This window comes from Dyella sp. 05T440, assembly GCF_056395965.1.
The window spans coordinates 57672-144963 of record NZ_JBFTKN010000012.1; the positions used below are offsets into that span (position 1 = coordinate 57672).

The 87292-nt window shown below is 63.9% G+C and carries 83 protein-coding genes and 1 tRNA gene; 54 read left to right on the top strand and 30 right to left on the bottom strand.

Features of this window, described 5'->3' with window-relative positions:
* Window positions 1–117 precede the first annotated feature (117 nt).
* The 3 genes from AC1DE1_RS15825 to AC1DE1_RS15835 all read left to right on the top strand — a co-directional run bounded on the left by AC1DE1_RS15825 (window position 118) and on the right by AC1DE1_RS15835 (window position 2874).
* A complete protein-coding gene (locus AC1DE1_RS15825) occupies window positions 118–1695 on the top strand; it encodes a sensor histidine kinase (protein ID WP_477177498.1) in 1578 nt (525 codons plus the stop codon).
* A complete protein-coding gene (locus AC1DE1_RS15830) occupies window positions 1692–2306 on the top strand; it encodes a response regulator (RefSeq protein WP_441602424.1) in 615 nt (204 codons plus the stop codon). The genes AC1DE1_RS15825 and AC1DE1_RS15830 overlap by 4 nt, the downstream gene beginning before the upstream one ends.
* 82 nt (window positions 2307–2388) lie before the next feature.
* Window positions 2389–2874 carry a response regulator gene (locus AC1DE1_RS15835; RefSeq protein WP_441602423.1) on the top strand — a complete coding sequence of 162 codons (486 nt, stop codon included), beginning with the start codon at window positions 2389–2391 and terminating at the stop codon, window positions 2872–2874.
* On the opposite strand, the gene ligD is transcribed toward AC1DE1_RS15835, so the two are convergent.
* Both ligD and AC1DE1_RS15845 read right to left on the bottom strand, forming a co-directional pair.
* Window positions 2871–3773: a non-homologous end-joining DNA ligase gene (gene ligD / locus AC1DE1_RS15840; protein ID WP_477177497.1), complete on the bottom strand. Its 903-nt coding sequence runs from the start codon at window positions 3771–3773 to the stop codon at window positions 2871–2873. The two genes, AC1DE1_RS15835 and ligD, sit on opposite strands and share 4 nt — an antisense overlap.
* Before the next feature lie 23 nt (window positions 3774–3796).
* On the bottom strand, window positions 3797–4015 hold the full coding sequence (locus tag AC1DE1_RS15845; RefSeq protein WP_441602421.1) for a hypothetical protein: 219 nt from the start codon (window positions 4013–4015) through the stop codon (window positions 3797–3799).
* A gap of 350 nt (window positions 4016–4365) precedes the next feature.
* Here AC1DE1_RS15845 and AC1DE1_RS15850 point away from each other — a divergent pair, with 350 nt between their 5' ends.
* Together AC1DE1_RS15850 and AC1DE1_RS15855 are read left to right on the top strand one after the other, a co-directional pair.
* Window positions 4366–4602 (top strand): hypothetical protein, encoded by a 237-nt coding sequence (locus tag AC1DE1_RS15850; protein ID WP_441602420.1) that lies wholly within the window; start codon window positions 4366–4368, stop codon window positions 4600–4602.
* 115 nt (window positions 4603–4717) lie between these two features.
* A complete protein-coding gene (locus tag AC1DE1_RS15855) occupies window positions 4718–6394 on the top strand; it encodes an amidohydrolase (protein ID WP_477179131.1) in 1677 nt (558 codons plus the stop codon).
* A 40-nt stretch (window positions 6395–6434) separates the two neighbouring features.
* Here the strand turns inward: AC1DE1_RS15855 and AC1DE1_RS15860 are convergent, their stop codons facing one another.
* Window positions 6435–7019, bottom strand: coding sequence for an FMN-dependent NADH-azoreductase (locus AC1DE1_RS15860; RefSeq protein ID WP_441602418.1), 585 nt, complete (start codon window positions 7017–7019; stop codon window positions 6435–6437).
* Window positions 7020–7134: 115 nt separating this feature from the next.
* Here AC1DE1_RS15860 and AC1DE1_RS15865 point away from each other — a divergent pair, with 115 nt between their 5' ends.
* The 3 genes from AC1DE1_RS15865 to AC1DE1_RS15875 are packed head-to-tail and all read left to right on the top strand — an operon-like array spanning window position 7135 to window position 10085.
* The gene (locus tag AC1DE1_RS15865) at window positions 7135–8088 is read left to right on the top strand and encodes a LysR substrate-binding domain-containing protein (RefSeq protein ID WP_477177495.1); all 954 of its coding nucleotides are present in this window, start codon (window positions 7135–7137) and stop codon (window positions 8086–8088) included.
* Window positions 8089–8148: 60 nt separating this feature from the next.
* A complete protein-coding gene (locus AC1DE1_RS15870) occupies window positions 8149–9294 on the top strand; it encodes a pyridoxal phosphate-dependent aminotransferase (RefSeq protein WP_477177494.1) in 1146 nt (381 codons plus the stop codon).
* Window positions 9282–10085, top strand: coding sequence for an amidohydrolase (locus AC1DE1_RS15875; protein WP_477177493.1), 804 nt, complete (start codon window positions 9282–9284; stop codon window positions 10083–10085). The genes AC1DE1_RS15870 and AC1DE1_RS15875 overlap by 13 nt, the downstream gene beginning before the upstream one ends.
* A gap of 15 nt (window positions 10086–10100) precedes the next feature.
* Here the strand turns inward: AC1DE1_RS15875 and AC1DE1_RS15880 are convergent, their stop codons facing one another.
* Window positions 10101–11438: a retropepsin-like aspartic protease family protein gene (locus AC1DE1_RS15880; protein ID WP_477177492.1), complete on the bottom strand. Its 1338-nt coding sequence runs from the start codon at window positions 11436–11438 to the stop codon at window positions 10101–10103.
* 74 nt (window positions 11439–11512) lie between these two features.
* Here AC1DE1_RS15880 and AC1DE1_RS15885 point away from each other — a divergent pair, with 74 nt between their 5' ends.
* The gene (locus AC1DE1_RS15885; RefSeq protein WP_477179132.1) at window positions 11513–12004 is read left to right on the top strand and encodes a hypothetical protein; all 492 of its coding nucleotides are present in this window, start codon (window positions 11513–11515) and stop codon (window positions 12002–12004) included.
* 7 nt (window positions 12005–12011) lie between these two features.
* The gene (locus AC1DE1_RS15890; RefSeq protein ID WP_121880725.1) at window positions 12012–12227 is read left to right on the top strand and encodes a helix-turn-helix domain-containing protein; all 216 of its coding nucleotides are present in this window, start codon (window positions 12012–12014) and stop codon (window positions 12225–12227) included.
* A 36-nt stretch (window positions 12228–12263) separates the two neighbouring features.
* Here the strand turns inward: AC1DE1_RS15890 and arsC are convergent, their stop codons facing one another.
* The 4 genes from arsC to AC1DE1_RS15910 are packed head-to-tail and all read right to left on the bottom strand — an operon-like array spanning window position 12264 to window position 16010.
* Entirely contained in the window at window positions 12264–12611 is a 348-nt protein-coding gene (gene arsC, locus AC1DE1_RS15895) for an arsenate reductase (glutaredoxin) (protein WP_477164517.1), read from the bottom strand.
* 14 nt (window positions 12612–12625) lie between these two features.
* Window positions 12626–14167 carry a pseudouridine synthase gene (locus tag AC1DE1_RS15900; RefSeq protein ID WP_477177490.1) on the bottom strand — a complete coding sequence of 514 codons (1542 nt, stop codon included), beginning with the start codon at window positions 14165–14167 and terminating at the stop codon, window positions 12626–12628.
* Entirely contained in the window at window positions 14164–15048 is an 885-nt protein-coding gene (gene scpB, locus AC1DE1_RS15905) for an SMC-Scp complex subunit ScpB (RefSeq protein WP_477177489.1), read from the bottom strand. Before scpB ends, AC1DE1_RS15900 begins: the two co-directional genes overlap by 4 nt.
* 50 nt (window positions 15049–15098) lie before the next feature.
* Window positions 15099–16010 (bottom strand): segregation and condensation protein A, encoded by a 912-nt coding sequence (locus tag AC1DE1_RS15910; RefSeq protein ID WP_441602409.1) that lies wholly within the window; start codon window positions 16008–16010, stop codon window positions 15099–15101.
* 465 nt (window positions 16011–16475) lie between these two features.
* On the opposite strand from AC1DE1_RS15910, the gene AC1DE1_RS15915 reads away from it, so the two are divergent.
* Together AC1DE1_RS15915 and AC1DE1_RS15920 are read left to right on the top strand one after the other, a co-directional pair.
* Entirely contained in the window at window positions 16476–17651 is a 1176-nt protein-coding gene (locus AC1DE1_RS15915) for a DNA polymerase IV (protein WP_477177488.1), read from the top strand.
* Window positions 17652–17748: 97 nt separating this feature from the next.
* Window positions 17749–18117 (top strand): PilZ domain-containing protein, encoded by a 369-nt coding sequence (locus tag AC1DE1_RS15920; RefSeq protein WP_441602407.1) that lies wholly within the window; start codon window positions 17749–17751, stop codon window positions 18115–18117.
* A gap of 120 nt (window positions 18118–18237) precedes the next feature.
* Here AC1DE1_RS15920 and AC1DE1_RS15925 read toward each other — a convergent pair whose 3' ends face one another.
* The gene (locus AC1DE1_RS15925) at window positions 18238–19914 is read right to left on the bottom strand and encodes a long-chain-fatty-acid--CoA ligase (RefSeq protein WP_441602406.1); all 1677 of its coding nucleotides are present in this window, start codon (window positions 19912–19914) and stop codon (window positions 18238–18240) included.
* Window positions 19915–20074: 160 nt separating this feature from the next.
* Here AC1DE1_RS15925 and AC1DE1_RS15930 point away from each other — a divergent pair, with 160 nt between their 5' ends.
* Window positions 20075–20479 (top strand): nuclear transport factor 2 family protein, encoded by a 405-nt coding sequence (locus tag AC1DE1_RS15930; protein ID WP_477177487.1) that lies wholly within the window; start codon window positions 20075–20077, stop codon window positions 20477–20479.
* A 171-nt stretch (window positions 20480–20650) separates the two neighbouring features.
* Here AC1DE1_RS15930 and acnA read toward each other — a convergent pair whose 3' ends face one another.
* The gene (acnA, locus tag AC1DE1_RS15935; protein ID WP_477177486.1) at window positions 20651–23401 is read right to left on the bottom strand and encodes an aconitate hydratase AcnA; all 2751 of its coding nucleotides are present in this window, start codon (window positions 23399–23401) and stop codon (window positions 20651–20653) included.
* A 547-nt stretch (window positions 23402–23948) separates the two neighbouring features.
* Here acnA and acnB point away from each other — a divergent pair.
* Both acnB and AC1DE1_RS15945 read left to right on the top strand, forming a co-directional pair.
* The gene (acnB, locus tag AC1DE1_RS15940) at window positions 23949–26540 is read left to right on the top strand and encodes a bifunctional aconitate hydratase 2/2-methylisocitrate dehydratase (protein ID WP_477177485.1); all 2592 of its coding nucleotides are present in this window, start codon (window positions 23949–23951) and stop codon (window positions 26538–26540) included.
* A gap of 694 nt (window positions 26541–27234) precedes the next feature.
* Complete coding sequence (locus AC1DE1_RS15945) at window positions 27235–28146, top strand: LysR family transcriptional regulator (protein WP_477177484.1); 912 nt, start codon at window positions 27235–27237, stop codon at window positions 28144–28146.
* 177 nt (window positions 28147–28323) lie between these two features.
* On the opposite strand, the gene AC1DE1_RS15950 is transcribed toward AC1DE1_RS15945, so the two are convergent.
* Complete coding sequence (locus AC1DE1_RS15950) at window positions 28324–29010, bottom strand: DUF2461 domain-containing protein (RefSeq protein ID WP_477177483.1); 687 nt, start codon at window positions 29008–29010, stop codon at window positions 28324–28326.
* A gap of 11 nt (window positions 29011–29021) precedes the next feature.
* Window positions 29022–30470 (bottom strand): exodeoxyribonuclease I, encoded by a 1449-nt coding sequence (gene sbcB / locus AC1DE1_RS15955; RefSeq protein WP_477177482.1) that lies wholly within the window; start codon window positions 30468–30470, stop codon window positions 29022–29024.
* A gap of 128 nt (window positions 30471–30598) precedes the next feature.
* Between sbcB and orn the strand changes: the two genes are divergently transcribed.
* The 4 genes from orn to AC1DE1_RS15975 all read left to right on the top strand — a co-directional run bounded on the left by orn (window position 30599) and on the right by AC1DE1_RS15975 (window position 34537).
* Window positions 30599–31159, top strand: a complete 561-nt coding sequence (gene orn / locus AC1DE1_RS15960; RefSeq protein WP_441602399.1) for an oligoribonuclease — start codon at window positions 30599–30601, stop codon at window positions 31157–31159.
* A gap of 20 nt (window positions 31160–31179) precedes the next feature.
* Window positions 31180–32088, top strand: coding sequence for a dihydropteroate synthase (gene folP, locus AC1DE1_RS15965; protein ID WP_477179133.1), 909 nt, complete (start codon window positions 31180–31182; stop codon window positions 32086–32088).
* 57 nt (window positions 32089–32145) lie between these two features.
* Entirely contained in the window at window positions 32146–33492 is a 1347-nt protein-coding gene (gene glmM / locus AC1DE1_RS15970) for a phosphoglucosamine mutase (protein ID WP_477177480.1), read from the top strand.
* A 109-nt stretch (window positions 33493–33601) separates the two neighbouring features.
* Window positions 33602–34537 carry an isopenicillin N synthase family dioxygenase gene (locus tag AC1DE1_RS15975; protein ID WP_477177479.1) on the top strand — a complete coding sequence of 312 codons (936 nt, stop codon included), beginning with the start codon at window positions 33602–33604 and terminating at the stop codon, window positions 34535–34537.
* An 81-nt stretch (window positions 34538–34618) separates the two neighbouring features.
* Here the strand turns inward: AC1DE1_RS15975 and AC1DE1_RS15980 are convergent, their stop codons facing one another.
* Together AC1DE1_RS15980 and AC1DE1_RS15985 are read right to left on the bottom strand one after the other, a co-directional pair.
* Entirely contained in the window at window positions 34619–35356 is a 738-nt protein-coding gene (locus AC1DE1_RS15980) for a class I SAM-dependent methyltransferase (RefSeq protein ID WP_477177478.1), read from the bottom strand.
* A 356-nt stretch (window positions 35357–35712) separates the two neighbouring features.
* Window positions 35713–36528, bottom strand: a complete 816-nt coding sequence (locus tag AC1DE1_RS15985; RefSeq protein WP_477179134.1) for an SDR family NAD(P)-dependent oxidoreductase — start codon at window positions 36526–36528, stop codon at window positions 35713–35715.
* Between the two features lie 122 nt (window positions 36529–36650).
* Between AC1DE1_RS15985 and tpiA the strand changes: the two genes are divergently transcribed.
* The 3 genes from tpiA (at window position 36651) to AC1DE1_RS16000 (ending at window position 37968) form a co-directional block, all read left to right on the top strand.
* The gene (tpiA, locus tag AC1DE1_RS15990; RefSeq protein WP_204636373.1) at window positions 36651–37400 is read left to right on the top strand and encodes a triose-phosphate isomerase; all 750 of its coding nucleotides are present in this window, start codon (window positions 36651–36653) and stop codon (window positions 37398–37400) included.
* 25 nt (window positions 37401–37425) lie between these two features.
* On the top strand, window positions 37426–37872 hold the full coding sequence (gene secG, locus AC1DE1_RS15995; protein WP_477177476.1) for a preprotein translocase subunit SecG: 447 nt from the start codon (window positions 37426–37428) through the stop codon (window positions 37870–37872).
* A gap of 11 nt (window positions 37873–37883) precedes the next feature.
* Window positions 37884–37968, top strand: a tRNA-Leu gene (locus AC1DE1_RS16000).
* 220 nt (window positions 37969–38188) lie between these two features.
* Here the strand turns inward: AC1DE1_RS16000 and AC1DE1_RS16005 are convergent.
* The 3 genes from AC1DE1_RS16005 to AC1DE1_RS16015 all read right to left on the bottom strand — a co-directional run bounded on the left by AC1DE1_RS16005 (window position 38189) and on the right by AC1DE1_RS16015 (window position 39555).
* Window positions 38189–38503 (bottom strand): HigA family addiction module antitoxin, encoded by a 315-nt coding sequence (locus tag AC1DE1_RS16005; RefSeq protein WP_477177475.1) that lies wholly within the window; start codon window positions 38501–38503, stop codon window positions 38189–38191.
* Between the two features lie 253 nt (window positions 38504–38756).
* Window positions 38757–39071 carry a HigA family addiction module antitoxin gene (locus AC1DE1_RS16010; RefSeq protein WP_477179135.1) on the bottom strand — a complete coding sequence of 105 codons (315 nt, stop codon included), beginning with the start codon at window positions 39069–39071 and terminating at the stop codon, window positions 38757–38759.
* A gap of 139 nt (window positions 39072–39210) precedes the next feature.
* Complete coding sequence (locus AC1DE1_RS16015) at window positions 39211–39555, bottom strand: hypothetical protein (protein WP_477177551.1); 345 nt, start codon at window positions 39553–39555, stop codon at window positions 39211–39213.
* A 362-nt stretch (window positions 39556–39917) separates the two neighbouring features.
* Here AC1DE1_RS16015 and AC1DE1_RS16020 point away from each other — a divergent pair, with 362 nt between their 5' ends.
* The 3 genes from AC1DE1_RS16020 to AC1DE1_RS16030 all read left to right on the top strand — a co-directional run bounded on the left by AC1DE1_RS16020 (window position 39918) and on the right by AC1DE1_RS16030 (window position 41430).
* The gene (locus tag AC1DE1_RS16020; protein ID WP_477177552.1) at window positions 39918–40304 is read left to right on the top strand and encodes an addiction module antidote protein; all 387 of its coding nucleotides are present in this window, start codon (window positions 39918–39920) and stop codon (window positions 40302–40304) included.
* A 397-nt stretch (window positions 40305–40701) separates the two neighbouring features.
* On the top strand, window positions 40702–40932 hold the full coding sequence (locus AC1DE1_RS16025; RefSeq protein WP_441602388.1) for a hypothetical protein: 231 nt from the start codon (window positions 40702–40704) through the stop codon (window positions 40930–40932).
* Between the two features lie 81 nt (window positions 40933–41013).
* Window positions 41014–41430, top strand: a complete 417-nt coding sequence (locus AC1DE1_RS16030) for a GFA family protein (protein WP_477177553.1) — start codon at window positions 41014–41016, stop codon at window positions 41428–41430.
* Between the two features lie 30 nt (window positions 41431–41460).
* Here the strand turns inward: AC1DE1_RS16030 and AC1DE1_RS16035 are convergent, their stop codons facing one another.
* Window positions 41461–41631, bottom strand: a complete 171-nt coding sequence (locus AC1DE1_RS16035; protein WP_477177554.1) for a hypothetical protein — start codon at window positions 41629–41631, stop codon at window positions 41461–41463.
* Between the two features lie 256 nt (window positions 41632–41887).
* Between AC1DE1_RS16035 and AC1DE1_RS16040 the strand changes: the two genes are divergently transcribed.
* From AC1DE1_RS16040 to AC1DE1_RS16120, 17 genes are all read left to right on the top strand, one after another.
* The gene (locus AC1DE1_RS16040) at window positions 41888–42166 is read left to right on the top strand and encodes a 2-hydroxyacyl-CoA dehydratase (RefSeq protein WP_441602385.1); all 279 of its coding nucleotides are present in this window, start codon (window positions 41888–41890) and stop codon (window positions 42164–42166) included.
* Window positions 42167–42228: 62 nt separating this feature from the next.
* Window positions 42229–43170, top strand: a complete 942-nt coding sequence (locus AC1DE1_RS16045) for a hypothetical protein (protein WP_477177555.1) — start codon at window positions 42229–42231, stop codon at window positions 43168–43170.
* A gap of 85 nt (window positions 43171–43255) precedes the next feature.
* Complete coding sequence (locus tag AC1DE1_RS16050; protein ID WP_441602383.1) at window positions 43256–43648, top strand: SpoIIAA family protein; 393 nt, start codon at window positions 43256–43258, stop codon at window positions 43646–43648.
* Between the two features lie 49 nt (window positions 43649–43697).
* Window positions 43698–43826, top strand: coding sequence for a hypothetical protein (locus AC1DE1_RS16055; RefSeq protein WP_477177556.1), 129 nt, complete (start codon window positions 43698–43700; stop codon window positions 43824–43826).
* A 93-nt stretch (window positions 43827–43919) separates the two neighbouring features.
* Window positions 43920–45593, top strand: a complete 1674-nt coding sequence (gene asnB, locus AC1DE1_RS16060; RefSeq protein ID WP_477177557.1) for an asparagine synthase B — start codon at window positions 43920–43922, stop codon at window positions 45591–45593.
* A gap of 217 nt (window positions 45594–45810) precedes the next feature.
* A protein-coding gene (prfB, locus tag AC1DE1_RS16065; protein ID WP_477177558.1) for a peptide chain release factor 2 occupies window positions 45811–46936 on the top strand; the annotation gives its coding sequence in 2 pieces (ribosomal slippage) (window positions 45811–45885 and window positions 45887–46936; 1125 coding nt in all).
* 42 nt (window positions 46937–46978) lie between these two features.
* Window positions 46979–47305, top strand: coding sequence for a hypothetical protein (locus AC1DE1_RS16070; RefSeq protein ID WP_477177559.1), 327 nt, complete (start codon window positions 46979–46981; stop codon window positions 47303–47305).
* Window positions 47306–47403: 98 nt separating this feature from the next.
* Window positions 47404–48924, top strand: coding sequence for a lysine--tRNA ligase (gene lysS, locus AC1DE1_RS16075; RefSeq protein ID WP_441602378.1), 1521 nt, complete (start codon window positions 47404–47406; stop codon window positions 48922–48924).
* A gap of 3 nt (window positions 48925–48927) precedes the next feature.
* Complete coding sequence (locus AC1DE1_RS16080; RefSeq protein ID WP_477177560.1) at window positions 48928–49233, top strand: YciI family protein; 306 nt, start codon at window positions 48928–48930, stop codon at window positions 49231–49233.
* A gap of 8 nt (window positions 49234–49241) precedes the next feature.
* A complete protein-coding gene (locus tag AC1DE1_RS16085) occupies window positions 49242–49493 on the top strand; it encodes a BolA family protein (RefSeq protein ID WP_441602376.1) in 252 nt (83 codons plus the stop codon).
* 268 nt (window positions 49494–49761) lie between these two features.
* Complete coding sequence (gene smc / locus AC1DE1_RS16090) at window positions 49762–53271, top strand: chromosome segregation protein SMC (RefSeq protein ID WP_477177561.1); 3510 nt, start codon at window positions 49762–49764, stop codon at window positions 53269–53271.
* A 63-nt stretch (window positions 53272–53334) separates the two neighbouring features.
* Window positions 53335–54306 (top strand): cell division protein ZipA, encoded by a 972-nt coding sequence (zipA, locus tag AC1DE1_RS16095; RefSeq protein ID WP_477177582.1) that lies wholly within the window; start codon window positions 53335–53337, stop codon window positions 54304–54306.
* 201 nt (window positions 54307–54507) lie between these two features.
* A complete protein-coding gene (locus AC1DE1_RS16100; RefSeq protein WP_477177562.1) occupies window positions 54508–56079 on the top strand; it encodes a phospholipase D family protein in 1572 nt (523 codons plus the stop codon).
* A 64-nt stretch (window positions 56080–56143) separates the two neighbouring features.
* Window positions 56144–56716: a TetR/AcrR family transcriptional regulator gene (locus tag AC1DE1_RS16105; RefSeq protein WP_477177563.1), complete on the top strand. Its 573-nt coding sequence runs from the start codon at window positions 56144–56146 to the stop codon at window positions 56714–56716.
* 50 nt (window positions 56717–56766) lie between these two features.
* Entirely contained in the window at window positions 56767–57627 is an 861-nt protein-coding gene (locus AC1DE1_RS16110) for an SDR family NAD(P)-dependent oxidoreductase (RefSeq protein WP_477177564.1), read from the top strand.
* Window positions 57628–57653: 26 nt separating this feature from the next.
* Window positions 57654–58325: a Rossmann-fold NAD(P)-binding domain-containing protein gene (locus AC1DE1_RS16115; RefSeq protein ID WP_477177565.1), complete on the top strand. Its 672-nt coding sequence runs from the start codon at window positions 57654–57656 to the stop codon at window positions 58323–58325.
* Window positions 58326–58456: 131 nt separating this feature from the next.
* The gene (locus AC1DE1_RS16120) at window positions 58457–60115 is read left to right on the top strand and encodes an esterase/lipase family protein (RefSeq protein ID WP_477177566.1); all 1659 of its coding nucleotides are present in this window, start codon (window positions 58457–58459) and stop codon (window positions 60113–60115) included.
* Here the strand turns inward: AC1DE1_RS16120 and AC1DE1_RS16125 are convergent, their stop codons facing one another.
* Together AC1DE1_RS16125 and AC1DE1_RS16130 are read right to left on the bottom strand one after the other, a co-directional pair.
* Window positions 60116–60568: a cupin domain-containing protein gene (locus AC1DE1_RS16125; RefSeq protein WP_477177567.1), complete on the bottom strand. Its 453-nt coding sequence runs from the start codon at window positions 60566–60568 to the stop codon at window positions 60116–60118.
* Between the two features lie 13 nt (window positions 60569–60581).
* Window positions 60582–61019, bottom strand: a complete 438-nt coding sequence (locus tag AC1DE1_RS16130) for a carboxymuconolactone decarboxylase family protein (RefSeq protein WP_441602367.1) — start codon at window positions 61017–61019, stop codon at window positions 60582–60584.
* Window positions 61020–61121: 102 nt separating this feature from the next.
* Here AC1DE1_RS16130 and pdxR point away from each other — a divergent pair, with 102 nt between their 5' ends.
* Window positions 61122–62549: a MocR-like pyridoxine biosynthesis transcription factor PdxR gene (pdxR, locus tag AC1DE1_RS16135; RefSeq protein ID WP_477179136.1), complete on the top strand. Its 1428-nt coding sequence runs from the start codon at window positions 61122–61124 to the stop codon at window positions 62547–62549.
* A 238-nt stretch (window positions 62550–62787) separates the two neighbouring features.
* Window positions 62788–63111: a DUF2384 domain-containing protein gene (locus AC1DE1_RS16140; protein ID WP_441602365.1), complete on the top strand. Its 324-nt coding sequence runs from the start codon at window positions 62788–62790 to the stop codon at window positions 63109–63111.
* Here AC1DE1_RS16140 and AC1DE1_RS16145 read toward each other — a convergent pair.
* The 4 genes from AC1DE1_RS16145 to AC1DE1_RS16160 all read right to left on the bottom strand — a co-directional run bounded on the left by AC1DE1_RS16145 (window position 63105) and on the right by AC1DE1_RS16160 (window position 66682).
* Window positions 63105–64694 (bottom strand): PepSY-associated TM helix domain-containing protein, encoded by a 1590-nt coding sequence (locus AC1DE1_RS16145; RefSeq protein ID WP_477177569.1) that lies wholly within the window; start codon window positions 64692–64694, stop codon window positions 63105–63107. The genes AC1DE1_RS16140 and AC1DE1_RS16145 overlap by 7 nt on opposite strands.
* Before the next feature lie 15 nt (window positions 64695–64709).
* Window positions 64710–64964 carry a hypothetical protein gene (locus tag AC1DE1_RS16150; protein WP_477177570.1) on the bottom strand — a complete coding sequence of 85 codons (255 nt, stop codon included), beginning with the start codon at window positions 64962–64964 and terminating at the stop codon, window positions 64710–64712.
* Window positions 64961–65233 (bottom strand): hypothetical protein, encoded by a 273-nt coding sequence (locus tag AC1DE1_RS16155; RefSeq protein ID WP_477177571.1) that lies wholly within the window; start codon window positions 65231–65233, stop codon window positions 64961–64963. The genes AC1DE1_RS16150 and AC1DE1_RS16155 overlap by 4 nt, the downstream gene beginning before the upstream one ends.
* A 129-nt stretch (window positions 65234–65362) precedes the next feature.
* On the bottom strand, window positions 65363–66682 hold the full coding sequence (locus AC1DE1_RS16160; protein WP_477177572.1) for an OprO/OprP family phosphate-selective porin: 1320 nt from the start codon (window positions 66680–66682) through the stop codon (window positions 65363–65365).
* A 226-nt stretch (window positions 66683–66908) separates the two neighbouring features.
* On the opposite strand from AC1DE1_RS16160, the gene fabV reads away from it, so the two are divergent.
* Complete coding sequence (gene fabV, locus AC1DE1_RS16165; RefSeq protein ID WP_441602360.1) at window positions 66909–68114, top strand: enoyl-ACP reductase FabV; 1206 nt, start codon at window positions 66909–66911, stop codon at window positions 68112–68114.
* A gap of 90 nt (window positions 68115–68204) precedes the next feature.
* Window positions 68205–69623, top strand: coding sequence for a cryptochrome/photolyase family protein (locus tag AC1DE1_RS16170; protein WP_477177573.1), 1419 nt, complete (start codon window positions 68205–68207; stop codon window positions 69621–69623).
* A 57-nt stretch (window positions 69624–69680) separates the two neighbouring features.
* Here the strand turns inward: AC1DE1_RS16170 and AC1DE1_RS16175 are convergent, their stop codons facing one another.
* Both AC1DE1_RS16175 and AC1DE1_RS16180 read right to left on the bottom strand, forming a co-directional pair.
* On the bottom strand, window positions 69681–70916 hold the full coding sequence (locus AC1DE1_RS16175) for a cation:proton antiporter (RefSeq protein WP_477177574.1): 1236 nt from the start codon (window positions 70914–70916) through the stop codon (window positions 69681–69683).
* A gap of 62 nt (window positions 70917–70978) precedes the next feature.
* Window positions 70979–72454: an MFS transporter gene (locus tag AC1DE1_RS16180; RefSeq protein WP_477177575.1), complete on the bottom strand. Its 1476-nt coding sequence runs from the start codon at window positions 72452–72454 to the stop codon at window positions 70979–70981.
* 247 nt (window positions 72455–72701) lie between these two features.
* Between AC1DE1_RS16180 and rnk the strand changes: the two genes are divergently transcribed.
* From rnk to gloA2, 4 genes are all read left to right on the top strand, one after another.
* Window positions 72702–73112 carry a nucleoside diphosphate kinase regulator gene (rnk, locus tag AC1DE1_RS16185; RefSeq protein WP_441602356.1) on the top strand — a complete coding sequence of 137 codons (411 nt, stop codon included), beginning with the start codon at window positions 72702–72704 and terminating at the stop codon, window positions 73110–73112.
* 101 nt (window positions 73113–73213) lie between these two features.
* Entirely contained in the window at window positions 73214–75604 is a 2391-nt protein-coding gene (ligA, locus tag AC1DE1_RS16190; RefSeq protein ID WP_477177576.1) for an NAD-dependent DNA ligase LigA, read from the top strand.
* Window positions 75601–76557, top strand: coding sequence for an EF-P lysine aminoacylase EpmA (gene epmA, locus AC1DE1_RS16195; RefSeq protein WP_441602354.1), 957 nt, complete (start codon window positions 75601–75603; stop codon window positions 76555–76557). The genes ligA and epmA overlap by 4 nt, the downstream gene beginning before the upstream one ends.
* A gap of 4 nt (window positions 76558–76561) precedes the next feature.
* Window positions 76562–76957, top strand: a complete 396-nt coding sequence (gene gloA2, locus AC1DE1_RS16200) for an SMU1112c/YaeR family gloxylase I-like metalloprotein (protein WP_477177577.1) — start codon at window positions 76562–76564, stop codon at window positions 76955–76957.
* A 77-nt stretch (window positions 76958–77034) separates the two neighbouring features.
* Here gloA2 and aqpZ read toward each other — a convergent pair whose 3' ends face one another.
* On the bottom strand, window positions 77035–77736 hold the full coding sequence (gene aqpZ / locus AC1DE1_RS16205; RefSeq protein ID WP_441602352.1) for an aquaporin Z: 702 nt from the start codon (window positions 77734–77736) through the stop codon (window positions 77035–77037).
* A 239-nt stretch (window positions 77737–77975) separates the two neighbouring features.
* Here aqpZ and AC1DE1_RS16210 point away from each other — a divergent pair, with 239 nt between their 5' ends.
* The gene (locus tag AC1DE1_RS16210; protein ID WP_477177578.1) at window positions 77976–79301 is read left to right on the top strand and encodes an MFS transporter; all 1326 of its coding nucleotides are present in this window, start codon (window positions 77976–77978) and stop codon (window positions 79299–79301) included.
* A 10-nt stretch (window positions 79302–79311) separates the two neighbouring features.
* On the opposite strand, the gene hflD is transcribed toward AC1DE1_RS16210, so the two are convergent.
* The 3 genes from hflD to AC1DE1_RS16225 are packed head-to-tail and all read right to left on the bottom strand — an operon-like array spanning window position 79312 to window position 81573.
* Window positions 79312–79935 carry a high frequency lysogenization protein HflD gene (gene hflD, locus AC1DE1_RS16215; protein ID WP_441602450.1) on the bottom strand — a complete coding sequence of 208 codons (624 nt, stop codon included), beginning with the start codon at window positions 79933–79935 and terminating at the stop codon, window positions 79312–79314.
* Between the two features lie 10 nt (window positions 79936–79945).
* Window positions 79946–81085: a tRNA 2-thiouridine(34) synthase MnmA gene (mnmA, locus tag AC1DE1_RS16220; RefSeq protein ID WP_477177579.1), complete on the bottom strand. Its 1140-nt coding sequence runs from the start codon at window positions 81083–81085 to the stop codon at window positions 79946–79948.
* Entirely contained in the window at window positions 81082–81573 is a 492-nt protein-coding gene (locus AC1DE1_RS16225) for an NUDIX hydrolase (protein ID WP_477177580.1), read from the bottom strand. Before AC1DE1_RS16225 ends, mnmA begins: the two co-directional genes overlap by 4 nt.
* Window positions 81574–81716: 143 nt before the next feature.
* On the opposite strand from AC1DE1_RS16225, the gene clpS reads away from it, so the two are divergent.
* The 3 genes from clpS to AC1DE1_RS16240 form a co-directional block, all read left to right on the top strand.
* On the top strand, window positions 81717–82043 hold the full coding sequence (gene clpS / locus AC1DE1_RS16230) for an ATP-dependent Clp protease adapter ClpS (protein WP_074546739.1): 327 nt from the start codon (window positions 81717–81719) through the stop codon (window positions 82041–82043).
* A gap of 169 nt (window positions 82044–82212) precedes the next feature.
* Window positions 82213–84480, top strand: coding sequence for an ATP-dependent Clp protease ATP-binding subunit ClpA (clpA, locus tag AC1DE1_RS16235; protein WP_441602348.1), 2268 nt, complete (start codon window positions 82213–82215; stop codon window positions 84478–84480).
* A 253-nt stretch (window positions 84481–84733) separates the two neighbouring features.
* Window positions 84734–87292: ESPR-type extended signal peptide-containing protein (locus AC1DE1_RS16240; protein WP_477179137.1), on the top strand; the 2559-nt coding region annotated here is incomplete at its 3' end.

Sequence of the window (87292 nt, forward strand, 5' to 3'; positions counted from 1 at the left end):
ACGACGGGCGTCGTGGGGAAATGCGGGAGGGATTTCGGTGGACCGGCGCTCAATACTCGCAGGGGCGAAAGCTGCCGCTGGCAGCAGGACGAAGGGATGCACGGGGCAGAGGGGATCATGACCGGGAAAGCACCGATCGGTGCATTGTCCCAGCAACTGCTACGTGGTCTGGGCGCAGGCCTGGCCGCGGTGCTGGCGCAATGGATGTCGCTGGTGCTGTGGGATCACGCGCGCGATTTCCAGATTATCTGGCTGCCAGGGCCGTTGTTGCTTGCGCTGTTGCTGTGCGCGCCCTATCGCTACTGGCTCGCCAACAACGCAGGCTGGTTCGTCGGCATGACCTTGATGTCGTTGACGGCGAACCTGCCGCTGCAGGGCCTCGCGGTCGCCAACACGGGCGTGATCTTGCTGGTCACCATCGCCGCCTGGGGGCTTGGGCAACTGCGTGAAGAGCAACCCATCGGCAATTTCCAGCAGCTGCTGGTGTTTGTTCTGGTGGCCGTCATGGTGCTGCCCGCTGCCACCGGTGCGGCAGTGTCGTGGTTATCCACGCAGGTGGACTTGCCGTTCTGGCTGTCTAGGCAGTGGTGGCATGTGGCGCTGGCCAATGCGCTGGGCTATGTGTTGCTGACGCCGGCCATCCTCAGCCTGGTCAACCCGGGCTCGTCGTTGCGACGCGACAGGCTGCCGGGATGGAATATGCCGCTGATCACCGCCGCAGCGCTGGTCGTGCTCTGGCTGGCCTGGCGCGAACTTGGCGATTACCCCACAACGAGACCGCTGCTGCTGCTCGCGCCCGTGCCGTTGGCCATTTTCGTGGCCTTGCGGGCGCAGGTGGTGGGCACCTGCGTGGTCAATCTCCTGGTGGGACTGCTCGCCATCCAGTTGAGTCTGGAACATGAAGGGCCGTTCGTGCAGCCGCAAGCGGAGCTCACCACCATCAGCGTGCAGTTGTGGATGCTTGGCGTATCGGTGGCATCGCTCTATCTCGCGGCCCTGGTCGAGCAGCGACGGGCGACCCAGCGCGACCTGAGCGTCACCAACACCGAAGTGCGCGAGCTGGCAGGTCGCTTGATCGTTGCGCAGGAGCAGGAACGCGCGCGTATTGCGCGCGATCTGCATGACGACATCAACCAGCGTCTGGCGGTGGCATCGATCCGGCTGAGCGCGCTGCGCCGCAAGGTGGACGAGAGCAACAAGCAGGACGTGAGCCGACTGCAGAGCGACCTGATTGCACTATCCGAGGACGTGCGCCATCTGTCCCACGACCTGCACCCAAGCATGCTCTCGCAGACCGGGCTCACTGCCGCGCTGGCGGGCTTATGCCAGAACGTGCGTCACCGCAACGGGCCCGCGATCGAGTTGCGGGTATCGCCGTATGCAAAAGATCTTCCTGAAGATGTCGCGCTCTGTCTTTATCGCGTCACCCAGGAAGGTCTCGGCAACGCATTGCGATACGCAGACGCGCAGCGAGTTGAAGTGGCGCTGCAGATCGAGCATGACCAGGTAGATCTCACCATCATCGACAACGGCAAGGGATTTGTCACCGAAGGGGAGGGGCGTCGAGGGCTTGGACTGCTGAGCATCGACGAACGCACGAAGCTGCTGGGCGGCAGCTGCCGACTGCAATCAACTCTGGGCAAAGGGACTGAGTTATGCATACGAATTCCGCTAGGAACCCAAGGGCCGGCGTGAGGCCAACCCTGATCATTGCCGACGACCACCGCATGGTGGCCGAGGGCGTGCAGCACATCCTCGACGAGGATTTCGATCTGCAGGACATCGTGGCTGATGGCGAGGCACTGATCGACGCCGTGCAGCGCATAAAGCCGGATCTGGTGGTGGCCGATATCAACATGCCTCGCTGCAACGGCATGGACGCGCTGAAGCGTCTCCGGCAGGCCGGCTTCGACACGCGCTTCGTCTTCCTCACCATGCACATGGAGCCGGCGCTGGCGGTCGCCGCGTTGCGCGCAGGTGCGCGGGGCTACATCCTGAAGAACTCGGCGGGCGAAGATCTGCGCAATGCGGCCCAGCAGGTGATGGCCGGAGGCACCTATGTGACCCCGGCGTTGGGCGCGCGCTACATCAGCGGCCAGATGACCGATATGCGCAATCTCACCTCCAAGCAATTGCAGGTGCTTCGACTGGTTGGCGAAGGCTTGCGTTCCAAGCAGATCGCGCTGCAGCTGGGACTGTCGGTGCGCACCGTGGAAGCGCATAAATACACCATGATGCAGGTGCTCGGCGTGCACTCCACGCTGGAGCTGGTACGTCGCGCACAGGATCTGGGGCTGTTGTTCTGAGCGGCCCGTACGTTACGGCGTTTGCTTCGGTAGATTTACTTAGCATTGCTTCGGTTCGATTTCGGTGGCGCAGGGTGGTGCATTGGAAGATGCTCACGACGAGATGCGCGCCTCGACTGAAAGCAGCGACAAAAGGCGATCCAGCCTGGTGCTGGCCGAGGACCACTTGCCCATCGCCGAGCAGCTGCGCGAACTGTTGAGCGAGGAGTTCGATGTGCTTGCCGTGGTTGCGCATGGCGAGGCGCTGGTGAAAGCCGTGAGGCGCCTTCAGCCCGACGTCGTGGTGACCGACATCAGCATGCCTGGCATGGACGGTATGCAGGCGGCCCGCCAATTGCTCGTCGATCGCCCCGACCTGCCGATCATTTTCATCACCGTGCACGACGACGCCACGCTGGCGCGCGCCGCGTTGTCACTGGGCAAGGGCTATGTGCTGAAGGCTTCGGCGGGAGAGGAGTTGATCGAGGCGCTCAATCAAGTGCTCAAGGGTGGCCATTTCCTATCACCGGCATTGGGTCGCTTTGAGGCGTTGATGGAGCTGCCCGCGACGTTTGGAAAAAACCACTAGCTTTCCGCGCCGGCGTAGACGCGCATCGCCTCGCCCAGATCCTGCCGCAGCGTGGAGAAACCCTCCCAGGGATCGCCGCGCAAGCGCCCCAGTCGCTGCCTGGCGGAGCGGATGTCGAACGCGCTGCCGCTGCTGCAGCGACCAAGGTCTTGCCAGCGTAACGGCATGGCAACCGGCGCACCGGGGCGCGCACGCAACGACAGCGATGCCACGCTGGTGGCGCCGCGCGTATTGCGCAGATAGTCGATGAAGATGCGCCCCTTGCGTTCGCTCTTGGCGGATGTCGCCGTGAACGCGTCAGGGCGCTCGTCGGCAAGTTGATGGGCAAAGGCACGGCTGAACCGGCTGGAGTCTTCCCAGCGACACGATGCGTGCAATGGCACGAGCACGTGCAAGCCTTTGCCTCCGGTGGTTCGTACGAAGCTCTTCAGCGACACTTTGGCCAGTCGATCCCTGAGCCATCGCGCGGCTTCGATCACATCGCGCCAGCTCACGCCGCTCCCGGGATCGAGGTCAAACACAAGATAATCGGGTTCTTCCAGCGCATCGGCCCGTGCCGCCCAAGGATGGAATTCGATGGCGCCGTATTGCACCAATTCGATTACCGAGCTGGCGTCGCTGGGGCAGAGATAGTCATCAAGCGCGCCGCTTTCCTCACGCAGCCGCACGCTTTCGACCCGACGAAGTCCCCGCATCGGGTGTTTCTGGAAAAAGCCCGGCTCGGCAAGGCCTTCGGGAAAGCGGAACACCGAAGTCGGTCGACCGGTCACGCCCGGTAGAAACCAGGGCATGATCGCGTCGTAATAATCGGCGATGTCTTGCTTGGTGATGCCGTCGTCGGGAAACACCACGCGCTTGGGATGGGTGACTACCACACCATTCAATTCGTTCGTCGTCATGGGCGACCTTCGCGCGCCGCGCTTCATTCCGGCCGAACGGCCATCATGGCCGTCAGCTGGTCGGGAGTGACAGGCGGCACACCGCCGCGCAATTCCATCATCTTGCGTTCGGTCTCGCGGATCTGCAGCTCGCCCACCGGATGCCTGCGCAGTTGCCCGCGCAAAAGTTCGTTTTCCAGTTCGAGCATGCGGTAGAGCTGCAGCAGTTCGTTAAAAGCCTGATGCAGGGGCAGTTGGATCATGGGTGTGCCATCCGTCATCAGCAAGACTCCGTGATCGGGGCTTTAGAAACTGACGATCAGGCAGTTAACGATGGGTGATAGATCGATGTGATTTCCGCCATCGGCAGCGTTGTGCAGGGCGTGGCGTTCACGGATGGCAAGCGCATGTGTATCCGCGGTGAAACAGTCCATGCCTGTGTCCCTATCCCAATCGTCGTAGTCGCATTCCTACGAAACATCAGGTGTCGTGCTGATAGGACGACCGGTGTAACAAAGGCATGCTCTTTTAGTCCGGAACGGACAAATCGTCGCGCCTAATGCGTACACGATTAGTTGTGGCAGGCATCTCCTTTCCCCCACAGGGTTGCATCATGGTCACCTATTCGCTCAAGCAGTCCCCGGACGGTATGTGGTGTGTGTGCCGTCTTGGTTTTTCGCTGTTCAGTGATCTGCGGCTTGGCAGTGCCATCAAACTCGCCCGGGAAGTCGCCCGCGATGAACATCTGCGTTCGGGTCGTTCGGTCTGCGTGGAAATGCCAGGCACCGAAGCCTCGATCCGCCTGGCGCAGTACGCCAGCGTGGCGGCGGTGCTGGAACAGGCCGCGTAAGTCCTTCGTATCCGGGGCGTAGGGGGCGCCCTGGGTGCACACATGTTGCATGGCCGCTTGTGTGTCGGGGCCGGGCTGGGCAAAGTCTCGGCATTCTTCCACCCGGGACGACTCCATGCGCTTGTCGCTTCGTTATGGCTCGATCGCTGTACTGGCGCTCGCCGCGCTGCCGCTGCAGGCGACCACCTTGCTGGTCAATGCCCACATCCATACGATGGATCCCTCACGTCCGGAGGCTGCGGCGCTGGCCTGGGGCGACGATGGACGCCTACTTGCGGTGGGTGATACAGCTGACCTCAAGAAGCAGTACCCCGACGGCAAGATCGAGGACGCCAAAGGCGCCACCGTCATTCCCGGTTTGATCGACGCTCATGGCCACATGCTGGGCCTGGGCATGACCCATATCGAAGTGGACCTTGTCGGCAGCACCTCGCGCGCGGAGGTGGTGTCGCGGCTCAAGGCGGCCGCCGCCAAATTGCCGCCGGGCACATGGCTGATCGGCCGCGGCTGGGACCAGAACCGCTGGGCCGACAAACATTTCCCCAACGCCGCTGATCTCGATGCAGCGTTTCCCGATCGCCCCGTGTACCTCGAGCGCGTGGATGGTCATGCGTCGTGGGCAAACACGGCGGCGATGAAGCACGCGACCAAGTCGCTGGATGGCGACTGGCAACCCGACGGCGGACGCATCGAACGCGTCGGCAAGAAGGCGACTGGCGTGCTGGTGGACGGCGCCCAGGCTTTGGTGGGTCAGGCCGTTCCTCCGCTGACGCACGAGCAGACGCGCGATGCCTATAAGGCCGCTTTCGCCGATGCAGTCGCGGCCGGCTTGACCGGCGTACACGATCCGGGCGTGAGCCTGGAGGATTTCAAAGTCCTGCAGGAAATGGCGGCAGCCGGTGAGATACCGTTGCGTCTCTATGAGATGGCCGACGGCAACCACCAGGCGCTCGACTGGCTGTGCAGTCAGGGCGGGCGCTGGGCAGATGCGAATGGCCGTCTGCAGATGCGCACCGTCAAACTTTATATGGATGGCGCGCTGGGCAGTCGCGGCGCGGCATTGCTGGCCGACTACAGCGACGACCATGGCAACAAGGGCATCTTCGTCACCTCGCCCGAGGCCTATCGCACTGCGGTGGAAAAGGCGTATCGCTGCCATGTACAGGTCGCAACGCATGCCATCGGCGATCGCGGCAACCGCAACGTGCTCGATACCTATCAGGCCGTGCTGGGCGAGCACGCCGACAGCGATCATCGCTGGCGCGTGGAGCATGCGCAGATCGTCGCGCTCGACGACATTCCGCGCTTCGCCACCTTGCATCTGATCGCCTCGATGCAGCCCACCCACGCCACCTCCGACATGCCATGGGCCGAACAGCGTCTCGGTGCGGAGCGACTGAAGGGCGCGTATGCCTGGCAGCGATTCATCCAGGAAAAAGTGCCGCTGGCGTTCGGTTCGGATTTCCCGGTGGAGCAGGTCAATCCGATGCTTGGCCTGTATGCCGCCGTGACGCGGCAGGATCTCAATGGACAGCCGCCGGGTGGCTGGTTGCCGGATCAGCGGGTGAGCCGCATCCAGGCGCTGGCGGGTTTCACGCGCGGCGCGGCGTATGCGTCCTTCATGGAGGATCAGGTCGGCGCCTTGAAGCCCGGCATGCGTGCGGACTTCGTGGTGCTCAGCGGCGACCTGCTTACCGTATCGCCGCGTCAGATCGCCGACCTGAAACCGCTCAGCACGTGGGTCGACGGCAAGGCGGTCTATCGCGCTGAAAAGACAAACGCCGCGCCCTGAGGGCGCGGCGTCTGCTGGGGACGGTGGTGCCGGTGAAGCTTTAAGCGGCCTTGCGGGTCGCCACGCTGATCGAAGCGTGCGCGGTCTTCAGGGCCTCGACCTTGTGGTCTTCGCTGAAGTTGACGCCTTCAGCGCGGACAAACTCAAGATCAGTGACGCCGAGGAAGCCGAACAGGGCGCGCAGGTAGGTTTCCTGGAAGTCCATCGGCTGGGCGGCGCTGCCTTCGCTGTAGATGCCGCCACGCGAGGAGGCGATGATCACGCGCTTGCCGCCAGCCAGGCCTTCCGGACCATTGGCGGTGTAGCGGAACGACTTGCCGGCCACCGCGATGCGGTCAATCCAGGCCTTGAGCTGGCTGGGGATCGAGAAGTTGTACATCGGGGCACCGATGACCACCACGTCGGCCGCCAGAAACTCTTCGATCATCTGGCTGCCCTGGACCGCCACCGGATCGCTGGCGTCGGCCACGGCAGTCCAGTGGGCGAGCGGGTTGGCAACCAGATCGTGGTAGATAACTTCGGTTTGGGGGTTGTTAGCGGTCAGTTCGGCCACGATGGCGGCGGTCAGACCGCGCGAAACGGAGTGGCTACCCAGGGCACTTGCGTCGAGATGCAGCAGTTTCATGGTATTTCCTCAGTTGACGGGCCGGGTCCGCCGGCGACAGAACTAAGGTAGTCTTCGGACAATCAAGTGATAAGCCGGCTAAACTCGAACGTATTGTTCTAATAAGGAAACAGCGATGACGGTCCTGGATGGCGCCCTTCAAGATCTCAACGATCTGTATTTCTTCGCTGCCGTGGTTGAACACGGCGGCTTTTCCTCGGCCGGACGCGCCCTTGGCATCCCCAAGTCCCGCCTGAGCAAGCGCATCGCGCAACTGGAAGAGCGCCTTGGCGTCCGCCTGCTGCAGCGAACCACCCGTCGCTTCGTGGTGACGGAAGTCGGCGAGCGCTTCTATGGCCACTGTCGTGCCGTCCTGGAAGAGGCAAGGGCGGCGCAGGAGGCCGTGGAAGAAGTACGCTCCGAGCCGCGTGGCGTGGTGCGCGTCAGTTGCCCGGTCTCGCTGGTGCAGACCGTGGTGGGCCATATGCTGCCGGAGTTCCTCGCCCAGCACCCCAAGATGCAGGTGCGCCTGCACGCCACCGACCGGCGCGTCGACGTGATCGGCGAGGGCTTTGATATCGCCATCCGTGTGCGCAGCAAGCTCGATACCGACGCGACCCTGGTGGTGCGCACGTTTGGCCAGTCCAAGGTCTTGCTGGTAGCCAGTCCGGACCTGCTCAACCGTTACGGCCGTCCCAAGGAACCCACCGATATTTCGCAGCTGCCGGCGCTCAGCAACCAGGAGCACGAGGGAGCGCAGGGCTGGGAGCTGCTCGATGCACAAGGCGAGAAGATCGTGGTCGACATCCAGCCCCGCCTGATCTGCGGTGACTTCAACGCCCTGCTGCAAAGCTGCAAGAGCGGCGTCGGCGTGACGCTGTTGCCCGAGTTCGTGTGCGGTCCGGCCATCGAGCGCGGCGAGCTGGAAGTGGTGCTGCCCGAATGGAGCGTGCCACAAGGCACCATGCACTTCGTCTACCCGAGCCGGCGCGGCCTGTTGCCCGGTGTACGCGCGTTCGTGGATTTTCTTGCGGAACGGCTGCCCGATTCGGTGCGCGAAAATCACGCGAAGTGCCACAAATACCTGTGACGCAGGTGCGCAACGACACCCGTGTTACGATCATCATTTAGCCTTCCAGACATCCAGGTCATGCAGATCGAAACCAAGCTTCCCAAAGTTGGAACCACCATCTTCACCGTCATGAGCCAGCTGGCTGTCGAACACAAGGCGGTCAACCTGGGGCAGGGCTTTCCGGACTTCGAACCACCGCAGCCGTTGCGCGACGCCATCACGCGCGCCATGGCCGAAGGCCGCAACCAATATGCGCCGGGCATCGGCCTGCAGCCGCTCCGCGAGCAGATCGCGCTGAAGACCGAGCGCCTGTACGGTCACAAGCTCGATCCCAATACCGAGATCACGGTGACCTCGGGTGCGACCGAAGCGCTGTTTGCTGCCATCGCCGCCGTGGTGCGTGCGGGCGATGAAGTGATCGTGTTCGATCCGGCCTACGACAGTTACGAACCGGCCATCGAGCTGCAGGGCGCCCGCGCCGTGCACATCCCGTTGCAGGCACCCAGCTTCAGCATCGACTGGCAGCGCGTGCGCGACGCGATCACGCCCAAGACGCGCATGATCCTGATCAACAGCCCGCACAACCCGACCGGTGCGGTGTTGTCCTCGGCCGATCTGGACGAGCTGGCCGCCATCGTGCGCGACACCGAGATCGTGGTGTTGTCCGATGAGGTGTACGAGCACATCGTGTATGACGGCTCCCAGCACGAGAGCGTGCTGCGCCATCCCGAGCTGGCCGCGCGCAGCTTCGTGGTGTCCTCGTTTGGCAAGACCTATCACTGCACCGGCTGGAAGCTCGGTTACGCGGTGGCGCCCAAGGCGCTCTCCGCGGAATTTCGCAAGGTGCACCAGTACCTCACGTTCTGCACGTTTCATCCGGCGCAGGTCGCGTTTGCCGAGTTCATGGCGAGCACGCCCGAGCACTATCTGGAGCTGCCCGCCTTCTATCAGGTCAAGCGCGATCGCTTCCGCGAACTGATCAAGCCCTCGCGCTTCAAGTTGCTCGACGTGCCGGGCGGCTATTTCCAGCTGGTCGACTATTCCGCCATCAGCAACAAGGACGATGTGTCGTTCTGCGAGTGGATGGTGAAGGAAGGCGGCGTCGCCGCGATTCCGCTCACGCCGTTCTATGACAAGGCGCCGGGCACGCATTACCTGCGCCTGTGCTTTGCCAAGAGCGATGCCACCATGGAAGCCGCCGCGGAGCGTCTATGCAAACTCTGAAGGTCAGCCTGATCCAGGGCGCCACGCGCTGGCATGACGCGCCGGCCAATCGCGAGTACTACGGCGAGCTGGTGCGCCGCGTCGCCGGGCAGACCGATCTGGTGGTGTTGCCGGAGACGTTTCTTTCCGGCTTCAGCAACGACACGCGCGCCAGTGCCGACACCATGGAAGGCGAAGGCGTCGCGTGGATGCGCGCGCTCGCCCAGGAAGTGGGTGCGGTGTTGTGCGGCAGCCTGGCTATTCGCGAAAACGACACCGTTTACAACCGGCTGATCTGGGCACGCCCGGACGGCAGCTTCGAGCAATACGACAAGCGCCATCTGTTCCGCATGGCGGGTGAACACACGCGCTATGGCGGCGGCAACGAGCGCTTGATCGTCGAGCTGAAGGGCTGGCGGATTCTTCCGCAGGTCTGCTACGACTTGCGCTTTCCGGTGTGGCTGCGCAACGGCCGCCGCGAGGAAGCCACCGGCGGCATGGATTACGACCTGGCGATCTTCGTGGCCAACTGGCCGGCGCCGCGCCGCCAGCCCTGGCGCACGCTGCTGCGTGCGCGCGCCATCGAAAACCTGAGTTATGTCATTGGCCTCAATCGCGTTGGCGTCGACGGCAACGATCTGCCGTATGCGGGCGACAGCGCCGTGCTCGATCCCATCGGCGAGCCGCTGGTCGAGCTGGGTCCGCAGGAGCAGGTGGTGACGGTGACCATCGATCCCGCGCCGCTGCTCGCGCATCGCGAGCGTTTTCCGGCGTGGATGGATGCGGACAGCTTTACGCTCAATCCGGGTTGATCGGACTGCGCGCGATTATTTCGCGCGCAGCTTGGCGGAGGCCTGAGGCAACGGCTTGCCGACCTCGAACTGCATGCGTGGAAAGTCGATCGTCCAGTGATCGAACGACTGCAGGATGTCGCCGCCCAATACGTTGGGCTCCTTGACGTTGCCGGCATCACTGAGCGAGATCGTCATCGCCGCAAGTACGCTTTGCTGATCGCCGATGTGCACTCGCACGTTCGGCCACGTCGCCGACTGGCGCACGCGCGCGCCGCCTGCACCGGCGACGTGTTCCTGTTTCGACTTCAATCCCTTGACGACGCCGGGGTGCTCCACCGCAAAGCGCGACGAGAGCGAAGAAAACGCGCCGCCGCTATCCAGATGCATCGCCACGGGCAGATCATTGAGCATCACCTCGACATAAAGATCGCTGCCGGCCATGCGCAAGTTGCCTTCGCCAGGTTTGGCCGCGTCGCTGCGCGAGGGCAGCAGCTTGCCATCAGCGGTGAACTCCAGCCGCTGCAGCTGGCGCAGCACCGGGAAGCCGAGGATCGCGTCGATCTGATAACCGCCGGGCACCGGCATCTTCAGCTGATCGTCGTCGAGCACCAGGAACGCCACATGGCTCAACGAGAGCCCAGCGAATTGCAGATGATCGGCAATGCCAATGCGCGTAGCCACCGCCTGTCGACTGGCGCTGCCTACGCTCGCTGCGCCATCGAGCAGGCGCAGGCCCAGCTTGTGTGCAGTGGATAGCGATACGACGGAGAGATTGGCGCCCGTATCAAGCACAACTTCCTGAGGCTTGCCGTTGATGGAAGCCTGCGAGCGGGGCAGGCCGACTTTATCGCGCTTCACCGTTTCGGGTTTGGGCGCATAAACGTCTACTTGTTGCGCGGGAGCCTGGGCAAGCTGATCGGCGAGCACGGCCATCTGCAGTGCCGCCGCACGGTCCTCGGTCGTGGCGCCTTGTGCGGCAAGCGCCTGCTCCCATGCGTGCGCCGCCTCGGCGGCCTTGCCGTATTTGCCGTCGGCAAAGCTGGCATCGGCGGCGATGGGCCAGGCCAGCGCCCGTTGCGCGGGCGTGCGATGGCCGCCGGTGAGATAGCGCTGGACCAACTGGTCCGCCTCGGCGGCATCCAGCCGTGCTGCGGCCAGCCGCGCCCTGGCGAGGGTGGCCAGTCCGGGATCCTCGATGCGGGGAAGCACGCTGGCCAGATGAAAGACCTCGCCATCGGCCGCATCCACCAGCGCGCTTTCGGCCTGCGGGTTCGACATCGGCGCCGACGCCACGCCTCCGGCCAGCGCCGGCAACGCGATCGCGGCCAACAGCACATAGGGATGGAGCCAGACCAGCGGCGCAGCTTTCATGATATGGTGCCCGTATGACGAAGAAAAATTATCGTAATACAGAAAGAAATGATTATCCAACAGTACATCGCATCGTGCGCGTCGCCCGTGCGCTGGCGATCGCCGCCTGGCTGAGCGCGCTGGCCTGTCTGGTGGTCACGGGGCTGGGTATTTGGGCCGACGGCAGCGCCCAGGGTGCGACCGTGGTCGCCACTCTGTCGACCGATGAACTTCCGCACGCATGGGCGGCTTGCATCGCTGCCGTGCTGGCGCTGGTCAGTTGCGGGGCGCTGGTGGAGCTGGCCTTGATGCTCGGTCGCGTGGCGCCGGATGCACTGTTTTCCGGCGCCGCCACGAAACACTTCCGCCGCTTCGCCTGCCTGCTGATGGTCGCTGCAGCACTACGCGTGATGTTGCCGGCGGCAGCCTCGCTCTGGCTGGCGTGGCACTCAGGCGCAGGGTCGGCCCGCTTGACCTTCAGCGGCGACGATCTGCTGTCGTTGTTGCCGGTGGCCGTGTTCTTCTTCGTGGCCCGCCTGTTCGACGAGGCGGCGCGACTCGAAGACGACCAGCGCTCGATCGTGTGAGGTCCTGATGGCGATCGTAGTCCGACTCGATGTCATGCTGGCGATGCGCAAAGTGCGCTCGCGCGAACTCGCCGAGTTCGTCGGTATTACCGAATCCAATCTGTCCTTGCTCAAGTCCGGCCATGTGCGCGGCGTGCGTTTCGAAACGCTGAGCAAAATCTGCGAATTCCTCGAATGTCAGCCGGGCGATCTGCTGGCCTACGTGCCTGACGAGGAAGAGTAGGGCGACGCATCCCGCGCAAGGCGAGGATGCGTGCACTCAAAGAATGGACAGCACCGCTTCGGGCGGACGTCCCAGCGCGGCCTTGCCGTTGGACACCACGATGGGGCGTTCGATCAGCCGCGGATGACTCACCATCGCCGCGATCAGCGCGGTGTCGTCGAGTGACGGATCGTCGAGGCCGAGTTCGCTGTACTCGGCCTCGTTGGTGCGCATCAGTTCGCGCGGCGTCATGCCGAGCATGTCGAGCAATTGCATCAGCTCGGTGCTGCTCGGCGGCGTGTCGAGGTAGTTCACGACATCGCACACCACGCCGCGCTGCTCAAGCAAGGCCAGTGTGGCGCGCGACTTGGAGCAGCGGTTGTTGTGATAGATGCGGGCGTGCATGGCGGAAGCCGTGCTCAGCGATTGCCGTGACGGTTGCCGCCGCGACCACCGCCGCCACCGCCACCGCCACCGCCACCGCCGCCGTGCGGACGATTACCACCGCCCTGGGGACGACCGCCGCCTTGCGGACGACCGGCGCCGCCTTGCGGACGGTTGCCGCCACGGCCCTGCGGACGACCGCCCTGGCCACCCTGGCCAGCCGCGCCGCCCTGACCACCCTGGCCACCATGACCGCCGGGACGACCGCCCGGACGACCACTCGGCTTGCCACCGCGGTTGCCACCGGCCGCACCACCGCCGAAGCCGCTGTACGGGCTGCCGCTACGGCCTTCCGCGCCACCGGCGCGATTGCCGAACGACGGCTTGCCGCCGCCCGGACGACGATTGCCTGCGGCACCGCCGCGAGCGCCGCCAGCAGCACCGCCTTCACGCGATTCGCCGGCAAACCAGGTGCGCACCGACGGCAGCTCCTGGCCCGGGGCGACGCCGCGCTTGCCCTTGCGCATGCCACCGCCACCACCGCCCGAGCGTTCCGGACGGGCGACATTGCCGTTCACTTCCCGGCCCGGACGGCCGCGCGGCTTGCCGCGGGTGGGTTCTTCGCGGATGCGGTCATAGGCGCGCAGCTCGCGCGCTTCGTCCTGGTAGCCCGCGCTGTACGAGCCGCTGGCGCCCTTGGGAACGTACTCGGTGACGTTGCGGGGCGCGCGGCGCTGATGCAGCACCGGGCTCAGCGTGAGCACCGGCTGCGGCGAACCGAGACCGGTGGTCTTGCGCAGATCCTTGACGGCTTCTTCGCCCAGCGATTCGCAGTCACCGCGGCGCAGGGTGCGCGGCAGTTCCACGCTGCCGTAGCGGATGCGCTTGAGTCGGCTCACCAGGAAACCCTGGGAATCCCACAGGCGGCGCACTTCGCGATTGCGGCCCTCGCGGATCACTACGCGGAACCAGCTGTGGCTGCCGCCCTGGCTGATCACGGCGATTTCGTCGAAGCGGGCCGGGCCGTCTTCCAGCTCCACGCCGGCCTTGAGCTTTTCGATCATCTCGTCGGGCACTTCACCGTGCACGCGGCACAGGTATTCGCGCTCGAGACCGCTCTTGGGATGCATCAGCGCGTTGGCGAGTTCGCCATCGGTGGTGAGCAGCAGCAGGCCGGTGGTGTTGATGTCCAGGCGACCCACGGCGACCCAGCGCGCACCCTTCAGGCGCGGCAGCTGTTCGAACACGGTGGGACGGCCTTCGGGATCTTCGCGGGTGGTCACCACGCCTTCGGGCTTGTGATAGACCAGCACTTCGGTTTCGTCGCGGTTGTCGGTGGCGACGACGAACTGCTTGCCGTCGAGCACGACGCGGTCGCCGGCGTGGACGCTGGCGCCGATGGTGGCGGGGGTGCCGTTGAGTTCAACCTCACCGGCCTGGATACGCTGCTCAAGCATACGGCGCGAGCCGAGGCCGGCGTTGGCGAGCACCTTGTGCAGGCGCTCTTCGATGGCAGGCGCGGTTTCGTCGCGCGGCGTGCGCTTAAGGGTCAAAACGGATTTCTGTGGCGCAGTCATGCGCGGTACTCCTCGGTATCTTGCGTGGCGTCGCCTTGATCGGCGTCCGCGTGGGTCGCTGCCTCGTCGGCAGTGTCAACATGAGTCTCGGCGTGCGGTGCAGCGCCGGGTTCGGAGGAGGCGACATGCATCGCCTCGGGCGTTTCGTGGCCGGGTTCGTCGACGGCGTCGGCGGCCTGGCTTTCTTCGTGTTCGGTGGCCGGTACATCGTGCCCGGCAGGTTCGGTGATGGAAACGTCGAGATCTTCTTCGCCGGCCACCACCAGGGTTTCGTTTTCTTCGTCCGGATCGATCGGCAGGTCGCGCATCACACGCACCGGCAGCGGCTCCGGCGCGATGCTCATCTGCGGGTCTTCCATGTCGCGGATTTCCGACAGCGGCGGCAGCTCATCCAGCGACTTCAAGTTGAAGTAGTCGAGGAAGGCGCGCGTGGTGCCGAACAGTGCGGGCTTGCCGGGCACGTCGCGGTAACCCACCACGCGGATCCATTCGCGTTCTTCCATCGTCTTGATGATGTTGGACGACACCACCACGCCGCGGATCTGTTCGATCTCCGGGCGCGTGATCGGCTGGCGGTAGGCGATCAGCGCCAGGGTTTCCAGCAGGGCGCGGGAGTAGCGGCTGGGGCGCTCGGTCCACAGGCGCGAGATCCACGGATGCACCGACTGCTTCACCTGGTAGCGGAAGCCCGAGGCGACCTCTTGCAGCTCCACGCCGCGGTTGGCGCAATCGTCCGCCAGCGCCTCAAGGGTCTTGGCGACCTCTTCGCGGCCGACTTCGTCCTCTTCGCCGAACAGTTCCAGCAGTTGAGGCACGGTCATCGGCTGGGTGGATGCCAGCAGGGCCGCCTCGATGATGGGTTTGAGTTGCTCGATCTGCATGGCCTCGGATCGGATGCGGATGCTGCGGTGAATGGGGCGGGCTGCGCGGCTTATTCGGCCGCGGTGGCCGGCTCGTCATCGGCATAGCGTTCGGCGGCGGTTTCTTCCGCGCTTCCTGCCCTTGCCCTTACGTAAATCGGTGCCAGCGGTTCTTCCTGCACGATCTCCACCAGCATCTCCTTGGCCAGTTCAAGCATGGCCAGGAAAGTGACCACCACGCCCAGGCGGCCCTCGGTGACATCGAACAGCGTTTCGAAGCGCTGGAAGGTCTGGTCGGTCAAGCGGCCGAGCAGTTCACCCATGCGCTGTCGCACGCTGAGTGCTTCGCGCCGGATGGCGTGGTGACCGAACAATTCGGCACGACGCATCACGTCCTTCAGCGCCAGCAGCATCTCCTTGAGGTCGAGCGGCGGCGGCAGCTTGACCACATTGCGTTCGCCCACGTCCGCGTGGGCCGGCGCCATGTCTCGCTCCATGCGGGGCAGGGCGTCGATATCCGCCGCGGCCCTTTTAAAGCGTTCGTACTCCTGCAGGCGACGGATCAGCTCGGCGCGGGGATCTTCTTCCACGCCTTCCTCGGCAGGCGGCCGGGGCAACAGCAGGCGCGATTTGATCTCGCCCAGGATGGCTGCCATCAGCAGGTATTCGGCAGCCAGCTCCAGGCGCATCACGTCGCGCATCATCTCGATGTAATCCATGTACTGCCGGGTGATCTCGGCGACCGGGATGTCGAGAATGTCCAGATTCTGGCGACGAATCAGGTACAGCAAAAGGTCGAGCGGCCCTTCGAACGATTCGAGGATCACCTCGAGCGCATCCGGCGGGATGTACAGGTCCTGCGGCATCTGCAACAGCGGTTCGCCGCGCACGATGGCCAGCGGCATTTCCTGCTGTTGAGGTACCGACGCAAACGCGTCCTGCGGTGCGGCGACCGCCTGAGGCTCGACTGGCTCAGTGCTCATCAATGCATGTCGTTGGGCCGTTCAAGACGGCTTGCTCTGCGTTCAATACGTGAGGAAACGTTGATCCCACCGGCATTCGCCTGACGAATGTCCCGCCCGGACGTTGGCCCGCAGGCGCGATCCGTTGAAGCTAACTTGCGCGATGCCTAGCCGGTGCGCATGGCGTCACCGTCGCGGTCATGCATGACGAAAGCGCGCGTCTGGCGTTTCGATCAGGCTGGCCGTGAGCGACCCTTGAGCGTTTTTAGCGTGTTTGGGTCACGACAAAAAACGCGAGCCACAACGTGACGAAACCTGCGTCACTGGCTTCTCAATCGGTCGGCTGAGTGCATCGGGACGGGTGCCGTAGCGGTCGATCTCACCGATCGTGCGCGCACCCACTGACCCAAGCGAGACCAAGATTAGCCGCTGGCGACGGGCAAGTCCAGTACACGCGATGCTGCCGTATCGGCAGAATACAGGGACATGCTGCCCGATGAACGCTCCATCATCCACGTCGACATGGACGCCTTCTATGCGTCCGTGGAGCAGCGCGACCGCCCGCAGCTGCGTGGGCACCCGGTGATCGTCGGTGGCCTGGGGCCTCGCGGGGTGGTCTCCACTTGCAGTTATGAAGCGCGCCCGTTCGGCGTGCGTTCGGCCATGCCGATGGCGCAGGCGCGGCGGCTTTGCCCCGATGGCGTCTACCTGCCGCCTGATTTCGCTCGCTATGAAGAAGCCTCGGAGCAGGTTTTCAAGGTTTTCCACGAAGCCACGCCGCTGGTGGAGGGTCTGTCGCTGGATGAGGCGTTCCTGGACGTCACCGCCAGCCTGCGCCTGCTCGGCTCGGTCGAGACCATCGCTGGTCGCATCAAGCTCGCCATCCGCGAGCGCACCCAGCTCAATGCCTCGGTGGGCATGGGGCCCAACAAGCTGCTGGCCAAGTTGGCCAGCGAAATGTCCAAGCCCGATGGTTTGCGTCGCATCACCGCTGAGCACGCCGCCCGGGATCTGGCGCCGCTGCCGGTGGGCCGCTTGTGGACCGTGGGCAAGGTGACCGAGCAGGCGTTGCACCGCCTGGGTATCCGGACCATAGGCGAATTGGCAGCAAGTGACACGGCGCGTCTGGCGAGTGCGCTAGGGCGTCAGGTGGACGCGCTGCAGGCGCTGGCCCGCGGCGAAGACGACCGCGAGGTGGAACCGGCGCAGGCCGAACAGTCGATCGGCTCGGAACACACCTTTGATGTCGATCTGGCCGAGCTGGCGATGGCCGAGGCCTGGCTGCTGCGCCATTGCGAGCGCATCGCGGCCCGAGCGCGCCAGCGTGGGCTGGAAGGGCGTACGGTCACGGTGAAATTGCGCGAGCCGCCCTTTGTCACCCACAGCCGCCAGGGCCAACTGCGCGTGCCCAGCGCCTCCGCCAGCGAGCTCTATGAGCTGGCACGAGGCTTGCTTAACGCATGGTGGAAGGCGCAATCAAGGCCGCGCCTTCGCCTGCTGGGCGTCAGCCTGTCGGGTTTTGCGGCACAACGACAGCAAGACCTGTTCGACAGCGCGCCCGAACGGCGCGTCACCGACCAGGTGCAGGACAGGATCAATGCGCGGTTTGGCTCGGGAAGCCTGGTCCGCGCAGGTGTGTTGAGAACGCAAGAGCAGGATTGAAGTTGAACGGAGACGCTCCACATCGACCGATGAGGGAGTGTTTCTTCAGGATGAAGCAGTCGGCGCTGGCGCGTTTGACGTGGGGAGCAAGAGCAAGATGAGCAAAGCGGAAGACAATGTCAGGAACAGCTCCGATCCGGAGCAGCTGCGTCCGGCGCGCATGCGGATCGAGACCACGGTGCTGATGAGCCGTGCCGACGAATCGCATTCGACCGAACTGGTGGACATTTCCGCGACCGGCGTGCTGCTGCGCCGCCCCCTGGGCTGGCAGGGCGAGCATGGCCAGAGCTGGATCCTCGACATGATCTTTGGCCACGACCTGCACATCCATCTGGAGGCGCAGGTGGCCCGTATTTCCGATCGCCACCTGGGCTTTGCCTATACCCGCATCCCGGAAGACAAGCAGGTGCCGCTGTGGAACCTGCTGGGTGGGTATGCGGATATTCTGGAGTTGTGGAAGGACTAGGGGCGAGGAGTGAGGGAAATCACTCGGCACTTATCGCCGCGAGGGAATCCATAAAAAAAGCCCGGCAGTTCGCCGGGCTTTTTGTTGAGCGCAGTGAGCTCTACTCCCACGCCTCTTCCCTCACTTCTGCTTGTTCTCATCCCGCAACTCGCGCCTCAGGATCTTGCCCACATTGCTCTTGGGCAACGAGTCGCGGAACTCGATCAGCTTGGGACGCTTATAGCCGGTGAGGTTGTCATGGCAGAACTTCTTGAGTTCTTCCACGGTGAGGTTCGGGTCCTTGCGCACCACGAACAGCTTCACCACTTCACCCGAGTGTTCGTCCGGCACGCCCACGGCAGCCACTTCGGCCACGCCAGGATGCTGCATCACCACGTCTTCGACTTCGTTCGGATACACGTTGAAGCCGGACACCAGGATCATGTCCTTCTTGCGGTCCACGATGTAGACATAACCGGTGGCATCCATGCGCGCGATGTCGCCGGTGTGCAGCCAGCCGTCTGAGCCCAGCACCTTGGCCGTTTCGTCCGGACGCTGCCAGTAGCCCTTCATCACCTGCGGCCCGCGCACCATCAGTTCGCCCACTTCGCCGATCGCCAGCGGCTGGTTTTCTTCCGACCAGATCGCCACGTCGGTGGAGGGAATCGGCAGGCCGATCGAGCCGTTGTAATCCTTGAGGTCCAGCGGATTGATGCAGGCCGCGGGCGAGGTTTCGGTCAGCCCGTAAGCTTCGGCCAGCGTGCAGCCGGTGACTTTTTTCCAGCGCTCGGCAACCGCGCGCTGCACGGCCATGCCGCCGCCCAGCGACAGGTGCAGGCGCGAGAAATCCAGGTCGGCAAAGCCCGGCGTGTTGAGCAAGCCGTTGAATAAGGTGTTGACGCCGGTCAGCGCGGTGAACTTGGACTTCTTCAATTCCTTGACGAAGCCCGGCATATCGCGCGGATTGGTGATCAGCCAGTTCAAACCGCCCAGGCGCATGAACACCAGGCCGTTCGCCGTCAGCGAAAAGATGTGATACAGCGGCAGCGCCGTGATGATCACTTCCTCGCCCTGCTTGGCGTTGTTGCCGATCCACGCACCGGCCTGCAGCATGTTGGCGACCATGTTGCCGTGGGTGAGCATGGCGCCCTTGGCCACGCCGGTGGTACCGCCGGTGTATTGCAGGAAGGCGATGTCTTCGTGATCGAGCTGCACCTTGGGCATCGGATGCGGCGCGCCCTTGGACAGGGCGTCTGTAAAGCGCACGGCATGCGGCAGCTCGTACGGCGGCACCATCTTCTTGACGTGCTTGAGCACGAAATTGATCAGCGCGCCCTTGGCGCCGAGCAGGTCGCCGATGCCGGTGGTGACGATGTGCTCGACGTGAGTCTCGGCCACCACCTGCTGCAGCGTCGCGGCGAAATTGTCGAGCACCACGATGGCCTTGGCGCCGGCGTCTTCCAGCTGATGCTTGAGTTCGCGCGCGGTGTACATCGGATTGGTGTTGACCACCACCAGGCCCGCGCGCAACGCGCCGAACAAGGCGATGGGGTACTGCAATACGTTGGGCATCATGATCGCGATGCGATCGCCCTTGCCGAGCTTGAGCTCGCCGGTGAGGTAGCCGGCGAACTGGCGGCTCATCTCATCGATCTGACCGTAGGTGAGCACCTTGCCGAAGCTGGAGAAAGCCGGGCGATGACGGAAGCGCTCAAAGGCCTCTTCCACCACCGCGGCGAGCGACGCGTACTGGTTGATGTCGATCTGCGCGGGAACGCCTTCCGGGTAATGGGCCAGCCACGGACGCTCAATGCTCATGTTGGATCCAACGCTCCTGTATGTATCGGCCCGGCAGTGACGTAGGGCAAGATGATGACGCGGCATTGGAGCATACGCTTGCGTATAGCGGCAAGCCGCGCCGCAGCGAGAATAAGGCATGCCTTCGATACAAAAACTACTTGTAAATCCAGTGTTTTGCGTGTTCCTCGCGATCGGCCTGACGGCCTGCCATCGCACGCCCGACGAAAGTCGGGTGCGGCAGGGCATCGAAACCGCCGAGCGAGCGGCCGAACAGGCCGATGCCTCGTCGCTGGACGCCTTGTTGAGCGACGATTTCAGCGGCAACAACGGTGAGATGGAGAGGCGGCAAATCCTTGGCCTGCTGCATGCCGCCAAGTTTCGCGGCGAGACCATCCATGCCTTGACCGGGCCGATTGAGGTGGAGATGCGCGGTGATCGCTACGTCGCGCGCTTCACCGTGACCCTGACCAGCGGCGGAAAGCTGTTGCCGGCGCAGATGGGTGTGTATCAGGTGGAGACGGCGTGGCGGAAGGAGGGGCGCGAGTGGCGCTGTTATGCCGCCACGTGGACCTCGGGCAGCTGATCGCTGGGTCACTCTGTGGGAGCGCACCCTGTGCGCGACAACCCTACGGAGCGGTAACCATCAAGGTTGCTGTCGCGCACAGGGTGCGCTCCCACAGGGGATGCGCCTCTAAAAGAAAACGCCGCCCAACGGCGGCGTTTTCTCCTTGCCAAAAGCAGCCTGCAACGAGGATCAGGCCGCTTTCTTTCCAGCCAGCTGGCGCAGCACATACTGCAGGATGCCGCCGTGACGGAAGAACTCGCGTTCCTTCGGCGTGAGCAGCAACACCCTCACGGTGAACTCCTTCTTCTTGCCGTCCAGGCCCGTGGCGGTGACCTTGGCGGTCTTCGATTCGCCGCCGTTGAGGCCGGTGATATCGAAGGTCTCCTTGCCGGTCAGGCCCAGCGACTGCGCGTTCTGGCCGTCTTCGAACTGCAGCGGCAGCACGCCCATGCCCACCAGGTTGGAGCGGTGGATGCGCTCGAAGCTCTCGGCGATCACGGCTTTCACGCCCAGCAGCAGGGTGCCCTTGGCGGCCCAGTCGCGCGACGAACCCGTGCCGTATTCCTTGCCGGCCAGCACCACCAGCGGCGTCTTGTCCGCCTTGTACTTCATCGCCGCATCGTAGATCGCCAACTGCTCGCCGCTCGGCACGTACAGCGTGTAGCCGCCTTCGACGCCGTCGAGCATCAGGTTCTTGATGCGGATATTGGCGAAGGTGCCGCGCACCATCACATCGTCATTGCCGCGACGCGAACCGTAGGAGTTGAAGTCCTTCGGCTCCACGCCCTTGGAGATAAGGAAACGGCCCGCCGGGCTGTCCTTCTTGATCGAGCCGGCCGGGGAGATGTGGTCGGTAGTGATGGAGTCGCCGAACAGGCCGAGCACGCGGGCGCCGTGCACGTCTTCGATTGAGCCCGGTTCCTTGCTCATGCCTTCGAAGTACGGCGGGTTCTTGATGTAGGTCGAGTCGTCCCACTTGTACACATCGCCATCGGGCGAGGCGATGTGGTTCCAGCGCGTGTCGCCCTTGAACACGTCGGCGTAGCTCTTCTCGAACATCTCCGGATTGAGCGCGCTGCCGACGATGTCGGAGATCTCCTGGTTGGTCGGCCAGATGTCCTTGAGATACACCGGCTTGCCGTCACTGCCCGTGCCCAGCGGTTCCTTGGTGAGGTCGATGTTGAGCGTGCCGGCCAAAGCGTAGGCGACCACCAGCGGCGGCGAGGCCAGGTAGTTCATCTTCACTTCCGGATGCACGCGGCCTTCGAAGTTGCGGTTGCCCGACAGCACCGACGCCACCGCGAGATCGCCTTCGGCAATGCCCTTGCTGATTTCCACCGGCAGCGGACCGGAGTTGCCGATGCAGGTGGTGCAGCCGTAACCGACGATATAGAAGCCGACTTTTTCCAGCTCCTTCAACAGGCCGGTCTTTTCCAGGTAATCGGTGACCACCTTGGAACCCGGGCCGATCGAGGTCTTCACCCAGGGCTGCGCCGTGAGGCCCTTGGCCGCGGCCTTTTTCGCCACCAGGCCCGCACCGATCATCACGCTCGGGTTGGAGGTGTTGGTGCACGAGGTGATCGCGGCGATCACCACCGCACCATCGCCCAGCTTGAACGACTCGCCGTCCTTGTCCACGCGCACGCCGCTGTCGGTGATGTCGTTGGCCGGGTTGCCGATGGCCGCCGAGCCGCCTTCGGCAATGAAGGCCGAGGTGGCTTCGTTGCGCGGCTTGCGGGTGGCGGTGAGCGGACCCACGGCGTCCTGGAAGCTCTTCTGCACGCCTTCCAGCAGCACGCGATCCTGCGGGCGCTTGGGGCCAGCGAGCGAGGGCTTCACATCGGCCAGGTTGAGTTCCAGCGTGGTAGTGAAGCGCGGCTCGATGGCGTTCTCGTCATGCCACATGCCCTGCGCCTTGGCGTAGGCCTCCACCAGGCGGATCTGATCGTCGCTGCGACCGGACAGGTGCAGGTAATTGAGCGCTTCCTGGTCGATCGGGAAGATGCCGCAGGTGGCGCCGTATTCCGGCGCCATATTGCCGATGGTGGCGCGGTCGGCCAGCGCCAGGTGCTTGAGGCCGCTGCCGAAGAACTCCACGAACTTGCCCACCACGCCGAGCTTGCGCAGCATCTGCGTGACGGTGAGCACGAGGTCGGTCGCGGTCACGCCTTCCGAGAGCTTGCCGGTGAGCTTGAAGCCGACCACCTGCGGAATCAGCATCGACGACGGCTGGCCCAGCATCGCCGCTTCAGCCTCGATGCCGCCCACGCCCCAGCCGAGCACGCCGATGCCATTGATCATGGTGGTATGCGAGTCGGTGCCGAACACGGTGTCCGGATAGGCCCAGGGCGCGCCGTCCTTCTCGGCCGTGAACACCACGCGGGCCAGGTGCTCCAGGTTCACCTGGTGCACGATGCCCGTGCGCGGCGGCACCACCTTGAAGTTGTCGAACGCCTTCTGGCCCCAGCGCAGGAAGGCGTAGCGTTCCTGGTTGCGCTGGAATTCGATCTCGACGTTTTTCTCCAGCGCGGATTCCGAGCCGTAGACGTCGACCTGCACGGAGTGGTCGATCACCAGCTCAGCCGGCGCCAGCGGATTGATCTGCTTGGCGTCGCCGCCGAGCTTCACCACCGCATCGCGCATCGCGGCCAGGTCGACCACGCAGGGCACGCCCGTAAAGTCCTGCAGCACCACGCGGGCGGGCATGAAGGCGATCTCGGTATCGGGCTCGGCCTTGGCATCCCAGTTGGCGATGGCCTCGATTTCCTTCGAGGTCACATTGACGCCGTCCTCGTGGCGCAACAGATTTTCCAGGAGGATCTTGAGCGAATAGGGCAGGGTCTTGAGGTCAAAGCGCTGGCCGAGCTTGGCCAGGCTGGCAAAGTTGTACTGGCTGCCGTTGACAGTGAGGGTGTCGCGGGTGGCGAATGAATCCAGCATGGGCTAACTCCTGTTGCGTGAGTCTGGCGAACGCGCGAACGCGTAGCTTGGGGATCCTAGGGCACGGGACGTGAGGGGAATTGCAAAGCCTTTGTAGCTCGTCATCCCGGCGCAGGCCGGGATCCAGTGACCCTGTGTTGGGTTTTCGCGACCACCAGAAGTCGACGCTACTGGATCCCGGCCTACGCCGGGATGACGGCGAAGAAGGCCTGGCAATCCGGGGAATCCATCCTCTCCGTTCAGCACTCCCATTCAGTTTGGGACAAAAGCCCAAACGCGCAAGAGACCCGATTGGGGATTGCCGCACATTCGCCTTGCAAGATTTCGAACGCAGGCGGAAGCGTTGTCTTGCGTTGCGGCGCTTGGGGCCGGACTGGCAAAATAGCGGGCTGTGATGCCGCCAAGAACGGCATGGCGACAAGACCTTGCGCCTTGTCGAACGCCGGCAGCGGCCACGCGGAACCTCTCCCGCCGGGTGAACCTCCGCCGCGATGGCGCAAACCATCGCCCGCTGCCCCTTTGATCCACGTTCACCGGACGAGACCACATGCTTAACGCCTACCGCCAACATGTTGCCGAGCGCGCCGCGCTGGGAATCCCCGCACTGCCGCTGTCGGCCCAGCAGACCGCCGAGCTGATCGAACTGCTGAAGAATCCCCCCGCCGGTGAAGAGACGTTCCTCGTCGACCTGATCACCAACCGCGTGCCGGCTGGCGTGGACGATGCGGCCAAGGTCAAGGCCTCGTACCTGGCAGCCGTGGCGTTCGGCACCGAAAAGTGCGCGCTGATCTCGCGCGAGAAGGCCACCGAACTGCTCGGCACCATGCTGGGCGGCTACAACATCCATCCGCTGATCGAGCTGCTCGACGACGCGCAGATCGGCACCGTCGCCGCCAACGCGCTCAAGCACACCCTGCTGATGTTCGACGCCTTCCACGACGTCAAGGACAAGGCCGACAAGGGCAACGTCAACGCCAAGGCCGTGCTGCAGAGCTGGGCCGATGCGGAATGGTTCACCAGCAAGCCGGAAGTGCCGGAAAGCCTCACCGTCACCGTGTTCAAGGTGCCGGGCGAAACCAATACCGATGACCTGTCGCCGGCACCCGATGCCACCACGCGTCCGGACATCCCGCTGCATGCCCTCGCCATGCTGAAGAACCAGCGCGACGGCGCGCCGTTCCAGCCCGAAGAAGACGGCAAGCGGGGCCCGATCGCCTTCATCGAATCGCTGAAGGAAAAGGGCCACCTGGTGGCCTACGTCGGCGACGTGGTCGGTACCGGTTCCAGCCGCAAGTCCGCCACCAACTCGGTGCTGTGGTTTACCGGCGAAGATATCCCCTTCATTCCGAACAAGCGCTTCGGCGGCGTGTGCCTGGGCAGCAAGATCGCCCCGATCTTCTACAACACGATGGAAGACGCCGGCGCGCTGCCGATCGAACTCGACGTGTCCAGCATGAACATGGGCGACGTGGTTGAGCTGCGTCCGTACGAAGGCAAGGCGCTGAAGAACGGTGAAGTGATCGCCGAATTCCAGGTCAAGTCCGATGTGCTGTTCGACGAAGTGCGCGCCGGTGGCCGCATCCCGCTGATCGTGGGTCGCGGCCTCACCGCCAAGGCGCGCGAAGCGCTGGGCCTGCCGGTGTCCACCCTGTTCCGCCTGCCGCAACAGCCGGCCGATACCGGCAAGGGCTTTACGCTGGCGCAGAAGATGGTCGGCCGTGCCATCGGCCTGCCGGAAGGCCAGGGCGTGCGCCCGGGCACCTATTGCGAGCCGAAGATGACCTCGGTGGGTTCGCAGGACACCACCGGCCCGATGACCCGCGACGAGCTGAAGGACCTGGCTTGCCTGGGCTTCTCGGCCGACCTTGTCATGCAGTCGTTCTGCCACACCGCCGCCTATCCGAAGCCGGTTGACGTCAAGACCCACCACACGCTGCCGGAATTCATCAGCACGCGTGGCGGCATCTCGCTGCGTCCGGGCGATGGCGTGATCCACTCCTGGCTCAACCGCATGCTGCTGCCCGACACCGTCGGCACCGGCGGCGACAGCCACACGCGTTTCCCGATCGGCATTTCCTTCCCGGCCGGCTCCGGTCTGGTGGCCTTCGCGGCCGCCACCGGTGTGATGCCGTTGGATATGCCCGAATCCGTGCTCGTTCGCTTCAAGGGCGAACTGCAGCCGGGCGTCACCCTGCGTGACCTGGTCAATGCGATCCCGCTCTACGCGATCAAGAGCGGTCTGCTCACCGTCGCCAAGCAGGGCAAGAAGAACATCTTCTCCGGCCGCATCCTGGAGATCGAAGGTCTGCCGAATCTGAAGGTGGAGCAGGCGTTCGAGCTGTCCGATGCCTCGGCCGAGCGCTCCGCCGCCGGTTGCACGGTGCACTTGGACAAGGCGCCGATCATCGAATACATCAACAGCAATATCACGCTGCTGAAGGTCATGATCGCGCAGGGCTACAAGGATCCGCGCAGCCTGCAACGCCGCATCAAGGCGATGGAAGCATGGCTCGCGAACCCGCAGCTGCTGGAGCGCGATGCCGACGCCGAATATGCCGCCGTCATCGAGATCGACCTGGCTGACGTGCATGAGCCCATCGTGGCCTGCCCGAACGACCCGGACGACGTGAAGACGCTCAGCGACGTGGCCGGTGCGACCATCGATGAAGTGTTCATCGGTTCGTGCATGACCAATATCGGTCACTTCCGTGCTGCATCGAAGCTGCTGGAAGGCAAGCGCGACATCCCGACCAAGCTGTGGGTCGCTCCGCCGACCAAGATGGACCAGCAGCAGCTGACCGAGGAAGGCCACTACGGCGTGCTCGGCATCGCCGGCGCCCGCATGGAAATGCCGGGCTGCTCGCTGTGCATGGGCAACCAGGCGCAGGTGCGCGAGGGTGCCACGGTGTTCTCCACCTCCACCCGCAACTTCCCCAACCGTCTGGGCAAGAACTCCAACGTGTACCTGGGCTCGGCCGAACTCGCCGCGATCTGCTCGCGCCTGGGCCGCATCCCGACCAAGGCCGAGTACATGACGGACGTGGGCGTGCTCGATGCCAACGGCGAGAAGATCTACAAGTACATGAACTTCAATCAGATCGCCGATTACCAGGACGTGGCCGACACGGTTACTGCCTGAGAGCGGTGAGTCACGTCACAGTGACTGGAGAAGGGCGGCGCAAGCCGCCCTTTCTTTTTGCGCGATGCACGGGGCGCTCCTCGCGTCATTGTGGGAGGCCACCCTGTGGCCGACAGGGGCACATCGGGATTGCCGCTCCGCTGGTTTGTCGCGCACAGGGTGCGCTCCCACAGAGACCTTGCTGAGGTATCGCGCACTGTCTGCTTCATTTGTGGGAGGCCACCCTGTGGCCGACAGGGGCACATCGAGATTGCCGCTCCGTTGGTTTGTCGCGCACAGGGTGCGCTCCCACAAAAGGCCGGTGACACGGTCCCCTTGTAGGAGCCCACTTGTGGGCGACCGATACCTCCGGAATCACCGCACCGGTGGGTCGCGCACAAGTGCGCTCCTACAAGGGGGAGGCAGGCATCCTGTCACGGTGACCATCAGGGTCGTTTATGCTTCGCCCCGTCACAAGCCAGGCAAGGATTGCCGCTCCGTTGGTTTGTCGCGTACAGGGTGCGCTCCCACAAAAGGCCGGTGACACGGTCCCCTTGTAGGAGCCCACTTGTGGGCGACCGATACCTCCGGAATCACCGCACCGGTGGGTCGCGCACAAGTGCGCTCCTACAAAGGGGAGGCAGGCATCCTGTCACGGTGACCATCAGGGTCGTTTATGCTTCGCCCCGTCACAGGCCAGGCAAGCACCCCACGGATGATTTCTTCTCACCTATCGGTAGTCTCGCTTCGTGACCTGATGCTGGTGCAGGCGGTGCGTCGCCATGGCAGCTTCAATAGCGCGGCGCGTGCGATGCACATCAGCCCGTCCGGCCTCTCGCATCAGGTGCAGAAAGTGGAGCAGGCGCTGGGTGCGCCGCTGTTTGAGCGAGGCGGTCGCCGCATCGTGCCCACGGCGGGCGGTCAACGTTTGCTTGAACAGATTGATGCCGTGCTTGCCGCGGCGGAACACCTGCAGCAAGTGGCACGCGCGGGCGAGGTGGCATTCGGCGGCGAGCTGCGGCTCGGTGTTCCCGCCTCGCTCGGTCCTTATCTGCTGCCGCATCTGATCGGCCCGTTTCCCCAGCATTTTCCGGGCACGCGCCTGAGTCTTTCCGAAGGCAAGCCACGCGGCCTGCTGCGCCGCTTGAACGAGGGCGAGCTCGACGCGGTGCTGGCTCCTCTGGTCCCGCCAGTTAGTGGCGTAGCGATGCGCCCGTTGTTCTTCGAACCCTGGGAAGTCATGTTCCGCGCCGACCACGCCATGGCCGGCAAGCGCAGCGTGGGCCTGGAACAACTCGATGCCACCGACGCCACGCTGATGACCGAAAGCCATTGCGAAGATGTACTCGGCGGCGGTCACGTGCAGGACGTGAGCCTGGAAAGCCTCGCTGCGCTGGTGGAATTGCGCGGAGGCTATGCGCTGGTGCCGGCTCTGGCGCACGAACGATTGGCTTCGATGCCCAATGTCGTGCTCGCCAAGCTCAAAGGACAAGCTCCAGGTCGCGAGATCGCGCTCTACTGGCGCGAAGCGTCGCCGTGGCATGCCGATTTGCAGAACTTCGCGGCATTGCTGCGCAAGCTGGCGAAGCAGCGGCCGGGATTGAAGGTGCTAAGCGAAGTCGATTGAATCGGTTCGGCGGATTTTCGGGTTGCGTCTCAAGGCTCGTCGTTCACAAGCCCAAGGCGAAAACCTGTGGGAGCGCACCCTGTGCGCGACAGTCACGCCTGGATGTATCGCTTCGTTGGTTTGTCCCGCACAGGGTGCGCTCCCACAGAAAAGCCGGGCGCCGTCCGCCGTTCTTGCTTAAAACTCCAACTCCTGCGCCGCACACAAATAATCAATCATCGGCGCCACCCGCTTATAAGTATCCACCAACCACGGCAACAACTCCGCCGAGCACGCCAGCTTCTCGTCAAAACCCTCGCCACAAGCGAAATCCTTGCGCTTGATGTCATCGATCAACTCATGCGCCGGATCAAACCCGCGCGGCGGTCGGCTCAATGATTCACCCCAGAATTCGAAGTGATCACGGAACGTCTTGCTGCGCGTGGCCTTTTTCCATGCCTCGGGATTGTCGGCAAGAAAGCCGCGGATGTGCTTGAGCGCCTCCGGTTCCGGATGCCACATGCCGCCGCCGGCAAAGCAGTCGCCCGGCTGGATCTGCACATAGAACGAGGGCGCCGGGATCTCGTGGCGCCGCTCATGGAAGAACCGCGCACCCTGCCATGATTTGTAAGGCAGCTTGTTGTTCGAGAATCGCGTGTCACGAAAAATGCGAAACAGCGAACCGCCGTTCTTGCGCGTATCGGCGCGGTAATGCTTGCTGATCTTGTTCAACGGCGCCTGCAAGTCGCCGATCAGGGCGAGAAACGGCTCACGCACATGGGTTTCGTAGTCGTCTTTGTGCGCGTGGAACCATTCGCGGTTGTTGTTCTTTTCAAGCGATCGAAGAAAGCGAAAAGTAGCAGTCGAAAAATAGGTGTTGGCCATGGTGTCTGTGGTCAGGTGCTGATGGGTGCAAGGTCGGCGGCGAGCTGCTCGCCCCAGGCTTGCAGTTGATCGAGGATGGCGAGTTTATCGTCGCTCGCATGCTCGGTGCGCAAGGCGGCGATGCGGGCGAAGTAATCGTCCAGCGTGAGGTTGGTCAGCGGCGTGGGCTTGGTCAGGCGATCGCGGCAGAACGCCTGCCAGCGCACCTGTTCGTCCAAGTTCAGCGTGTGCGGCCAGTTGCGGGCCCGATAGCGGAACAGCAGCTCCGGATAGCGCGTGTCGCGGAATGGAAACGCGCGTTGCCCCAGCTGTTCGGGCGGCGTGCCGCGGATATCGGTCAGCAGGCGCTTGTCGGCATCAGGCAGAAAGCCGCCGTACAAGGCGAGTTCGGGATCGGCCGGGGGCGGCAGATCGGCAGCGCGCTGGAACACTCGACGTAGCTTGGCCGCCAGACCATCCGCCGAAGCGAGCATGTCGCGATGGGCCTGAATCTTCTCCAGGTCGATCTGCAGACGCCCCATGTCCATGCCCTTGAGCGTAGACAACGGCGCGAGCGCCGGCGCCCGATTCGCACGCACGGTGCGCAGCGGAATGCGTTCCACACCTTCAGGCAGATCGGCACGCGAAGTGAACACCCGGTCCGCGATTTCATCCTCATCCAGCTCAAGCAGTTCAGACGGATCGCTGGAAAGGTCGTAAACGATGATTTCCCCCGGGCGACTCGGATGGGCCGCCAAGGGCGCCACCACCGCGAGGCAGTGACGGCTCGCTGGATAACGCGACGACACATGCAGCACCGGCGTCATCGCCACCACGTCGAGCATCTCGAACACGCGCTGCTTGCGGCGCAGGTTGAAGTACCAGTCCCATAGCCGCGGCTGGCGCACACGGATCAGGCGCGCCAGGTCGATCAGCGCGTAGACGTCCGACAAGGCGTCGTGCGCGCGCTCCTGCCGCAGGTGGTTGGCGGTGGCCAGATGCTCAAGCTTGAAGCTGGGCGAGCCATCCTCGCGCCTGGGCCATTCGATGCCTTCGGGTCGCAGCGCCTGGCACATGCGCACCAGGTCGATCAGGTCCCAGCGCGAGTTGCCGTTCTCCCATTCGCGGCCATAAGGCTCGAACATATTGCGGTAGAACATCTGGCGCCCGATCTCGTCGTCGAAGCGCAGGGAGTTGTAGCCCACGCCGCAGGTGCCCGGCTGGGCCAGCTGTTCGTGCACGCGGGCGGCGAAGTCCGCCTCGAGGCAACCCTCGCGCTCGGCCTGTTGCGGCGTGATGCCGGTGATCAGGCAGGCGTCGGGATGGGGCGGCATTTCACGGGGTGGCTTGCCGAAGAACATCACCGGCTCGCCCACGATTTCCAGCTCCATGGTCGTGCGGATGCCCGCGAACTGGACGGGTCGATCGCGCCAGGGGTCGGCGCCGAAGGTCTCGTAGTCGTGCCAGAAGAAGGTCTGCATGCAGCGATCATCGCATGGCCTTCATGCGTGCTCCACGCTCCCCCGGCGAGGGTTCGGCGTAAGAGCTAGGCCGAAAATCAGGGTGGCGGCCCGCAACCTGCTGTTAGACTCCGCGTCCAGGAGGGCGCATGAGCCAAGCGAACGAAGACAATCTGATCTGGATCGATCTGGAGATGACCGGCCTCGATACGGACAACGACTCCATCCTCGAGATCGCCACGATCGTCACCGACAAGGATCTTCGCGTACTGGCCGAAGGCCCGGTCTTCGCGATCCGGCACGCCTTGGAGCGCCTGGAAGGCATGGACGCGTGGAACCGCAACCAGCATCGCCGCTCCGGTCTGTGGGAACAGGTGGTGGCCTCGGCCGACGACCACCTGGCCGCCGAACAGGCCACGCTCAACTTCCTCAAGGAATGGGTGCCGCCGGGCAAATCGCCGATGTGTGGCAACTCCATCTGCCAGGACCGCCGCTTCCTGCATCGCCAGATGCCGCGCCTGGAGCGCTTCTTCCATTACCGCAATCTGGACGTGTCGACGCTCAAGGAGCTCGCACGCCGCTGGTCGCCGGCCATCGGCAAGGGCTTTGCCAAGGAATCGGCGCATACGGCGCTGTCCGATATCCGCGATTCGATCGACGAGCTGCGCTATTACCGCCAGTTCATGGGACCGCTGGGCGGCGCGTCCTAAGGTCACCCCTGGGAGTCATCATGTCTTTCGATCTGTTCGCTCCCGTGCTCGACTGCAACGGCCGCCAGTTGAAGCTCGACCGTCCGCGCGTGGTAGGCATCCTCAACGTCACGCCCGATTCGTTCTCTGACGGTGGTCAATACGCGTCGGTCGATGGCGCCGTTGCGCATGGCCTGCGCATGGTGGAAGAGGGCGCGGACATGCTCGATATCGGCGGCGAATCGACCCGCCCCGGTTCCGACGACGTGCCGGTGGACGAAGAACTGCGCCGCGTGCTGCCCGTGCTGCAACAACTGGTGGCGCGCACCGGCGTGCCGCTGGCCATTGATACCTCCAAGCCCGAAGTGATGCGCGCGGCCGTGGCCGCGGGCGCCGGCATGGTCAACGACGTCTACGCGCTGCGGCGCGAGGGCGCCATGGACGCCGTGGCCGAGCTGGGGGTGCCGGTGTGCCTGATGCATATGCTGGGCGAGCCGCGCAGCATGCAGGACGATCCGCAGTACGACGACGTGGTGGGCGAAGTGCATCGCTTCCTCACCGATCGCCTGTTCGCCTGCGAGCTTGCCGGCATCGATCGCCGCAAAGTGATGGTCGACCCGGGCTTTGGTTTCGGCAAGAACCTGGAACACAATCTCGCGCTGCTGCGCGCGCTGGAACGTTTCGCCAGCCTTGGCAGCGGCGTCTACGTGGGCATGTCGCGCAAATCGATGATCGGCACGCTGACCGGCCGCCAGGTGCCGGCCGAACGCATGGCCGGTTCGGTCGCGGCCGCGGTCATCGCCGTGCAGCGTGGCGCGCGCATGGTGCGCGTGCACGATGTGGCGGCCACGGTGGATGCATTGGCGGTATGGAACGCCGTGCAAGTCGGCGACACACCGCCGCGCCGCGACGACAAACCTTCCGCGCCGCGTTGGCCGGACGACGAATAACCAAACAGACCAGGACGTCTGGCGCCTTTGTAGCGCCGACCCGGTAGGAGCAGGACCATGACGCAACGGAAGTATTTCGGAACCGACGGTATTCGCGGTCTCGTGGGGCAGTGGCCGATCAGCGCCGATTTCATGCTGCGGCTGGGACGCGCCGTGGGCGTGGTGCTCGCCCGCCACGGCCGGCCGCGACCGAAGGTAGTGATTGGCAAGGACACGCGCGTGTCCGGCTATATGTTTGAGTCCGCACTCGAAGCAGGCCTGGTCGCGGCAGGCGCCGATGTGTCGCTGCTCGGCCCCATGCCCACGCCGGGCGTCGCCTTCCTCACGCGCTCCCTGCGCGCCGATGCAGGCATCGTCATCAGCGCCTCGCATAATCCTCATCACGACAACGGCATCAAGTTCTTCTCCGCCAACGGCGAGAAGCTGTCCGACGAAGTAGAGCTGGCGATCGAAGAAGAGCTTGAGCTCGACTTCGCCACCGTGCCCTCCGAGCAGTTGGGCAAGGCGATTCGCATTGCCGATGCCGTCACGCGCTACGCGGAGTTCTGCAAGTCCACCGTCTCGGAAGACTTCAACCTGCGCGGCATCAAGATCGTGCTGGACTGTGCCAACGGCGCGACCTACCAGGTGGCGCCCAAGGTGTTCTCTGAGCTGGGCGCCGTGGTCACCACGCTGGGCGACAAGCCCGACGGCTTCAACATCAACCGCGACGTCGGCTCCACCCATCCGCAGTCGCTGCAGCGCGCGGTAGTGGAGCAGGGCGCCGATATCGGCATTGCCTTCGACGGCGATGGCGACCGCCTGCAACTGGTCGACCGCCACGGCAAGACCGCCGACGGCGACGACATTCTCTACGTGCTGGCCAACGCCTGGCATGCCCAGGGCCTGCTGCTCGGACCGGTGGTCGGCACGCTGATGAGCAACTACGGCCTGCAGCTGGCGCTGGCCAAGCTCGACGTGAAGCTGATCCGCGCCAACGTGGGCGACCGCTATGTGCTGCAGCAGCTCAAGGAGCACGGCGGCAACCTGGGCGGCGAGACCTCCGGCCATATCCTGTGCCTGGACCGCGCCACCACCGGCGACGGCATCGTGTCCGCGCTGGCCGTGCTCGAAGCCCTGGCCGGCGCCGACCTAGCCGTGGCCCGCCAGGGGCTGCACAAGATGCCCCAGATCATGATCAACGTGCGTGCCGACGGCGCCCGCGAAGCCCTTGGCAGCGAGGCGGTGCGCGCCGCGCTGGCCCAGACCGAGCAGACCCTGGCCGGTCGCGGCCGCGTGGTGCTGCGCGCCTCCGGCACCGAGCCCCTGGTCCGCGTCACGATCGAGGCGGGCGACGAGGCCGAAGTGCGCCAGTTGGCCGAACAGCTCGCCGGTGTCGTAAAATCGGCGGCAGAACGTTCGTGAGCCTGTAAAGCGTTTTTGTTACCCAGGTCGCCAAGGATTGGCCCGACGTGCCCCGCCCCTGCGGTGGCGGACAGATAAGTGGACCGCACGCACAACCTGTGGACAGATCATGAAGAAAGTTCCGACTCTCGACATCCGTCGTTACGACACCGATCGCGCCGCGTTCGTGGCCGAGCTGGGCAACGCCTACCGTGAATACGGCTTCTGCTGCATCAGCGGCCATGGCATCCCGCGCGAGCTGATCGACGGCGCCTACGACTCGTTCCAGCGCTTCTTCGCGCTGCCGAACGACACCAAGATGAAGTACCACATCGCCGGCAGTGGTGGCGCTCGCGGCTATACGCCGTACAAGGTGGAAACGGCCAAGGACAGCAAGTTCGCCGACCTCAAGGAGTTCTGGCACGTCGGCCGCGAAATCCCGCGCGATTCGAAATTCGCCGACGTCATGCCGCCGAACATCTGGCCGGCCGAAATCGCCGACTTCAAGCAGAACGGCTACGGCTTGTTCGAAGCGCTCGATCAGCTTGGCTCGCGCGTACTGCGCGCACTGGCCCTGCACATCGATCTGCCCGAGCACTTCTTCGACGACAAGATCGACCAGGGCAACTCCATCCTGCGCCCGATCCACTATCCGCCGATCACCGACGAAAACATCCCGAACGTGCGCGCCGGCGCCCACGAGGACATCAACTTCATCACCTTGCTGGTCGGCGCCAGCGCCGAAGGCCTGGAAGTGCTCACCCGCGAAGGCGAGTGGCTGCCGATCACCACCGAAGGCGACGCCATCGTGGTCAACATCGGCGACATGCTGCAGCGCCTGACCAACCACGTGTATCCATCCACCTCGCACCGCGTGGTGAACCCGCAGAACGACAACGCCCGCAAGCCGCGCTACTCGGTGCCGTACTTCCTGCACCCGAATCCGGACGTGGTGCTCGATCCGTTGCCGCAGACGATCACGCCGGACAACCCGAGTCGCTACAACACCAGCATTACCTCGCATGAGTATTTGCTGGAGCGATTGCGCGAGATCAAGTTGATCTGACGCCTCAGTCAACTCCCTCTCCCCTCCGGGGAGAGGGTTGGGGTGAGGGGCGGGTGCTCGCGGGAATGTTTCTACCTCGCTCTAGACGTGCCCGCAGCGCATGTAGAAGTCCCACTTCACTTCGCGCGCACCTTGTCCCCAAGCCGCGCGAAGCTCCGCCTCCACCATCGCGACCGGATCTTCCCCTTTGTCCTTCACATACCGCTGCGTCGCCGACCACGACCGCAAATAGGCGATGAAGTGTTCGACACTCCAGCGCACCGACATCTCGAACGGCGGCGCCGCGATTTCCACGAACGGAAAGGGAATGGTGCGATAGCCTGAATCGACCAGATCGCGTTCCGGCGGCCAATATGGGCCGACAAGATCCACATACACACGATTCTTCAGCGCATCGACGTCAGGCGTGACATGACAATCCGCGTATGACCACGCGGCGATCACGCCGCCGGGTTTGAGCACCCGCCGCACTTCCGCATAGAACGCATCGAAATCAAACCAATGCAGCGCCTGAGCAATCGTCACCAGATCGGCGCTGGCATCGGGTAGCGAACAATACTCGGACGGTTCGGCACGGTATTCGATGTTCGCGCGCGCCTCTGCATTGGCGATTTGATTCGCACTCGGATCGCTGGCAAACACGCGCGCAAAACGCTCAGCAAGCGAGACACTGGCTTGCCCGTTTCCACAGCCGCAATCCCAGGCAAGCTCGGTCGCCGGGGCGATCTGCGCGAGCCAGTCAAACAACGCATCAGGATAAGAAGGGCGAGCCTCGCGATAGATCGACGCATGCCCTGAGAAATGATCCTTGAAGCTCATCGACGTGCCCTGCGCAAGTTGGACAAGCGCAGTATATCGACGGCAGTTTCGATGTTGCGCTCCCACAAATAGCCAACCAGCAACTCTGATCCGCCATCCCCAGACCTGCGCCTCCCCCTTGTAGGAGCGCACTTGTGCGCGACCGCAACGCTGAGACGTACCGCTCCGACGGCTGGTCGCGCACAAGTGCGCTCCTACAAAGGGCGGCCCGCATCCTTTGATCCGCCCCACAGGCGTACGTACCCCTTTTTTGTAGGAGCGCACTTGTGCGCGACCGCAACGCCGAGATCTACCGCTCCGTCGGCTGGTCGCGCACAAGTGCGCTCCTACAAGTTACGTTGCGATCAGATCGCCGCCTAAGCCACTTCCCCCAAATCCCGATACCTCTTCGACTCCCGCGCCGAAAGCCACAACGTCAACCTATCCGGCAGCAGCTTCATCATCGCCTTGATAAAGCGATTCACCCCGCCCGTCACACGCACAACCTCACCACACTCGACAGCCTCATACCCCTCACGCACCACAGCCTCAGCCGTCTGCCACATAAACCCAGGCAACTTATTCATCAACTGCCGCGTGCCCGTGACGTCATGAAACTCCGACCAAGTAAACCCCGGGCACAGCGCACAAACATTCACCCCAAGATGCCGGTTCTCCAACGCCAACGACTGCGAGAACTTGATCAGATACGCCTTGCTCGCCGCATAAAGCGTATGACCCGCCGACCCCGGCACATGCCCCGCCAGCGAAGCAACATTGACGATGCGCCCATATCCCCGCTCACGCATCCCCGGCAACAGACGCCAAGCCAACTCAGCCGGCGCAGTCATCAACACCCGGATAAACGCCTCATGCACCGGCCAAGCCACCGCTTCAAACGTGCCCGGCACCCCGTAACCGGCGTTATTGATCAGCCAGTCCACGTTGAGTCCACGCGCATCCAGCGCCTCGCACAGTTGGCGGACGGCGGCAGGGTCAGCCAGATCAGCCGCCAGAACTGTCACACTTGCCTTGTGCTGGTCGCGTAGCTCCTGCGCCAGCGCTTCAAGCCGCTCAACGCGTCGGGCAGTAAGCACCAGATCGTGGCCTCGCGCCGCAAGATCCCGCGCAAAGGCCGCGCCGATGCCGGCAGAGGCGCCGGTCACCAGACTCAATGGGCGGGCAGGTGGCATAGAAGTGGTCTCCTTGTGGTCCATCCGATTTTTTCCATAACGGCAAGGGTTTGTCGGGTCTTCGTTGCCAGTGGCATGGTCGATCGGTAAGCTTGGTCGTTTATACGCAATGGAACACGCGCATGCGCAAGAAACTCGTCGCCGGCAACTGGAAGATGCATGGTAGCCGCAGCATGGCGACAGCCCTGGTCAGCGACATCGTCGCCGCCTTGCCGACCGCCATCGATGTGGTGGTGATGCCGCCGTTCCCGTACCTGGGCGAACTGGCGAGCCAGCATGCCGGTTCGGGCCTCGGTTTTGGCGGCCAGGACGTGAGCGAGCACGAGGGGCAGGGCGCCTATACCGGTGAAGTGTCCGCCGCCATGCTGGCCGACATCGGTGCGCAGTGGACCATCGTCGGCCATTCCGAGCGCCGCCAGTACCACGGCGAAACCTGCGCCCAGGTGGCCCGCAAATTCGCCGCCGCCCGCGCCGGCGGTCTCACCCCCATTCTCTGCCTGGGTGAAACGCTGGCCCAGCGCCAGGCTGGCGAGACCGAAGAAGTCGTGGCGCGCCAGCTCAAAGCCGTGCTTGATCTCAACGGCATCGGCAGTTTCGACACTGCCGTGATTGCCTACGAACCCCTCTGGGCCATTGGTACGGGCCATTCCGCCACGCCGGAGCAGGCACAGCATGTGCATGCGTTCATCCGTAGCCAACTGGAAAAAGAAGATGCTATGATTGCCCGTCTGACTCGGCTGCTTTACGGCGGCAGCGTCAAAGCGGCGAATGCTGCGGAATTGTTCGCGCAAGCAGACGTGGATGGTGGACTGATCGGAGGCGCCTCGCTGGCATCGGCCGATTTCCTGGGAATCTGCGCTGCGGCGCATTAAGCGCTACGGACTCTTAAACAGAACCATGTTCGTCATCTTCAGCGTTTTCTACATTCTGATCGCCGCGGCGATGATCGTGCTGATCCTGATGCAGCGCGGCGCTGGCGCCGACGCAGGCTCGGGTTTCGGTGGCGGCGCGTCCGCAACCGTTTTCGGTGCACGCGGTTCGGCCAGCTTCCTCACTCGCTCCACGGCGGTGCTGGCAGCGCTGTTCTTCGCGTTGAGCCTGGGTATGGGTATCTACCTCGGCCACAACGGCAAGGCACAGTCCGATAACGGCAACGATCTGGGTGTGATGTCCGGTCTTGCCAACAAGCCGGCTGCAACGCAAAATGCGCAGCCCGCCGCTCCGGCCAACGCGGAAATCCCGCAGGCCACCAAGCCGGCACAGGGCGATGTCCCCGCTGCAACGGCTCCGGCCAAGTCTACGGGCGACGTGCCAGCCGCGACGGAACCGGCAAAGAAAAACTAAGTAAGACACCTGCCCAGGTGGCGGAATTGGTAGACGCACTACCTTGAGGTGGTAGCGCCGTAAGGCGTGGGGGTTCGAGTCCCCCCTTGGGCACCAATCGAAGATGGCGATGCGCGAGCATCGTTATCGAAAGCAAGAAACCGCCAGTTGGCGGTTTTTTTGTGCGCGCGTTTCGGGCATCGGGCCAAGGGAGTGAACCCGTCATGGCAGAGAAACGCTTGGACGCTGTGAGAAATCAGGGGTGATCCAAAGGTAGTTAATTCGAGCAATGGCGGCGCGACTTAACCACCTCCGCTCCATTTGTCGTGCGTTGTCCTTAATCAACAAGCGGACGATAAGCGCGCACCACAGGCTTCTCCCTTTCCAGATCGTACCGCGCCTGAAGTGCCAGCCAGTAAAAGGCGGTGGTGTCGAAGACCAGAGATAGCCGAATGGCAATCTTGGGGGTGATGGGCTGGGTGTCGGCGATGAAGGCTTTGATGTGGTGGGCGGGTATGCCGGTGCGGCGGGCAAGTTGGGCGGGGTTGAGTGCGCTTGGGATGAGGTAGGCGTGCAGCAGGATGTCGCCGGGGGCTCGCAGGGGTTGCGAGGGGTCTACTTCCGAATGTGGGGTGAGCTGGATCAGTTCCATAGTGGTTCCTCCCTGTCGGACACGGCCGGGCAGCGGATAGGCGCTTACAGCGCTCCGTGTCAGTGAATGCTTGGCAGCTACGTCGGTGATCACCCGAATGAGGCGCATCGCCGCAAAACTGGGGTCAGAGTGCACTTTCTTTCCTCTGACGGAATCGGCAGTGCAGCGCATGTCTGATTTGGCGACGGAAAATGCAGTTCTGATCCCAGTTTTTGCTTGTGCACCTGCGCGGACTCTTGTTGCACTAACTCGCTTAATCAACAAGAGGACGATAGGCGCGGACCACCGGCTTCACCCTTTCTAGATCGTGCCGTGCCTGCAATGCCAGCCAGTAAAAGGCGGTGGTGTCGAAGGCGAGGGAAAGGCGGACGGCGATTTTTGGGGTGATGGGGTGGGTGTCGGCAATGAAAGCTTTGATCTGATTGGAAGGTATGCCGGTGCGGCGGGCAAGTTGGGCGGGATTGAGGGCGCTCGGGATCAGATAGGCGTGCAGCAAGATGTCGCCGGGGGCTCGCAGGGGTTGCGAGGGGTCCACTTCCGAATGCGGGGTGAGCTGGATCAGTTCCATGGTGGTTCCTCCCTGTCGGACACGGCCGCACAGCGGATAGGCGCTTACAGCGCTCCGTGTCAGTGAATGCTTGGCAGCTACGTCGGTGATCGCCCGAGTGAGGCGCATCGCCATACCGGCCGATGCGCTGCAACGGCGATCATCGGAGGCGTGTGGTGTTCACTCGAGGCTCGTCACCGAGCAGGCGGGCGTACCGCTGAAGGCAGTGGATCGCCGTGCCCAGGCTGGCCGTGACGGCCACGGGAAGCGGCCACGGCAGCGCTCTGCCGGGGAATCCACGCGCCTGCGCGTGGCGGCACTGCTCGCTGTCGATACGCAAGCGCGTGAGGGCGAGCACCGCCAAGGCGATGTCACCGCGAGTGCTATGACGCAGGGTTTCGGGCCATGCCACCGCCGTGGATGACGAGTCGTCAGGCGGAGGAGTGAGGGTGTCGTCAGGGGGAACGGACGAGCGAATGCGTCCCGTATGATCGCGGGTAGCCATGATCAACTCTCTTGAAGTTGTTGATGGTTAGCGGGTCGTGGGTGTTAGAGGCACTCACGGCCCGCGCCTCATGACCTGGTGGTCATGGTCATTCACGAGGTCGCGCAATGCGGCAGCGCCGATGACTGACTGACCCTAACAGGCAGGGTTAGCATCGTCTGTCAGGGATCGGCGAGATGGGTGTCCACCTGCGCGAGGCGATGCGTGACGGCGCAAGGCCGACTGAATGTCAGCACCACTCCCTAGATGACCTGAAGGCGGTGCGCGCTCTCAATAGCGTGCATGCTGATCTATAAAATTATCCCGCGAATACGGGCGGCGCTTAACCAGACAGGCAAGAAAGAGCTAGAAAGGCGACAACCATGACTGCAACGGTTAAGACATTTGACGCCGCCGAGTTCCTCGACAATGACGAGGTTATCGCGGCGTATCTGCAGGACGCGCTCGAGGATGGCGACATGGACGTGTTTCTGCTCGCCGTCGCTGACGTGGTGAAGGCGCGGAGCATGACGCGCGTGGCCGAGGAAAGCGGCCTTGGTCGCGAGAGCCTGTACAAGATGCTTCGACCAGGCGCAAAGCCCGGCTTTGCCACTGTGGGAAAATTGCTCAGCGCGCTTGGCGTGCGTTTTGAGGTGACTCCGGTGAAGAGCGCCTCGCCCGTCAAGCGGGTGCGGAAGTTGCGCGACGATGCCCCCGTGGCGGTGGCCGCAGCAAAGACGGTCGCGACGAAGAAACGTGCTCGCGCCTAGTGCTCCTTGATGACCGCGCGGGCGCCTGTTGCACTCTTCCATTTTCAGAGCAGTGTGCCGCCAGGCGTAGCCGATGATCTGTTGAGCGGATCCCGCACTAGCTCACCGATACCGTTTGCGCTTTTTTGGGCGCAACCAAAGCCCGCCCAAGCGGGCTTTTTTTTCGGGGCGTCGCAACGCAATATGCGCTGCGCCCCTTGGGGTCTGCAGTAGAAGGCGAGTCTTGCATCCGCCTTCGATGCTCCATGTTCGAACTAAAAAGCCCCCGCTGGCACGCTCCTTGATACACCCCTAATCAGTAACACCAACTCCATCCCCGGCACGGCATTCGTACGCGCTGAGCACCGCCTTTCCAGGCGGCTGGGTGCGGCTGTGCTTCCAACAAGTGGTTGCTGCCATGGAAATGAATTTCACGTTGATTGATGAGCTGGGCGAGCCGATCGAGGTCTTTTGCGAGGTCTTTGAGCGGGGCGAGTCGGTGTATTGGCGGGCCTGGTTGTATGGGTTTGCCACGTTGCAGGAGACGATGGATGGGCATGCGGCCGATGATTCGGCGATTGCGGGGCAAATCCAGGCGGAAATCATGTTGCGTGGGATTCGCGCACATGCTGACCGTGAGGGGCAGTAACTGACCTTGCGCATCCGCCCGCCAGTACGGCGGGGTATGGCTGGGCTAACATCCGCCAGATCAGACGGATGAGAACAGGCCATGGCGACCCAACATGCGGGCGATGCGTTAGTAGGGCAGTGTTATTGCGGTGCCGTCCGCTATCAGGTGCAGGATGCTTTTCTGTACGCCGCCAACTGCCATTGTTCGCAGTGTCGTCGCACCACCGGCTCGGCGTTCAAGCCGTTCGCGGGCATAGAGCGGGAACACCTGGCGTTAATCCAGGGTGAGGACTCATTGCTGATCGTGGGCGATCCCACGGGGCACGATGCACATTGCGGCCGTTGCGGCTCGCTGCTTTATTCGGTGGTGCGCGATGGTGCGTTTGTCCATGTGGCGATGGGAACGCTGGTCGATGCGCCTTCCATTCGCCCGAGTAAACACATCTTTGTCGGCTCGAAGGCGCCGTGGTTCGAGATCACCGACGATCTGCCGCAATACGAGGCTTTTCCGGATTGAAAGAACCCCGCCGTGGCGGGGTTTTTCGTGTCATGCCATGAGTGTCGGAGAGGATTGCAGCCGGTTTTGATAAGCCGCTTCCGTTTCCGTGTAGAGCCCGGACCATGGGTCCAGCACATAGCCCTCGGCGGGCTCGGGCGACACGCGCCTGGCGTGAAGTTCGTCGCCGGCAAATGGCGCATCAAGGGTCATCGGATCCATATGCACTCCTGCTGGTGGTCGCCTGGGAAGTTCAGACTAGCCAGCGGCTCGTTGGTGACCGGTTAAAGCAGGCGCCGATTTGGGCAAACGGAATTCTTATCAAATTCCTAGGAATCGCAGGCTTTGACATTCTCATGACGGAGTGCTCCCCGGGGCGCAGCTCTATGAATCTTTTGCGGCATCACCTGCCATTTCCGCGATTTCGAGCAGGCGTGTCACAATGGCCGCCCCGCATCGCCACGACGACGCCCTTGCGATGGCTATCCAAAAAGACGCATTCCGGCAGTTCCAGGAAGAACTGGCCGCACTCGACAAGGAGCAGCAGACGCGTCGTAGCGATGCCAAGGAGAAGCCGATGGAGCGCGCCCGTCGCGAGTTCCTCGCGTTGCGTGAGCGCTATCAGTTGAGCGTGGCCGACGTGGTGGCGTTTTTCCCCGAGGAAGAAGGCATCGCGTATCTGCAAGCCTTGATTGCCGCCTCGGAAGCCCCGCAGCGCAAGCGTCGCGTCAGCCGAAAGGCGCCCGAGCAGGACTAAGCGCACTTTGCCCTTGCTCGCAGGGGCGCTAGCATCCGGCGCTCCCACCATGAGGTGTCGGAATGCTGCGTTACGCCGTACTTGCCGTGTTCGCCTTGATGTGTGCCGATGCCATAGCGCAGGACGTCACGCCGACGGTGTTCGCGCCCGGCGTGATTTCCGGACCGCTGCATGACAGCGCGCCGGCCTTCACGCCCGATGGCAACACGGTGTATTTCACGCGTAGCGATGGCACGTATTCCGGCATCCTGGTCAGCCATCTCGACCATGGGCATTGGTCCACGCCGGTGATGGCGCCGTTCTCCGGACAGTGGAGCGATATGGAGCCTTCGATGTCGCCGGATGGGCGCTTTCTCGTTTTCGTTTCCAATCGCCCGAAGACGCCGGGCGGCAAACCGCTCGATGGGTTCTTCATGGGGCGCAGCTTTCCCGAGCGTGGCGGCAACCTGTGGAAGGTGATGTGGCAGAACGGCAAGTGGAGCGCGCCGGTGCGCCTGCCGGATAACGTCAATCGCAGCGATTCCACCTTTGCGCCCAGCGTGGCGGCCGATGGCAGCCTGTATTTCATGCACCCGGCGGCCAATCCGAAGCACTTCCAGTTGTATCGGGCGGCATGGCATCGCGGTGGTTACGATGACCCGCAGCCGCTGCCTTTCAGCGATGGCCATGTCACCGATGTCGATCCTGCGGTGGCGCCGGATGAGTCCTTTGTGGTGTTTGGTTCCAGCCGTTCGCCGGCGCGTCAGATCGATCTTTTCATCGTGTTTCGCGACAACGGCACATGGGGCACGCCGATCCATCTGGGAAATGGCGTGAACAGCGCCGTCTCTGACGCGGAAGCGCGCCTGAGTCCCGACCATCGGACGCTTTACTTCGCCAGCGATCGCCTGGTGGATATCGCACCCGGCACCGTGCGTGCGGACTGGGATAACAGCAAATACAACATCTGGCAGATACCGCTGGCGCCGTGGCTTGAGGCGCACGCGAAAGCGCAGCAGCCGTAACGCGCAAGCATCCTTGTTGCGGCGATGACGTCTCCGTAACAATCCATTTGAGATACAGACGTCCATCACGGTGAGGACGTCAATCATGATCGAGCAGATTCCAGATTTGCCGGCGGGTGCACTGGGCTTTCGTGCAAGCGGGCAGGTCACCGCCACGGATTACTCGCAGATCCTCGTGCCCGATATCGAAGCGGCGTTTGCGGTCAACCGAAAGCTGCGCTTGCTCTATCACATCAGCCCGGACTTCACCGGTTTTGACGCAGGCGCCATGTGGGAGGACGCGCAGCTTGGCTTCCGTCACTTCAGTGGCTGGGATCGCGTGGCCCTGGTGACGGACGTGCACTGGTTACGCATCACAGCGACTGCCATGGGGTTTGCCGTGCCGGCGGAGTTCAAGCTGTTCCACGACGTGCAATTCGACGAAGCGGTGGCATGGATCAGCGAACCGCGGCCCGTCGACGAGGATGGGAACAAATGAAACTAATCGGCGCTTGTCAGCTGGCGCGACATGTGATGAAGTCGGCCACATGATCAGCCTTCACGCCAAACTCGTTGCCATGACCGCCGCTGCGGCGTCGGCCAGCGAGTGCGTGCGCGCGCTGAACAATAACAACGCCAATAACAATACCCGCAACCACGGGTGGGCCGGCGTGTAAGCAGCAGCAACACATTACACACGCAAAAAGGCCCGCTCACTGCGGGCCTTTTTGTTTTTCCGTCACGTGAAAGGCAAACCAGGAATCCAGCTCATGTGTTCGATCTTCGGCATGTTCGATCTGCAGCCCGGCGATGATCTGGCCGCGTTGCGCCAGCAGGCGCTCGAGCTTTCGCAACGCCAGCGTCACCGCGGCCCGGATTGGAGCGGTGTGTTCGTGGATGCGGGGGTGATCCTTGTGCACGAACGCCTGGCCATCGTCGACCCGGCCAGCGGCGCGCAGCCCTTGCATTCGCGTGATGGCGCGCTTGCGCTGGCGGTGAATGGCGAGATCTATAACCACCGCGAGTTGCGTGCGGCAAGCGACTACGACTTCACCACGGGCTCCGATTGCGAGGTGATTAACGCCTTGTATCGGCAACACGAATCGCCGTCTGTTTGGGTATCCCAGCTCAATGGCATTTTCGCCTTTGCACTATGGGACAGCGTCGAGTCGCGCTACGTGATAGCGCGTGATCCGATTGGCGTGTGTCCGCTGTATTGGGGGCACGACAAGGAAGGGCGGCTGTGCGTTGCCTCGGAAATGAAATCGCTGGTTGGTTTGTGTGCCGATGTGGCGCCGTTTCCGCCGGGGCACGTGTACGACAGCGTGGATGGCGAGCTGCGTCGCTACTACCACAAGCCATGGCGCGACTATGCGCAGACGCAGGGACACCAGGTACCTTTGCCGGAGTTGCGTCATGCCTTTGAACAAGCCGTGCATCGTCAACTGATGACCGACGTGCCGTATGGCGTGTTGTTGTCGGGCGGCCTGGATTCCTCGCTCGTGGCTGCCTGTGCCGCGCGCTTTGCACGTCATCGCGTGGAGGATGACGACCGCGGCGAAGCATGGTGGCCGCGCCTGCATTCCTTCGCCATCGGGCTGGAAGGCTCGCCCGATCTCGCCGCGGCACAAGTGGCGGCCGATGCCCTGGGAACGGTGCACCACGGCTTTGTGTACACCTTCTGGGAAGGTCTCGACGCGTTACCCGAGGTGATACGACACATCGAGACCTATGACGTCACCACCATCCGCGCTTCCACGCCAATGTATCTGCTGGCGCGTCGCATCAAGGCGATGGGTGTGAAGATGGTGCTGTCAGGCGAAGGGTCGGACGAGATCTTTGGCGGCTACCTGTATTTCCACAAGGCGCCTTCCGCTGAGGCATTCCACGAAGAAACGGTGCGCAAGCTCGACGCGCTGCACAGCTACGACTGCCTGCGCGCGAACAAGTCGATGATGGCCTGGGGCGTGGAGGCGCGCGTGCCGTTCCTCGACCTGGAATTTCTCGACGTCGCGATGGGCATGGATGCGCGTCACAAGATGGCGGGGCAGGGACGGATCGAAAAAGCCGTGCTGCGCGAAGCGTTCCAGGGCGCCTTGCCCGACGAGATCCTGTGGCGACAGAAGGAGCAGTTCAGCGATGGCGTGGGCTACGCCTGGATCGACGGCCTCAAGGCGCACGCCGAGCAGGCGGTGAGCGATCGCGAGTTCGCTGCCGCGGCCACGCGCTTTGCGCACAACCCGCCGGCCACCAAGGAAGCCTATTTGTATCGGCGCATCTTCGAGCGGTTCTATCCGGGGCAGGCGTGTGCGGAAACGGTGCCCGGTGGGAAGTCGATTGCCTGTTCCTCGCCGGCGGCGCTGGCGTGGGATCCGGCGTTCGCGGCTGCGGCCGATCCCTCCGGCCGCGCCGTGCGCGGCGTGCACCAGCAGGCGCTGGGCTGAGGTGTCAGGCGATGGACGAGCGCTTGCACGGCCGTCGCTGATCGCACGGGGCGCCGCCGCTCCCCTTGGATGGCGCCGCTCTTGTGGCCGCTGCCGGGACGCGGCCCGACCGCCCCGTCTGAACGCGCGTTCACGCCAGTGGTCCCTTCGGGCGCATTCCGGCCCCTGAGGCACCTCTGTTATCCTAGAAGGCTGAATATCCGGAATTTCAAATCACATGATCGAGACCAATCCGATCCATGCGCAGATCGCGGACCTCAAGGGCCGCGTCGAGTCGCTTAGGGGGTATCTTTGACTACGCCACCAAGCGTGAGCGTCTCGAAGAAGTAAGCCGCGAACTGGAAAGCCCCACCGTGTGGGACGATCCGCCGCGCGCACAGGAGCTGGGCCGCGAACGCGCCCGCCTGGACACCATCGTCAGCGGCATCGACAGCCTGACGGCCGGCCTCACCGATGCCGGCGAGCTGCTGGAAATGGCCGCCGCCGACAACGATGAAGACACCGCCAACTCGGTGGTCAAAGACCTGGCCGGCCTCGAAGCCAAGGTGAGCAAGCTGGAATTCCAGCGCATGTTCTCCGGCAAGATGGACGCCAACAACGCCTTCGTGGACATCCAGGCCGGCGCCGGTGGTACCGAGGCGCAGGACTGGGCCGAAATCCTGCTGCGCATGTACTTGCGCTGGGCCGAGTCGCGCGGCTGGAAGGCCGAGCTGATGGAAGTCTCCGGTGGCGAAGTGGCCGGCATCAAGTCCGCCACCTTCCGCGTGGAAGGCGACTACGCCTATGGCTGGCTGAAGACCGAGATCGGCGTGCACCGCCTGGTGCGCAAGAGCCCGTTCGATTCGGACAACCGCCGCCACACCAGCTTCACCTCGGTGTTCGTGTCGCCGGAAGTCGATGACGACATCGATATCGACATCAACCCGGCCGACCTGCGCACCGACGTGTATCGCTCGTCCGGCGCCGGTGGCCAGCACGTCAACAAGACCGAGTCGGCGGTGCGTATCACGCATATCCCGACCAATACGGTCGTGGCCTGCCAGACCGAACGCAGCCAGCACGCCAACCGCGATCGCGCCATGAAGATGTTGGCGGCGAAGCTGTATGAGCTGGAGCTGCAGAAACGCAACGCCGAGAAGGATGCGCTGGAAGCGACCAAGTCCGATATCGGCTGGGGCAGCCAGATCCGCAACTACGTGCTGGACCAGAGCCGTATCAAAGACCTGCGTACCGGCATCGAGCGTTCGGATACGCAGAAGGTGCTGGACGGCGACCTTGATGAATTCGTCGAGGCGAGTCTGAAGTCCGGCCTGGATGCCGGTGCCAAGCGCGTGGATGCCTGATCGACACCTATGGAACCTGGCCACACCGGAGGTAATGCCCGCATGACTCGCAGGAAGACTTTCCGTACGTTGATGGCATGTGTTGCATTGATGGCGTGCCAGGGCATGGTCGCCGCGCAAGACAATTCTGCCAGCCAGGGCGTCAAGGAGGATGCGCGCACGGCCGGCAAGAAGGTCGGCGACGCTGGCCGTGACGTAGGCCATGCCACGAAGGACGCGGCCGTGTCCGTCGGGCACGGCGCGAAGGATATGGGCGTGGCGGTGGGTCACGGCACGAGGGATGCCGCCTTGACCGTCGGGCACGGTGCGCGTGATGGATGGAATGCCACCAGGCACGCCGTCAAGCACGCGTTCGGTAAGGACGATTGATCGTCGGTGGCGCGGGAAATCCTTCGCCGTGATGATCTGATGACAAACAAAACATGCGTCCGCCACATGGGGCAGGCGCTGGCAGCGACGGGAACCTCATGACTGAACCGACCGATATCCAGCCCATCGACGAGAACAAGCTGATCGCCGAGCGCCGCGAGAAACTCAAGGCGTTGCGTGGGCAGGGCGTGGCGTTTCCGAACGACTACAAGATCGACGCGTTCACGGGCGATCTGCAGGCCGAGTTTGCCGATACGGAGAAGTGGACTGCAGAAGCCATCGAAGGCCTTGCTCGCCGCGTGAAAGTCGCTGGCCGCGTCATGCTCAAGCGCGACCAGGGCAAGGTTGCCTTCGTGCAGATGCAGGATGTCAACGGCCGTATCCAGCTGTTCATCCACCAGGGCACGGTGGGCGAGGATACGTACAAGGCGTTCAAGACCTGGGACATGGGCGACATCGTCGGCGCCGAAGGCACGCTGATGCGCACGCGCACGGGCGAGCTGTCGGTGAAGGTGGATGTGCTGCGTCTGCTGACCAAGAGCCTGCGTCCGCTGCCGGACAAGCATCACGGCATGGCCGATGTGGAGCAGCGCTATCGCCAGCGCTATGTCGACCTGATCGTCACCGAGGATGCGCGCCGCACGTTTGCGCAGCGCTCCAAGATCATCGGCTTCATCCGCAAGTGGCTGGAAGCCGAGCCGCGCCGCTTCATGGAAGTGGAAACGCCGATGATGCACGTGATCCCGGGCGGCGCCACGGCGCGTCCGTTCGTGACGCATCACAACGCGCTGGATATGGATCTTTATCTGCGCGTGGCGCCGGAGCTTTACCTCAAGCGCCTCGTCGTCGGCGGCTTCGACCGCGTGTACGAGATCAACCGCAACTTCCGCAACGAGGGCGTGTCCACGCGACACAACCCTGAGTTCACCATGCTCGAGCTGTACCAGGCCTACGCCACGTACACCGAGATCATGGATATCACTGAAGAAGTGATCCGCGAGACGGCCAAGAACGTGATCGGCACCACCAAGCTGGTGTGGGAAGGCAACGAGATCGACGTGGGTCCGGCGTTCCGTCGCTGGAGCATGGAAGACGCCGTGCTGGAGCTGAACCCGGAGATCAAGCGCGACGACCTGCGCAATCGCGACGCCATGGCCGCGCACGCCAAGCGCCTTGGCTGCCAGGTCAAGGACGGCTTCGGCTGGGGCCGCCTGCTGCTGGAAATTTTCGAGAAGACGGTGGAGCACACGCTGATCCAGCCGACCTTCATCACCGATCACCCGGTGGAAGTGTCGCCGCTGGCGCGCGAGAGCGACACGAACCCCGGCATCACTGACCGCTTCGAGCTGTTCATCAACGCCAAGGAGCTGGCCAACGGCTTCTCCGAATTGAACGACCCGGAAGACCAGGCCGCCCGTTTCCAGAAGCAGGTGGAAGCCAAGGTCGGTGGCGACGACGAAGCCATGCATTTCGATGCCGACTACATTCGCGCGCTGGAAGTGGGCCTGCCGCCGACCGGCGGCCTGGGCATCGGCATCGATCGCCTGGTGATGTTGCTCACTGGTTCGGCGTCGATCCGCGACGTGCTGCTGTTTCCCTATATGCGCCCGGAGGCCTGATCCATGTGGTTCGCGATTGTTGGTACGGATGTGCCCGATTCCCTGGAGAAGCGTTTGGCCGCGCGCCCGGCGCATGTGGAACGCCTGAAGAAGTTGCTGGATGAAGGCCGCCTGCTGGTGGCCGGCCCGTTCCCGGCGATCGATTCGCCCGATCCGGGCCCGGCGGGTTTCACCGGCAGCCTGATCCTGGCCGAGTTCGCCTCGCAGGCGGACGCGGAGGCCTGGGCCAAGGTCGATCCGTATGTGGATGCCGGCGTCTACGCCAGCGTCAGCGTCAAACCCTTTATCAGAGCGCTGCCGCAGGCATGAGCGCGCCCATGGTCGAGCAGATCCGCGAGCGCCTGCAGCAGGCGCTGGAACCCTCGACCCTCGAAGTGCTGGACGAGGGCCACAAGCACGCCGGCCATGCCAACGAGGGGAAGGGGCATTTCCACGTGCGCATTGTCAGCGCGGCGTTTGCTGGCCAGATGTCGATCAAGCGCCATCGCCTGGTTTACGCAGCCCTGCACGGGCTGATGGACAACGGCATCCACGCGCTGTCGATCGACGCAAAGGCGCCCGGCGAGTAAGGGCAACCGGTTCCCTCACCGTCGTCCCAGCGAAAGCTGGGACCCAGTGACTTTGCCTTGAGACGCACCGTCCGAAGGCGCTGGATTCCTGCTTTCGCAGGAATGACGATCTAGGGCGAATAGAAAACTTTTCTATAACATTGGCTTATGCGCCAGTGTTAAAGTGAAACCTGTGGCCAAAACGCATTGCGGCTTCCCCTCGCGTTTGGCACAGTGACCCATCGCCCGGGCGCCCCCGGGCTTATCCACTTTTGCCGCCGATGCCCGCATGCGCCTGACTACGATCAAACTCGCCGGCTTCAAGTCCTTCGTGGACCCGACGACGCTCCATTTGCCGACCAATATGACCGGCGTCGTAGGTCCGAACGGCTGCGGCAAATCCAACATCATCGACGCCATCCGCTGGGTGATGGGCGAGAGCGCGGCCAGCCGCCTGCGCGGCGACTCGCTCACCGACGTGATCTTCTCCGGCTCCAACGCGCGCAAGCCGGTGGGCCAGGCCACGGTCGAGCTGATCTTCGATAACGCCGACGGCACCATCCAGGGCGAATACGGGCAATACGCCGAGATTTCGGTGAAGCGCCAGGTGACGCGCGACGGTCAGTCGGCGTACTACCTCAACGGCGCGCGCTGTCGCCGCCGCGACATCACCGATCTGTTCCTGGGCACGGGTTTGGGTCCGCGCAGCTACTCGATCATCGAGCAGGGCATGATCAGCCAGATCGTCGAGGCGGCACCCGACGAGTTGCGCACGCATCTGGAGGAAGCCGCCGGCATCTCCAAGTACAAGGAGCGCCGCAAGGAAACCGAGAGCCGCATCAAGTCCACCCGCGAAAACCTCGACCGCGTGCGCGACGTGCGCGACGAAGTGGACAAGCAGCTCGAGCACCTGAATCGCCAGGCTCGCGCCGCCGAACGCTGGAAGGCGCTGAAAGAAGACCAGACGCGCAAGGAAGCCGAGCTGCGCGCGCTCGAATACCGCGGCCTCAAGAGCCAGCATGACAACGAAGGCTCGGGCCTGTCCGCTGCCGAGATCGAGATCGAAAAGCACGTCGCCACGCAGCGCCATTTCGAGGCGCAGATGGAGACGGTGCGCGAGCGTCACACCGACGCCACCGACCATTTGAACAAGGTGCAGGCCGAGGTCTACAAGGTCGGCGCCGAGATCGCCCGCGTCGAACAGCAGGTGCGCTTCAACCGCGAAACCGCCGATCGACTGCAGCGCGCGCAGGGCGAGACCGAGCGCGAACACGCCGAGCTGGCCGAACACATCGCCAACGACCGCACGCAGGTGGAAACGCTGCGCATGGCGCTGGCCGAGGGCGAACCCAAGCTCGAAGCCCTGCAGCAGATGCAGGACGACACCACCGAGTCGCTGCGCGATACCGAAACCAAGCTGGCCGACTGGCAGCAGCGCTGGGATTCGCATACCCGCACGGCGGGCGAATCCAGCCGCGCCGCGGAAGTGGAGCGCACCAAGCTCAATTACCTCGATCGCCAGTCGATCGACCTGTCGCGTCGCCGCGAAGCGCTGGAGACCGAACAGAAAGCCACTGACATCGCCGCGCTCGACGCCGCATCCGAACAACTGCTGGTCGAACACGACACGCAGCGCGAACGCGTCGAATCGCTGGGCAGCCTGCTCGATCAGCACAAGTCGGCGCACGAAAAGGTGCTGGACGAAGAGCGCCAGGTGCAATCCTCGCTCAACGAGGCACGCCAGCAGCTGCAGACCGCGCGCGGACGTCACGCCTCGCTGGAAGCGCTGCAGCACGCGGCGCTGGGCCAGGAAGAAAGTGCAGCCAGTGGCTGGCTCGCGCGACTGGGTCTGGACAAGTCACGCCGCCTGGGCGAATCGCTGCAAGTGGAAGCGGGCTGGGAAACGGCCGTCGAAACTGCTCTGGCTGGCTTTCTCGATGCCGTACTGGTCGACGAATCGCACGCGCTGGCGACTGAATTCGGTGCGCTGGACAATGCGGACGTGGCCCTGGTCAACGGCGCCGACGGTGGCGTGAACACGGCAGGCACGCTGGCGGCCCATGTGCGCGGTCCGGCGGCGGCGCTGACCATTCTCAATCACGTGCTTACCGCCGATTCCATCGAGCACGCACACCGGATCGTGGCCGGTCTCTCGGCGCTGGCGCCGTATCAGTCGGTGATGACGGCCAGCGGCGAATGGCTGGGTCCGGGCTGGGCGCGCGTGCGTCGCGCGCAGGGCAACCAGGTCGGCGTGCTGGCGCGCGAGCGTGATTTGCGCACGCTGGCCGAACAGATCCAGGCGCTGGAAGAGCGCATCGAAGAAGCCACCAACACGCTCGACGATCTGCGCACGAGCAAGTTCGAAGCCGAGCGCGCGCGCGACGATGCACAGCGCGAGCTCTACAACGCGCACCGTCGTCAATCCGAACTGGCAGGCCAGGTGCAAAGCCACCGCGGCAAGATGGAAACTGCCCGCGCCCGCGCGGAAAAGGTGACCGGCGAACTCAATGACCTGATCACCCAGCTCGATGAATTGCAGACGCAGACGCGCGATGCGCGTGCGCGCCTGGATGAATCCGTCGGCCATATGGGCGACCTGGAAGACCAGCGCCGCGAGCTGGAAAACGAACGTCGCGCCTTGCTCGAAGCACGCGAAGAAGCGCGCATGAATGCGCGCGAGGCAGCCGATCAGGCGCACGCGCTGGCGCTGTCGATGGAGTCGAAGCGTTCGTCGCTGACTTCGCTGGAGCAATCGCTGGCGCGCATGGACACCCAGCTGCGCCAGATCGAGGCGCGCCGTACCGAAATCGCGGACCAGTTGGCTGCGGGCACCGATCCTATCGCCGAACTGGAAGCCGAGCGCCAGACCTATCTCGATCAGCGCCTGCTGGTCGACAAGCAGCTGGTGGAAGCGCGTCGCGGCCTGGAAGACTGCGATGTGGAATTCCGCCGCCTCGAGCAAGAGCGTCAGCGCATCGAGCAGTTGTTGCAGGGTCTGCGCGAAGGGCTGTCGCAGAAGCGCCTTGCTGCACAGGCCTTGCAATTGCGCGCCGAGCAGTTGGCCGAGGCGATCACTGCATCCGGTCTCGAACTGGAACCGCTGCTTGCCGAGCTCGCCGAAAATGCCGACGCCAGCCAATGGCGCACGCAGCTGGTCGAGATCGGCCAGAAGATCGTGCGACTGGAGCCGGTCAATCTCGCCGCGATCCAGGAACACGCCGAGCAGAGCGAGCGCAAGACGTATCTGGATAATCAGCTGACCGACCTGGTCAGCGCCATGGAGACGCTGGAGGCGGCGATCAAGAAGATCGATCGCGAAACGCGCCAGCGCTTCAAGGAAACCTTCGACCGCGTCAACGCCGGCGTGCAGGAGTTGTTCCCGCGCCTGTTCGGCGGTGGCCACGCGTACCTGGAACTCACCGGCGACGATCTGCTCAACACCGGCGTGGCAATTATGGCGCGCCCTCCGGGCAAGCGTGTTTCCAACATCACCCTGCTGTCGGGTGGCGAAAAGGCGCTGACCGCGGTGTCGCTGGTGTTTGCCATCTTCGGCCTCAATCCCGCGCCGTTCTGCCTGCTGGACGAGGTGGACGCGCCGCTGGACGAAGCCAACGTGGGTCGCTTCTCCAACATGGTGAAGGAGATGAGCGAGAAAGTTCAGTTCATCTTCGTCAGTCACAATAAGGCCACCATGGAAGCCGCCTCCCAGCTGTGCGGCGTGACCATGCGCGAAGCAGGCGTATCGCGACTCGTGCAGGTGGATCTGGCTGAAGCAGCTAAACTTGCGGGAGCAGCTTGAGGATTTGATATGACCGTGCAACCCGTACTCGCTTTTGCCTGGAATGCCGCCGTTGGCGTTCCCATGCTCATCGTCGGCCTGATTGTTCTGGCGGGACTGTGGCTGTTTGGCCAGCCCAGGAAAGAGCAGGGCAAGCGACGGGTGATCGTGACGGCCTCGGGCGAACGCCGCGAGCCGACCTTTGGTACCGAAGGCGATATCTCTACCGAGCCGTCCTTCAGTGCGCACGACGATTTCCGCATGGACGAACTCGACGCCCGCCAGCAGCCCCATCAGGGTGAGCTGGATGTCGGTCTGCGTGAGGAACTGGAACGCCTTGGCGCCACGCTCGCGGGCGGCAAGGACAGGGTCGAGCCGGCGCCGGTCGGTCGCTCGCTGGGCGCGGCGGCATCGATTGTCGATGCCTTGCGCGCACCGCCGGAGAAATTCGAGCAGAGCCTGGCGCAGGCGACGGGTGCCGATCAGGTGACCGCCCCGCGTGTACACGAGCCGGAGCCCGTGGCCGTTGCCGCGCCGGCGCCCGCACCGGCGCCGGAGGCGCCGCGCGTGCCGCAGCGTTCCGACGTCGGTCGTCGTCCGGAACGCCTGCCGGTCGAGCGTATCGTTACGCTGTTCGTGGTGGCGCGCGAAGGCAATGTGTTTAACGGCGCCGACCTGATCGTGGCGGCCGAAAAGACCGGCCTGGAATTCGGCGACATGGGCATTTATCACCGCCTGGTGGACGGCAAGCGCGAGCTTGGCCCGATCTTCAGCGTCGCCAATATGGTCAAGCCGGGCAACTTCGACCTGAGCCGCGTCGATGCCATGCGCACGCCGGGCCTGAGCTTCTTCATGACGCTACCGGCGCCGATTCCCGCGCTGGACGCATGGGACGCCATGCTGCCCACCGCGCAACGTCTGGCCGAGCTGCTGGACGGCCAGGTGCTGGACGAGGAGCGCAACGCCCTCGGCCGCCAGCGCGTGGCGCATATCCGCGACGAACTGCGCGGCTGGGACCGCGATCACGAAGGTCGGGAAATCACCTTCGGGCGCTGAACCTTGCCAGCGCTGACTGGAAGCAACCCCTCCCTTGTGGGAGCGCACCCTGTGCGCGACTAGGCGCGGCTACGTAGCGACGCCTAGTCGCGCACAGGGTGCGCTCCCACAGGGAAGGGTGGGTGATCTGCGGGGCATCCGTTCAACAACAACCTTGCGTACAACCGCCGCCTCAGACACAGTCAGCACCAAGGAGGGAACATGGCCTGCACCTTGTTGCGTCGCCTTGCCTGTCTGGGGCTGTTGGCGCTGGCTGCCTGCACCCATTCGGATCTTCGTCCCGATTACCCACGCGTTCCCAGCACGGTGTTGCCGGTCCAGCCGGATGCACCGCTGGAGGCGTATGCCAAGCGCATCTCCGCGCAACATGGCAGCGACAGCGGGCTGCGCCTGATCAGCGATTCCAACGACGCCTTGCTGGCGCGCATTGCGCTGGCCAACCGCGCCGTGCACTCGCTCGACCTGCAGTACTACATGTTCCATTCCGATGCGACCGGCGGCTTGCTCGCGCAACGCCTGTTGGCCGCCGCCGATCGTGGCGTGCGGGTGCGCCTGCTGCTCGATGACTTGCACGTGGCCGGCAACGACGACGTGCTGCGCATTCTGGATGGCCATCCGAATATCCAGATACGCCTGTTCAATCCCTTTCTGGATCGCAGTACGTCGAGCTTGAGCATGGGCATGCAGTTTGCCGGCGATTTCTCCCGCCTCAACCGGCGCATGCACAACAAGGCGATGATCGCCGACGGCGCCATGGCGATTGTTGGCGGCCGCAATATCGGCGACGAATATTTCGACGCGAACGACAGCGTCAATTTCCGCGACCTGGATGTGCTGACGATTGGCCCGGTGGTGGCCGAGGTCGGGCAGATGTTCGATCGGTACTGGAACAGCGAACAGTCATTCCCGATCGGCGCGTTTCATCGCAAGACGCCCAGCCCCGAGAAGCTGGCGCAGCTGCGCAAGACCATGGCGGCGAGCGCGCGCCAGTTCAGCGAGAGCGGCTATGCACAGAGCCTGGTCGCCCGCGTGGGCGACCTGGCACATGAGGCGCCAGCTACGTCGTGGGCCTGGGGCACGGCCACGTATCTCGCGGACGATCCGGAGAAGGGCAATCCCGCGGCTGACGGCAAGGACCTGCATATGGCGCCGCAGATCCGCGCGTGGATGGATGGCGCGCAGCAGCGGCTCACCTTGATCTCGCCGTACTTCGTGCCGGGCGACAAGGGCGTGGCGTACTTCAAGGGCATGTGCGACCGCGGTGTCGACGTGTCGATCCTCACCAACTCGCTGGCATCGACGGACGCCGGCAATGTCTACGTGGCCTATGCGTCCTATTACACGGGCCTGTTGAAGGCCGGCGTGCATCTGTACGAACTGAAGCCGGACGCGCGAAAGGGCCGTGGCGGCAGCAGTTTCTTCGGCTCGTCCTCCGGCAGCAACAGCTTGCATGCGAAGGCCATGGTGGTCGACGAGCAACTTGCCTTTGTCGGTTCGATGAATCTCGATCCGCGCTCGGTCCACATCAATACCGAGGACGGCGTCATCGTGGATTCGCCGGGGCTCGCCAAGGCGCTGCTGGCGATCTTTGCCGACGCCACCAAACCGGTCCACAGCTACCAGGTCCTGCTGGACGACAAGGGCAGCGTGTACTGGGTGGGCAAGGGTCCGGGCCAGTCGGACGTGCGTTACGACCACGCACCCGAAACGAGCTGGTGGCGGCGCTTCAAGGTCAATGCCGGCGGCCTGCTGCCAATCGAAAGCCTGCTCTGAACCACCCCTTGAAGTCCGGGGCGGGCGGCCCTATGATTGAGTGGTCACTCAGTTATTGATCCCCATGGCCCGCCCCCGCAGCGAAGACAAGCGCAACGCCATCCTTGATGCCGCGACCCAGGTGTTCGCGGAGCAGGGTATCAATGCGCCAACCGCCCGGATCGCCCGCACCGCAGGCGTGGCAGAGGGCACGCTGTTCACCTACTTCGACAGCAAGGACACGCTGCTCAACCAGCTGTACCTGGAGCTGAAGGTGGACATGCGCGAGGCGATGCTAACGGGCTATCCGCGTCGCGCCAGCATCCGCGAGCGGGCGGCCCATGTCTGGCGCACTTATATCGACTGGGGCGTGGCGCATCCGCAGGCTCGAAAGGTGATGGCGCAACTGAGCGTGTCCCAGTGCATCGCGCCCGAAACCAAGGCGACCGGCTCGGCACCGTTCGGCGATGTGCAGGGCATGTTGAAGGAGGCCATGACCAAGGGCGTGTTGAAGGAGCTCGACCCCGCTTTCGTGGGCGCGCTGCTCACGTCGCTGGCGGAAACCACCATGGATTTCATCGCCCGCGAACCGGAGCGGGCAGAGCAGTATCGATCGGCAGGCTTCGAGGCGTTCTGGAACGCCATCGGCAAAGCCTGATTTGTTTTGACCATTAAATGAGTGTGTAATCACTCAATAGAGAGGACGTCATGTCAAAGGTATGGTTGGTAACAGGCAGTGCGCGCGGCCTCGGCCGGGATATCGCCGAAGCAGTGCTGGCCCATGGTGATCGCCTGGTGGCGACAGCGCGTCGGCCGGAACAGCTGGCCGATCTGGTCGAGCGTTACGGCGAGCATGTGCGTGCGGTGGCCTTGGATGTGGCCGATCCGGCGGCGGGCCGTGCCGCAGTGGATGCGGCGGTAAGGGCGTTTGGCCGTCTGGACGTCCTGGTGAACAACGCCGGCTACGGCCACGCGCGACCGTTCGAGCAAAGCGACGAAGGCGACTTCCGCGCGCAGATCGAGACGAACTTCTACGGCGTGGTGAATATGACGCGAGCCGCGCTGCCGGTGATGCGTGCGCAGAAGTCGGGCCACATCCTGCAGATTTCCTCGGTGGGTGGGCGTATTGGTACACCGGGCCTGTCCGCGTACCAGTCGGCGAAATGGGCCGTGGGCGGCTTCACCGAAGTGGTGGCTGCCGAAGTCGAGCACCTGGGCATCAAGCTGTGCTCGCTGGAACCGGGTGGCATGCGCACGGACTGGGCCGCCGAGGCCAACAGCACCCTGGGCGATCTGCTGCCCGACTATCAGGCCTCGGTGGGTGTGTTCCGCGAACGCCTCAAGGATGCGCTGGGCAAACAGGCGGGCGATCCGGCGCGGGTGGCGCAGGTGGTGTTGAAGATGGGCTACCACGAGCAGCCGCCTCGTCATCTGCTGCTGGGCAGCGATGCCTTGCAGTACTTCGGTCAGGTGGACGCCCAGCGCATCAGCGCCGCCGAGCGCTGGCGCGAGGTCAGCCTTTCCACGGGCTACGACGTGGACGCCATCCCGGCGTTTCCTGCGTACTAACGGCGCCTGGCATAGGAGATCCGGACGTGAAAATCATACTGTTTGGCGCGTCCGGCATGGTCGGCCAGGGCGTGCTGCGTGAATGCCTGGCGGCACAGGATGTGGAAGAAGTCCTGGTGCTGGGACGAAGTTCGCTAGGAGTGCATCACCCCAAGCTGCGCGAGCTCGTGCATCAGGACTTCTTCGACTATGCGTCGATCGAACCGCAGCTGCATGGTTACGACGCCTGCTTTTTTTGCCTGGGCGTGAGTGCGGCGGGCATGGACGAGGCGACTTATACCCGCCTCACCTACGAGCTGACGCTGGCGGCGGCCAGCACGCTGGCGCGGCTCAATCCCTCGATGGTGTTCGTCTATGTGTCGGGCGCCGGCACCGACAGCACGGAGCAGGGACGCAGCATGTGGGCGCGGGTGAAAGGGCGCACGGAGAACGCGCTGCTGCGCCTGCCCTTCCGTGCGGTCTACCTGTTTCGTCCGGGCTTCATCGAGGCGGTGCATGGCGAGCGTTCGAAGACCACGATGTCCCGCGTGGTGTACGCCGTGACGCGACCATTGGTGCCCGTGCTGCGGGCGCTGTTTCCGCGGCAGATCCTGAGCACGGTCACCATCGGCCAGGCCATGCTGGCGGTGGCCAGGGCGGGCGGACCCAGCCCCGTGCTGGAGTGCCCGGACATCGACCGGGCCGCCAAGCAGGGCTGATCCAGGCCGTGGCCCTAAGGTGTTAGTGCGCGGAGCGGACGAATGGCGTAGCGTGGCGCGGCGTTCAACCGGCGGCGGGTGCTACGGTTCGGCCCGCCTTGTCTGCGACCTCTCTGGCGACGAGTGCCCGCATGCGCTCAGGTATTCCCGGCAAACCGAGCTCGACTCGTGGCCACCGCCTGGTCTGGATGGCGTGTGTGGTCTTGTTGGCGGCGTGCAGCAGTCTTTCGCGGCAGCCAAAGAATGATGCCCTGAACGAAGCACGCCACCTGTGGCGTGACACGGCGGCCGTCCAGCGCAAGGACCTTGCCGCCCGCAACTGGCTGCATTGCGCCGTGGTGGCTTACCAGGCCTCGGAGCAGGGGAGCGCGGCCCAGCAGGCGGAAGCCCAGACGCTTGCCGACAACTGCACGCATGAGTTGCTGGGTTATCTGTTGGACGTCAAACCCGACCCGTGGCGTTCGCAGTCCATGCGCGTACTGGACGTGCCGCTGCGGGTGGAATTCCGCGATCTTCCCGATAGCCTGGACGATGGGCCGGTGGCCTTGGCGCGCGCCGACGAGGTGACCATTCCCCCGGTGATGGGCGAGCGGTTCGCGACGCCTGGCTATGGCGTGCCGATGGTGGGGTGGCAGAAGCGATGCAACGACAAGCCAATCTGCATGCTCTATCCGCCAGAGGGCATCACCCGGTCGCTTACCGCATGGGTGGAGCCTGGCGCTGACGGTGTTGCGCAGCTGATCGTTTCCGGTATGCGCGAACACGCGGACATCACCATCGGCAAGCGCAGCGTTCCTCTGGCGACGGATCCCTCTGCGACCCTGGCTGCGCTTTACGATCGTTCGCACATCAACCGGCTGGCCTTGTGGAACCTCATTGGCGGGCGGCAGTTCGCGCTGCGCGAGGGGCTGTATCTGCTGGAAGATTACGATCCGAACAAGACGCCCGTGATCATGGTGCATGGGTTGGGGCGCAGCCCGATGGTGTGGGCGAAGCTGACCAACCTCATCGACGGCGACCCTGATTTGCGGGCGCGCTATCAGATCTGGCACGTGGTCTACCCGACCAACACGCCGCAGTTGCTCAATCGGCTGATCGTGCAACGCTCGCTCGATCAGGCCTGGCATATTCTCGATCCCGATGGCACCGCGCCGGCGCATCAGGACGTGACGCTGATCGGGCACAGCATGGGCGGCGTCATTTCCCGGCTGATCGTGTCCGACAGCAACGATGTGATCTGGAAGGCCGCGTTCGATATTCCCACAGAGCAGTTGCGCGGCACGCCCGCGGATCTCGCGATCGTGGATTCGGTATTTCGCTTCCATGCTTATCCCGGCGTGACGCGCACGATCTTCCTGGCGGCACCGCACCTGGGCTCGCCCTATGTCGACAGCCTGATCGGGCAGGTGGCGTTGCGCGTGGTGCACGCCCATGCGCCGGAACTCGATGCCCTGGTCCGCGTGGCGGCGGAAAATCGCGCCCACGAAAATCCTCTGCTGGCCAAGGATTACGAGCAGTACGGCCTGAGCAGCATCAGCACGTTGCGCGACGCACAACCCGTGAGTCATGCGGCGCAATCGCTGATGCCGGCGAACGGGGTGCGCTATTACACGTTTGCCGGCAACCTGCCTGGCACGAATCCTCCGGGTGACGGCTTTGTTCCGTTGAAGAGCGCAACGATTCCCGGCGCCGTCTCCACCACCGTCGTGAAGGACGGCCACCAGCTCTATCTCAACGATGAAGTGCTGGCGAAGATTGTGGAGATCCTTCGCCAGCCTTCAGCGCCGTGATCAGTGGGAGGCGATTGCAGGCAACGGGTTTTGCACGGATGAGATTTGCGGCAGCGGTACCTTGATCGGATCCTGCGGCGCCACGATGGCCCACACCAACAATTTGGCCGGCTGGGTCGTGCTCGGATTGCGCGTGACCAGATGATGCGCCCGCGGCGGCTCGTACCAGCTCTGGCCGGCGCCATAGGTTTTCGGTTCCTGCCCTTCGAGCTGCGACACGACCTGGCCTTCGAGCACGTAGGCGAAGATCGAGCCCGGATGCAGATGCGGCGCGGCGCTCTGGCCGGGTGCGAGGGTGACGGTAGCCATCATCGCGTTCTTGCCGGGCACGTCGGGCAAGGCTTGCTTCATCAGCGGCTGGACGGTTTCTTCGCCACCGTCGTGGGCTTGCGCCGTGACGGCGCCGAATGCCATGACCAGCGAGAGGACCAGGGGAGCGAGCGACATTTTCATGGCATCGCTCCGCTCAGGCCGGCAGTTTGCGGAAGGCGATCGCAAAACGATTCCAGCCGTTGATGGCGACGATCAGCAAGGTGAGGTCGGTCAGTTCTTCTTCAGAGAAGTGCGGCTGCACGGCCTGCCACACGCTGTCGGGCACATGGTTGCTGGCGATCAGCGTGAGCGATTCGGTCCACTCCAGCGCGGCGCGTTCGCGGTCGGTGAAAAACGGTGTTTCGCGCCACACGCTCAAGGTCGCCAGGCGGCGTTCGTTCTCGCCCGCCTTGCGGGCATCGGCCGAATGCATGTCCACGCAATAAGCGCAGCCGTTGATCTGCGATGCGCGCAGGCGGACCAGTTCGATCAGGGATTTTTCCAGGCCGCTTTTGGCGATGCGCTGCTCCAGGCCGACCATGGCCTTGATCGCTTCGGGGCTGGCTTTGTAGAAGTCGAGACGCTGATTCATGACGAGATCCTCAGTGGGGATTCGGTGGGAAAGTGGAATCAGGTTAGACTTCTCACTGGCCTTCTTAAATGTCCATTTTTGAGATATTTGAGGTAACCACTGATGGACATCCTGCTTACCATCGCCGGCCGCCGGGACCTGGCCGGACAGCTTTACCAGCAACTGCGTGGGGCGATCGTCGATGGACGCCTGGCAGCGGGTTCGCGGCTGCCGTCCACGCGGGATCTGGCCAGCCAGTTGGGCGTATCGCGCAAGACCACGCTCGAGGTATTCGAGCGGTTGATCGCCGAGGGTTTCCTGGTCGCCAGGCAAGGCGACGGCACCTTCGTCGCCGAAGGACTCGCCACGCCGCCGCCGGCCCGCGCCCGCGGCGCCTCATCGCCCAAGGCGGCGAAAGTATGGCAGCGGGTTCCCGAGGCCTTGTCGATGCCCAAGCCTGGCGAACGGCTGCGCTATGACTATCTGGGTGGAGTCACTGACAAGGCGCTGTTCCACGCCGATGCCTGGCGCGCCTGCGTGGCGCACGCCTTGCGCACGCAGGCGCGTGGGCGGGGCATGTATCGGGATCCGGCCGGCGAGCAGGAGTTGCGGCTCGCGATCGCGCGCTATCTCGGTTTCAGTCGTGCGGTGGCGTGCAACTGGCAGGACGTGCTGGTGACCCAGGGCGCGCAACAGGCCATCGACCTTGCCGCGCGCGTGATGGTCGAGCGCGGCGATGTGGTCGCGGTCGAAGAGCCCGGCTATCCGCCGGCGCGCGCCAGCATGTTGGCGCTGGGCGCGCGGGTCAAACCGGTACGCGTGGATGCGGAAGGCTTGTGCGTCGACGAGCTCCCCGATGACGCGCGACTGGTCTATGTGACGCCTTCGCACCAGTTTCCGCTCGGCATGCCGATGAGTCTGGATCGGCGCGTGGCCTTGCTGGAGTGGGCCTCGCGCCGCGGCGCACTGATTGTGGAAGACGACTACGACGGCGAATTCCGCTTTGAAGGACGTCCGCTGGAATCGCTCAAGGGCCTCGATCGCAGCGGCGTGGTGGCCTATGTCGGCACGTTCTCCAAGACGATTTTTCCGGAACTGCGCACCGGCTATGTGGTGCCGCCGCCGTCGCTGGCCGCCGATTTCCTCAAGGCCCGACAGATCAACGACTGGCACGGCTGCAGCCTGACCCAGGCCGCGCTCGGCCGCTACATGCTGGACGGCGAGTTCGGCCGGCATGTGGGTCGGGTGCACAAGCACTACGCCGAACGCCGGGCCGCGCTGCTGGAACACCTGCGAGGTCCCTTGTCCGCATGGTTGGAGCCGATCGTGCCGGCGGCCGGTATCCACCTGGTCGCGCGGTTGCGCCAGGGCATGCGTGAGGAAGCGGTGATTTCCCGCGCCCGCACCGCCTCCATCGCGCTCTACGGCATCAGTCGCTTCTACGCCGGGCGGCGCGCGCAACAAGGTCTGCAGTTTGGCTATGGCGACACGCCGGTGCAGGACATTCACGCCTCCATGCAGCAACTGGCTGCCTTACTGGCTAGTGCTTAAGGGGCACTGCCGGCCTTTCGGTTTTACCCAAAAGTATTAGTCGATGGGCGCTGCGAATTCACGCGAATTCAGCATTTGCTTCAGCATGATCGGGTCGCATGGTGAGCAGGGGCAGCACGGTCGCCATGCAGCGAGAACGGCAGGGCTCACGGAAGGGCGATAGGAGTCCAGCTGTCTTTCCCGCCAGGCGGGCGGGGCGGCCCAGGGCGACATCACCGGACGGCGCGGGGGAGGGAGTATGGGCATGCGCAAGATAACGATCAGGTTTCAGGACGTCGCCACTGAGTTAGCCCAGATCAACACGTTGCGTGACGACGTGATGGAGCGCGCCTTCAGCATGCTCGAGCAGCGCCACGACACGCTGGCCGCGATGCTGGTGCAAAGCCTCGGTGATCGCCAGCGCGCGGTGCGCTGGATGTGCCGTCATCAGAATGCGTTCGATGGACGAACCGCTTACGAGTTGCTCGCCGATGGCGAGGCAGACACCGTCTGGGACGAGATCGCGCTACTGAGCGATGCACCGGTATCGGCACGCATCAACGCCGTGCGGATGGCTTACTGAGGGCGTTCCGTTCCGACCGCGACGGGGCTCGGCGTCTTGATCGCCCACACGCTGTTGGCGTTGCCGCTGCGCGCCCTTCGCGTTGCCGCGCGTGCAAGCAGCGCGAAGGCGATGCCTAGTGCGATGCCGGTGAGATCGACGCCGATCACCCGCCAGCCGAGCGGCGACCACGCCTGCGTCATGGCCGCGGCATTGCTTGCCAAGTCCACGATAGCCATCGCGGCGGTGAGCGCCGCCGTGACCCACAACAATTCGATCATCGCCCTGGCCACCGGTCGCAGGCAGGCATAGGCACACGCGGCGAGGAAGAGTCCGTAGCAGGCCACGCGCTGCGGCAGGCCGGCATCCACGCCCAGGCGCACCGCGATCCAGGTCGCCACGAACGCACCGGAGATGGCCAGGCAGCTGCCGATGCACACACCCACGGTGGCGCGCGCCATCACCAGCGTCTTGCGCGGCTGCTCCGCATGCCGGCGCTTGCGGCGCGATTCGATCCACAGCAGGTTGCCCGAATAAAACAGGAACGCGCCGGCCAGGCCGAGGATGAAATAAAGCCATTGCACCGTGCGTCCGCCAAAACTGCCGAAATGCAGGCCAAACAGCGAGGCGTAACTGATCCCGTTGACGCTGTATCTATCGCCCACATAGGTGGCCAGCACCGTACCGTCATGCGCCGACATCGCCACGCTGCCGAACGAACCCAGCGTGTGCTGCGATAGGCCGCGCACTTCTGCCACGGCATTGCGATCGCCGTAGTGCACGAAGTGCATATAGTCGGGCTCGAACGTGGTGACGCCGTTTTTCAGTGCTTCGGTGCGTGCGCGTTCAATCAGCGCATCGGTGGACAACATGCTGGCGTTGGTGCCGCTGACTGTAACCGTCGGCGTGGTGTTGGTGGCCTTGGCGAAGGCATCGAACAGCTTGCCGTCGAACGCCACCGTGTTGAGCGCGGCCAGCGTGATGCCGAACAAACAGAACAGCGCGCCGGTCACCGCGAAGATCACATGGAACGGCAGGCTGATTACGCCGATCGCGTTGTGTGCGTCCTGCCAGAGCCGCTTGAGGTTGCGCCCCACGCGCATGGCGAACAGATCCTTCACCAGTTGCGGCAGGTGGATCAGGACGCCCGACAGCAAGGCGAGCCCGTAGATCACGCTGACGATGCCCATCAGATACAGGCCGATCACCGGCAGTCCCAGCGAGTCGTGCAAGGCGTAGACGAAGTCGGCCAGTTCGTTCTCTGCTGCTTCGGCGCGCGGCGCATCCACCTGGCTGGCAGTAGCAAAACGGCTGCCGTCCTTTGCTTCCCAATACGCATAGGCGGCGTGGGAGCTGTCGCGCGCAAGCACGATGCCGAAGTCCTCGCGTGCCTCGGGATGGTGGGCGAGCAGACGTTCGACCAGGGTATCCATCGGCACGTTCGCGTCGGCCGCGGCGCGCCAGGGCGGGTTCTGCCAAGCGGCGATGTCGTCGTGGAAGACGGTAAGCGCACCGGCATAAAAGGCCACGAACAGCGCGAAGCCAGCGAGCAGGCCGGTCCAGGTATGCACGGTCTGGAAGGTACGGAGGGTGGCGGCTTTCATCACAACTTCCCTGTATCAGCCGGGCAGGCGCAGCAGCCACAGCGCAGCAAAAACGACGATGTTCGCGCTGCCCATCACCAGCCAGGCGCGCGGTCCGCTGCGAAACATATAGGCGATGGCCATGAAGGCCGTCCACAGCGGAAAGAACAGGATCAGCGCCGGTATCAGCAAGGCTTGGCCGTGTCCTGGCAGCACATACAGCAAGAGCGCGAGCAACAGGGCGGCGAGCGGAAAGCCGAGCAACGTGCCGGCGAGGCAGCGGGCGATCATGATTCGCCGACTTCCGCGGCTTCGGTGCGCCACCACGCCAGATAGGGCAGCAGTACCCAGGTGAGCATCAGCATGGTCAGTGCCGCGGTAATACCCGGTCCGACGCCAGCCGCATACCACCAGCAAGCCGTGCCCAGGAGCACCATCAGCCAGCCCAGGCCGCGGGCGGAAGCGGGCAGGGACACGGCACGCAGCCGCTGCTGCGCGCTGGCCAGATAGACCAGCACGGCGCCCGACAGGGTCAACAACAGGGCACAAAAGGTGATCACGTCGGCGCCTTGAAACCGCTTTGCATCAGCTTGAATATTGAGAATTATTCTCATTTGACGGCGATGCTGTCAACCGCGCGGGTCGCCGGACGGCAGCGCCGCGCCGATCTGCCGCACTCGCGACATCGCCTAAAACTGGTACTGGAAACGCCCCACGATGGCAGACGGATGCTTGCCGCTGTTTTCGTTGCCGGGCTTGTTCAGGTCCAGCGCGTGGACCAGGTTGGCGGAGAGGCGTACCGATTTGTCGAGGTACCAGTTCACGCCCAGGGTGAGATTGGTCTCCTTGCCGCCGACCACATCGCGATCGTTGAGGTCGGTCATGCTCAGGCGTGCGCCGACTTCAAGCGCGCCGCCGCCATGCCCGTTCCAGGAGGCATGCGGCACCACCGGTCCGAAGGTGGCGTTGCCTTCGCGGTAGTCGCGGCTTTCTCCGGTGATCATCCAGCTGGCATAGGCGTACCAGCCGCGGAAGCGCAGGGCAGGCAGACCGTCGCTGCGTTGCAGATGCGCCTCCATATATTCGGCCTGCCAGGAGAACGGCCCGTTGACGTGCGCCGCTTCGAGGCCGTAGCGCTGCACCTTGTTCGAGCCGGTGATATCGCCGGTGTTGAGGAAATAGCCGTCCGAGGACAGTGCCACCTCCGAGGCCGACTTGAACTGCTGGTCGTTGTCGGGGCCGGCGCGACGCGTCGAATAATCGATGGCCAGGTGATACGAGCCGCGCGCAGTATTCAGCAGATAAGCCAGGCGACCGGTGAGAGCCACGCCGCGCTGGGTACGGCCTTCGTCCTTGGTGCCGGCGGTATAGAAGCCGTAACTCCATATCCAGGGGCCGTGGAAATCGCTGGAGGTGACGCCCACGCTGCGACTCGGTGCGAGCGCATTGGTGGTGGCGCGCTCGAGAAAAGTCGTGTTGCGAAAACTGCCGAACTGCTCAAGGCCGAACGGTTCCTGCTGGTTGCCCATGGTGACCACGCCGAAATACTTGGTCTGCTTGCGAACGTAAACATCCTTGAATTCCAGATGGCCGTCCACGATCTGCGCGTCGGCATAGAACAGCCAGTCGAAGCGCAGATTGTGAGTGAGGCTGATGTCGGCGCGCCGTATCGAAAATTGCGTATTGCCCAGGCCTTGATGGTTGTAGTCGGCGGCATCGACCATCACGTAGCCGTGGATCTGGTTGTGGATCACCGGCGTGTCGATGCCGCCTTCGAAGGGACGCATCAGCGACAACTCGCGCAAGTGCTCCAGTGCAGCGCTGTCATTGCTGGCCGTCGACGTCCCGGAGGCAGGCGCGGCGGGCAAGGCTTCTTCAGAAGCGCTGGTCGAGGCGGCCGATGGTTTTGACGGCTGATGGACGCATCCCGCTGCCGTCGCGCAGGCAAGGCCAAGGCTCAACCATGTCGGGGCATGGCCAGCCAGCGTCTTGCGCGCGATATCCGCCATGCCCGCTCACCCCCGTCCCTTGCCGCTGTTGACCTCTGGCGGCCAGCCATCCTTGCGCTGGCCCGGGCTATTCATAGTGCCGCGATGGTGAAGCTTTGGTCTGTGGGAGCTGCAGGAAGCGAGCGTCCGCAATCCTGCCGTGGCGGGGCAGGGCTTCCCTACGGAGGCGCATGGCCCGCCGTGCGGGTTAATATGGCGGTTTGCAACGCCTCCCAGGAGTCCTCGAGTGATCATCAACCCCAAGGTGCGTGGTTTTATCTGCGTGACGGCCCATCCGGTCGGTTGCGAGCACAACGTGATCGATCAGATCAACATCACCAAGGCGCAGGGCGACCTGGGCGAGGGTCCCAAGCGCGTGCTGGTGATCGGTGCTTCCACCGGCTACGGCCTGGCCTCGCGCATCACCGCGGCCTTCGGTTACGGCGCGGCCACCCTCGGCGTGTTCTTCGAGAAGCCCAGCAGCGAGACCAAGACGGGCACCGCGGGCTGGTACAACTCCGCGGCGTTCGACAAGCTCGCCAAGGAAGCCGGCCTGTTCAGCCGCTCGATCAACGGCGATGCGTTCGCCAACGAGACGCGCGAGCGCGCCATCGAGATCATCAAAAACGAGATGGGCGGCAAGATCGACCTCGTCGTCTATTCGCTGGCCTCGCCGGTGCGCAAGCTGCCGGACACCGGTGAAGTGGTGCGCTCGTCGCTCAAGACCATCGGCGAGACCTTCACCGCCAACTCGATCGACACCAACCGCGACACCGTGGTGCAGGCGTCGGTGGAGCCGGCGACCGAGCAGGAAATCAAGGACACCGTCACCGTGATGGGTGGCGAGGACTGGAAGCTGTGGATCGATGCGTTGAGCAAGGCTGGCGTGCTCGCCGATCATGCCAAGACCGTGGCCTATAGCTATATCGGCACCGAGATCACCTGGCCGATGTACTGGCACGGCACGCTCGGCCAGGCCAAGCAGCATCTGGACAACACCGCCAAGCAGCTCGTCGCCGAGCACAAGGCCGAGCATCTGGATGCCTACGTGGGCGTGATGAAGTCGGTGGTGACCCAGGCGAGCGCGGCGATCCCGGTGCTGCCGCTGTATATCGCCATTTCCTTCCGCGTGATGAAGGAGCTGGGCATCCACGAAGGCACCATCGAGCAGATCAACCGCATGTTCCGCGACCGCCTGTACCGCAAGGATCATGGCGCGACCGAAACCGACAGCGACGGCCGCCTGCGTCTGGACGACTGGGAGCTGCGCGACGATGTGCAGCAGGCATGCAAGGCGCTGTGGTCGACGGTGAACACCGAAAACCTCAACCAGCTCACCGACTACGCCGGTTACAAGAGCGACTTCCTGCGCCTGTTCGGCTTTGGCCGCAGCGACATCCATTACGAAGAAGACGTGAACCCGGATCGCCGCTTCGACGTGATCGAACTCTGATCGACCCCACCGGATGCCGCCATCGCGCGGCATCCGGTACCGTCCAAAGACGAGGCATACAACCGCTCAGGCGCTCACTAAGCTGTCGGCATGAGCACCGCCATCGTCTGGTTTCGCCGCGACCTACGCCTCGCCGATCATCCCGCACTCAGTGCCGCCGCGCAGGCGCACGAACACATCCTCCCGCTTTACATTCATGCGCCGCATGAAGAGGGCGCGTGGGCTCCCGGCGCCGCGAGCCGCTGGTGGCTGCATCATTCCCTTGCGCGACTCGATGCCCAGCTGCGCGAGCATGGCAATGCACTGCATCTTGCGCAGGGCAATAGCCTTGAGGTGATGCGTGATCTGATCGACCGCACGGGCGCTACGGCGGTGTATTGGAGTCGTGTCTACGAACCGGCTTCCATCGCGCGAGACAGTGAGCTCAAGACCGCCTTGCGCGAGCAAGGCATCGAAGTGCACAGCTTCAATGCGTCGCTGTGGTGCGAGCCCTGGCGGATCGAGACGAAACAGCAGGGCCCGTATCGCGTGTTCACGCCGTTCTGGCGCAGCCTGCGCCCGCAACTGGACGTAACGCAGCCCTTGGCTGTGCCGGCGTCGCTGCCGGCGACCCACATCGATGGCAGCGTGCCGCTGGAAGCGCTCGGACTATGGCCGCGCATCCCCTGGGATGGCGGCCTCAAAGAAACCTGGCAACCAGGCGAGCAGGGGGCACAGGAGTGGCTGGATATCTTCATGGATGATGCCGTGAGCGATTACCAGCGTGCCCGTGACCTGCCGGCGCGACACGGCACCTCGCGACTCTCGCCGCATCTGCACTTTGGCGAGATCTCGCCGCGGCAGATCCATCGCCAGCTGGTCGATCGCGCGGCTGCCACCGATGCGCGTCGACGTCCGGACATTGAGCCTTATCTGCGCGAACTGGGTTGGCGCGAGTTTGCGCATCATCTCCTGTATCACTTTCCCAAGACGCTTACGGCGAACTTCAACGAGCAGTTCGACCGGTTTCCATGGGCGAGCGAAGACGCCACGGCGATCGAGCGATGGCAACGCGGCCTTACCGGCATCCCCCTAGTGGATGCCGGTATGCGCGAGCTCTGGCACACCGGCTGGATGCACAACCGCGTACGCATGATCGTGGCCAGCTTTCTGTGCAAGAACCTCAGGCAGCATTGGCATCACGGCGCGCGCTGGTTCTGGGACACGCTGGTGGATGCTGATCTGGCGAACAATACGATGGGCTGGCAGTGGGTGGCTGGCAGCGGCGCTGATGCGGCCCCATATTTCCGCGTATTCAATCCGGTGACGCAGGCGCACAAGTTCGATCCGGAGGGTCAGTATCTGCGACGCTGGTTGCCTGAGTTGGCGGAGGTGCCGTTGAAGCAGTTGCATGAACCGTGGACGGATCCGGCCCTGCTGAAACGCACCGGATATCCCGCGCCTATGGTGGACTTGGGCGAGAGTCGCGAAGCTGCCTTGATGGCTTATCGCACCATGCGCGCGAGCTGAGGATCCGCTGCACCGTCCCCCTGTGGGAGCGCACCCTGTGCGCGACAGGCCTCCACTTCAACGCTCCGTCGGGTCGTCGCGCACAGGGTGCGCTCCCACAGATGTCGGTTGAACGGATGTGGGTCCACTCCATTTGCGCAACAGCCACGCCAACACCGGCGGCGTCACCATCGCCGTCAACAACGACATCGCCACGATGATCGCGTAGATGCGATCGGTGAACACACCCGCTGCCAAGCCAAGGCTGGCAATCACCACGCCCACCTCACCACGCGGCACCATGCCGAATCCGACGACGGTGGCACTACGCGCTCCCAGCGACAGCGATCCAAGAAAGCCGCCGATCAACTTCGATGCAATGGCGATCAGGGTGACCACCAGCAACATGGTCGCCGCCTCGAGGTTCATCAGCTGGTGCAGGTCGATCTTGCTGCCGGTGATGACGAAGAAGAACGGCGTGAGCAGGGCGAGGAGAGGTTGGGTCTGCTTCTCGAGCGTGTGCTGCTGGCGCGTCTCCGAGGCGATCATGCCGGCCAGGAACGCACCAATGATGGCGGCCAGGCCGAACAGCGTCGACACGTAGGCCAGGCCAAGGCAAAGCGCCAGCACGATGGCCAGCGCCGAGTGAGGACTCTGCGGCTTGTCCAGCCAGCTGGAATTCCAGCGCATCACGCGCGCACCGCCGATACCGATGATGGCGATGAAGCCGATCGCGCCGGCCAGCACGGCGAGCAAGTGCACCACATCGATGCCTTCGCCGCCTTGCACCGAAACCACCACGCCAAGCAGCAGCATGGCCAGGATGTCGTCGATCACCGCCGCACCCAGGATCACCTTGCTCTCGATGCGCTGGAGCGCGCCCAGCTCCTGCAGCACGCGCGCGGTGATGCCGGCGGAGGTGGCGACAAAGGCCGCCGCGATAAACAGCGAGCGACTCCAGTCGAAGCCATTGCCGTGCGCCCAGGCACCGCCCAGTGCGAACGGCACGAGCACGCCGAGCACGCCGACGATGAAGGCGACCTTGCCGACTTTCTTCAAGTCTTCAAGCCGTGTTTCCAGTCCCACGGAGAACAGCAGCAAGACCACGCCGATCTCCGCCAGCACATCCAGCGGCGTACCAGGCGCCACCTGGTCGGGCGTGATCCAGCCCAGCAGGGAAGGGCCGATGATGCAGCCGGCGGCGATCTCGCCCACCACGCCGGGCAGCTTCAGCCGCTGCGCGATCTCGCCGCCAAGCTGGGCGGCGATGAAGACGATGAAGAGGGTAAGCAGGATATCGCTGGCGTGATGCATGCGTAAGTACACGGCGGCAGTCGAATGCCACGCATGCTACATGCTCGGCACGAAACCTGCGCTCAGTCGGACGCGTGCGTCGAGCGCGGCGAGGCGTCGCTCTTCAGTCGGCTGAATACCCAGCTGGCCGTGGCGGTCACGACGGCCAGCAACAACACCGTCCACCGAAACGCAGGGATGTAGTCTTCGTGGGCATGGCCTTGCAGCAAGGCCTCCATCAGCAGCGAGGCCAGCGCAATGCCGAAGCTCATCGACAGATACTGCGCCGTCGACGCCATCGACGAGGCCTGGGCGGCAAACTTCACGTCCAGGTCGTTGTAGATAAGGGTATTCATGGCCGTGTACTGCAAGCCCATGAAACCGCCATAGACATAGACCATCAGCGCGATCACCCACATCGGCGAGCTCTTGCCGAGCAGCGCGAACGACGCCAGCATCACCGCCACGATCAGCGTATTGGCGAACAGCAACTTTTGATATCCGAACTGCTGCAACAGCCGGTTGATGCCCCACTTGGCGGTGATCGAGCCCAGCGCCTGCGGCACCATCATCAGGCCGGCCATCAAGGGCGACCAGCCGCAGCCCACCTGCAGGAACAACACCAGCAGCAGGAACATGCCCGATACGCCCAGGCGCGTGAACAGGTTGCCGGCCAGCGACACCCATACGCTGCGTACCCGCAGCAGGCTCAGATCCGCCACGGGGTGATCATTGCGGCGGCTGTGCCACACATAGGTCACGCCGAACACGACGGCGAGCACGCCGAAGCTGGCGATGCGCAGCGATTGTCCGCCGCCGCCGCTGGCAACTTCGGACGCGGTCAGCAACATGGCCGACGCGGCAGCGAACAGCAGAAAGCCCAGCAGATCGAAGGGGTGCACATCGTCCAGCCGGTAATCGGGCATGTCGCGGCGATTCATCCACATGCCGATCATGCCCACCGGGACATTGATCAGGAAGATCAGTCGCCACGAGGTATATTGCGCCAGTGCGCCGCCCAGCAGCGGTCCGAGCACCGAGCCGAGCAGGCCCACCGTGGCGACCGTACTCATGGCTCGCACGAAATCGCGTTTGTCGACGCTGCGCACGAGGACGTAGCGGCCCACCGGCATCAGCGCCGCGCCGCCCAGGCCCTGCAGCACTCGCGCGGCGACCAGCTGCGGCAGGCTCTGCGCGATGCCGCACAACAGCGAGCCGACGGTGAAGGTGGCGATGGCGAGCGCAAAGATGCGCCGCGTGCCGAAGCGGTCGCACAACCATGGGCTGGCGGGAATAAAGATCGCCAGCGTCAGCACGTAACTGGTGAGCGCGGTGCGCATGCCCAGCGGCGTGACGTTCAAGGCCTCGGCCATCGCCGGCACGGCCGTGTTGACGATGGTGGAGTCCAGCGCCTGCATGAAGAAGGCGGCAGCCACCAGCCAGATCAATCCGCGATAGCGATCGCGCGAGGACTCCGGTGGCGGAGCAGGAGCCGGCGCTTCCTCGCCTGGCGGCGGCACGGGAAGGTTGGTTTGGGTGGCGGCCAAATTCTCGGACATGTCTCATTATGATAGCTGCTATGGCAGCTTGCTTTTGCGGGTCGCTGCGTCCAAAGTCGGCTGCGTTTCATCTTTGGGGTGCGCGTGTGCGCACCGCGTCAACTCGCAACAGCGAAGCAGCCCGACGAGCAACGGTGAACGGCAAACCACGATGAATCGATCGCGCCGGGGCGGCAGCGTCCCGGCGCGTCTCTTTTTGCGATAGCTGGCGGATCGTCGCAGGCGCATCCGCACGACAGGAGTCCCTATGAGCAGCAAGCCACCGATTGTCATTTCCACACGCGACCTGGATCGCCTTGAAGCCATGCTCGAGCGCATGCCACCGGTGCAGGCCGGGCAATACCAGGCGCTGCGCGGCGAGCTCGATCGTGCCGACGTGGTGGAGTCTTCGGCGATACCGCCGGACGTGGTCACCATGAACTCCGTGGTCACCTTCAAGGACGACGATGGCGGCGACGAGTTGACTGTCACCCTGGTGTATCCCGCCGGCGCCGGGGTGCCGGGCACGGTGTCGATCCTGGCGCCCGTGGGTAGTGCGTTGCTCGGCCTGAAGGTGGGCCAGCATATCGAATGGCCCACGCCGGACGGCCACCGCCGTGAGCTGCGCGTGCTGGACATCGAATATCAACCTGAAGCGTCGGGCGATCTGCATCGCTGACGCCCTTATGCACGCCTTCTTCACGACTGCCGCGGGATTTACAGGCAATCGGGCCGAAGCGAGTCGAGCTTAGGTAAACTTCCGCTCATGAGGACACCCGCATGAGCCAGAGTCAGGCCACCGATTGGCGCGCCCAGGCCGCCGAACTGCGCGACAAGATTGAACGCGCGAACCATCGCTACCACGTACTCGACGACCCCGAGATCACGGACGCCGAGTACGACCGCGCCATGCGCGCGCTGGAAGCGCTCGAACAGGCACACCCGGAGCTGGCCACGCCCGACTCGCCCACGCGGCGAGTCGGTGCGCGTGCCCAAGGCGGCTTCGCCGAAGTGCGTCACGTGATACCGATGCTGTCGTTGAACAACGCCTTCGAACTGGACGGCGAGGGCGATCGCGAACGCTTCCGCGAGATTGCCGAGTTCGAGCGCCGCATCGAGCAGACCCTGGACCGTCGCAACCCTGAGTTTTCGGTCGAGCCCAAACTCGATGGCCTGGCGATCAGCCTGCGCTACGAAAACGGCGTGTTCGTGCAGGGCGCGACGCGCGGCGATGGCGAGACCGGTGAGGACGTCACCGCCAACTTGCGCACCGTACGTGCGATTCCGCTGCGCCTGCGCGGCGAAGGCTGGCCGCGCGTGCTGGAAGTGCGCGGCGAAGTGATCATGCTGCACAAGGATTTCGAAGCCTTCAATGCACGCGCCCGCGAGCATGGCGAGAAGACCCTGGCCAATCCGCGCAATGGCGCGGCAGGCTCGCTGCGCCAGCTCGATCCGGCCATCACGGCGCGCCGCAAGCTGAGCTTCTTTGCTTACGCGGTGGGCGACGTGCGGGGCGGCGAGCTGCCGGCCACGCATTCCAAGACCTTGGCCAAGCTGCGCGACTGGGGTTTTCCGGTGTCGCCCGAAGTGGGCAGCGCCAAGGGTTTCGATGGTCTGATCGCCTACTACCGGCGCATCGGCGCCAAGCGCGACAAGCTTCCCTACGATATCGACGGCGTGGTGTACAAGCTGGACGACTACGCGGGCCAGCGTGAAATGGGCTTCGTGTCCCGCGCGCCGCGTTGGGCGGTGGCGCACAAGTTCCCGGCGCAGGAGCAGACCACCACGGTCGAAGCGATCGAGATCAATATCGGCCGCACCGGCGCGGCCACGCCGCTGGCCCGCCTTAAACCGGTGCAGGTGGGCGGCGTTACGGTCAGCAATGCCACCTTGCACAACGCCGACCAGGTGGCACGCCTGGATGTGCGCGTTGGTGACACGGTGATCGTACGGCGCGCCGGCGACGTGATTCCCGAAGTCGTGCGCGTGATGCCCGAACTGCGTCCGCCGCATACGCATCCCTGGCATATGCCCACGCATTGCCCAGTGTGCAACTCGGCCTTGGTACGCGAAGAAGGCGAAGCCGCCTGGCGCTGCTCGGGCGGCCTGATCTGCGCGGCGCAACGCAAGGAAGCGCTGATTCATTTCGCCGCGCGGCGCGCCATGGACATCGACGGCCTGGGCGAGCGCTTCGTGGAAGCACTGGTGGATTTCGGCTATGTGCATACGCCCGCCGATCTCTACTCGCTGACGCTGGACGATTTCCTGGAGATGAAGCGGCGTGCCGATGAGAGCGATGGCTCCACACCGGAAACCGTCAAGCAGGGCAAGGTGGCCACCAAGTGGGCCGAGAACCTGATCGAGGCGATCGAGGCCAGCAAGCACACCAGCCTGCCTCGCTTCCTGTTTGCGCTGGGCATCATGCATATCGGCGAAAGCACGGCGAAGACGCTGGCGGCGTGGCTGGGCAGCCTGGCGGTGATCCGTCGCATGCCGGCGGCGGTGCTGCGGGTGTTGCCGGACATCGGCGATGAAGTCGCGCGTTCCATCGCCGCGTTCTTCGCGCAGGACGGCAATCAGGAAGTGGTCGATGCCTTGCTCGCTTCGGGCATCGTGTTTTCCGATGAAACCCATCCTTCGCCCAAGCTGCACCAGCGCCTGGATCTGGCATTGCTGCTGGATATGGCGGGCGTGAGCAAGCTCGGTCCCAAGAGCACCAAGCTGCTGGCCGAACGGTTTACCTCACTGGACAAGCTGGTTGCGGCCGGACCTGCGCATTGGGTGACGGCCGGTTTGCCTTCGGCGGCATTGACCAATCTCGAAGCTTTTCTTGCCGACAAGGCGAAGCTGCAGCAGCTGCGCGAAGCGGACGCGGCCATGTGGGAGTTGCTCAATGCCATTCCCAAGAGCACCAAGGCCGCCACCGCGCCGCTGGAAGGCCAGACCATCGTGCTCACCGGCACGCTGTCGTCGCTGAGTCGCGACGCCGCCAAGGAGCGGCTGGAGGCGTTGGGCGCCAAGGTTGCCGGTTCGGTGTCCAAGAAGACCAGCTTCGTGGTGGCGGGCGAGGCGGCCGGTTCCAAGCTCGACAAGGCGCAGGAACTGGGCGTGGAAGTGTGGGACGAGGCGCGCCTGCTCGAGCTGCTCGCCACCCACGAGGGTGGCGCATGAACCTGCACATGGCAGGGCGCCTGCATCTGCGCGCACGGCTATACGCGCTGATCCGGGCGTTCTTCGCCGAACGCAATGTGCTGGAAGTGGAAACGCCAATCCTGTCGGCAGCCGGCAACACCGATCCGAACATCGAGAGTTTCAGCGCTCGTTTCAGTGGCCATGTCGATGCCGGTGCACGCGAACGCTGGATGCGCACCTCGCCGGAATATCCGTTGAAGCGCTTGCTGGCCGCCGGTGTTGGCGACTGCTACGAGATGGGCCGCGTGTTTCGCAACGGTGAGGCCGGCGGTCGCCACAACCCCGAGTTCACCATGCTCGAGTGGTATCGCGTGGGCTGGGATCATCGGCAGCTGATGGAAGAAACCATCGCGCTCGTCGAGGCTGCACTGGCGATGATGGGATCGCGCGCGGAAATATGCATCGAAGGCTACCGGCAGCTCTTCATCGACGAGCTTGGCATCGATCCGGCGCACGCGCCGATCGAGCAGCTGCAGTTGGCGCTTGAGGAATTCAACATCCATCCGGACGGGCTGACGCGCGACGACTGGCTTGATCTGCTCATCACCCATCGCCTGCAGCCCTCGTTTCCGCGCAACCGCATCACCGTGATCCATGACTATCCCGCCTCGCAGTGCGCGCTCGCGAAAGTGCGGCCGGGCGATCCTCCGCTGGCCGAGCGCTTTGAGCTTTTTCTGGGGCGCTATGAGCTGGCCAATGGCTATCACGAGCTCAACGACGCGGCCGAACAACGTCGGCGTTTCGAGCGCGACAACGCGGTACGTCAATCGCGCGGCCAACCGGCCATTCCGATGGACGAGAACCTGCTGGACACGTTGGACGCGATGCCCGATTGCGCCGGCGTGGCCATGGGTATCGAGCGTCTCCTGATGTGCCTGGTGGGCACGGACGCGATCGCCGACGTGCTCACTTTTCCCTTTGCAGAGGCCTGAAGGCATGGCGTCGAGTTTGCTGCCCGCCATCCATCATGTGGCGTTGATTTGTTCGGACTATGCGCGGTCGAAAGCGTTCTACACCCAGACGCTGGGTTTTCGCGTCATTCGCGAGGTGTACCGCGCTGGGCGCAACTCGTGGAAACTGGATCTGGAAGTCTCGCCGGGCGTCAGCCTCGAGCTGTTTTCGTTTCCGTCGCCACCGCCGCGGCCATCACGGCCCGAGGCACAAGGATTGCGCCATCTCGCGTTTGCCGTGCCAGACGTGGACGCGGTGATCGCCACGCTGGAGCAGCGCGGTGTGGCCTGCGAACCCGTGCGCGTGGATGAATTCACCGATCGCCGCTTCACTTTCTTCGCCGACCCCGACGGTCTTCCGATCGAGTTGTACGAAGCCTGAGGCGTCGACGTACCCATAAAAAAATCCAGCGGCTCGAATAAGCCGCTGGATTTCGAGGTGGAGCAATGGTCAGGCGCTTAGTCGTGCCAGTCCAGCAGGTGGCGATAGATCAGGCCGCCCACGATGCCGCCGATCAGCGGAACCACCCAGAACATCCACAGCTGCCCCATGGCCCAGCTGCCCTGGAATACCGCAACCGCGGTGCTGCGCGCCGGATTGACCGAGGTGTTGGTAATCGGGATGGAGATCAGGTGGATCAGCGTGAGCGCGAGGCCGATGGCCAGCGGCGCAAAGCCAGTCGGCGCCAGTTTGTGCGTGGTGCCGTTGATCACGATCAGGAAGAACGCGGTCAGCACGAACTCCGCAACCATGCAGGCCACCAACGAATACTGCCCCGGCGAATGCTCGCCGTAGCCGTTGGAGGCAAAGCCGCCTGCCACCGGATCAAACACCGGCCTGCCGCTGGCGATCAGGTAGATGGTGGCGCCGGCAGCCACGCCGCCCACCACTTGTGCGATCCAGTAAGGGATCACGTCCTTGGCCGGGAAACGGCCGCTGGCCCACATGCCTGCAGTTACTGCGGGATTGAAGTGCGCACCGGAAATATGACCCACCGCATACGCCATGGTCACCACGGTGAGGCCGAAGGCGAGGGCGACGCCTGCAAATCCAATGCCCAACTCAGGGAAGGTTGCCGCGAAGACTGCGCTGCCGCAGCCGCCAAAGACCAGCCAGAACGTGCCAAAAAACTCTGCTCCCAAACGCTTGCCCATATTCACGGGGACTCTCCTTGCCAGATTTTCAGGGAATGGCTCGAGCGCATCCATGCGTGACTTCCACAACGATCCCGATTTGAAACAGGCTCTTAGTGCATGGCTCGAGTACGCGTAGGCTAACAAAATTGGCCATAGGAGTAGTCCACGTCCCGGTCCAGATCGGTGAAGGCTTACATACCGAAGAGGCTTTTCCTTTGTGTATGCTGCCCCGTCGCTTTCGCCTGGTACTGCAGGATCCTTCGATGACGCAAGCATTTCCGACCACGCCAACCTTGGCAGCCCCCGTCCGCCGCATGGGCGCGCGTGACATCCAGACCCTGCTGCTCGCCTCGCTGGGCGGCGCGCTGGAGTTTTACGATTTCGTGGTGTTCGTGTTTTTTGCACTGCCGCTGAGCCACCTGTTTTTTCCGCCGGACATGCCGCAGTGGCTGGCCCAGTTGCAGACTTACGCGATCTTCGCCGCGGGCTATCTGGCCCGACCGCTGGGCGGCATCGTGATGGCTCACTTCGGCGACCGGCAGGGTCGCAAGCGCATGTTCACGCTGAGCGTTTTCCTGATGGCGCTGCCGACGCTGGCGATTGGCGCGCTGCCGGTCTATGCCTCGGTGGGGCTGCTGGCGCCGCTGCTGTTGCTGTGCCTGCGCGTGATGCAAGGCGTGGCGATTGGTGGCGAAGTGCCGGGCGCCTGGGTGTTCGTGGCCGAGCACGCGCCGCGCGGGCGGGTCGGTTTTGCCTGTGCATGCCTCACCTCCGGCCTCACCGCGGGCATCCTGATCGGCTCGCTGACGGCCGCATGGATGAACCATCACTTTTCGCCCGCCGATGTGTTGCGCGGATGGTGGCGCCTGCCGTTTGTGCTGGGCGGCGTGTTCGGCCTGGTGGCCGTGTGGCTGCGTCGCTGGTTGAGCGAAACGCCGGTATTTGCCGAGCTGCATGCGCGCAAGGCATTGAGCGAGGGCTTGCCGCTGCGAACCGTGCTGGCGGGTCATGGCGCCAGCGTGGCCATTTCCATGGCGGTCACCTGGACGCTCACCGCGGCCATCCTGGTGCTGATTCTGGGACTGCCCAGCCTGGCGCAGAAGTCGTTCGGCATTCCTGCTGACGTGGCCTTCCTGGGCAATAGCATCGCCGCTTTTTGCCTATGCGTGGGCTGCGTGGCATTTGGCTGGCTGGTCGATCGCATTGGCGCCGCCTGGACACTGATCGCCGGCTCGGTCGCCTTGGTGACTGTCACCTATGCGCTGTTCGGTGATCTGGCGGCAGGCGGCGCGCATTTTCTGCCGCTGTATGGGCTCACCGGTTTTCTGGTCGGTACCGTGGCGGTGGTGCCCACCATCATGGTGGCGGCGTTTCCGGCGCCGATCCGTTTCTCCGGCATTTCCTTCGCCTACAACGTGGCTTATGCCGTGTTCGGTGCCTGCACCGCCACCTTTATCGGCTACCTCGCCGGGACGGCCGGACGCATGGCCGCTGCGCACTATGTGACGATTACGGTGGTCGTCGGTGTTGCGGCGGCGGTGTGGCTGCTGGTCAAGGGGCGCGGCAAAGCTCAGTTGATGACCGACTGAGCGCAAGCCCTCAGGGGTTGTTGATGGTCGAACCCGTCAACAGCCCACGCGCCAACATGCTGCACTGCTTGCGATACAGCAGCATCTGCCACTGGCGCCCGCCCAGCTGCCGCCACAACACGGCCGAACGCACGGCGGCGAGCAGGTTGGTGCGAACCTTTTCGACCACGGCCGGCTGCTGCAACTGCTGCGGATTGCCGGTGACCATCACGCGCGGCTTGAGCGTGGAAAGCGTGCCGGCATACAGCTCGGCCAGACGCTTCACCACTTGCGGCGAATCCGCACCGAAGTGTTCGACCTGTCGCTGCGCGGCGGCGATGCCTTGCTGCAGGCGATCCAGCAGATCGCTGCGGCGTGACAGGCTGCGCTCCAGGCGCATCACCGTGAAGGCCATGCGCGTGATGGCCACATCGCGGTTGTTCTCGTCGAGCAGGGTGATCAGCTGGCGCAGGCCCAGGCGCACGGCGCCGACATCGCCGTACACGCCCACGACCGACGGTGCATCGATGCGGAACACGCTGGCCATGCTCGAGGCCATGGCGATGTCGTCGCAGCGGCCATCGTTGGCCAGCTGCTGGGCGAGCGTGGTGGCCTGGAACAAACCCGCCAGGGCCAACACGCGCTCTTCGTTCATCGCGAAAATTTCAAACACCGGTCAGTGCCTCGGAGAGGGCGGAAGAAGTAGCGGCATCATTCCAGCCGCCAAAGGGAGCGTCGGTGCGGTCGATCACGGCACCGCCGAGACAGGCCTCGCCGTCGTAGAAAACCACCGACTGGCCGGGCGTGACGGCCCGCTGGGGCTGGTCGAACACCACCTCCAGCCCGTCGTCCCGCACAAACACCTCGCAAGCCTGGTCGGCCTGGCGGTAGCGCGTCTTGGCGGTGCAACGGAACTGTCTCGCCGGCGGCTCGCCCGCCACCCAGGTCGGCGGCTCGGCGTGCAGGCGCTTGGAATAAAGCCAATGGTTCTCGCCGCCCTGCGCAACATACAGCACGTTGGCCGGCACATCCTTGCCGACCACGTACCACGCCTCGCCGCTGGCGCCATGGCGTCCGCCGATCCCCAGGCCGTTGCGCTGGCCCAGGGTGTAATACATCGCGCCCTGGTGCTCGCCCACGGTCTGCCCATCGGGCGTGCGCATCGGGCCGGGCTGGGCGGGCAGGTACTGGGCAAGAAAGCTGCGGAAGTCGCGCTCGCCGATAAAGCAGATGCCGGTGGAATCCTTTTTCGCGTGCGTCGGCAGCGCGGCCTCCTGGGCCATCTGGCGCACCAGCGGCTTTTCGATCTCGCCGACCGGAAACAGCGTGGCGCTGAGCTGCTGCTGGCCCAGCGCGTGAAGAAAGTAGGTCTGGTCCTTGGACGCATCCACCGCGCGCAGCAGGCGATATTTGCCTTCATGGAAATCCACGCGGGCGTAGTGGCCGGTGGCGATCTTGTCGGCGCCCAGCGCGCGGGCCTCATCCAGGAAGGTCTTGAACTTGATCTCGCGATTGCACAGCACGTCCGGATTGGGCGTGCGACCGGCGCGATATTCGGCAAGAAAGTGCTCGAACACGCCAGCCCAATACTCGGCGGCGAAATTGCGCGCATGGAACGGAATGCCCAGCCGCCCGCACACGGCCACGGCATCCTTGCGATCGATATCGGTGGTGCAGGGGCCGTCGCGGTCGTCTTCTTCCCAGTTCTGCATGAACAGGCCTTCGACCTCGTAGCCACCCTGCTGCAGCAGCAAGGCGGCCACCGAAGAGTCGACGCCGCCGGAGACACCGAGCATCACTTTCATGGGTAACGATCCTCGGCGAGCAGGCTGTGCAGCAGGTGCAGCGGGTATCGCTGTCCGCTCAGCCAGGCGTCGATGCTCATCAGCACCAGTGGACTGCGCAATTGGTCACCCAGTGCCACAATTTCGTCGCGGGTGAGCCACAGGGCCTGGCGGATGCCCTCGTCGAGCGGGCGCCCGGGATCGTGACTCACCGCCCGAGCCGCAAAACTGAAGCGCACCACGCCGTCGCCATGCTCGGTGCTGCGCCACTGGTGGACGCCGATCAGGTGCTCGGGGACCACCGTCCAGCCCGTTTCCTCCAGCGTTTCCCGCACGGCGGCGGTCAGCAGGCTCTCTTTGTCGTCCAAATGGCCCGCCGGCTGGTTATAGGCGAGGCGGCCGTTGACCTCCTCTTCGACCATGAGGAAGCGGTCGCCGTCGGCAACCACGCAGGCCACGGTCACGTGTGGGCACCAGACTTGCAGGGGAATGGGAGAGGAATCGGCCATCGGGGGTATATGGCGACGCTAGTGGCACTGGAAAAGCGGTCATTGTGCCATCACCTGAAGGCGATCTGCCTTCGGCGGTGCCCCTTGGGAGCATCCCGGGTGCCCGGCGCTATACTTTCCCCAAGGAAATTTCACGTAGACCCATGGCTCACGAACCCGAACACGAACAAGGCAGCGGTCACGGCCTGGCGCTGGAAACCTCCCGTCCGGAGGTGGCTCGCCCGCCGCTCTTCCAGGTGGTACTGCTGAACGACGATTTCACACCGATGGATTTTGTGGTCGAAGTGCTGAGAAGTTTTTTCAGTCTGGACCAGGAACGTGCGGTGCAAGTCATGCTTCACGTGCATACGCGCGGAAAAGGCGTGTGCGGGGTGTTTACCCGGGAAGTCGCGGAAACCAAGGTGACCCAGGTGAACGAATATTCACGTGCTCATCAGCACCCTTTGTTGTGCACTATGGAAAAGCTCTGAAAAGAGGTAATGAAAGGTGTGTAGAGAGGATCTGCCAAGGTCGGTTCTGGCGCCCACGCTACCCATCTCACAGCCCGTCCCTGGCACGGATATTGAAGAGCCTTCCAGCACCCCCATTTCGTAGCTATCGGGGCGCGTGACGCCCAGCCACACAGCGGAGTAGGTCCGGATGTTCAGCAAGGATCTCGAAGTCACCATCGGCCAGTGCTACAAGCAGGCCCGCGAGCAGCGTCATGAATTCATGACGGTGGAACATTTGCTGCTCGCTCTTACCGAAAACCAGTCGGCCCTGGGCGCACTGCGCGCCTGCGGCGTCGACCTGCCGCGCCTGTCGCGCGAGCTGGAAAAGATCATTGCCGAAACCGTACCGGTATTGCCGCACGGGGACGAGCGCGATACCCAGCCCACCCTCGGCTTCCAGCGCGTGCTGCAGCGCGCGGTTTATCACGTACAGTCTTCGGGCCGTAAAGAAGTCACCGGCGCGAACGTGCTGGTGGCGATCTTCGGCGAAAAGGATTCGCACGCCGTGTATTTCCTGCACCAGCAGGAGATCACCCGCCTGGACGTGGTCAACTATATTTCGCACGGTATCGCCAAGATCGGCGACGAGCCGTCGTCGAGCATGCCGGGCACCGAGCGCGAGAGTGAAGACGGCGAGCCCAAGGGCAATCCGCTCAGCGAATACGCCAGCAACCTCAACGAGCTGGCGCTGGAAGGCAAGATCGATCCGCTGATCGGCCGCCAGGACGAAATCGAGCGCACCATCCAGGTGCTGTGCCGCCGCCGCAAGAACAACCCGCTCTACGTGGGCGAGGCCGGCGTGGGCAAGACGGCCCTGGCCGAAGGCCTGGCCAAGCGCATCGTCGACGGCGAAGTACCCGAAGTGCTGGAGAACGCCACCATCTGGTCGCTGGACCTGGGTGCGCTGGTCGCCGGCACCAAGTATCGCGGCGACTTCGAGAAGCGTCTCAAGGCCGTCATCAACCAGCTGAAGAAGCAGACTGGCGCCATCCTGTTCATCGATGAGATCCACACCATCATCGGTGCAGGTTCGGCATCGGGCGGCACCATGGATGCGAGCAACCTGATCAAGCCCATGCTGGCCTCGGGCGAGCTGCGCTGCATCGGTTCCACCACGTTCCAGGAATTCCGCGGCATCTTCGAAAAGGATCGCGCTCTGGCCCGTCGCTTCCAGAAGATCGACGTGGTCGAGCCGACCGTGGCCGACAGTCTGGAAATCCTCAAGGGCCTGCGTTCGCGTTTCGAGGAACACCACAACGTCACCTACACCAGCGAAGCGCTCAAGGCGGCGGTGGATCTGTCGGTGAAGCACATTCCCGATCGCCTGCTGCCGGACAAGGCCATCGACGTGATCGACGAGGCCGGTGCGCGCCAGCGCCTGTTGCCGGCCGATCAGCGCACGGGCAGGGTGGATGTGCCCGAAGTCGAATACATCGTGGCCAAGATGGCGCGCATCCCGGCCAAACAGGTGTCGGCGTCGGATCGTGACGTGCTGAAGAACCTCGAGCGCAACCTGAAAATGGTGGTGTTCGGCCAGGACCCCGCGATCGAAGCGCTGGCCGCGTCGATCAAGATGGCGCGTTCGGGTCTGGCCGATCCGTCCAAGCCGATCGGTTGCTTCCTGCTCGCCGGCCCCACCGGCGTGGGCAAGACGGAAGTGACCAAGCAGCTGGCGATGCAGCTGGGCATCGAGATGATCCGCTTCGACATGTCCGAGTACATGGAAGCGCATTCGGTCTCGCGCCTGGTCGGTGCACCTCCGGGCTACGTCGGCTTCGATCAGGGCGGCCTGCTCACGGAAGCTGTGACCAAGCATCCGCATGCGGTGCTGTTGCTGGATGAAATCGAGAAGGCGCATCCGGATGTATTCAACATCCTGCTGCAGGTGATGGATCGCGGCGTGCTCACCGACACCAATGGTCGCGAAGCGAACTTCAAGAACGTGGTGGTGGTGATGACCACCAATGCAGGTGCGCAGCAGGCGTCGCGTCGCGGCATCGGCTTCGTCAAGCAGAACCATTCGATGGATGCGATGGAGGTGATCCGCCGCAGCTTCACGCCGGAATTCCGCAACCGCCTGGACGCGATCATCCAGTTCAATGCGCTGGACTTCGATCACATCCTGCGCGTGGTGGACAAGTTCCTGATCGAACTGGAAGCCCAGCTCACCGAGAAGCACGTGAGCCTGGATGTCGACGCCGATGCCCGCCGCTGGTTGGCGGAGCATGGTTTCGATCCGCAGATGGGCGCACGTCCGATGGCTCGCGTGATCCAGGAGAAGGTGAAGCGTGCACTGGCCGACGAACTGCTGTTCGGCAAGCTGGCCGATGGCGGCAAGGTGCGCCTGAGCGTCAACGAGGGCGAACTGGTGGTGACTACGGAAGCGGCAGAGAACTTGCCGGCCACCGTGAGCTGATAGCTCGTTATCAGAAGCAACAAGATAAGGCCGCGCACTGCGCGGCCTTCTTTTTGCGCCTATCGCCAGTATCACCGGTGGGCGGAAATCGAAAGCGGCTGGATCACTGCATCGTCGTTGCAGCGCAAATTGAGAGTCGTCTGAGATGGTTTTGAGAGGCCTCTGATATAGGCCCAAAGGCCCGGTCCGTAGCCTTGCTGATGAGGACGAAACAGTCGTCCACCGACACCATCATCATCCGCTAGGTTACTCAATGAACACCATTTATCGCATCGTCTGGAACGCCACCACCTGCCGCTGGGTCGTCGCATCTGAAATGGCCAAAGGCCGCAAGAAGACGTCCAAGGCACGTGGCAGCAGTGCCGCCGCTGTGGCGGCCACCATTGCCGTTGGTCTGATGAGCGCGACCGCATCCACCCATGTCAGCGCCGCCCAATTTATCGGCAACAACGATGCTTGCTCGGGGTCGGCGGGAACGATAACCATGACCTACGGCAGCGGCACGGACGCAATTGCGAACTCGGAAGGTATCGCCATCGGTGCAGGTGCCATTGCGTCGGCCGCCTGTGCCAGTGGCAGTGGTGTCTACTACGGCTATTCGGCTCTCGCCATGGGCACGCATGCGACCAGCCTGCAAGGCGGCATCGCCATGGGTTACGGCGCGTACTCCAACGGTATGGATAGCCTGGCCATCGGCGCCGCCTCGGGCGCCACCGGCCGCAGCACCGTCGCCCTTGGCGCGGGCTCGAGCGACAATGGACGCAACAACGTGGTTTCCGTGGGCCTCGGGGCCAGCCCGATTGCCCCCAACTACCCTGGCGGCACCGCTCCGGTCACTGCTGCTGTTCCGCAGACGCGCCAGCTGATCAATATGGCCGCCGGTACGGCTCCTACAGATGCTGTGAACGTGTCGCAGCTCACCCCGGTCGTCACGGCTCTGGGCGGCGGCGCCGCGTTCAACAGCAGCACGGGCGCTGTCACCGGCCCCAGCTATGCACTGGCCAACGCCAACAGCATTGCCGGCACCGCGGGTGCGGCGACCGACGTGGGTACGGGCTTCACTAAGGTGGATACCGCGCTGGGCAAGCTCAACACCACCATTACCAACATCAACAATGGTGCGGGCATCAAGTACTTCCATACCAACAGCGTGCAGGCCGATTCCAGCGCGACGGGAGGAGAGGCGGTTGCCATTGGTGGCGCAGCCATTGCCGGTGGCAATAGTGCGGTAGCACTCGGCGCCGGCGCCGTCGCCTCAACCACAAACTCGGTCGCACTGGGCGCAAACTCCACGACCACCGCCAATCTGGCGACGGCTGGCTACAACCCAGGTACCGCTGCACTGTCTGGCACCGCCTCTGCGGCCAATGGCGAAGTGTCGCTGGGCTCGGCGGGCAAAGAGCGTCGCCTGACCAATGTGGCCGCTGGCGCAAACGCCACCGACGCAGTCAACCTCAGCCAGCTGCAGTCTGAAGATGCCAAGGTCAACAACGTTGCCAGCACCACGGCAAGCGCACTGGGCACGACGGTTGGTGCCAACGGCGCGATCAATGCGCCGAGCTACACGCTGGCCAACGCCAACAGCATCGGCGGCACCGCCGGTGCGGCCACCACCGTCAGCAGCGGCTTCAGCAAGGTCGATACCGCGCTCGGCACGCTCAATACGGCTGTGACCACGGCGCAAACCACCGCGAATACGGCCAACACCACCGCCAACAAGGGCTGGAATCTGAGCGCCGACGCTGGCGCCACCTCGCAGAACATCGCGCCGGGCGGCACGGCCAACTTCGCAGCTGGCACCAATGCCACGGTGGCGCGCAGCGGCAATACCATCACGATGGGCGTTGTCAGCAATCCGACCTTCAGCGGCATGCTCACTGCCAATGGCGGCCTGACCGTGGGCGCCGGCCAGACGGCCAGCATGGGCGGTAACAAGGTGACCAATGTTGCGAACGGTACGCTCTCCGCCGCCAGCACCGATGCGGTGAACGGCTCCCAGCTCTATGCGACCAACCAGCAGGTGGCGCAGAACACCAGTGACATCGCCGGTAACACCACGTCGATCAGCAACATCACCAACCAGATCAACAACGGCACCGTGGGCTTGGTGCAGCAGGCCGCGGCCGGTGCCGATCTGACCGTCGGCAAGAGCACCGATGGTGCCGCCGTGAACTTTGCCGACAAGAACGGCAACAGCCGCACGCTCAAGAACGTCACGGCCGGCGTGGCCGCGACCGATGCGGTGAACATGTCGCAGCTCAACGCGACCAATGCCAACGTGGCTGGCAACACCACGGCSATCACCAACCTTGGCAACCGCGTCACCACCAACGAAGGCAGCATCTCCACCATCAACACGACCATTGCCGGCATGAATGGTCAGCTCGCGGATGCGGTGAAGTACGATTCGGCAGCGCATGACACGGTGACCCTGGGCAATGCCGGCACGCCGGTGCAGGTGACGAACGTCAAGAACGGCGCCCTGTCTGCTGCCAGCACCGATGCGGTGAACGGCTCGCAGCTGTATGCCACCAACCAGCAGGTGGCGCAGAACACCACCGACATCGCCGGCAACACCACGGCCATCGCGGGTAACACGACGTCGATCAACAACATCACCAACCAGATCAACAGCGGCACCGTGGGCTTGGTGCAGCAGGCTTCGGCCGGTGCCGACCTGACCGTGGGCAAGGCCACCGATGGTGTGGCGGTCGACTTTGCCGACAAGAACGGCAACACCCGCACGCTCAAGAACGTGACGGCTGGCGTGGCAGCGACTGACGCAGTGAACATGTCGCAGCTCAACGCGACC

Excerpts from the sequence above, each read along its gene's own strand:
- AC1DE1_RS15825 (WP_477177498.1), top strand. The coding sequence starts at position 118 with ATGACCGGGAAAGCACCGATCGGTGCATTGTCCCAGCAACTGCTACGT.
- ligD (WP_477177497.1), bottom strand. The coding sequence starts at position 3,773 with ATGACGACGAACGAATTGAATGGTGTGGTAGTCACCCATCCCAAGCGC.
- AC1DE1_RS15845 (WP_441602421.1), bottom strand. The coding sequence starts at position 4,015 with ATGATCCAACTGCCCCTGCATCAGGCTTTTAACGAACTGCTGCAGCTC.
- AC1DE1_RS15850 (WP_441602420.1), top strand. The coding sequence starts at position 4,366 with ATGGTCACCTATTCGCTCAAGCAGTCCCCGGACGGTATGTGGTGTGTG.
- AC1DE1_RS15855 (WP_477179131.1), top strand. The coding sequence starts at position 4,718 with ATGCGCTTGTCGCTTCGTTATGGCTCGATCGCTGTACTGGCGCTCGCC.
- AC1DE1_RS15860 (WP_441602418.1), bottom strand. The coding sequence starts at position 7,019 with ATGAAACTGCTGCATCTCGACGCAAGTGCCCTGGGTAGCCACTCCGTT.
- AC1DE1_RS15865 (WP_477177495.1), top strand. The coding sequence starts at position 7,135 with ATGACGGTCCTGGATGGCGCCCTTCAAGATCTCAACGATCTGTATTTC.
- AC1DE1_RS15870 (WP_477177494.1), top strand. The coding sequence starts at position 8,149 with ATGCAGATCGAAACCAAGCTTCCCAAAGTTGGAACCACCATCTTCACC.
- AC1DE1_RS15875 (WP_477177493.1), top strand. The coding sequence starts at position 9,282 with ATGCAAACTCTGAAGGTCAGCCTGATCCAGGGCGCCACGCGCTGGCAT.
- AC1DE1_RS15880 (WP_477177492.1), bottom strand. The coding sequence starts at position 11,438 with ATGAAAGCTGCGCCGCTGGTCTGGCTCCATCCCTATGTGCTGTTGGCC.
- AC1DE1_RS15890 (WP_121880725.1), top strand. The coding sequence starts at position 12,012 with ATGGCGATCGTAGTCCGACTCGATGTCATGCTGGCGATGCGCAAAGTG.
- arsC (WP_477164517.1), bottom strand. The coding sequence starts at position 12,611 with ATGCACGCCCGCATCTATCACAACAACCGCTGCTCCAAGTCGCGCGCC.
- AC1DE1_RS15900 (WP_477177490.1), bottom strand. The coding sequence starts at position 14,167 with ATGACTGCGCCACAGAAATCCGTTTTGACCCTTAAGCGCACGCCGCGC.
- scpB (WP_477177489.1), bottom strand. The coding sequence starts at position 15,048 with ATGCAGATCGAGCAACTCAAACCCATCATCGAGGCGGCCCTGCTGGCA.
- AC1DE1_RS15910 (WP_441602409.1), bottom strand. The coding sequence starts at position 16,010 with ATGAGCACTGAGCCAGTCGAGCCTCAGGCGGTCGCCGCACCGCAGGAC.
- AC1DE1_RS15915 (WP_477177488.1), top strand. The coding sequence starts at position 16,476 with ATGCTGCCCGATGAACGCTCCATCATCCACGTCGACATGGACGCCTTC.
- AC1DE1_RS15920 (WP_441602407.1), top strand. The coding sequence starts at position 17,749 with ATGAGCAAAGCGGAAGACAATGTCAGGAACAGCTCCGATCCGGAGCAG.
- AC1DE1_RS15925 (WP_441602406.1), bottom strand. The coding sequence starts at position 19,914 with ATGAGCATTGAGCGTCCGTGGCTGGCCCATTACCCGGAAGGCGTTCCC.
- acnA (WP_477177486.1), bottom strand. The coding sequence starts at position 23,401 with ATGCTGGATTCATTCGCCACCCGCGACACCCTCACTGTCAACGGCAGC.
- acnB (WP_477177485.1), top strand. The coding sequence starts at position 23,949 with ATGCTTAACGCCTACCGCCAACATGTTGCCGAGCGCGCCGCGCTGGGA.
- AC1DE1_RS15945 (WP_477177484.1), top strand. The coding sequence starts at position 27,235 with ATGATTTCTTCTCACCTATCGGTAGTCTCGCTTCGTGACCTGATGCTG.
- AC1DE1_RS15950 (WP_477177483.1), bottom strand. The coding sequence starts at position 29,010 with ATGGCCAACACCTATTTTTCGACTGCTACTTTTCGCTTTCTTCGATCG.
- sbcB (WP_477177482.1), bottom strand. The coding sequence starts at position 30,470 with ATGCAGACCTTCTTCTGGCACGACTACGAGACCTTCGGCGCCGACCCC.
- orn (WP_441602399.1), top strand. The coding sequence starts at position 30,599 with ATGAGCCAAGCGAACGAAGACAATCTGATCTGGATCGATCTGGAGATG.
- folP (WP_477179133.1), top strand. The coding sequence starts at position 31,180 with ATGTCTTTCGATCTGTTCGCTCCCGTGCTCGACTGCAACGGCCGCCAG.
- glmM (WP_477177480.1), top strand. The coding sequence starts at position 32,146 with ATGACGCAACGGAAGTATTTCGGAACCGACGGTATTCGCGGTCTCGTG.
- AC1DE1_RS15975 (WP_477177479.1), top strand. The coding sequence starts at position 33,602 with ATGAAGAAAGTTCCGACTCTCGACATCCGTCGTTACGACACCGATCGC.
- AC1DE1_RS15980 (WP_477177478.1), bottom strand. The coding sequence starts at position 35,356 with ATGAGCTTCAAGGATCATTTCTCAGGGCATGCGTCGATCTATCGCGAG.
- AC1DE1_RS15985 (WP_477179134.1), bottom strand. The coding sequence starts at position 36,528 with ATGCCACCTGCCCGCCCATTGAGTCTGGTGACCGGCGCCTCTGCCGGC.
- tpiA (WP_204636373.1), top strand. The coding sequence starts at position 36,651 with ATGCGCAAGAAACTCGTCGCCGGCAACTGGAAGATGCATGGTAGCCGC.
- secG (WP_477177476.1), top strand. The coding sequence starts at position 37,426 with ATGTTCGTCATCTTCAGCGTTTTCTACATTCTGATCGCCGCGGCGATG.
- AC1DE1_RS16005 (WP_477177475.1), bottom strand. The coding sequence starts at position 38,503 with ATGGAACTGATCCAGCTCACCCCACATTCGGAAGTAGACCCCTCGCAA.
- AC1DE1_RS16010 (WP_477179135.1), bottom strand. The coding sequence starts at position 39,071 with ATGGAACTGATCCAGCTCACCCCGCATTCGGAAGTGGACCCCTCGCAA.
- AC1DE1_RS16015 (WP_477177551.1), bottom strand. The coding sequence starts at position 39,555 with ATGGCTACCCGCGATCATACGGGACGCATTCGCTCGTCCGTTCCCCCT.
- AC1DE1_RS16020 (WP_477177552.1), top strand. The coding sequence starts at position 39,918 with ATGACTGCAACGGTTAAGACATTTGACGCCGCCGAGTTCCTCGACAAT.
- AC1DE1_RS16025 (WP_441602388.1), top strand. The coding sequence starts at position 40,702 with ATGGAAATGAATTTCACGTTGATTGATGAGCTGGGCGAGCCGATCGAG.
- AC1DE1_RS16030 (WP_477177553.1), top strand. The coding sequence starts at position 41,014 with ATGGCGACCCAACATGCGGGCGATGCGTTAGTAGGGCAGTGTTATTGC.
- AC1DE1_RS16035 (WP_477177554.1), bottom strand. The coding sequence starts at position 41,631 with ATGGATCCGATGACCCTTGATGCGCCATTTGCCGGCGACGAACTTCAC.
- AC1DE1_RS16040 (WP_441602385.1), top strand. The coding sequence starts at position 41,888 with ATGGCTATCCAAAAAGACGCATTCCGGCAGTTCCAGGAAGAACTGGCC.
- AC1DE1_RS16045 (WP_477177555.1), top strand. The coding sequence starts at position 42,229 with ATGCTGCGTTACGCCGTACTTGCCGTGTTCGCCTTGATGTGTGCCGAT.
- AC1DE1_RS16050 (WP_441602383.1), top strand. The coding sequence starts at position 43,256 with ATGATCGAGCAGATTCCAGATTTGCCGGCGGGTGCACTGGGCTTTCGT.
- AC1DE1_RS16055 (WP_477177556.1), top strand. The coding sequence starts at position 43,698 with ATGATCAGCCTTCACGCCAAACTCGTTGCCATGACCGCCGCTGCGGCG.
- asnB (WP_477177557.1), top strand. The coding sequence starts at position 43,920 with ATGTGTTCGATCTTCGGCATGTTCGATCTGCAGCCCGGCGATGATCTG.
- AC1DE1_RS16070 (WP_477177559.1), top strand. The coding sequence starts at position 46,979 with ATGACTCGCAGGAAGACTTTCCGTACGTTGATGGCATGTGTTGCATTG.
- lysS (WP_441602378.1), top strand. The coding sequence starts at position 47,404 with ATGACTGAACCGACCGATATCCAGCCCATCGACGAGAACAAGCTGATC.
- AC1DE1_RS16080 (WP_477177560.1), top strand. The coding sequence starts at position 48,928 with ATGTGGTTCGCGATTGTTGGTACGGATGTGCCCGATTCCCTGGAGAAG.
- AC1DE1_RS16085 (WP_441602376.1), top strand. The coding sequence starts at position 49,242 with ATGGTCGAGCAGATCCGCGAGCGCCTGCAGCAGGCGCTGGAACCCTCG.
- smc (WP_477177561.1), top strand. The coding sequence starts at position 49,762 with ATGCGCCTGACTACGATCAAACTCGCCGGCTTCAAGTCCTTCGTGGAC.
- zipA (WP_477177582.1), top strand. The coding sequence starts at position 53,335 with ATGCTCATCGTCGGCCTGATTGTTCTGGCGGGACTGTGGCTGTTTGGC.
- AC1DE1_RS16100 (WP_477177562.1), top strand. The coding sequence starts at position 54,508 with ATGGCCTGCACCTTGTTGCGTCGCCTTGCCTGTCTGGGGCTGTTGGCG.
- AC1DE1_RS16105 (WP_477177563.1), top strand. The coding sequence starts at position 56,144 with ATGGCCCGCCCCCGCAGCGAAGACAAGCGCAACGCCATCCTTGATGCC.
- AC1DE1_RS16110 (WP_477177564.1), top strand. The coding sequence starts at position 56,767 with ATGTCAAAGGTATGGTTGGTAACAGGCAGTGCGCGCGGCCTCGGCCGG.
- AC1DE1_RS16120 (WP_477177566.1), top strand. The coding sequence starts at position 58,457 with ATGCGCTCAGGTATTCCCGGCAAACCGAGCTCGACTCGTGGCCACCGC.
- AC1DE1_RS16125 (WP_477177567.1), bottom strand. The coding sequence starts at position 60,568 with ATGAAAATGTCGCTCGCTCCCCTGGTCCTCTCGCTGGTCATGGCATTC.
- AC1DE1_RS16130 (WP_441602367.1), bottom strand. The coding sequence starts at position 61,019 with ATGAATCAGCGTCTCGACTTCTACAAAGCCAGCCCCGAAGCGATCAAG.
- pdxR (WP_477179136.1), top strand. The coding sequence starts at position 61,122 with ATGGACATCCTGCTTACCATCGCCGGCCGCCGGGACCTGGCCGGACAG.
- AC1DE1_RS16140 (WP_441602365.1), top strand. The coding sequence starts at position 62,788 with ATGGGCATGCGCAAGATAACGATCAGGTTTCAGGACGTCGCCACTGAG.
- AC1DE1_RS16145 (WP_477177569.1), bottom strand. The coding sequence starts at position 64,694 with ATGAAAGCCGCCACCCTCCGTACCTTCCAGACCGTGCATACCTGGACC.
- AC1DE1_RS16150 (WP_477177570.1), bottom strand. The coding sequence starts at position 64,964 with ATGATCGCCCGCTGCCTCGCCGGCACGTTGCTCGGCTTTCCGCTCGCC.
- AC1DE1_RS16160 (WP_477177572.1), bottom strand. The coding sequence starts at position 66,682 with ATGGCGGATATCGCGCGCAAGACGCTGGCTGGCCATGCCCCGACATGG.
- AC1DE1_RS16170 (WP_477177573.1), top strand. The coding sequence starts at position 68,205 with ATGAGCACCGCCATCGTCTGGTTTCGCCGCGACCTACGCCTCGCCGAT.
- AC1DE1_RS16175 (WP_477177574.1), bottom strand. The coding sequence starts at position 70,916 with ATGCATCACGCCAGCGATATCCTGCTTACCCTCTTCATCGTCTTCATC.
- AC1DE1_RS16180 (WP_477177575.1), bottom strand. The coding sequence starts at position 72,454 with ATGTCCGAGAATTTGGCCGCCACCCAAACCAACCTTCCCGTGCCGCCG.
- rnk (WP_441602356.1), top strand. The coding sequence starts at position 72,702 with ATGAGCAGCAAGCCACCGATTGTCATTTCCACACGCGACCTGGATCGC.
- ligA (WP_477177576.1), top strand. The coding sequence starts at position 73,214 with ATGAGCCAGAGTCAGGCCACCGATTGGCGCGCCCAGGCCGCCGAACTG.
- epmA (WP_441602354.1), top strand. The coding sequence starts at position 75,601 with ATGAACCTGCACATGGCAGGGCGCCTGCATCTGCGCGCACGGCTATAC.
- gloA2 (WP_477177577.1), top strand. The coding sequence starts at position 76,562 with ATGGCGTCGAGTTTGCTGCCCGCCATCCATCATGTGGCGTTGATTTGT.
- AC1DE1_RS16210 (WP_477177578.1), top strand. The coding sequence starts at position 77,976 with ATGACGCAAGCATTTCCGACCACGCCAACCTTGGCAGCCCCCGTCCGC.
- hflD (WP_441602450.1), bottom strand. The coding sequence starts at position 79,935 with ATGAACGAAGAGCGCGTGTTGGCCCTGGCGGGTTTGTTCCAGGCCACC.
- mnmA (WP_477177579.1), bottom strand. The coding sequence starts at position 81,085 with ATGAAAGTGATGCTCGGTGTCTCCGGCGGCGTCGACTCTTCGGTGGCC.
- AC1DE1_RS16225 (WP_477177580.1), bottom strand. The coding sequence starts at position 81,573 with ATGGCCGATTCCTCTCCCATTCCCCTGCAAGTCTGGTGCCCACACGTG.
- clpS (WP_074546739.1), top strand. The coding sequence starts at position 81,717 with ATGGCTCACGAACCCGAACACGAACAAGGCAGCGGTCACGGCCTGGCG.
- clpA (WP_441602348.1), top strand. The coding sequence starts at position 82,213 with ATGTTCAGCAAGGATCTCGAAGTCACCATCGGCCAGTGCTACAAGCAG.